The organism is Corallococcus sp. AS-1-12, assembly GCF_020036995.1.
Classification (GTDB): domain Bacteria; phylum Myxococcota; class Myxococcia; order Myxococcales; family Myxococcaceae; genus Corallococcus.
Genome location: NZ_JAIQDD010000002.1, coordinates 285,448 through 399,576 on the forward strand (window position 1 = coordinate 285,448; position 114,129 = coordinate 399,576).

The following is a 114,129-nucleotide window of genomic DNA, read 5'->3' on the forward strand; positions in this document are numbered from 1 at the left end:
AAGGACCCCACGCTCAAGGAGGCGGAGAAGGGCGACAGCCCCCTCATGGTCCTCACCGTGCACCGCGCCCTGCGGCTGGTGTCGGAGCTGGAGGGTGAGGAGACCTTCCAGCGGCTCGTGGTGGACGAGGCCGGCATGGTGACGCGCGCGGCGACGGCGCTGCTCGCCCCGCTGGCGAAGCAGGTGACGCTCGCGGGCGACCCCAAGCAGATCGGCCCCGTGAGCCGCGCGGCGGAAGGGGCGGGGAAGGGCACCCAGACGTGGCTGCGCGCCAGCGCCCTGTCCCACCTGGAGGACGCGGTGAAGGACGCGGAGCGCCCGGACGTGCTGCTCCTGCGCACCCAGCACCGCATGCACCCGGACATCGCGAAGGTGGTGAGCCACTTCTGCTACGGCGGCGCGCTGGAGGACGGCGACCTGGTGAAGGACCGGGCCCTGAAGCCCGCGCCCGTGCCCGCCTTCCCGTCCCGCGCGATGTGGCTGGTGCTGGACGGCCTGAGCCGCGACACCCGCCGCCTCACGCACGGCCGGGGCGAGACGGGCTCCGGCTACCAGCGCGAGCTGTCCGCGGAGCTCGCCGTGACGCTGGCCCGCCAGTCCGTGCGCCTGGGCCTCACGGTGCTGTGCGTGACGCCCTACCGCGCGCAGGCGGCGCTCCTGCGCAAGCTGGGCAACGCGGCGGGGCTGCGCCACGACATGTTCAGCGCCTCCACCATCCACCGCCAGCAGGGCACCCAGTACGACGTGGTGATGGTGGACACGGTGGCCGGCGGCCGGCCCTTCCCGCCGCACACGCTGGTGCCCATCCTCAACGTCGCCGCCAGCCGCGCGAAGGAATACCTGCTGGTGCTCGCCTCGCGCGCGGAGGCCCGCGCCTCGCCCGTCCCCGCGCGCTTCCTGTCGCTGCTCCCCCGCGTGCGCGTCCACGCCGGCACGCCGCCGAAGCTGGAGCTGCTCGCCACCCAGCCGCGTCCGCCTCCGCCGCCCCCGCCGCCGCTGGTGCCCATGGGGCTGGGCGGCGAAATCGCGGGCGGCAGGGACACGGGGCCCCTCTTCACGCAGGAGCAGGTCTCCCTCTTCGAGCGCCGCTTCGACGACGGCCACCACCTGGTGCGCGGCGTGGCCGGCAGCGGCAAGACGTACGTGCTGGCGCACTGGGCCGCGCGCTACCTGCTGGAGAACCCGCGCGCCCGGGTGCTGGTGTCCTTCTACAACCGCTCGCTCGCGCCGCTCGTGGACAAGCTGCTCATGGAGGCGCTCACCGTGCGCGCGGGCCCGGAGCAGGTCCGCCCGCTCCGGGCCCAGGTGACGGTGAAGCACGTGGGCGCGCTCCGGCGCCTGGAGCCGCACGCCTTCGACGCCGTCTTCGTGGACGAGGCGCAGGACATGGACGCCAGGGGCCTGGCGGCCCTGCACGCGCTGGTGCGCCCCCGCGTGGACGCGGACGGCCGCGAGTCCCGCTGCTTCCAGTTGTTCATGGACGACTCGCAGAACGTCTACGGCCAGGTGCCCATCGACAGCCTCAAGGAGCAGCTCCCCGAAGGGCTGTCCTTCCGGGGCCGCACCCGCGTGCTCAAGGAGACCTTCCGCGCCACGCGCGACATCCTCGACGTGGCCTTCAACGTCGTGCTGGACCCCTCGCGCCAGCACCGCGTCACCGACCCCGGCATGCGCGAATACATGAAGGCCGGGGAGCTGGCCCGCGAGCGGCTCCTGTGGCTGCCGGAGGAGACGCTGGAGGGCCTCTACCGCGTGCAGTCCACCGAGCGCGGCGGCGTGCTGCCCCAGGTGAAGGACTTCGCCTCCAGCACCAGCGAGGCGCGCTGGGTGGCGAAGGAGATTGCCCGGCTCGTGCGCGAGGAGGGCGTCCACCCCGGCGACATCCTGGTGGTGGCGCCGGTGATGCCCGCGTCGTTCACGGACGCGCTGCGCAAGGCGGGCGTGCCCGCGGAGGCCTACGGCGGCAAGGGCGGGCGGGACGTGACGGACTTCCGGGTGAGCGGCGTGGACCACGTGCGCGCCACCACGGTGTTCTCCTGCAAGGGCCACGAGTGCCCCGTCGTCTTCTTCGCGGGCCTGGAGGCCCTGGACTCCATCGAGGCGTGGATGGCGGGCGGGCGCCAGCGCAACGAGCGCGAGAACGAACGCATCCGCCGCGCGATGTTCTACGTGGGGGCCACCCGCGCGATGAAGCGCCAGTACCTCACCGGCGTGCGGGGGGGCCGCTTCCTCCGGGTGGCCGCGTCCTACGTGGAGACGCTGTCCGGCCACCGCCCGGCGCCCTGAAACACAGGGCGCGGGACTTGTTACATCCGCCAGCCGCCAGGCACGCCCGCGCTCTTGCCGAACGCCGGCTGCGCGTAGACCTCACGGAAGCGCGCGCGCAGCAGGTCGAACGTCTGCTGGAGGTCCGGCGCCGCGGCGCGCGCGTCCGGCAACTGCCCGCCCATCCGCGCGAAGCAGCGGCTCATGGCGCCATCCAGCCACTGCGTCACGGCGGCGGTGTCCTGGTCCTGGAGCCGCTCGAACACGGACAGGGCGCGCTCCAGCGTCTCGCCGACCAGCTCCGTGGAGTCGACCGCGCTCCCAGCGCAAAGCCTCGCGGCCCGAACCTCCAGGGCCGGACGATGCTTGCGAACAAACTCCCCGAAGGCATGCAGATTCACGGTGACCATTCTTAACCCTTCGCCCCCACGCTGTCAGAACGCTGGCCGCGAAAAACCTTGGCTTCCGGACACCGTGAATCGTGTCGGTGGAAAAGGGTGGTGGGATGAATCATGTATCACTCTCCGTCCTGGCAGGCGAGGGACCGGGAGCATTTCGCCCGGGCCGTGGGTCGAGCGGGCCACCCCGTGGGAGCGGGCAGACCCAGGGGGCCGGCGTTGTTCTCCGGCGCGTTTCAAGGAAAGCGAGAGACATGCGTCGCACGGTGGAGCTGACGGACATGGCAGGGAATGACGAGGGGCCTCGCGTCCTCTTGTTGCCCGGGCTGGGCGCGCGTGGATCAGGCTTCCGCGAGCTCGCCCTGCGGCTGACGGACGTGGCGCGCCCCGTCATGGTCGAGTACCCGGAGGGCGAGCACGCGGCGTGCGGCGCGAGGGCCCTGGCGGAGCAGGTGCTGCGCGTGACGGGGAGCGTGGACGCGGTGGTGGCCAGCTCCTTTGGCGGCATGGTGGCGGCGCACCTGGCCGCGGGCGGCGCGACGCGTGGCGTGGCGTTCCTGGGGGCCTTCACCCGCACCTCGCAGGTGGGGCCTCGCGGCAGGCTCATCGCGATGATGGGCCCCATCGCGGTGCTGGGACGCCCCGGGCGCGTCGCGGCGTCGCTGGCGGCGTGGCGGCCGGTGGGCTCCGGGCAGGTGGCGGACGTGGTGCCCACCACGGCGCTGGAGCGGCTGACGACGCTGCGGCGCGCGTTCTCCATCCACGCGGAGCCTCCGCCGCCGGACCTGCGCCCGCTGAGCGTGTCGTGTCTGTGCATCCAGGGGGACCGCGACGTGCTGGTGCCGCCGTCCTCGCTGGAGCGGCTGGCCGCGTCGCTGCCGGAGGGCACGCCCCGGCACCTGCTGCGCGGCGCGGGCCACGTGCCCTATTTCTCGCACCCGGAGGAGTGCGCGCGGCTGCTCACGCCGTGGCTCCAGGCGCTCGCGCCCGCGGGGCTCGCGGCGCTGGCGGCCCGGGGACTGACTCCGGACGTGGGCTCCGCGGCCTGACGCCGCGCGCGGCCTTGACAACCCGCCTGCGGCGCGACGGATCCGTCCGCCCGTCGGGGGGGTGTACGGATGCGGGCGCGGGAAGTAGCTTCGCCTCCGCCGATGTCGACCCGTCCTCTTCGCGCGCTCCTCTTCCTGGCGTTCCTGTCCACGACGGCACAGGCCGCCGCGGAATCCGTTCCGGCCCTGACGGCCTCGCCCGTGCTGCCCACCGCTCCGGCCCGGGCCGCCGCTCCGGCGCCCGCGCCCCGCCGCACCGTGCTGCTGCTGGGCGACAGCCTCATCGCCACGGGCTTCGGGGAGTACCTCCAGAACCAACTGGCCGCGCACCCGAGCATCCGCTGCGAGCGCCGCGCGAAGTCGTCCACGGGGCTCGCGCGCCCGGACTTCTTCGACTGGCTGGAGGTCGGTCAGCAGGAGGTGCGGCAGCACCAGCCGGACGTCGTGGTGGTCATCCTGGGCGGCAACGACGGGCAGGCCCTGCACACGCGGCAGGGGCGCGCCACCGTGGCCTGGGGCAAGCCGGACTGGCAGGGCGAGTACCGCCAGCGGCTGACGGACTTCGTCACGGCCATCTCCGCGCCGGGCCGCAAGATTGTCTGGCTGGAGCTGCCCGCCACGGGCCGCCAGCGCTTCGAGCAGAAGCTCACGGTGATCCGCGACCTGCAGCGGGAGGTCATCGCCGCGCGCGGGGACGCCGTGCACCTGGAGACGCGGCCCTACTTCACGGACGCGCGCGGCAGGGCGCTGAAGCAGGCCCGCGTGGAGGGCTTCCGCAAGCCCATGCGCCTGCGCATGACGGACGGCGTGCACTTCACCGTGGCCGGCGGGCGCTACTTCGCGAACAAGGTCTACCCGGAGGTGCTGGGCGTGCTGGGCCTGGAGCACGCGGAGCCCGGTCCCCAGCACACCACGCGCCCCGCCGCCGCGCCCGTGAAGCCGGCGATGCAGGCCCTGGCTCCGGTGGCCCCCCCGGCTCCGGCGGCGCCGTAGCGGCCCTCCCGCTTCAGGAGTGGCGCGGCCAGGAGCTCTCGCTGCCCGCGTCGGGACGCAGCCTGCGCACGGCGCGCAGGAGCAGCTCCTCGTCGCGCGGGTTGGCCAGGAAGCCGCGCGCCTCCAGCTTCCGCGCCCGGTCGAAGCCCTCGTCGTCCGACGTGCCGTGGACGATGAGCGCGCCCTCGATGTGGACTTCGCCGGCGAGCAGCCCCTCCATGGCCTGGAGGGGGGCGAGCACCACGTCGTTGTCGCGCGTGTGCAGCACCTCCAGCGGCGTGGCGACGCGGGACGGGATGCCGTTGCGCGAGAGCGTGCGGGAGATGAGCACCGCCGTGACGGGCGGCCAGCCGTAGAGCATCAGCGGCGGGCTGGGCACGGCGGGGCGGCTCGGCCCCTGCGCGGCCCCGGCCGTTTCGCGGATGCCATAGAGGGCGCTGAGCGCGCGGGACAGGGCGCCGTCCGAGGCCAGGAGCGGCTCCACGCGCGCCTTGCCGGACACGGCCCGCACGTCATCCACCGCGTCCAGCGACAGCGGCGCGGGCACGGCCAGGTGGAGCACCTCCCGGTCCTCGCGCGTCTCCAGCCGCAGCGGCACCACGCCGTACTGCCGGGCGATGCGCGCGGGCACCAGCCGGGTGAGGGCGCGGTCGAGCGGGTGCCGGTCCAGGTCCACGGCCTCCACGTCGAACTGGATGGCCAGCGCGCGCAGGACGTCCGCCTCCGTGCACACGCCCTCGCTCACCAGGGCGCGGCCCAGCGGGACATGGACCTCGTGGTGGTGCACCAGCCCCAACCGGAGCTGGCCTTTGTCGACCACTCCCAGCTCCAGGAGGATCTCCCCCAACGGGCGTCTGGTTCCGATTTCCATGCCCACTCAACGTGGCAACCCGTCCCGCCCGCGACGACGGTCGGGCGTGGGCCCGTCCGCCCGCCTGCCCTCAAGACGCGTGAAGCGGGAAGAGCGCCTCGTAGGCCTCCGGCTTGAAGCCCACCGTGACGGCGCTCCGGGTGACGAGCACCGGCCGCTTCACCAGCTTCCCGTCCTTCGCGAGCCACTCCACCAGCTCCGCGTCGGAGGCCGCGTCCACCTTCTCCTTGCCGAGCGCGCGGTAGCTCTGCCCGCTGGTGTTGAGCCACTTGCGCACGGACACGCCGCTGCGGGGAATCCACTGGCGCAGCTCCGCCACGCTGGGGGGCTGGTCCACGATGGGGCGCGTCTTGTAGGAGACGCCTCGCGCCTCCAACCACTTCAGCGCCTTCTTGCAGGTGTCACAGCCGGAGTACGCCAGCACGAGGATGTCATCGGACATGCGCGGGCTTCTACCAGAGCGCTTCCGGGAAGAGAGACCATGAACCGCTCCGCCACGCTCCACATCGTCCTGTCCGTCCTCTGCCTTCTGGGAGGCGGAGTGGGGTGCTCCGGGGAGACCGGACCCGCCGGGGAGACCCCGTCCGGCGTCGTGCCCGACAGCGGCACCCCGGACCGCGACGCGGGCACGTCCGACGCGGGAAGGGATGACGCGGGCACGTCCGACGCGGGCACCCCCGACGCGGGGACATCCGATGCCGGCGCGGATGCGGGCACGCCGGACGCGGGCGCCGCGGATGGCGGCGGGGTCAACCCCGCGGATGGCGGCACGCAGGTCACGGGCACGATGCCCGCGCGCCTGACCCTGGCCGGCTCTCCGTACCGCGTCGTGGGCAACGCCCAGTACGTCGTCACCATCCCCAAGGGACAGACGACGACGGTGGAGCCGGGCGTGGTCATCGACTTCAAGGGGAACCCGGCCGTGACGGAGGCGGACGTGCGCGACGGCGCGCAGGACGTGATGAACCACCAGAACGGCCGCGTGGAGCTGCGCGTGTACGGCCGCATCCTGGTGCAGGGCACCGCCAGCGCTCCGGTGACCCTCACCTCCACGAACCCCCATGGCTGGTGGGGCATGAACTTCTTCGGAGACCAGTCCAAGGGGGACGGCGACCCCGTCTTCCAGCACATGGTCTTCGAGAAGGTGCGCAAGAACGACTACAACGGCGACCGGGACCGCACGCGCGGCGCGCTGTGGGCCTACTACCCGGGGCCGGTCACCATCGAGCACTCGCTCTTCCGGGACAACGAGTCCTCCGGCAAGTGCGGCGCGCTGGACCTGATGTTCACCGACGGCTCGGTGGTGACGGACACCCTCTTCGAGAACAACCGCACCCGGGACATCGACCGCTTCGCCACCGGCGACGGGGCCACGTCCGGCGGCGGCGCCATGTGCGTCACCCACGGGCGCAACTCCATCGTGCGCGGCAACACCTTCCGGAACAACACGCTGTCCGCCTTCCGGGGCAGCCAGTCCAACGCGCTCCAGCCGCGCGCCTACGAGGTGTGGCCCAACGGGGCGAACCACTACGACCTGGGCGGCGGAGGAGCGCTGCACTACTTCCAGCCGGACCACGACCTCATCGAGGACAACGTCTTCGAGAACAACGCCGCCGTGCGCGGGCCCGGGGCGGCCCTCTACCTGGAGGACGTGCCCAACGCGGGCGTCACCCTGCGCGGCAACACCTTCACCGGCAACCAGGCCGGCGCCGGGGGCGTCATCGTCTGCAACCGGGGCAGCGGCGACGCCACCGAGCTCGTGCTGGGCCCGGGCAACACCTTCAGCGGCAACACCGTCAACGGCGCGGCGGCCCCGCAGGTGACGGGCGACTGCGCCCGCTGACGAACCGCCCCTGAAGCCGCCAGGGCCCGCGGCTCCCGTCCGCCCGCACGGAGGGCAGGCGGGCCGCCGTGCCTGACGGCCTGCCCCGTGGGGCAGCGAAGCGCATCCTTCCTGGAGCCATCCCATCCCCGGAAGGAGACGCATGGAGGGCACTCGCGCCGAACCCATTCCCGCGCTGGACGAGCCGCTGGACCTGCCAGCGAAGCGCCGGCGGGGCTGGTGGATTCCAGGGCTGCTGGTGCTCGTCGCGCTGCTGGCGTTCATCTTCTCGCGGCACCACGAGGAGGAGGAGTTCCTGGAACTCCTGCGGCAGGCCCGGCCCGCGTGGCTGCTGGTGGCCGCCGCGTGCCAGGTGGGCACGTACCTGTGCGTGGCGGGCATCTGGTGGACGGTCCTGCACCGCTCGCGCATCCAGACGTCGCTCTGGTCGCTGTCGCGGCTGTCCTTGATGAAGCTCGCGTTCGACCAGGTGATTCCCACCGGCGGCGTGGGCGGGTCGCTGCTCGTGGGGCGCGGGCTGCGCCGCCACGGGGCCAGCCCGGGCACCGCCGCGGGCGCGGTGCTGCTCACGGTGCTGTGCTTCTACGTCGCGCAGGCGCTGGGCGTGGGCGCGAGCCTCTTCTTCCTCTGGCGCAGGGCCGAGCTGAACGAGTGGATCCAATGGCTCGTCACCGCCTTCGGCGTGGTGGCGTTGATCATCCCGCTGGGCATCCTCTGGGCCACGCGCCACCGCGAGTGGACGCCGGGCCGCTTCGCCCGCCGCATCCCGTCCCTGGGCACGCTGCTCAAGGCCATCGCGGAGGTGCCGCCCGGCATGCTGCTCGACCCCGGCCTGCTCGTGCGCGGCGTCCTGCTGCAACTGGGCGTCTACGTGCTGGACGCGGCCACGCTCGGCGCCATGCTCCACGCGCTGGGGCAGGAGGCCTCCCTGAGCACCGTGTTCGTCAGCTTCATGGTGGCCTCCATGGCGGAGACGGTGTCCATCATCCCCGGCGGCGTGGGCACCTACGAGGCCGCGTCCGTGGGCATGCTCAACCTCTTCGGCGTCCCGGTGGAGGCGGCGCTCGCGGGCACGCTGCTGCTGCGCGGCTTCACGCTCTGGCTGCCCCTGCTCCCCGGCCTGTACATGCTGCGCCACTCCTTCCGCCGCCGCCCCGTGCCCGGAGGGCAGGCAGGCTGACCCCACCGGGAAGGGCCCGGGCCCACGCCGCCGCTTCCCGAGCCCGCCCGTCTTGCGCGATGGTTCGCCCCGCGTGGACGACACCGGAAGCGAGAGCGAAGCACTCATGAACCTGGGCCCGGCGCTGTTCCTCCACCCCGGCGTGAAGGTGCGGCCGTGCGAGTGGGGCATGGGCGTCTTCACCGACACCTTCATCGCCGCGGGCGAGCTCATCGAGGAGTGCCACTACCTCAAGGTCCCGCAGCGGCAGTGCCGCGGCGAACCACTCGACGACTATGTTTTCGAGATTCGTTGGCACCGCCACGAGGAGCCCCGCAAGGGCGACTGGGTCGCGCTCGTGATGGGCTACGGGATGATCTACAATCACGCCAGCGACCCCAACGCGTCCTACAGCCGCGCGGAGGATCGCGATGTGTTCCGGTATCACGCACTGCGGGACATCCACCCGGGTGAGCAGATCTTCATCAGCTACGGGGAGAACTGGTGGAAGGCGCGAGGTGAGGAAGTTCCTCCCTGAGTCGCTTCGCACCGTGTGCGCACCTGACAGGTGCGTTCGCACTTCCTGCTCCGTGAGGGCGGCTTCTTCCTCGGGAAAGCGGGGAAACGTCCGGAAATGAATTCCCCCTGTCCGCGTGGGGGGCAACCAGTACAATGCGGGCCGCCTGTGCGCCGGTCGTCCGTCAGGCCGCGCGGGTGCGAGGAAAGTCAGACATCATGCCATTGCGTCGTTTCTATCTGTCCTCCGCTCTCGTGCTGTCCGCCTCCGCCTGCACCGGCAACATCGGTGGGCAGGACGCGGAGCTTGAAAGCGCGGCGGCACCCGCGCGGGTGCGCCGGCTGACGCGCGACGAGTACAACAAGTCCGCCTCCGCGGTGCTGGGCACGCCGGTCGACATCGCCCAGGGCTTCGCCGCCGAGGACACCATCCTCGGGTTCTCCACGCACGAACGGCTCCAGGTGACGTCGCTGCTGGCGGATCAAATCGACACCGCCGCGGTGTCGCTGGCGGAGCAGGGCAAGTCACAGCTCAGTGACTTCTACGCGTGCCCGCAGGGCAGGACGCAGGACGAGTGCGCGCGGTCCTTCATCCAGCGCGTGGGCGAGCGCGCCTTCCGCCGGCCGGTGACGGCGGACGAGGAGGCGGACCTGCTGGCCCTCTTCAACGAGGGCAAGAAGGGCGGGACCATGGAGACCGGCGCGGAGCTGGTGCTCCAGGCGCTCTTCTCCTCCGCGTCGTTCCTGTACCGCACGGAGCTGGGGCCGCAGGGCGCCCGCAAGGGCCAGGTGGTGGAGCTGACCGCCTACGAGCTCGCCTCCGAGCTGTCCTTCATGGTGACCGGTGGACCGCCGGACGCCACGCTGCTCGCCTCCGCCAAGGCCGGCACGCTGGCCTCGCCCGACGAGCGCGAGGCCCAGGCGCGCCGCCTGCTCAAGACGCCGGCCGCGCAGGTGAAGCTGCGCCAGTTCTTCGTGGAGTGGCTGGGGCTGGGCGGCCTGGCCAAGGTCAACAAGAACAACCTCGTGTACCCGGACTACAGCGTGGACTTCCGCGACTCCATGGTCCGCGAGCGCGACGCGTTCATCGACTTCATCGTGAAGAACCACTCGGGCTCCGTGGAGGAGCTCCTGAGCGCCAACTACTCGTTCGTGGACGAGACGCTGGCGAACTTCTACGGGGCGCTGGAGCGCACCAACGTGGATGCCGACACGGGCCTGGGCCGCGTGACGCTGCCGCCGGAGCGCCTGGGCATCCTCACGCAGGCGGGCGTGATGTCCACGTACGCCCACTTCGACTCGTCCTCGCCCATCAAGCGCGGCAAGTTCGTGCTCACGCGCCTGCTGTGCCGCACGGTGCCCGCGCCGCCGGCCAACGTGTCCACCATCCCCCCGGCGCTGTCGGAGAACGCCACCACCCGCGAGCGCTTCGCGGCGCACACCGACAACCCCGCGTGCGCCAGTTGCCACAAGACCATCGACCCCATGGGCTTCGGCATGGAGGACTTCGACGGCCTGGGCCAGCACCGGACGGAGGAGAACGGCCGCACGGTGGACGCCAGCGGCGCGGTCATCGCGAAGGACGGCACCACCCGCCTGAGCAGCTTCACCGGCGGCGCGCAGCTCGCGCGCTACCTGACGACGAGCGAGGAGCTGGCCCACTGCGTGCCGCTGCAGTTCCTGCGCTACGCCATGGGGCGTGACGAGCACGTGTCGGACGCGGCGCTGCTCTCCGCCATGCGCACGGGCCCCTACCGCACGGACCGCCTGAAAATCACCGAGGCGCTGGTCAGCCTGGTGCGCTCGTCTTCCTTCACCCAGCGGCGCCTGCCCACCCGTTGAGCTTTGACTCCCATGCCCCGCGACTTCTCCCGACGCAGCATCCTGAAGCTCCTGTCCGGCACGGCCATGGCGGCGCCCTTCGCGCACCTGCTCACCAGCTCCGTCGCCGAAGCGGCTGACGCCGCGCCCCTGCGCTTCATCGCCCTGTTCACCCCGCACGGCTTCCTGCCGGAGTACTGGGTGCCCAAGGGCAATGACACGAGCTTCGACATCGACTTCGAGAACTCCGTCCTCCAGCCGCTCCAGCGCCACCGGGACAAGCTCCTGGTGCTGGACGGCCTGGACTACCGCGTCCTCTACGAGCACGGCCGCACCGGCCACGAGGGCGGCCCCGTCACCTTCCTCACCGGCAGCCAGGTGGAGGTGTCCAGCGGTGACGAGCTGCCCTCCGGCGCGTCCCTGGACCAGGTGATTGGCAACGCGGTGGGCGGCGCCACCCAGTTCCGCTCGCTGCAACTGCACGCCTTCGAGCAGTTCGGCGCCCAGCACGTCTACAACAGCATCTCCTTCACGGAGAACGGCTCGCGCGTCCCCTTCGAGCTGAACCCCGCCAACGTCTACAAGCGCCTCTTCGGCGGCCTGGGCGGCTCCGCGGCGGAGGCGCAGGCCATCCTGGCCCGGCGCAAGAGCCTGCTGGACTACCTCATCAAGGACGCCACCCGGCTGAAGTCGCGGCTGGCGGCCGCGGAGGGCACCAAGCTGGACACGCACCTGGCGGCGCTGCGCGACATCGAGCGGCGGCTCACCAACACCGGCGCGCTCAACTGCGCCCGGCCGGAGGCGCCCTCCGAGGCGCTGAGCGACCTGGGCGACATCAACAACATGCCCGGCCTCACCGAGCTGCACATGGACCTCATCGCCCGCGCGTTCGCGTGTGACCTGACGCGCGTGGTGACCATGACCATCCCCGGGCCGTCCATGCCGTGGATTGGCATCGACGAGGACATCCACAACGACATCGCCCACCGCACGGACACCCAGTCGGAGCCCGCGCGCACGCAGATCCGCCTGCGCATGGTGCAGGTGCAGCGGTGGTACTCCGAGCAGGTGGCGCGGCTGATGGACACCCTCAAGTCCATCCCGGAGGGCAGCGGCACGGTGCTCGACAACACCCTCATCCTGTGGGGGAACGAGCTGGGGGACGCGGCCGGGCACATGAACGTGTCCATCCCCACGGTGCTGGCGGGCGGCGCGGGCGGGAAGTTCCGCATGGGCCGGATGCTGTCCCTGCGCCCCGGCCAGGACCCGCTGGGCTCCTGGGACGGGCCGGGCAAGCCGCTCCAGGGCGCGGTGGCGCACAACAAGCTGCTCACCTCCATTGCCCAGGCCTTCGGCGTGAACGTGGACCGCTTCGGGCACGAGGACTACGTGGGCACGCTGCCCGGCCTCACCTGAGGCTTCCTGAAAAGACAACGGGAGCGGACCCCCAGGGCCCGCTCCCGTTTTCATTCCAGCGAAGGACGGTGGGGACTACCCGCCGAGCGCGCCGTTGATGAGGGGCGCGAGGATGCTCATGCCCGCGTCCTCGTTGTTGTAGTTGTTGGCCGGCTCGTAGATGCGGACGCGCTGGTTGTTGTTGATGAAGCGCGACAGGAAGACGTCCATGGGGACGAACTCGCTGTGGCAGGCCCAGGACTGCCAGGGGCTGTCGATGTACTCGTACCAGTACTTCTTCTCCATCCGCTGGCAGGCGTGCGCGCCCACGAAGGTGATGATGGTGCTGCAGTGGCTGGCGTTGATGGCGCGGTGGTGCGGGATGAAGTAGCTGAAGTTGTTGTACTTGTTCAGCTCGTTCACGAACGCGTCCTGGTCCTGCTTCCAGTACGCGTGGATGGACGCCTCGTCGTTGGGCGTCTTGAAGCGCTCATACGAATAGCGCGAGTAGTTGTAGTCCATCGTGTAGCCCGTGTACGCGAGCTGGTCGTTCGGGAACTCCGTGGCCACCATCTTGTTGATGGAGCCCATGTCGTTGATGTTGAAGCTGGCCGGGAGCTGGCTGAACACCGAGTCCAGGTTCCACGACGAGCGGATCTTGTCGTGCAGCGGGCGCGACAGGGAGTTCGCGTTCGGCGCCATGAAGATGGGGCCGGAGTCGTTGATCATGTACCCCTTGGCCGGGTTGATGGCCTTGCGGATGAAGTAGTACCCGGCGGAGGTGGAGGTGCCGCCCGCGCTGTAGCCCGTCACCAGCAGCTTCTGCACGCTGGGGAAGTTCTGCTTGGCGTAGTTCGCCGCGGCCAGCGTGTTGTTGTAGCCGTTGTGGTACCAGGTCAGCGGCGCCTGGCCGCCGGTGGCGTCCACGTACGTCTTGGCGTTGTTGCCGATGTGCACGTCGCCCGTGCAGTACGGCAGGTAGACGATGTTCCAGCCCTTGGTGACGATGTCCTTGCGGTCGCGGAAGGGCAGGCCCGGGTCCGCCCCGTTGACGATGGGGGACACGTACTTGGCCGTGAACTGCGTCATGTAGTCGTCGGCGATGCCGTTGGGGTTCGCCGCGCCCAGGATGCCCAGGCGGCCGCTACAGGAATCGTAGTCCCAGCACGCGCCGCCGCCCTCCATCATGAACAGCAGGTTGGGCGAGCCCGTCTTGTGCACGAAGAACTTGTACTGCGAGCCGTTGCCACACTTCAGGCCCGGCAGCGCCACCTTCTGCCAGGGGTAGGTGTTGCCGCCGTCCACCAGCACGTCGACGATGCCTTCCACCAGCACTTCGGCATGCGCGGCGCCCACGGGGGCGGAGAGGGCCAGAAGGCTCATCCAGAGAAAACTTCTCATGCGGCTTCCTCCAAAGGGGGAGTAGGGAGTGGGGTTGCGGCCGCGAATGATACGTTTTTGTTTATCAGCCGGAAGCGGGGAAACTTCGCTTGCGGTGAAAATAGTGAATTCCATGTTGGGCGAAGCATTCCATCTGAAAGGATTGGAATTGCCGTCGCGCGTCAGCCGGGGTTCAGGGATTGACGCGTCGTGACATGTTTTAAATGTATCAATTGCGCAATGCGTCGCCGTGCGGGGATGGCGCGGGTTGCGGCGGGTGCGGGGCGCGGGGTATGGCCTTGGGCATGAGCACGCACGCGCGTTGGAAGCTGCCCCTGGGCACGGCGGGAGTCCTGGTCCTGGCGGTGGGGGCGTGGCTTGTCTTTGGCGGGCCGGCGCCACAGGACGCCGCGCCGGTCCCGGTGCCCGCGCCCGTGACGCAGGCCCCCGCGCCGCCGCCCGTGTTCGCGTCCTCGCCGGCGGTGCCCCGCGCGAAGGACGGTGGGCTGGACCTGGTGGGCGCGGCGACGGCCCAGGTGCAGGCGGCGCCGGACCCGGAGCCCGCCCCCTATCCGGTGGACCTGGAGGCCCTGCGCGCGAAGCTGCCGGGCAACCTGTACTTCGAAATGGACGCGCCCACGAAGGACCCGGCGGAGCTCAGCCGCCGCGAGGGCGTGAAGGCGAAGTGGAACGCGCTCTACGGCAAGGTGCTGTCCAACGAGGCCTCCGAGGAGGAGGTGCACCAGTACTACGAGCACCGCCGCCAGGTGTCCGAGGACGCCATCGCCTTCGCCACCACGATGCTGCAGGACTACGGCGACAAGCTGCCCTCGGAGCACCGGGGCCTCCTGGAGCTGAGCGTGAACATGCACCGCACGCGCCTGGCGGAGCTCCCCCGCCAGGAGGCGGAGGCGCTGTCGCGCCGCGAGGCCCACGCCCAGCGGCAGAAGGAGTGGCGGGCCGGCGGCGGCCGTCAGCCCTGAAGCGACGCTTCCGCGCCGGGGAAGGTGCGGATGAGCGGGGAGCGCACGGCGGAGGAGGCCACCCACAACTGGTGGGAGGAGCGGGTGACGGCGACGTGCAGCCTGCGGCGGGCCTCGTCGTCCGTGGGGTAGGCGCGCGCGGTGACGTCCGGCAGGACGACGTAGTCGAACTCCAGGCCCTTCACGTTGTCCACGTCCGTCACGTCCACGCCGGGCTCGAAGGAGAAGTCGCCCTCCAGCACCAGCCGCGCCCAGGGCATCTCCCGGATGACGCGGTGGAAGGACTGGGCGGACTCGCGGCTGCTGGCGATGACGCCCACCGACGCGTGCGGCTCGCGCAGCACCAGGTCCCGCAGGGCGTCCGCCAGGAAGAGCCACGCCTGGGCCTCGTCCGGGAAGTGGTGGAAGCCCACGGGCGCGCCCTCGCGGCCGGCCTTCGCGGCGGTGGCGGGGGACTGGGTGCCCAGCACGTGCTGCGCCAGCTCCACCACCGGGCGCGGGCAGCGGTAGGACACCTGGAGCCGGCAGGTGGCGGCGTCGCGGATGCCCAGCTCCTCCAGCGCGGCGTCCCAGCCGGCGAAGCCCGCGGTCGTCTGTTGCACCTCGTCCCCGGCGAGCGTGCAGCTCCGGCTGTCACCGAGCAGTTGGCTGACGACGAAGAGCTCGAAGAGGGAGAAGTCCTCCGCCTCGTCCAGCACCACGTGCGCCAGCCGCTCCACGCCCAGCGCGCCCCGCTGCGCCTTGAGGAACATGAGGACGGGCAGGTCGTCCGGGTCCACCGTGCCCGCGAGCGCGTCCGGCGTGTCCGCTTCAATCGCGCGCCCGTCCACGGTGATGAGGCGGTCCTCGTCGAAGCCCTTGTACTGGCGCGACAGCGGCGTGGCGAGCTGCTGCCGGGTGTGCTCCAGCACCTCCGCCACCACGGTGCGCGGCAGCTCTCCCTTCGCGTCCGCCACCACGGCCTCCAGGAAGGCGCGGTCCATGTACGCGTCCGCCAGCTTGATGCGCAGCCGGTCCAGCGTGGGGGGCAGGGGCTTGCCCTTGAACACGGGCACCCGGCCGGCGAGCGCGCGGCGCAGGGCGGGGTGGCGCTTGAAGCGCGACACGAGCGCGGGCGTCTCCGGGGACAGCTTGATGCCCGGCACGCTGAAGGCGGACCGCGCGGTGGCCAGCGACCAGGCCTCCAGCGTCTCCACGGACACCTTGCCCAGGCCCAGCGGCGCCAGCAGCCGGCGCGTGAGCCGGGCCAGGCCCTCCTCCGGGACGACGACCTTGGTGCGCGCCTGCGGGTACGTCTTCGCGTCGTCGAAGATGACCTTGGCCAGCCGGTGCAGCGCCACCGTCGTCTTGCCGCTGCCCGCGCTGCCCAGCACCAGCAGCGGCTGCTCCGGGCCGGTGCTGACGGCGGCGTACTGCTCCGCGTCCAGCAGCGCCGTCACGCCGAAGGCGTCCTCCACGCGCGTGGCGCCCTGGCCCACGCCCAGGAAGCCCGGGCGCGCGGCGGTGCCGCTGCCGCCCGCGAGCACGGAGGCCGCGTCACGCCCGCGCGCGTGCCAGCGGCCGTGGGCGTCGCGCTGGAGCAGGTGCGGGCCGGTGCTGATGCGGGTGAGGACGCCCTTCTCGATGATGACCAGCCGGCGCGCCTCCACGTCGCCTTCGGAGAGCCGGTCTCCGAAGGACTCCTCGAACGCGTCACCCTCCTCGTAGTTGTAGAAGACGCGGGCGACGGGGGCGAACCTCCAGTCGATGACGCGCACGCCGGCGGAGAGGTTGGCGAAGCTGGTGCGGCCGAGCAGGTAGTCGCGCGAGCCGGTGGGCCCGGACAGGCGCAGGTGCGCGAAGTAGGGGGCGTTCGCGTCCGGCAGCGGGACGGCCTCCTGCCGCTCCAGCATGGAGCGCACCTCGTTCATCTGGGTGAAGACGTGCGGCAGGTCCGCGGCGTGCGCCGTGGTGGCGTCGTCGCGCAACACCTGGAGCTGGGCCATCAGCCCCTGCGTGTCCAGCGTGCGCTCCGCGGCCTGACGTCGCGCCTCCGCCAGCGCCTGCTGCACGCGGGACAGCAGGGCTTCCTCCTCGGCGATGAGCGCGAGCGCCTCGGGCGACAGCTCCTGCTCCTGGCCGGCCATGATGTCTTTCCTTTCCGCCCGCGGGCGTTCGTGGAGCGGGCAAGGTGAACGCTGGCCACCTCCGGGTCAACCCGTTGGATTTCCGGGCCAACTTGCTAGATTGAGGATCGCGGTGAAGGCGCCTGTCCTGCGTCCCGGGTCCTCCCGCGCGCGCGCTCCCCATCCACCCCGTCAGGTTGCCTCCCCATGGGGTGGGGTGGATGTCCGCGACTGGTCGCTGAAGGGGGGTGTCTGTCGAATGGCGGCGCGCACCGGGCGCGGGTGGCTTCTAACGGCACTCGCGGCTTGCTTCCGTCCGCATCCATCCCGAACACGGAGGATGCACCGGATGACCTCGAAGAACGCGCCGTTCCGCTGGACGCTGTCACTCGCAGCCGCGCTGGGAATCGCCACGTCGGCGGGGGCGCAGGAGCCGGAGCCCCAGACGGAGACGGAGACGACGACGACGACCACCACCACGATGAGCTCGGAGGAGATGGCGAAGCCGGTGAAGCCCCAGGGGCGCATCGGGCCGCAGTTCGCGGTGAGCGGCAACGTGGGCTTCGGCCTGGGCTACGTCTACACGAACGGCCAGGCGCCGTCTGGCGGGCTGGAGGACCTGAAGATCACCCAGTCCGCGAAGATCTCCTTCCCCATCCTCGCGGAGCTGGGCTTCCGGGTGACGCCGCGCTTCTACCTGGGCGTGTGGGGCAGTTGGGAGCCGGTGCTGACGAAGACGAACGAGCTGTCGTGCCCGGAGGGCTTCAGTTGCGACACCTTCCAGTGGCGCGTGGGGCCGGAGGTCCGCTACCACATCCGGCCGGACGCGAGCTTCGACCCGTGGATTGGCCTGGGCGTGGGCCTGGAAATCCTGAAGAGCCACGTGGAGGGGGACACGCAGGTGCAGGTGGCGCCGGGCGTGTTCCTGCCCACGCACGTGGACACGCACGTCACGGACCGGGGGCCCACCATCGCGCGCCTCACGCTGGGCGGCGACCTGCGGCTGACGCGGGCCCTGGCGGTGGGGCCCATCATCAGCGCGTCCGTGGGCCAGTACACGGTGCGCACCGGGACGCAGACGCTGGACATCACCGGCGTGGGCAGCCGCGACCAGGGGCTCACGCCTGTGGATGACGGCTTCCACGCGCTGTTCACCATCGGCATCCGCGTGGCGTTCCTGCCCCTGTAGCAATGGGTGGAACCTGGGGACCGGGTGAGGTGTGTCCTGGGGCGCACCTCTCCCGGAGTATGGCGTCTCGAAAGGAGGCGCGGCTTGAAAGCGCGGGGTGGGCCCTGACAGCATCCCGCGCCATGGATGAGCGCTTCACCCCGGAGCACGAGGCGTTCCGCCGCACCGTGCGTCAGTTCGTCGAGAAGGAGCTGGCCCCGCACGCGCTGGAGTGGGACCAGGCCGGCGAGTTCCCCCGCGACGTATTCCGCCGCTGCGGCGAGCTGGGCTTCTTCGGCATCAGCCATGATCCGGCCCATGGCGGCAGCGGGCTGGATTACTGGTACGTGGCCGCCTTCGCGGAGGAGCTGGCGCGAGCGCGCAACGGGGGCGTGGCGATGTCGCTCCTGGTGCAGGGGCAGATGGCCACGCCGGTCATCAACGAGCTGGGCACCGACGAGCAGAAGCGCGAGTTCCTGGCCCCCGCGCTCACCGGGGAGCGCATCGCCGCATTGGCGATGAGCGAGCCGGACGCGGGCTCGGACCTGGCCCGCCTGCGCACCACCGCGCGCAGGGACGGTGACGACTACGTCATCCAGGGCGCGAAGACGTGGATCTCCAACGGCGCCCGCGCGGACTTCCTGGTGCTGGCGGTGCGCACGGGACGGGAGGGCGCGCCGGGCATCTCGCTGGTGACGCTGCCCACGGACGTGAAGGGCTTCAGCGTGTCGAAGAAGCTCCAGAAGGTGGGCCACCGCTCCTCGGACATGGCCATCCTCTACTTCGAGGACTGCCGCATCCCCGCCCGGTATGTGCTGGGCCGGGAGAACGACGGCTTCTTCCACATCATGAACAGCTTCCACGCGGAGCGCCTGGTGACGGCGCTCCACACGGTGGCGGTGATGGACGACCTCATCCGGGAAGCCATCCGCTACGGCCGCGAGCGTCAGGCATTTGGAAAGCGGCTGCTGGACTTCCAGGTGTGGCGCCACACCTTCGTGGACCACGCCACCCGCGTGGAGGCGGCGAGGCAGCTCACCTATCAGGCGGTGCAGCTCTTCAATCGCAAACGCAAACAGAAGCCGGTGAAGGAGATCGCCATGGCGAAGCTGCTCACCACGGAGCTGGCGCAGCGCGTGGCCTATGACTGCCAGCAGTTCTACGGCGGCATGGGCTACGTGGAGGAGTCACACGTCGCGCGGGCGTGGCGCGACGTGCGCATGCTCACCATCGGCGGAGGTACGTCCGAGGTGATGAAGGAGATCATCGCCGGGACGATGGCCCTGTAGCCTCACGCGGCCTCCCAGGGGCCCTGGCGTTCCTACTTCCCCAGGAGGCCGCCGAGCATTCCGCCCAGCCCGCCGCCGCCCTGGGGGCCGCCGCCACCGGAGCCGCCCGCGAGCAGGGGCACCACGGCGAGGATCTTCCCCACCAGGCCCGGGTCCAGGCGGGACTTGAGGAAGTCGAGGAGCAGGGGCGCCACCAGGGTGGCCTTGCTCGCGTCCAGGTTGAAGCGCTGGAGGATGGCCACCACGCCCGCGACCTCTCCCGCGTGGGCCGCCGCGCCGCCCAGGGCGCCCATGAGGCCGCCACCACCACCGCCGCCCGCGCCGCCGAGCATGCCGCCCAGCGCGCCCATGAGGCCGCCGCCGTCACCCGAGGGGGCCTGGGCCGCCGCCTGCTGCTGCCAGCCCTGCAGCTCCGGGATGGCCTGGTCCATCTGCCGGGCCGCGTCCGGGCCGACCTTCTCCTGCACCGTGCCCTGCACCAGCTTCAGGAGCGAGCCCGCGAGCCCCTGTGCCTGCGTGCCGTCCACTCCAAGCTGCTGCGAGAGCTGTCCGATGAGGTCCATGCGCCGCGCTCCTTCACGTGAGTCCCGGATGGGAGGGGGCGGTTGTAGCGGTCCGGACCGGGGCGGTGGCCGGAAAAAGCAGCGCGAGCGTTGGTCGGAGGACGCCCGGAGGGGGCGCTACAGTCGGGTGAAGGACCAGCTCAGCGCGCGGCCGCCCTCGTAGGGCATGACGCCGTGGAAGGGGCGCGGGTCCGCGTCGAACACGAGCGGCAGGAAGTGCCGGTCTCCGTCCCACAGGTTCAGGGACAGGAGGGAGGACACGGGGACCCAGGACAGGGAGCCCTCGGGGTTCTTCTCCAGGGGCGTGCCCTGGAAGGCGTCGATGCGGAAGATGAAGCCCAGCCAGTCCTCGCCGTGCTTGCCGAAGCCCGGCCAGGACAGGGTGCCGCGCAGGACCATGCGCGTGCACTCGATGCCGGCCTCCTCGCGGATTTCGCGGCGCATGCACGCGGCGATGTCCTCGTCGCGGTCCATCTTGCCGCCCAGGCCGTTGTACTTGCCGTAGTGGGCATCCTCCGGACGCGCGTTCCGGTGGATGAGCAGCACCTGCTGGCCGTCCGGCGACATCACGTAGCCCAGCGTGGCGACGATGGGGGTGTAGGGCATGGGCCGGGTTCGTCGCCTGATTCAGGCAGGGCGTCAAGCGGCGCGGCGCCATCGCCGCGTCCAACGCATGGCGCATGCATGGGTGTGACACGTCACACACCCATGCCCTGCCTTCGCTACGAGCAGGCCGTCGCGGTCAGAAGCAGCGCGCCCGGCCGGACACGTCGACCTGTCCGGAGGCGCCGCCCAGGTACCAGTAGCCGTTGCTCTGGAAGGTCCGGACGTACTCGCCGCCGCCCTCGAACTTGCCCCGCACGAACGTCAGGGCGCAGGAGCGGTTGAGCACGGGATCCAGCAGCTTCGCGGCGCCGCCCTGTCCCCAGCCGACCTCGTTCGTGTACGACGAGGAGGCGACGCAACGCGCCCGCACCCGCACGCCGCTCTGGCTGGAGTTGCCGTTCAGGTACCAGTAGCCGTTCTCGACATAGGCGTGGACCCACTCTCCGCTGCCGTGGAACTTGCCGGCGATGCCGGTGATGAAGCACACGCGGCCCGCCGCCGACCCCATGGAGACCGGGTACGCCATCGACTGGGTCCACTCGTATTGCTGGGAGGCGGTCGTGGCCACGCAGCGCGCCGCGCCCCGGATGCCGGACTGGCTGGAGGCCCCGCCGAGGTACCAGGAGCCGCCGCTCTCCGTGATGTCGATGCGCTCGCCGCCGCCCTCGAAGTCTCCGCCCACGCGGGTGAGGAAGCACGCCCGGCCCGAGCTGGCGCCCAGCGGCGTGAGGGACTGGCCCTGCGCCCAGGTGTACTCGTCGGTCGCGGCGATCTCCTCCTCCTGCGTGGCCAGCGCGGGCGCGGCGGGGACTTCCGCGTCCAGCGGCAGGTCCTCCGGACCGCAGCCCCAGAGCAGGGCGGGGAGCGACAGGGCGACCAGGGCGTGACGGAGCTTCGACATGATGGGGATGTCCTTGTGATGGGATGGATGGCGTGCGCCGCCCCGGGCCGCGGTGCGCCGCAGCGCCATGCCCGTCCCTTGAGCAATGCGTGTGCCGGAAGGACTGGGAGGGCCGGCCCCTCGGAAGCGCCGCCTTCCGGGCGCGTGGATGGCACGGGGCCGGGTGTGCCACCGGCACGCGCGCGACGTGCCAGTGTGCCAGCGCGTTTGATAGGCTTTGACGATGGCACTCTCCGGCGGCGACGCACCCGCCAGTCCTCCGGCCAGCGAACCGACGGCGCCCGGACCCGCGCCGATGGACCTGAGCACGCAGGAGGGGGAGCGCCCCGTCCCCGTGGAGGCCGCGCCCTCGCCCGGCCGGGAGCGCTACGTGCTGCTGTCGCTCCTGGGCCGGGGCGGCATGGGCGAGGTCCACCGGGCACGCGACCTGCGCCTGGGCCGCGAGGTGGCGCTCAAGTTCCTGCGGGGCGCGTCCCCGGAGCGCTCCCTGCGGCTGCTCCAGGAGGCCCGCGCCCAGGCGCGCCTGGACCACCCGAACATCTGCCGGGTGCACGAGGCCGGCGAGCTGAACGGCCGGCCCTACATCGCCATGCAACTGGTGGAGGGCGAGCCGCTGGACCGGGCCGCCGCCGCGCTCTCCCTGCCGGAGAAGGTCCGCGTGATGAAGGCCGCCGCGGAGGCCGTGCACGAGGCCCACCGGCTGGGCGTCATCCACCGCGACCTCAAGCCCTCCAACCTGCTGCTCACCCGGGACGCGGACGGCCGCCCCGTGCCCGTCATCGTGGACTTCGGGCTGGCGTACGACGCCGACCTGGGCCACGGCCTCACCGCCTCGGGTGACGTCATGGGCACGCCCGCGTACATGGCTCCGGAGCAGGCGCGGGGCGACGTGCGCGCCATCGACCGGCGCAGCGACGTCTACGGCCTGGGGGCCACGCTGTACGAGCTGCTCGCGGGCGTGCCTCCCTTTCGCGGCGCCACCCCGCTGGAGACGCTGCAGGGCGTGCTGCACGACGAGCCCCGTCCGCCGCGCGCGCTGGTGCCGCACCTGGACGCGGAGCTGGAGACGCTCTGCCTCAAGTGCCTGAGCAAGGACCCGGCGCTGCGCTACGCCTCCGCGCGCGCGCTGGCCGAGGACCTGGGACGCTACCTGGACGGCGAGCCCATCCTCGGGCGGCGCCCGGGGCCCGTCCACCGGGTGCGCCGGCTCGTGCGCAGGCACCGCGCGCTGGTGGCCGTGTCGGGCGTGTCGCTCGCGGGCATGCTGCTGCTCGCCGGACTCGCGGCGCGCTCGTGGCTGGCGGAGCGGGAGCTCCAGGCGGTGAGCGCGGCGCGCGTCCAACTGGCGGAGCAACTGGGGCAGCAGGTGCGCGAGTCCGAGTGGTTCGTGCGCGCCTACCAGGCCCTGCCGCTTCACGACACCCGGCCCGAGCAGGCGCGGGTGCGCGAGCGGCTGGCGGCCATGGCCTCCCTCCAGCACGGCCTGGGCGCCCGGGGCGACGGGCTCGTGCAACTGGCGCTCGGACGCGGGCTGCTGGCGCTGCGCGAGTTCGAGGCCGCGCACCGCGCCCTGGAGCGCGCGCGAGCGCTGGGCGTCGACACGCCGGAGCTGCACTCCGCGCTGGGGCAGGTGCTGGGGGAGCGCTACCGCATGGCCCTGGAGGACGCGCGGCGCAGCGGCGGCGCGGCGTGGGTGGAGCACCGGCGAGCGGAGCTGGAGGCGCGCTTCCTTCAGCCCGCGCTGCGGTCCCTGGAGCAGGGAAGGGGACTGGCGCTGGAGTCGCCGAGCTATCTGGAGGGCCTCATCGCCTTGTATCGGCGGGACCTCGCTGGCGCGGAGCGGGCCGCGCGGGAGGCCGTGACGCGGACCCCGTGGCTCTCCGAGCCCCGGAAGCTGCTGGCGGACGTCACCGCCGCGCGGGCCCTGGCGCTGCTGGAGCGGGGCGACTACGCGGGGGCGCGGGCGGGCTTCGAGGCCGCGGCCGGACGCTACGGTGAGACCCTGGAGGTGGCGCGCAGCGACGCGGCGGCCCACGAGGCGCTCGCGGAGGTCTGGTTGCAGGTGTCGGAGCTGGACCGGCGGGAGGGCCGGTCCCGGCGCGTGGCGCTGGAGCGGGCCGAGGCCGCGGCGGACCAGGGCCTCCAGGCGGACCCGGACCGGGCCTCGGGGCACACCCGCAGGGCGCAGGTGCTGATGAACCAGTACCGGCGGGTGACGTTCCAGGGCGAGGCCGACCCCCGTGGCGCGCCGGCCCTGCTGGACGCGTGGCTGCGGGCCGCGGAGCGCGCCGTGGCGCTGGCGCCGGACGACGTGCTCGCGCATGACTCGCTGGGGTATGGCCACTTCATGCGCGGCCTGCGGCAGGCCCGGGCCGGCGAGTCGCCGGACGCGTCCTTCGCGCAGGCCGTCACGTGGCTGTCGCGCGCCATCGCGAAGCAGCCGCGCTACCCCTGGGCGCTCAACGACCTGGGGCTCGTGCACCGCTGGCGCGGCAACCACCAGCGGGAGCGCGGGGTGGACCCCTCCGGGGCCTACGCGGAGGCGGAGCGGTGCTTCCAGCGGGCGGCGGAGGCGGACCCCTCCTATCTCTTCGCCCTCTCCAACCTGACGGAGCTGCACGCGGAGCAGGCCGCGTGGCGGCAATCGAGGGGGGAGGACCCGGCGGCGGACGTCCAGCGGGCGAGGGACGCGGGCGCGAGGGCGCTCGCGCTGGACGCCCGCTTCGCCGCCGTGCTGCACCACCTGGCCGCGGCGGAGCTGGCGCAGGGATACTTCCTCTTCGATACCGGAGCGGACGCGAGCCCCGCGATTTCGAGCGCGCTCCAGCACGCGGCGCGCGCGCTGGAGCTCAACCCGGCGTCGGACCGCGCGCTGCTGCACCGGGCCCGCGCGCACGCCCTGGAGGCCCGCATCGCGCTGCGCGAGGGCGGCACCCCGGCGCCGGCGCTCGCCCGCTCCGCCCAATCGCTGGCGGAGGCCCTGCGGCGCTCGCCGGCCTGCGCGGACTGCCGCGTCCAGGGCGCGGAGCTGGCGCGCCTGGCGGCGGAGCACGCGCGGCGCCAGGGCCAGGACGCCGTGCCCCACCTGCGCCGGGCGCTCGACGAGGCACGGCGCGCGACGGAGGCCCAGCCCTACGCGGACGCGCACGTGGAGCGCGCGCGGGCGTGCGGACAGCTCGCGTGGGCGCTGGCCCCCCGCGCGGCGCGGGCGGTGGTGCGCGAGGGGCTCGAACAGGTGGGCCAGGCGCTGCGGCTCGACCCGGCGCGAGCGGAGGCGCATGCCCTGCGGGGCGTGCTGCTGCTCGCGGGCGCGCGTGGACGGGAGGCGGCGGGAGCGCGGGACGAGGCCCGCGCCGCGCTCGCTCGCGCCGTCGAACAGGCCCCGCGGCTGCGCGAGGACTACGCCCCGTGGCTCCGCGACGCGGCGCTGGAGCCCGGCGGGTCATAGCCTCCGCGGCGGGGCCTACTGTTTCAGGGGGTGGGGCACGCCCGTCGCCATCACGGCGGGCGCGCTCCACCCGCGCACGGCGCCACAGGGCGGCAACTGGAGGCCCGCGGGCAGCGGCAGGGCGGTCCTGCGGTTCTCGGGGTTGAGGCAGACGGCGCCCTGGGGACTCCAGAGCGCCTCCAGGTGCTCGAGCTCCTCCAGCCGGTCGCTGGAGCGCGTGCCGAAGCCGTGCGCGTCCCGCCGGAGGAAGTCCGTGCCGCTCACCGTGAACGTCCGCGCGTCTCCGAGCCCCACGAAGTACGCGGCGCGCTTGGCCTGGAGACACGCGCCATAGACGGCCGCCCGCTCCGGCGTGTCCATGAGCGACGCCGGGTCCCACGGCGGATAGCCCCAGTCCAGGCACGCGCCGATGGCGCCCGTCTCGCACGCGAGCGTGACCGCGCTGGCGTCCGGTTGGACCGCGGCGTTCAGGCCGTCCACGTGCCGTCCCGGCAGCAGCAGCGAGGCGACCCGCTGCTTCTCGGGCGCCGCGCATTGGGGCCGCCAGTCCGGCATCCCCACCTGGCGGTAGTGCACCTGGAAGCGGCTGGCGCCGAGCGGCGTCCACCTCATCTCATAGCGCGCGTTCCGGGGGTCTCCATCCGCAGGGGTGACGGGCAGCGAGAAGGTGAAGGTCTGCTTCGCCAGCTCTGTTCCCCGGAGCTTCCGCACGTCGCCGTCCGGACCGGCCACCGCGAGGAAGAGGTCCGTGGGCGTGGCATGGATGCCGTGCAGGCGCGGCGCCGCGCCTGACGCTCCGGCCAGCTCGACCGGGACCTCGAGCACCGCGCGCCGACCCTCCCGGGAGCGGACCCTCATGCGCACGCCCTCGGGGGTGTTGACGAAGCCCTCCGGACACAGGGGGGCCGTCCGCTCGAACACGAAGCAGTGGCTCTGCCCCTCCGCGATGTAGATGCCCAGGCCGTTCGGATCCGGATCGCACTGGCCCGTGGGGCAACCGCTTGCGCCGGAGGGCTCCGGCTTCGCTTCGTTGGGGGGGACCCGCACGGGGGCGGTCAGCCGGCAGCCGCCGCTCCCCATCATCAATGCCAGACAGCCGAACCACACGCGATGAAGCTTCACCCGATGTCTCCTCGAGAAGGGCTCCGGACCGGAGCCGTTCGCGGCTCCTTGTGCGAGCCCCATGCCAATATGGCCCACGAACGCCGGGCCCGGGCGCAGGGTCCACCCAGGCCCTGGCGGCGCGGGCTGGCACGCGCGGTGGCACACGGGGCCTGTGCCTCCGGTGGGCCCGGCTATGCTGGCGCGGCATGGAACACGACCCGTCGACCCTGCAACCGAGCGGCGCCCTCGCGCAGCGGGCCTCCGCGGACGACGCGCCGGTGCCGGGGCTGCTGCGCCTGACGTGCGCGGGGACGCCGATGGCGGTGGCGGTGCCCCTCCAGGGGACGATGACGCTCGGCCGCGCGAGCCCCGGGCTGGGCGCGCTGCAGGACCCGCGGATGTCGCGCAGCCACGCGCGGGTGCACCACGACGGGCGCCGGTTCTGGGTGACGGACCTGGGCAGCCAGAACGGGACCTCGGTGGACGGCGAGCCCCTGCCGGCGAACGTGCCGCGCGAGGCCCAGCGGCTCATCCGGCTGGGAGACTCGCTCTTCGTGCCCACCCCGGACGTGGGCCCCCTGGCGCGCCAGGGCGTGCGAGAGGTGGAGGGCTTCGTGCGCGGCCCCGCCTTCCAGCGGCTGCTGGAGGAGGTGGCGCGCTCCGCCCAGCACGGCTTCACGCTGCACATCCACGGGGAGAGCGGCACCGGCAAGGAGCAGGTGGCCCGCACCTTCCACGACCGCGGCCCCCGGAGCCGGGGCCCCTTCGTGGCGGTCAACTGCGCGGCCATCCCCGCCGCGCTCGCGGAGCGGCTGCTCTTCGGCGCCCGCCGCGGCGCCTTCTCCGGCGCCGACGACGCGGAGGGCTACCTGCAGGCCGCCGACGGAGGGACCCTGTTCCTCGACGAGGTGGCGGAGCTGGACATGGGCGTGCAGGCGAAGCTGCTGCGGGCGCTGGAGACGCGCGAGGTGCTCCCGCTGGGCGGCTCGAAGCCCCGGAAGGTCGACGTCCAGGTCTGCTCCGCGGGCAACCGCGACCTGCGCGCGCAGGTGGCCCAGGGGCGGCTGCGCGAGGACCTGTACTTCCGCATCGGCAGGCCGGAGGTCTCCCTGCCTCCGCTGCGGCGGCGTCCGGAGGAGCTCCCCTTCCTGGTGGCGCGCGCCGTGGCGGAGCTGGCGCCGGGCCTGCCGCCGCACGTCACGCTCTTCGAGGCCTGTCTGTCGCGGCCCTGGCCCGGCAACGTCCGCGAGCTGCGCGTCGAGGCGCGCGCGGCCGCGCAGCAGGCCCTGCTCCAGGGCGCCGCCCGCGTCGAGGCCGCCCACCTCGCGCCCGGAGCGGGGACGGCGTTCGGCGCGGCCTCCGCGCCGGTGGAGGCCCCGCCGGCGCTCCCCGACAGGCCCCCTTCCGCCCGCGCGCGTCCCCTGGATGAAGACGAGCGGGCCCGCGTCGAGCAGGCCCTGCGCCACCACAATGGCAACGTGGCCGCGACCGCGCGCGCGCTCGGGATGCACCGCACGCAACTGCGGCGCCTGCTGGAGCGGTACGGCCTGGACCCGGGCCGGAGCTGATGGCGAGGCCCGGGCACGATGGCGCCGGGCCCCACCCCGGGCGAGCCTAGAAGCAGGTGCAGGCGGCCTTGTAACACTTGCCCAGGCGGAAGCCCTTCGCGACACAGCTCGCGTTGCACTCCTCCGCGTAGCACTCCACCTGCGAGGCCTCCGCGGTCGCGGGCGTGGACAGCGCCAGCGTGGCGCCAAAGGAAACAAAGGCCCCCGCGCCCATCGCGAACAGCACCCGGCCCGCCTTCTTCAACGACGTCATCATGTGTGTGTCTCCCGGTGTGGATGTTTCGGTTTGAAGCATAGCTCAACCCGGGAATTCAGGGGGTCCCCGGCGTGAGCTTCCACAGACGGCCGTTCGAATCGTCCGTCAGCAGATAGAGCGCGCCGTCGGGCCCCTGGACCACCTCGCGGATCCGCGCCTTGCGCTCCGTGAGCAGGCGCTCCTCGCCGACCACGCGGTCGTCCTTCAAGACCAGCCGCACCAGCGCCTGGCTGGACAGGCCTCCGATGAAGAAGTTCCCCTTCCACTCCGGGAAGAGCGCCCCCGAGTAGATGGTGAGCCCCGAGGGCGAGATGACCGGATCCCAATAATAGACAGGCTGCTCCATGCCCGCGGCCTGCGTCGTCTTGTGGATGGGCTCGCCCGAGTACTCCTCGCCATAGCCAATCGTGGGCCAGCCGTAGTCCTTGCCGGCCTCCGGGCGGTTGAGCTCGTCGCCTCCGCGCGGCCCCATCTCCACGATCCACAGCCGGTTCCGGGCATCCAGGGCCGCGGAGAGGATGTTGCGGTGTCCGGAGGACCAGATCTCGGGCCGGGCGTCCTTCCTGCCCACGAAGGGGTTGTCCTGGGGGATGGCGCCATCCGGGAGGATGCGGACCACCTTCCCGAAGTCGCTCTTGAGGTCCTGCGCCTGGACGCGGCCGGGGAGGATGGAGCGCTCGCCGAGCGTGACGAAGAGCTTGCCATCCGGCGTGAAGACGAGCCGCCCGCCCGCGTGCATCGTGGACTCGAGCGTGGGCTGCATGCGGAAGATGACCTGGAGCCCCTCGATGCGCGGCTTCGGGCCGTCCACCAGCTTCGCGCGCGCCACCGCGAGCCCGTTGCCGCCCTCGCGCGGCTCGTAATAGGTCCAGTAGATGAGGCCGCTCTTCGCGGAGTCGGGCCCCACCTCCACGTCGAGCAGCCCGCCCTGTCCCCGGCCGTCCACCTTGGGGAGGCCCGCCACCGGGGGCGACTTCTTGCCCGCGGCGGTGACGATGTAGAGCGAGCCCGTGGGCTTCTCCGTGACGAGGAGGCGGCCATCCGGCAGGAACGCGAGGGCCCACGGCTTGTTGAAGCCCGAGGCGAGCTCCGTCACCACGATGGGCGTGCGCGTCTTCACCGCCGGGGCGCGCGTCTGCTGCGGGAACGCGGGCTTGAACTCCGGGACGTTGGGGGGCGCGGTCTCCAGCGGCCGGGGCGTCTGGGCCGCCGCTTCAGGGGCGGCGCCGAGCAGGAGGGAGGCGATGAGCGAGGTCACGAGTCCATGGCGCATGGGGTGACTCTCCGCCGGGACGGGCCGGGCGTCACCCGTCGAGGGACACGCGTCGCGCCTCTTCGTTGCCTGGGTGAACAGTCGCGGCGCCGCCCACCGTGAAGTCGAGCACCCGGTCCCACAGCGCCTCGAACTGCGGCTCCTGGAAGTCGGAGCCCGACTTCAGCCAACTGATGTGCTCCGGGGGCTGGTCGAAGTGGCCCATGACGTCCAGGTGGTCCGCGCGCGCGACGTGGAGGACCTGTCCCCAGACCTGGGCGCGGCTCGGGACGATGCCGTCGCTCCGGGACTCGAACCTCCGGCCGAGCACGTCCTGGAGGGCCTGGGTCTGGGCCGGCGTGCGCTCGGGAACCTGGAGCTCCCGGGAGAGCGGCGCGCTCTGCTCATACAGGAAGGCGAAGAGCGCGTAGAGCAGCGCGTCCGTGGTGAGCAGCAGGCGCGACGCCAGCGTGGGCGGCGGCGCGCCCGTGACGACGCAGCCGTAGCGCACGCCCTCCCGGTCCGGTGTGTTCGCGTTGAAGGTCCTCACGCTGGCCGGCATGAGCTCCTGGATGAGCGCCTGGTTCTCGCCCACCTGGCCGAAGAACCGGATGAGGTCCTCGCGCTCGCCCTCCGAGAGGTCCGCCGTCAGCCGGACGATTTGATTGAAGAGGTTGGGCGGGAGCTTCGCCTCTTCGCTCCTCAGCACCAGCCAGTAGCACGCCTGGAGCGCGGCGGTCCGCAGGGGCATGGCCTTGCGGTGCAGGGTGAGGAAGGTGAAGAGCCACAGGTAGCGCAGCAGCGTCTTCCCCACGCCGCCCTGGTGGAAGTAGCTGGCCAGCGGGGTGCCGTGATGCGGGGTGGCGATGGTCACCACCGAGCGCACCCGCTTCACGAAGGCCGGCGCCTCCCGCGCCATGCGCGGTGAGACGACGCTGCGTGCATCCAGCCCGCCCGTGGAGTGGCCGACGAGGTGGAGGTGCGCGTCGTCCTCGTTCGCGGTCCGCGCCATCTCCCGGAACACGTCCCGGGCGCGCGCCTCCAGCCCGGAGGTGGGGGCCGAGGCGATGGCGTGCACCCGTGCATGGATGCCGCGCTCCTTGAAGCGCCGCTCGAGCAGACGGGGGACGTTCTGGAAATAGGCGATGCGCTCCGTTTCCTTGTCACCCATCTGCGTGAAGCCAAAGAAGCCGGGGACCAGATAGACGCGGTGCCGGTTTGCCATGGGGCAATCCTAGCGCAAGGACTGCCCCGACTCCGGGGAGGGGTCAACGTGAGGTCCCCGACGTCTGTCCCTGTCTGGGATTACTGGGTGATGATGTCGGTGTACTCGCTGCCGCTGATGGAGTTGCGCCACTTGGAGGAGAAGCCCAGCGCGTGCTGCGGATCCACCACGTGCGGCGCGGCCTCCTTGGCCACCTCCAGGCGGGTGATCTCATTGTTGAACAGGTCCAGCACCATGCCGAACTGCACCGCGGTCAGGTAGACGCGCTTGAGCATCTTCTCCGCCTTCTCCTGGCGGACGATCTCGTTGTTCTCGCTCTTGAGCGACTGGTAGAAGCCGCGCCAGGTGGAGGCGTCCATCGGGTACTGCCCGTCCCGCCTCATCGTGCAGCCCTCGTCCGAGCGCGTGCCACAGTCGCGGTAGGAGGGCTCGGCGGCCATCGGCATCTCATGCCGGGGCTCCATCCGGGGCTCCCGCCGGGTCTCGGTCGTCCGCGTCTCGCTGTGGCTCTCCGACTCCATCGTGCCGCCCGTCACGCGCACGTCCATCCGGGCGCCGCCGCCGCGCACCTTCACGGTGGTCGTCTCCTCGCCATTCACGTTCGTCGTGGTCTTCATCTTGACGCGCGCGGAGGGCATGTCCTGGTCATCGACATCCACCTGCATGTTGAACTCCGCGTCCTGCGCGAAGCTGGCGGACGAGAAGAACAGGGACGAAACGAGTGCGGCACGGACGATGCGGTTCATGGGGAGTCCTGGTGGGAAGCGGGTTGGGGCGCGGTCGGAGCGCTGGGCTCTCTCGCCGCCGTGCCCTCTTCACGCACCGCCCGCGCATTTATTCAGGGGAAACGCACGGCACGGCGAAGCGGGCCTGGACTCATCGTCTGAGAAAGCGGAGGTCCGCCGGACCGCGAGTCAGCGCCCACCTCCGGAGGGAACCGGGGGAGCCCGACCCTCGCTTGTCACGAGATTCTCTCTCCATGGCGGCCCCTTCAACGGTCGGCCGGGTCAGACGTCCTCGTCGGGAAGGAGCGTGCGGAGAAGCTCGTCGTCGGGACCGAGCGGACGCCAGCCAGCGGGGGGAGGGTTGGCGAGAAGCGCATCTCCTGCCCGGTCAACCCTCGCCCTGTGGGTTACTGGGGTGTAGGCGAACCATGACCCGAGCCCCATCGCAACCTCTCCACGGGTTGCATCGTCCAGCACGGCCGGCCAGCCATTCGGGAACCTCTCGGCCAACTCGCGCACGAGGACGTCACGAACCAGGCGCGTGACCTGCTTGCGCTGCTCAGCCTCGTACATCAAGCCGCTTAGAATCTGCACGGCGGCAACGTCGTTGCCCAGCTCGTCGGCCAGGACGTAGAGCGGAACAGCAGGGCGTGCTTCGGCAAAGGCAATGAGTGAGCCGAAGCCCCGTTCACGAACCCTCTCGTACAGGCGTGCCTTGATGTCGCCCCGCCAGGCCCCTCCACCACTCATCGTCCTCTCCCAGAAGTGAAGTTCATGGGGATTCGATAGTCCCGCATATGCCTCGCGACTTCCTTCAAGATCCCATCCCGCGTCAACATCCGGCCGACTCTCTTCTCAGCCTGGAGTAGCGCATCCATGATCATCCGGTTCCACTCGCCGGGCCAGATGCGTCCCAGCTTCCAGTTCCCCCCTCCATGAATCGCCTCGTGATCGGCTTGCTCCAGCCGGACGCAAAAGTTGTCGATGTCCATGTCGCCCTTGAAGCCGCGCCGTTCGAACCACTCGCGGTGCTCTTGCGGCAGCACATGGTGCTTCGGGGCGTCAGACATGCCCGCTCCTGCTCTGCCCGTCACCCGCATGCCGCGAACCTCGGGGCTGTCCCCCAGTGCGTCGCGCACGCCCTTGGGCAAGTCCTGGTGCGCATGGGCCATCGTGACTTGTCCGCCCTGAATTAGGACGGCCGCGCCGACTGCAGGCACGGAGATGACGCCCGCCTGCACGAGCCTTCGCATCATCTCCACCCATTCGGCGGAGACGACCAGCCGCGAGCCCACCATGACGCCACCCGAACTCATCACGAGGCCCACGCCGAGCGTCGCGGGGGCCGAGGGCGGCACCCGTGGCAGGGACAGCTTCATCGTGGAAATCATGGTGACCATCTCCACCGCCTGCATCGCGGCGATGACCTGTCCGCCGAGCTTCATGGTCGCGCGGGTGTCCCGCTGGAGCGTGTCGAACTCGCGGGTCAGCTTGCCCATCAACTCGGGCATCGCGGTCGTCGCCGCCTCCACGCGCTCCGGGTCCAGTGAGGCCAGGTCCGTCAACGTGGGCTCCATCAGCCCCTGCACGCGATGCAGGTCCGTGAAGATCTTCTCTGCGCTGCACATGGGGCAGTGACGGAGCACCGCGTCCGCGAGGTGCAGGAAGTCCACCCAGGTGGCCAGGAGGAGGGTTCCGAACTGAGCCGCCTGGAGCTTCGGCCCCGTCATGCGCAGCAGGCCCAGCTCCATGTCCGTGTCGCCGACTTCCGCGGCCACCTCTGTCAACGCGGTGGCGCTCCCAAGCGCGCCATGGAGCCACGTCACCTGCTTGGATCCCTGGTCGAGGTAGCGCGTGAAGACGCCGGAGAGGCTCCAGCCCCAGGGGTCTGGAGGACGGGCCGCCAGTTTCGTGAACGCGGCCTCGATGCCGCGCAGGGAACCCTTCACCTCTTTCGTCGCTTCGAGGACTGCCTGCCTCGTCGATGCAGCGCTCCAGGCCCCGCCCCCAACGGTGCCCTCCCTGCTGACGTCTCCCACGGCTGTCACGTCGTCACGCGGCGGCTGGCGACGCAGGAGCCGCTGCTGGGGGCCGGAGATGGCGCGTGGGCGGAAGTCCCGGGCGCGCGGGGGCTCATCGCTCGGAGTCTCAGCCCACGCGGCCGAGGAGTCCTCTCGCGGCGCGTAGCTCAAGCTCCGGCCACGCCCGGAGGCGCATCCCGAAGCCAGCAGCACCAGGGCCAGCAAGAGGGCGTCAGCGCGCATGGTCCACCTCCAGGCCCACCGAGGCGAAAGCCCCCAGCCGCAGCGTCCCCTCCGGCGCGGGGAACAGCAGCGTGCCGCCCGTCCCCATCGCGTGGAGTTTCCCGCCCAAGAATCGCCAGCGGGCTTCATCGGCCCCCAGGGAGCGCGCCCCCGGCCGTCCCATGCCTATGCCCAGCCCCTTCAACGCCGCTTCCAGGCTGCGCGCGAAGAGATGCATCGCCATGCGCTCATCCACGTCGAAGCGGCCCGAGGAGAAGACTTCGGCGCCCGGTGACAGCTTGAGGTGCTTGGAGAGGCCGCCGTAGCGGCCCGAGTTCCAGCCCACCTCCGCCTCGCCATGGGCGGAAGTCCCGTCCGGGAAGTGGGCCTCCGCCAGTGGCAATCCCTCCGGCCCCGCCGCATTGAAGCGCGCCAGCTCGTAGTCCGGGCCGAAGTATCCCTGACGGAAGCTGCCCACTGGGTGGTCATCGGGATTGCCTCGGTTCGAGTAGCGCCGCACGAGCTGCGCGGACAGCAGGCTGTAGGACTCCAGCGCGCCGAACCAGACGCCCACGGGCGCGTCGTTCGAGCCCAGCTTGAGGCCGCGCACCACCTGCCCGAAGTCCGAGAGGCTGTCCCAGTCCTCGCGTCGCACGAAGCCCGCGGCCCCTCCATCACCCCAGAGGCGCAACCGCACGGGCGTGCCCAGGTTGAGGCCGAACTCCGCGCCTCCGTCGAGAATGAGCGTCGGCTCTACCTGGAGGAAGCCTTCGTCGGTGCCCACTCCCGCGCGCGGCAGGAAGGCCAGCGTTGTCGCACCGACGCGCAGCACCTCCGGAATGTCCTCGGCCCATGCGGCGACCGGCAACATCAGCCACAGCCAGACAGCCCCACTTCGCGTCATTCGCATCCACGCTCCCTGGGAGTGACACCTCCGAGGAGAGCAAAGGACACACGTCTGACTCTCAGCCCGGCACCTGGCGCGGCTCTGTGCGGATGGCGTCCTGCTCCAGCGGCGTAAAGGCCGGGACGATGCCACCTTCGTTCTCCATCAACTCCAGCTCTTCCATGGCGTCGCCGCTTTCAGCGCTGTGCGGCCCCAGCCGATGGCGCTGCCCGTGGCTGAGCCATGCGCTGCTACGGAGGACCCCGCGCAAAAGAAATCCCCTGCAAACCCGAAGGCTTGCAGGGGACAAAATGCCGAGGAGCACGGGACTTGAACCCGTAGCCCCCGGCGTGCGCCAGGGCGCTAAGCCTTACTGGACGGCGCGCAGACTCGGCTGCTCGTCGGACAGCGCCGTCAGGAGCCGATCGCCCTCGGTCTCATCGATGGGCACGAAGCGGCCGAGGTCGGCGCGGTAGGCGTGGACCTGCGCCGCCCCGATGTCGAACCACCAGCCGTGCAGCCGCAGCGTCCCCGCCGCGAGCCGGTCGCGCACGATGGGGTAGGTCTTCAGGTGCTCCAACTGCTCGAGGACGTTGAGCTGGGAGAGGCGATCCGCGTCGGGCAGCCCCTCGCCCACCCGCGTGTTCTCGCGCAGCTTCTTGAGCGAGACCTTTCCGTGCCCGAGCCAGTGCTCCAGGTTCGGGGAGCCATCCACGGCGCCGCCGGCCAGGATCGCCTTCATCGCGCCGCAGCTCGAGTGCCCGCAGACCACCACGTCCTCGATGGGCAGGAAGCCCAGGGAGAACTCGATGGCCGCCGCCTCCGAGCGGTCCGCCGTGGAGTGTCCACCCTGCGCGGCCGGCGGCACGAGGTTGCCCACGTTGCGCACGGTGAACAGGTCGCCGGGGTCCGTGGACACCAGCAGGTTCGGCACCACGCGGCTGTCCGAGCAACTGATGAAGAGGCAGTCAGGGGACTGCCCCTTCGCGAGCCTCGCGAAGGTCGCCCGGTACGAGGGCAGGGTGTGGCGCTGGAAATCGAGAAGGCCTCGGATGAGCTTCTTCACTGCACACCTCCGGGAGAGAGAGTTGAAACGTGATGAACGGGGGAGGAAGGGGATGAAGCGGCGGACCCCATGCCGGGGACCGCGCGCGCACTGCGCCGGGTCCAGACGTCCTCGAGCGGCTCCATGGTCACGGTGCCGCCCGTCTTGCGATACGTGTCAGCCCAGCTCTCGAGCGCCTCGAAGCCGGAGTGGTCGAGCGTGTTCACCGCCACGTCCACCTCCACCCGGGAGCCCGCCGGAATCCTCGCGAGCGCCGAGGACAGCTTCGGCACCCCGACGAACGTCAGCGCCCCGCTGATGCAGACCTGGTGGACGCCCTTGTCGGCGTGGACCTCCACGCGCACCTGGCCCAACTGCCACAGCAGCCGGAGGATGGCCGCGCCGAGCCCCAGGCCGATGCCCGCGAGCAGGTTGATGCCCACGACGCCGGCCACGGTGATGAGATAGACGGGCAGCTCGCCGCGGTGCCGCAGCTCCCGGATGTGGGCGAGGTTCACGAGCTTCAGGCCCACGTGCACGAGCAGGCCGGCGAGCACCGTCAGGGGCACGTAGGAAGCGAGCCCCCCCAGCAGCGTCACGAACGCCAGCATCCACACCGCGTGCAGGACCGCCGACCAGCGCGTCTTCGCGCCAGCGTTGATGTTCGCCGCGCTGCGCACGATGACGCCGGTGATGGGCAGGCCGCCCACCAGACCGGAGACCGTGTTCGCCACGCCCTGCGCGAGCAGCTCGCGATCCAGGTTCGCCCGCGGGCCCGTGTGCAGCTTGTCGGTCGCCACCGCGCTCAGGAGCGACTCGGCGCTCGCCACCAGGGCGAGCGACAGCACCGCCACGATGAAGGCGCCCCACATGGACCCTTCCGGAAGGGACGGAAGCTGGATGGCGGACAGCGCGTTCGCCGCCAGCTTCACCCGCGCCACGTCCGCGTTCATCACCGCCGCGACCACGGTGCCGCCCAGGACCGCCACCAGCGGCCCCGGGACCTTCTTCAGGCGCCCGTTCGGCAGGAACTGCCACGCGATGAGGATGCCCAGCGTGAGCAGGCCCAGCAGCGTGGCCGGCCCATGCAGGTCGAGCACCTGCCCGGGCAGCTCCCGCAGGTTGTTCCAGGCGTTGCTCTGCGGCGAGCCGCCCAGGACGATGTGGACCTGCCCCAGCACGATGAGAATGCCGATGCCCGCGAGCATTCCGTGGATCACCGCCGGAGAGATGGCCAGCGCCGAACGCGCCACCTTCAGCCCGCCGAGCGCCACCTGCACGAGGCCCGCCGCGGCCACCGCCGCGCACGTCACGGCGAAGCCCAACTGCTGGATGAAGCCGAACACCATCACCGCGAGGCCCGCCGCGGGGCCGCTCACGAGCAGCGGCACGCCGCCCAGGAGGCCCACCACCAGGCCTCCCACGACGCCGGCAATGAGTCCCGCCATGATGGGCGCTCCAGAGGCGAGCGCGATGCCCATACACAGGGGCAGGGCCACCAGGAACACCACCAGCGAAGCTGGCAAATCCGAGGCGAGGATCGTCTTCAACGACGGTCTCGCCTCTGCTGCCTTTACATCCGAAGTCATTGCTTGAGCTCCCCTGCCATCTGCCAGGCCTCACCTGGGCCCGGCGTGACATGGGGGACTACGCAAGCGTTGTGCCAGACCGTTCCGGACGTCTTCCGTCGAGGGCGGGGCACCTCCGGACGGGGCGATGAAAGAATCTTGAAGCCGCCGGTCCGGACGATGAACGAATTTTAAAGTCCGTCACTCCGAGGCAGGGCTCTCCTCCAGGCGGCGGAGGAAGGTCGGATAGGACAGGCCCAGCGCGCGGGCCGCCTCCATGCGCCTGCCTCCAAGCTGCTCGAGCACGTGCCGGACGTAGAGCCGCTCCACTTCATCGAGCGGCCGGGGTGGGCCTGACACGGAGAAGGCGTTGGGGTCGCTCCAGGCGGGCGTGCCGCCTCCCTTGGCGAGCGACTGCAGCTCGAGCACGGGCCCGCCCTCGAGCACGAGCGCCCGCTCGAGCACGTTGCGCAGCTCGCGGACGTTGCCGGGGAAGGGGTAGCTCAGCAGGCGCTCCTCCGCGGCGGGGGAGAAGGGGACCGGGCGCCGGCCGAGCTCCGAGCTGAGCTCCAACACGAGCGTCCGCGCGAGCGGCAGCACGTCCTCGCGACGCTCGCGCAAGGGGGGCACGTCCACGCGGAACACGCTCAGCCGGAAGAGCAGGTCCTCGCGAAAGCGCCCGGCGGCGACCTCCGCTTCGAGGTCCTTGTTGGTGGCCGCCACGATGCGGGCGGTGCTCGTGAGCTCCGTCGTCCCACCGAGCCGCCGGAAGGCCCCCTTGTCCAGGAACGTGAGCAGCTTGGCCTGGAGCGCGAGCGGCAGCTCCCCCACCTCGTCGAGGAACAGGAGCCCGTCGTTCGCGAGCTCCACGAGCCCGCGCCGCGCCGTCTTCGCGTCCGTGAAGGCGCCGCGCTCGTGGCCGAAGAGCTCGCTCTCCATCATCGTGTCCGGGAGCGCGGCGCAGTTGATCTGCACGAAGGCGCCCTGCTTCTGGCGCAGGGCGTGGAGATGGCGCGCGAGCACCGCCTTGCCCGTCCCGGTCTCCCCGAGCAGCAGGACGGGGCTGCGCGGCGTGGTGGCGATCCGCTCCAGCATCTGGAGCGTCCGCTGCATCGCCGGAGAGCGGGGCTCCGCCATCCGGTGCCGTCCTTCGAGGACGCTCTCGGCCTGGCGCAGCCGCTCCTGGATTTGGAGGTCGCTCGCCGCGCGGCGCGCGCGCATCACCAGGTCGTCGATCTCGACCGGCTTGCTCAGGTAGTCGCGAGCCCCCGCCCGGATGGCCTCGACGGCGCTCTCGATGTCGCCGTGCGCGGTCACCATCAGCACGATGGTCGCCGGGAGCTGGGCGCGCAGCTCGGGCAGGAAGACGAGCCCATCTCCGTCCGGCAGCCGGCGGTCCAGCACGACGAGGTCCGGGGCCTCGGCGGCGAGCGCGACGCGGGTCTCATGCAGCGAGCGCGCGACGCGGACGCGGAAGCCCTCCTGGCTCAGCATGGACGCCGCGAGCGAGGAGAAGGTCCGGTCGTCATCGACGAGCAGGAGGGAGGTGCTCATGAGGCCATCTTCTCAAGCGGAAGGCGGACCGTGAAGCGGCTGCCTCCGGGCACGCGGGTGTAGGAGACGCTTCCTCCATCATGCGCACGGATGGCCGTGCGCACCATCGGAAGCCCGAGCCCGATGCCTCGCGAGCGGCCCACCGCGAAGGGCTCCCAGAGCCTGGGCTCGAAGGCCAGGGGCACTCCTCCCGCGTTGTCCTCCACGACGAGCACCACCTCCATGTCCTCGCGCAGAAGCTGGACCTCGACGCGCGGCGTGGGTTGCTGGCCCGTGTCATGGGCCACGGCGCCGGCCTCCACGGCGTTGCGGATGAGGTTGTCAACGGCGGAGACCAGCAGCGTCGGGTCCCCCTTCACGAAGAGCCCCTCCTGCAGCCGGGTCTCGATGGTGACGTCCGCGGCTTCCGGCAGCAGCCTCACGGCTTGGAGCGCGTCCTGGACCAGCAGGTGCATCTCGCAACTGCGCCGCTGCGTGGACTGGGGGGAGGCGAAGCTCAGCAACGAGCGGGCGAGGTGGCCGAGCCGGTCCGCCTGGGAGCGCAGCGCCTGGACGGGCAGGGTCGTCTCGCCTCCCTTCGCGCGGATCATGCTGAGCGCGGCCTGCATGCTGTTGAGCGCGTTCTTCACCTCGTGCGCGATGAGCGAGGAGGCCGTGCCGAGCGCCGCCATCGTCTCCTGGCGCCGCAGTTGTTCCTCGGCGGCCATCAGCGAGCGGTAGGAGCGGCGCAGGAGCACCGTGAAGAGCAGGAGCACGCCGCCGAGCAGCGCGGTGTGGAAGCCGAGCTGCCCGAGGTAGCGGCGCTTGAGCAGCTCGCGGTCCCGCGCCTCGTCCTCGAGCACGGCGAGCAGCATGTCCGTTCCCGGGACGAGCGCCGCCGCGCCCAGCAGCCGCGTGCCTCCGAGCGTGATGGCCGCGGGCGAGTCCACCAGGGGGCGGAGGTGCGCGGCGAGCTCCGGCTGGCGCAGCAGGGGCGGGGGCGTCGCCGGCAAAAGGAGCCGGCCGCGTTCGCCGAGCAGGGCGACCATGGACTCGTTCGTCCCGCGATGGGGCGGGAGCAGCTCGCTCGCCGTCGCGAGCTCGCCCACGAGGAGGCCCACGATGCGCTCGTCGCGCACGATGGGGACCGCGACCGCGACGATGCCTCCGCCCTCCTCGTCCAGCAGCCCGACCGACGCGGCCCGCTTCTCCATCATCCGCCGGAACCACGGGCGCGAGGCGAGCGGGGTGCGCCCGAGCGACATGCTCGCCGGGTCGCTCCAGATGCGCTCGCCGTCCACCGACACCAGCGCGACGCCCGCCGAGAAGAGGGACGTGTGGCCGAAGGCGTTCTCCAGGAGCGCGACCTCGGGGGGCGCGGCGCCGTCCTCGGGCCTGAGCGACGGGTGCTCCGCCAGCCGCTGCAGCTCCGAGCGCAGCAGCCCGAGGTGCGCGCCCAGCGCCTGGGCCTGGAGGCCCGCGCGGTCCGACAGGTGGACGAGCAGCTCGCCCTCCGCCGCCTTCACGTCCGCCTGGTAGGTCACGAAGGGGCTCACGAAGGCGGCGCCCCAGAGGAGCATCAGGCCGACCACGGCGGACCGGCCCGCTTTTCGCTGCGTGCGAAGAAGCTCGCCCGGTGGGGGCACGAGAGAGGTCAGGGAGGGGTGGGCCGAGGGCGACGACATGCGCCCATCATCCACGCATTTCGGTCCGCACGGCAGACGCTCGTGAGGTTAAGAGGGATGCCCATGAGCAACGAGCACACGCCCGCCGAGTCCGAGGTCATGGAGCCTACGTTCTGGCGGAAGAACGGCTGGTCGGCCAGGGTCATCAAGAACGAGGAGGACGACGGCTGGGCCGTGGAGATCCGCAAGCAGGGCATCCCCGAGCCCGTCCTCATCAGCCCGTGGGTGATGGGCCGCGACAAGAAGAACCCCAAGCCCTTCGACGCGACGGCGTTCGCGACCTTCGTGAAGACGGCCTCGGAGGTCCTGGACCGCTCCGCGCGGCAGCGTGAACAGGCCATGACCAAGAAGCTCTCCATCGCCTGGGAGGGCCGCTGGTACGAGGTCCGCCTCGAGATGGTGGCCGATGAGTACGAGCCCCACGCGCTGCTCTCCGCCATCGACGACGCGGGCGAGACCGTCGCGAAGCACCGCGTGCCGGTGAACTTCAAGTTCACCCGGGACACCGCCAACGCGTGGGTGCGCGGCGGCTTCAGCGAGCCCTGAGCGGGGGCGCTCCTCAGCCGGGCCCCTCCGCGTTCGCGAGCGTGTCGGCCACCGAGCGCGACAGCTCACGCCACCTCCCCATCGAGCGGCGGAGGTGGTCCTCCGGTGGGTCCTGGAGGCCGAAGGTGTGGAGCAGCACGGGGCCCTCGTAGCCGGCCCGGCGCAAGGGGAGCAGGTACCCGGTCCCCACGTCGAAGTCGCCCCGGTCCAGCGGCTGGATGACGTCGGACCAGGTGGCGGCGTTTGGATCGAACTCGCGCGCGGCGCCGTGGATGCTCACGAGGGCGAGCTGGGGGGCGGCGGTGGTGATGATGGCCTCCAGCCGGTCGCGGTTTCCCGCCCGGAGCTCGTGGCAGAGGTGGAGCGAGGTCTTCAAGCGGGGCCGGTCGACCGCGGCCATCAGGGCGAGCGACTCCTCGACGTTCTCGATGGCCGCGCCGTCATGCGGGTACAGGACGACGTCCACGCCCTGCGCGGTGGCCAGGTCCACCACGTCGCGAACCGAGGCGACCAGGGACGCCTTCGCATCCGGAGGCCCGCTCAGGATGAGCCAGAGCGCGGTCCGCGTGGGGGCGAGCGCCGCCAGCATCCCATCCCGCTCCTGGCGGTCCCAGGCCGTGTCGAAGGGCAGACTGAAGATGACTGCGGGGAGCCGCACCCGCCCCGCCACCACGGCGGGCTGGCGCGCATGGCTGTCAAAGGCCTCGCGGCCCGGCCAGAACAGCGTCATCCCGGCGTAGCCGAGCGAGTCCAGCAGCTCCACCTGCGCGGCGACCGGCCGCGACTCCAGCGTGAAGTTGAACGCACCGAGCGGAGCCTCGGGTGGATCCGAGCGCCGTGGGTCCGCGCAGCCCACGAACGCCAGGAGCAGCAGGGACGGGAGCCACTTCATATATAAACGTGCGGACATGATGCGCCCTCATTCCAAGATGAACCTTCGGTCCCTCCTCTTCTCTCCCAGAGGACTCCTCGCCCTGATGATGTTGTCACTTCCTGGCTGTGATTCCGATGAACCCCTTGGAGAGATGGGGGCGATCCATGCGGAGTACGATGGAGAATGGAAGTATTTCAGTGACGTCCAACAGGGGGACCTCGCCTCTCCATACGACCCCGATTGGCCGGAGGTCAGCAGCCTTGCGGTCTGCGGAACGGAAACCGCCGGTAGGGGAATGTTCGACAATTCGAGCCTTTGCTTCAATCTGCGCTTCGACACGGCGCTTCTGGGCGCCGGGCCCGCGACCTTCGTCATCGACGTAGCGGTGGAGGTGCCCCTGTTGTCCTGGTTCGAGCCCACGTTCACCCCTGACGAGATACACAGTCCGGGCGTGCGGGCGGTGTGGGCACAAACGGCCTGCTATGGGCCCATTCAGGAGGACGGCGTGAGCCAGGATGTGACCGGGGCGCTGGAGCTGCGGGTGAACGATGCCACGCGCTTCGCGGGCCATCTCGTCCTGGATGTCTCGGGAACCTCGTCGGGACAGTGCGCCACCCACAAGGCCCGCGCCGACGTGGAGTTCGACATCGCGCGCTGAGCCGGTGAGCGGTCAGAAGTCGGCCACCGTTTCCTCGCTCCCTCATGCGGTGCCGGAGTCGTAGGAGGAGGGACCAGCCCTGGCTGCGCTGGTGGAGTCGATGAAGCAGCGTACGCAGCGATTGGATGGGGCGAGGCTGCTGCGCCGTAGTTTCGCGCTGGATGTCTTCGACTGCTCTCTGTGTGGAGGCCGCAAGCGGGTGCTGGCATCCCTGATGCCCCCTGCTGAGGGGGCAGGTCTTTCTGGAACATCTGTCATTGCCCTCTCGGCCTGTTTCGACCGGGAGCGCGTCTGCCTTTGTGCCTCAGCGCCAGTGAAACAGGAAGGTCGCGCCGGGGACGATGGCGGGGGTGTCCTGATGCTGCAACTGGGTTCCGGCGAGGACCCCCAGGTCCACGGACCACCGCGGCCCCATGAACCGCGCTCCCGCCGTCGCGAAGGCGAACGGGTCGGCCATGGCCTCCACCGGGGAGAGGGCGACCTCCCCCGCGAAGCCCCAGTGCTCCCCGACGCGCAGGAAGCCTCCCAGCATGGGGAGCACCATCAGGCCCCCATATTTGTCCCGGGCCCAGACGTAGATGGGCTGGACCGTGAGGGAGAGGTTCGCGTCGGCGGTCCCATAGGTGAGGGTGCCGTAGGCGGCGACGGCGTTGTGGGGCCCCAGCGAGCCCGGGAAGTCGCTGTCGTAGGAGCCTCCCTGCGCGCCGAACGCCAGATGCAGCTTCCCGCTCAGCGGCGTGCTCACCTTGATGCCTCCCATGAGGCTGAAGATTCTCTCGGAGTATACCAATTGGAATGGGGTGGCCGTGGCCGCATGCAGGGACACGCGCTCGCTCAGGCCCACCTCCGCGACGGTGAAGAAGAACGCCTGCTGTCCAATGAAGCCCTCTCCCGCATGCAGCGGCAGCGCCGTTGAGCCTAGCAGTCCGCGCGTGCGGGTGGGATTCTCGAACCAGTCTCCGGCGGCGGAGGTGCCAGGGACGGCCAACGACAACAGGAGCAGGCAGATGAAACGTGGTGTCATGATTTCCCCCTCGATGCTCCACGGATTCAGCGCCAGTGGAACAGGAATGAGAGCCCGGGCAGCACGGAGGGGTTATCCGTGTCCTTCCATTGCTGCTCCGCGAGGAGCCCCAGGTCCAGGGACCACTGGCGCCCCATGAACCGCGCGCCCGCCGTCGCGAAGCCAAACGTGCCGCTGATGCCAGCGACCGGTGAGAGCGCGACCTCCCCCGCGAGGCCCCAGCGCTCTCCCAGCCGGACGAAGCCGCCCAGCATGGGCAAGACCATCAGGCTTCCGGAGTGGTGGGTCCCCCAGGCGAAGAAGGGCCGGACCGTGAGCGACACATGGGCGTCAGGCGTCCCATAGGTGAGGATGCCGTAGACCGAGACGGCGTTGAGCGTGTCCAGCAGATAGAGGTCGGTGTCGAAGCTGCCGCCCTGGACGCCCCATGCCAGATGCAGCCGCGCTGTCAGTGGCCGTGAAACCTTGATGCCTCCCATGAGGCTGAAGGGGACGTCCTGGAAGGCGCGGGCCATCGAATAGATGAAGGAGGCTGTCGCCACGTTCACCGACACGCCTTCGCTCAGGCCCACCTCCGCGACGGTGGCGAAGAGCGCCTGCTGCCCGACGAAGCCCTCTCCCGCATGCAGCGGCAACGCGGTCGAGCCGAGCAGTCCGCGCGTGCGGGTGGGGTTCTCGAACCAACCCCGAGTCAGGGCCGGAGGCGGCTCGGGCGCGGGCTCCCCGGCGCTGGCGGAAGCGCCAGGGACGGCCAACGACAACATGAGCAGGCAGATGAAACGTGGCGTCATGGTGGCGTGCCCCATAGGCAACCCCCATGCCAGGAAAGCCCTGCCTGGGAAGCGGAGGGGCGTTGCGCCAACCGGGGTCCGCGGAGTGCTGACAGGCGAGTCATGCCGCCACGGATTCCCAGCGGGGGCCCCGTTGTGGAGCCCCACACCGGACGGCGATTCCCGTCTGGACATGGGGCCGTCTAGATTGCGCGCCCATGCGCGGGTGCCTTGTCTCTCTTTCACTGCTGGGGCTGCTGTCCGGATGCAGCCACTACGGTCTTCCTCCCCCCCATGCGAGCCATGGTCACCTGACCCTGGCGATGGAAGGCTATCTGAGGAACAAGGCCTCCTATCCGTGGCTCCTGGACGCGGTGAACCTGGGGGAGCCCGCCCCCCGTCTGGCGGAGACCGCTGCTCCCGCCCTGGAGCTGGATGCCGGACAGGCGGCCCTCGTCCATGAAGAGGTCGTCAGGACCTTGAAGGGCAAGCCCACGGAAGGCGAGGTCGTCCGGGCCCTGGAGGACCTGCGGGCCGCGTGCGACGCGGGCCATGTTCCGGCATGCACGTACCTGGACGAGGAGTTCCAGGAGCCCCAGCGCGGCGGCTACCGGTTGCGCTACCCGGACGTCGAGAAGCTCCCGGGGGGCGTCGAGTTCGCGGTGGTCGTCCTCCAATGCCATATCGCCGCGGACGGCCAGATGCAGGGCTGCGATGTCATCGAGGACGGGGCGCGCGGGTTCGCCCGGAGCTTCATCGAGCAGTTGGGCGAGCATCGCTTCCGGCCCGCGACGCTCGCCGGGCACCGGTTCGCTTCGACGTACATGTTCGCCGTCACGTGCAGCCGGGGAGGGAGTTACAAATACAAGCTGCCCCTGGAGCAGAAGATGGGCTGGGCCCGGCTGAGGGTGTCCCGCTTCCCGGAGAGCCCGGCGGCCTGGACCAACCTGGCCGTGCAGCTCGCCCTGTACGAACCCCAGGCTCCGGAGTACCCGGCGGTCATCGAGCGGGCGTATGCGCTGGCGCCCCGCGCCCGGTGGTTCGCCACCGAGCATGCGTGGCGGCAGGTCCAGGCGGGGCAGTACGCCGCCGCCCTTTCGGCCATCCGGCCCGCGCTGCATGACTCCAAGCAGCGGGAACACCCCAACCCCTACGTGCTGGAGACCGCCGCCGCCGCGCACTTCGGGCTGAAGCAGTGCACCGAGGCGCTGGCCGCGCAGCGGCAGGCCGTGGAGGAGCTACCCATCGGGTGGCCCACCCCGGAACGCGAGCGCTTCGAGCACAGGCTCCAGGAGTACGAAGCCGCGTGCGGCGCGGCCTCGGGTGGACCTAGAGGTCCTTCAGGTTCCAGTCGATCTGCACGAGCCCGGTCGTCCTGCACTTCACCGTGTGGTCCTCCAGCGACGTGCTCGCGATCGTGAGCGTGACGGCCTCGCCGCTCGACATGGTGAAGGTGAAGTCGGAGCGGTGGCCCGTGCCGGTCGGGCCGCGGCCCGTGACGACGATCTTGTTGGTGTAGACGGCGCCTTCGTAGCTCTCGATGGAGATCTTCTGCACGTACGAACCGCCGTCGCCCTTGATGCACTGCGAGAGGTCCGTGCTGCCGTTGATGGACACCAGGGCGGTGCCGGGGAGCATCGGGCCACCCGTGGCCGTGCCAATCGAGGAGCCGCAGGTGGTGGAGGTGAAGGCATTGGTGCTGGACATGGTGGATTTCTCCTGAGCGTGAGAGGGCTGGACCGGAGCGGCTTCATGCCGCTCACGACGCATCCCTCAGTACACAGGGCGTGCCAGCACACGGACGCCTCGGAGCGTCTGGGATTGCCCTCCTTCGACGCGTCGAAAGCACCCGTTCGACGTCGACTCGACGCGTCGAGTGCGGGGGGCAATGCCTTGCAGGGGTGGGAGCGGATAAGGTCCCGGCCCCATGCGTTCGCTCCCGGGGCTCGTGCTCCTCCTGTCCACCGTCGTCTCCTGCGCTCCTCCCACTCCGGAGGGCACGTCCTCCAGCGGCACGGAGCCCGCACACTCCCGGGCGGCGCTGTCCGGAGGCGCCAGCGCTCCGGTCCTGCTGGGGGACCTCCGCACGGGCGTGGTGGAGGACCCTTCGTACACCTCCCCGTCCCTCCTGGGCGTGGCGGGCGGGAAGGTCCTCTTCGCGGACACCGACGGCAACGGCTATGAGCCCTGGGTGACGGACGGCACCCCGGAGGGCACCCGGCCGCTGGGCGACCTCAACCCGGGCCCCGGTGGAAGCATCAGCGTGAACGTGCGGATCCCCTTCGGGCCGCGGGTGCTGATCCCACTGTACGACGCCGTGCACGGCACCGAGTGGTGGGTGACGGACGGCACCCCGGAGGGCACGCGCTTCATCAGGGACAGCGTGGAGGGAACGCGGGGCGTCACCGGCCAGGGGGCGGTGATGAACGGCGTCTTCTACTTCATCGCGGACAACGGCCTCACGGCCTGGGAGCTGTGGCGCACGGACGCCACGCCCGAGGGCACCTGGCGGCTCGCGCGGAGCGATTACGGCCAGTACAACAACCACGAGGTCAAGGCGGTGACAGTGGTGGGGGACGCCCTCTACTTCGGGTCGAGCAACAAGCTCTACCGCTCCGACGGCACGGTCGAGGGCACCCGCCTGCTCAAGGCGTTCGACGACAGCGCGCACTCGCTGGAGACGCGCACCTTCTCCCGCGCGGGGCGGCTGTACGCCAGCGTCGGCTACACCGGCAACTGGTCGCTCTGGACCAGCGACGGCACGGCCGAGGGCACCCGCCGCGTCAGCGGTGGCTCCGGCACCACCGTCGCGGAGGATGGCGACCGGCTCTACTACGAGAGCGTCAGCGGCTCCCGCGCTCCGTACTCCCACTCCCTGTCGCTCTCGCAGGAGGACCCGGCCTCCACCCGGTTCCTCAAGTCCGTGTCGTCGAGCCGCTCGTATGCCGACATGACGCCCTTCGGGAAGGTCGGCTCGCAGCTCCTCTTCGGGTGGACCACCACCGCGGAGGGCACGGAGCTGTGGCGCACGGACGGCACGGCCGCGGGCACGGTCCTGGTGAAGGACCTGGTGCCCGGCACCGAGTCCTCCAACCCGACGCGGGGCACCCTGCTGGGGGAGTCCGTCTACTTCCTCGCCAACACGGTGACGGGCTCCGCGCTGTGGCGGACGGACGGGACGGCGGAGGGCACCGTGGAGGTGAAGACCTTCGCCGCGAAGCTGCCCACGGCGGTGGACCTGCGCCGGGCGGGCGCCGCGCTCGTCTTCACCGCGGACGACGGCGTGACGGGCGTCGAGCTCTGGGGCAGCGACGGCACGGCGGAGGGCACGGTGCTGCTGGGGGACCTGAACCCTGGCGCGACAGGCTCCGCGCCGGATGAGTTCGCGGTGACCGGCGACCGGGTGCACTTCCTGGCCACGGTGGAGGGCCGCAAGGAGGTGTGGGCCACGGATGGCACGGTCGCGGGGACGCGGCGGGTGAAGGCGGTGGATCCGGACATGCACCTGATGTGGTCCCCCGACACGCTGGGCCACGCGTTCTTCGCCGCGAAGGAGGACGGGCGGATGAAGGCCTGGCTTAGCGACGGCACCGTCACCGACCCGCCGCCCTTCCAGGTGCGGGCCACGTCCAATGGCAGCTCGAACCCCGCGAGCTTCGTCTCCGTGGGCGCGACGGCGTACTTCGTCCCGGACCTGAAGGGCTCGAAGCCCAACCCCATCGTCCAGACGGACGGCACCCCGGCGGGGACCCGGGACGCCATCGCGCTGACCTTCTGGTCGAGCTCCGGCTATCCCAGCCAGCTCACCCCCTTCGCGGGCGGCAAGCTCGCCTTCCGGCAGACCTACTCCAGCCTCTACGTGGGCGACCCCGCGAAGGGCACGGCCACTTCGTCCCAGGGGGAGGGGAGCCCGTTGGACTTCAAGCCGGTGGGGACGAAGCTGGTGGGCCTGTGGTGGCAGAGCCCGTACTTCCAACTGTGGACGCACACGGAGAGCTCCACGACCACGACGCGGCTGGTGTCGCTGTACGGCTCGTATGACTACGCGTCGGACCTGTTCCCGGTCGGGGACGTGCTGGTGTTCTCCTTCTACAATCCGACGGCGTATCGCTGGAACCTGACGCGGACCAATGGCACCGCCTCGGGCACCACCCTGCTCAAGCAGATGCCGGCCCGGATGGAGTCCTTCACCAGTGCGGGCAACCGGGTCTGGTTCGTGACCCAGGGCGTGGTGTGGCGCAGCGACGCCACGGCGGCGGGCACGCTGGCGCTGACGGCATCCGCTGCGCTCGCGCCCGAGGACCTGAAGGCGACGGGCGGGCTGCTCTTCTTCACCGCGACGGAGGCGGGCGTGGGGCGGGAGCCCTGGGTGTCGGACGGCACGGTGGAGGGGACGCGCCGGCTCGCGGACTTCCAGCCGGGGGAGGGGTCGAGCCGGCTGCTCGCGACGACGCTGCACCACGGCACGCCCTACCTGCTGCTGCAGAACGCGCAGGGCCGCTTCCTGGTGAGGACGGACGGCACCCCGGCGGGCACGGTGACGGTCGCCGAGGCGCCGGGCGCGACGTGGCTCGTCTCCCGGGGCGGCGCGCTGCTGTTCGACGGGGCGGAGCCCTCCACGGGCCTGGAGCCGCGCTACTACCTGCCAGGGGCGAGCACCTCCACGCTGCTGGCGGATGTGACTCCGGGGGCGCTGGGCTCGGCGCCCGGCGTGCCTGTGTTCGCGGGCCCCCGGATGGTGTTCGCCGCCACGGCCTTGGAGGAGGGGCGCGAGCCGTTCGCCATCGAGCTGGACGGGACGGGGCCCTCGGTGAACGCCTCGGTGGAGGGGACGCAGGGCGGCGGAGGCTTCTACCGGAGCGACGTCACGGTCCGCTTCGAGGCCTGGGATCCGGAGTCCGGCACGGCGCTCTCCACCGTGGGCTGTGAGCCGCTGACGGTGACGGACGACACGCCGGGGCGGAGCATCACGTGCACGGCGTACTCGCTCGGGGGCGCCACTCCGTTCACGGTGAACGTGAAGCGGGACACGACGCCGCCCACGGTGCGCTGCCCGGCGGACCTCGTCGTCACCGAGGGCGCGGCGCCGGCCTACGACGTGAAGGCGACGGACGCCATCGACGCCGCGCCCGTCCTCCGCGTCACGCCCGACACGGTGCTCCCGGTGGGCCAGCACACCGTCCAGGCCGAGGCCGCGGACGTGGCGGGCAACCGCGCGGCGTGCCAGTTCCAGGTGACCGTGCTCCCCGCGCCGGTCGTGGATGCCGGCACGGACGCGGGCACGGACGCCGGCGCGGGGACCGTGGACGCGGGCCTGCCGGACGCTGGCGCCGTGGATGCGGGTCTCCCGGACGCGGGAGCCGCGGTGGATGCCGGCACGAGGACGGACGCCGGTACGGGGGGAGGCGCGGAGCCGGAGGACTCCGGCTGTGGCTGCGCGGGCGCGGGCGCATCCGCGAGCCTGCCGTGGGTCCTGCTCACGCTGGTGGGGTTGTCCCGGCGGCGCGCGCGGGTGCCGCAGGGGCATGAGCCGCGCCCCTGAAGCCCGCCCGCTCCCCTCGAAGGGCTCATCCCCGCGCTACCGGTGGCGCGGCTTGCGCGGGCTCCTCAAGGGACGCCGGCCGGACCGGGGGCTCTTCCGGCCATGAGGGACATGCTCCCTCGCGGAGCCTTCATGCGCGGTGCCGCGCCGGGCTTGCGTGTGCGCCTCCCAGCTCAAGAGGTTCGTGGGTTCGCCCTCCAGCACCGCGTACAACGTCCCCGGCCCGGAGACGTCCGGGGGAATCCGGACGGTCATGTGCGTCTCGCCCCAGTCGAGGATCTCCGCCGGACGCTCCTGGAACAACACCGTCGCGCCTGGAGGTGGCTGGCGCCCGAGGTGCGTGCCTCGCACGACGACGGTGTCCCCGGACGCTCCACCCGGAGGCGAAATCGACAGAAGCGCCGGCAGCTTGCGCCACCTCCGGAGCTTGTGCTCGGGAATGCCCGTCTTGCGCCCCACCTCCGCCATCAGGGGCGCCGCCCGCGTGTAGCGCTCCAAGTCCCCGAGCGAGAAGATGGAGACCGCCGCGAGCGCCTGTATCTCCCGCTCGCGGATTCCGGGCAGCGTGTGGAGCGGCTGGGCCGTGCTGCTTTCAAGCGGCGCCCGAAGCTCGCTGAGCTGGCTCTCGAGAATCTGCGAGAAGTCCAGGTTGAGCAGGGTGCCCCCTGATTCGCCAGGCATCATCGTCCTGAACCAGACGCCCCCATCCCCCGAGCGGCGCACGGTGACGCTGAGGTCGAGCTTGAGCGCCTTCACCGCGAAGGAGACCCTGCGCGCGTAGGACTTCAGCGCGAGCGTGTCCTCCGCCCGGTCGACTTCGGCCGCGATGGCGTCAATCATCTCCGCGAGCTGCCACTCCTGGTTGTCCTCGGCCACCATGCGCCAGGTGCCACCATCCCCTGTGGGAGCCTCCAGGGACTGGGAGATCGTCGGGACCTTCATGACTCCGCTTCCTCCTCGACGGGAGTGGGTTCCCCGCTGCGGGGGACGAGGGTCACCCGCAGGCGCCCCAGCGCGCGCGGGGCCGGTGCTTCACGGACCTCAGGCAGGGTGAGCAGGAGCCTCCGGGAGGACTCGGGCGCAGCGGTGGCCCCGTCCGCGACCAGATGGAGGAAGAGCGGGACCTGGAGCTCCACCTCCTCGACGAGCAATCGCAGCGCCGCCTCGGGAGAGGCCCGCTCGCGCTGGTCGACGAGCCCCTCGATGAAAAGGGTGAGCAGATTCGCGAGCGGGATGGTGGCCATGGCGGGAAGGGAGGCCCCGGGGGCTGGAGGGTCACTCCAGCGCTGGGACCCCACGGGCCTCTCTCAGGTGATGGGGCCTTCCACGACGACGGGCTCGAAGGTCTGCGTCCGGAAGTTGATCTTCACCTGCCCGATGATCTCCGTGCTCATGGTGATGGCGTCGAAGGAGCTCTCGTTCATGGTCGAGACGCTCACGTGGCTGTAGCCCATGTTGAGCGACGCCCTGACCCAGGGGAAGCTGCCGCCGACGCTCAGCCCCACGTTGTAGTTGCTCTGATTGAACTTGCTCTGCTGCATGGCATCGGTCTCGGTCGAGTTCACCTTGAAGGTGAGCTTGGAGAGCAGCTCGCCTTCCGAGATGACGATGCGGGCCATGCCTTCTCGCGCCATCGAGCGAAGGTGCTCAATCATGCTCACGGCCAGGGTCTGGGCGAGCGCCTGGCGGATGGTGAGGATCTGATCCGAGGTGAACGACGCGACGTCGTTACCCACGGTGAGCGTGAGCGGCTGCTTGAGGTTCCGGGTCTCCAGCTCGAGGGCCCGGGCCACCTCCTTCAGCTTCGCGTTGCCTGTCTTTTCTGGGGCCCCGGTGGCGGGATCCGCCGGGGTGTTCTCGAAGATGAAATCCGGGCGGACGCAGGTGCTGCCCTTGCCGTCGGGGTACTTGCGCTCCAGGTAGGCCGTGACCTGCGCGTCCGTGACGTTCTCGGACTGGAACTCGGACAGGCTCTTGCTCAGGTCGGCGACGAGCTTCGAGTAGGCCTCCATCTGCTTGATGGTGGCGGCGATGATGGCATTGAAGGTGCCGTCAATCAGGCCCGCCGTGAACTCGACGAAGCCCAGCTCCTTCACCTGCTTCGCCACGGCCATGGCGCTCTGGGCGGTCGCGCCCAGCTCCTCGCCGCGGGCGACTGCCCGCAGGCGCCCCACGTCGTGGATGGCGCCGCCCACGACCCGCTTGAGGATCCGTCCCGCCTCTTCGCGTTGCTTCGTGTCTGGAATGGAGGCCACGGCCTTGTCGATGACGTCGATCAGCGGCCGGAGCTTCGCCGCGGCCGGGCCGTCGGACACTCCCTTGCTCAATTCCCGTGGCTCGGCCAGCGCCTCCGGCCGATGTCCTCCATTGCCTCGTGTCCTCTTCTGCTTCTGGGTCCCTGCCATGGCACCCCTCCTTGTGTGTGACCGCGGCCGGGCCGCGACCGCCGTGGGCTTCTTCAAGAGGAAGCTAAGGCCTGGACCGGAGGCGCGGAGGTCGTGCGGCGCTGGTGTGAGGGTGGCAGGGCTGGCAACCTGGAGCCGCGACGGCGGTCCAGGCGAGCGGAGGACGCCAGCCCACGGCCAGGAGAGCCGGCGGGGGCTCGGAGGCGCGATGCATGGGCTGGACGGGCTGCCCGCGCCTGGCTTCGTGGCGCGAGCCCACCCCCTGCTGGGTTACGCCTGCCGCGGGGCGCTCAGTACGTGCAGCGCAGGACCTGGCGGTAGGTGCCGCACTGGCTGAAGTCCGTCGTGCCCGCGGGCTGCGAGTGGTAGCAGTTGGAGACGACGGGGTCGCAGGGCGGGCTGGGCCAGACGTCGTAGGCGTCGCCGTCCGTGAGCGCGAGCTCCGTCACGCGCGCCACCAGCCGGGCGGTCTTCTGCATCGTCGCGCCGTCGTCGCCCCCCGCGCTGAAGGCGAGCGGGACCGTGTGCGGATCCATGGCCTGCTGGAGCGTCGGGTAGGACCAGTCGAGCTTGTAGTTGGGCCGGCCGTAGACGGACGGGATGCCGTCCGGCGCCGTGACGCTGAGCCAGTCGACGTACCCGGAGACCGAGGCGTGGCCCCGGTACAGCAGGTTGTTGTTCGGCTGGACGACGTAGCGGGGCGTGACGGCCTCGTCGATCCAGATGCCCGAGTCGCCGCGGAAGTCGAAGAAGCGCGGGGCCACCACGATGCGCGCGGTGTACGCGCGCGGCGTCCCCGTGTTCGTGGTGACCTTGACGAAGAGCGGCAGGCCGGAGAGCACCGTGTTCAGCTCGTAGCCGTCGTGCAGGACGATCTCGAACCGGCGCTCGCTGATGATGTTCGCGTCGCCGAAGGCGTCATCGGGGACGAAGCTGAGCACGTCCGCGAGGTATCGGTTCGCGGTGGCGCGGATGACGAGGGCGCGGACGCCGTCCCGCTGCTCGAAGGTGCCGAGCGTCTCGAAGCTCAGCTCGTTGTCGCCCACCGCGGCGTAGAGGCGGGTCGCCGTCGCCGCGGCGGTGCTGACGCCCAGCTCCTCCGGGGACTCGGAGTCGATGGGGGTGTTGTCACAGGCCGCGAGCGCGGCGAAGCAGGTCAATGCAAGGGCGCGTAGACGCATGGGGATCTCCAGGTGAGGAATTCCGTGTATCACACGCCAGTGACACCGCCCCTGACTGGGATTGTGTCAGCCTTGTCACGACGGGCCGGCCTCGGCTACGCCTTGTGCCATGACGAAGAAGACGGCTGCCTCGGAACCGGACCCGACGGGTCTCTCCCGCCGCACGCTCCTCGGGGCCGCGGCCGCCGTGACGGGGGCGCTGGCCGCCCGGGACGCGCGCGCCGCCGCGCCACCCGCCGCCACCGCCGCGCCCGGGGCCTTCGCGCTGGAGGAGGCGACGGTCGCGGAGCTGCGCGCGGGCCTGGAGTCCGGCCGGCACACCGCGCGCGGGCTGACGGAGGCCTACCTCGAGCGGATCCGCGCGCTCGACCGCACCGGGGACCTGCCGCTGTGCTCGGTCATCGAGCTCAACCCCGACGCGCTCTCGCAGGCGGACGCGCTGGACGCCGAGCGCAAGGCGAAGGGCTCGCGCGGGCCGCTGCACGGCGTCCCCGTGCTCATCAAGGACAACATCGCCACGGCCGACAAGATGCAGACCACCGCGGGCTCGCTCGCGCTGGTGGGCGCCGTCCCTCCGCGTGACGCCTTCATCGTGGAGCGGCTGCGCGCCGCCGGCGCCGTCCTGCTGGGCAAGACGAACCTCAGCGAGTGGGCCAACTTCCGCTCCACGCACTCGACCAGCGGCTGGAGCGGACGCGGCGGCCTGTGCCGCAATCCCTACGCGCTCGACCGGACCCCGTCCGGTTCAAGCTCCGGCTCGGGCGCGGCCACGGCGGCCAGCTTCTGCGCCGTGTCGGTGGGCACGGAGACGGACGGCTCCATCGTCTCGCCCGCGTCCGCGTGTTCGCTGGTGGGCCTGAAGCCCACGGTGGGGCTCGTCAGCCGCGCGGGCATCATCCCCATCTCCTCGACCCAGGACACCGCGGGCCCCATGACGCGCACCGTGGCGGACGCCGCGGCGCTGCTGGGCGTGCTCGCGGGCGAGGACCCGCGAGACCCCGCCACCGCCGCGGGCAGGGGCCGCGCCCACCCGGACTACACGAAGTTCCTGGACCCCCAGGGGCTCAAGGGGGCGCGCATCGGCGTGCCGCGCGAGCGGTTCTTCGGCTACCACCCGGCCACGGACGCGGTCGTGGAGCGCGCGCTGGAAGTGATGAAGGCGCAGGGGGCCGTGCTGGTGGACCCGGTGGTGCTGCCCAACGCGGCGAAGCTCGACGCGCCGGAGCTGGAGGTGCTGCTGTATGAGTTCAAGGCGGGCCTGGAGGCCTGGCTCGCGCAGCTCGGCGAGGGCGCCCCGGTGCGGACGCTCGCGGACCTCATCGCCTTCAACGAGAAGCACCGCGAGCGCGAGATGCCGTACTTCGGGCAGGAGCTGCTGCTCCAGGCGCAGGAGAAGGGCCCGCTGACCGACGCCGCCTACAAGAAGGCGCTGGCGGCGTGCCGCCGGTATTCGCGCGCCGAGGGCCTGGACGCGGTGATGAACAAGCACAAGCTGGATGCGCTCGTGGCGCCGACCCAGGCGCCGGCGGGCCCCATCGACCTCGTGCTGGGCGACCACTGGCTGGGCAGCAGCTCCACGCCCGCCGCCGTGTCCGGCTACCCGAGCATCACCGTGCCCGCGGGCGACGTGCACGGGCTGCCGGTGGGGGTGTCCTTCATCGGCCGCGCCTGGAGCGAGCCCGTGCTGCTCAAGCTCGCCCATGCCTACGAGCAGGCCTCGCGCGCACGGCGCAAGCCCGCCTTCCTCCGGAGCGTGGACCCGCGCGGCGCGTAGGGCCGGGCGGGGCGCTCACGCGGCGTGGCTCAGGGGTCCTTCTTCTTCAGGCCGATGGTGATGGCGTCCTCTCCGTACTGGTCCGCCGTCGCGAGCTGGCCGTGGAAGGAGTTGTTCGCATCGCCCACCGTGAAGGCATGGACCTTGGGGATGGTGGTGCGCTCCTTGACCGCGTTGCCGCTGGCGGGCGCGCTCACCTCCGCGGTGAGGAACTGATTGCCGTCCCGCGCCACCACGGGCGCCGCGTGGTAGGGCGACTCGCCAACCCCTGGCTTTCCCTGCCGGACGATGGCGACCCCGTCTCCCACCTGGGGATTGACGTGCTCGTTGACCTGGGCCGCGTCTGTCTTCTTGGCCTTCTTCGACGCCTGGATGTTGGCCTTGTTGCTCACGCCGAAGTCCTCACCCGTCACGGCCACCTTGCTGTTGATGGTCCCCTTGCCTCGGGGGTCGTACTGCTTGTCATTCATCAGCTCTTCGGTGGTGAACAGGCAGTCCGGGACGCGCTTCTGCTTGTATTCGAACTTGTCGTACTGGGCCGTGCCACTCGTGTAGCTGCTCTGGCCACTCTTCTCCGCACCCAGCGGCGGCGTGGCGGGGCGGCCGGGCTCCGTCCTCGCGAAGACGACCTTGTCGCCTTCCTTCGTCTGGTATTTCCCCGTCTCGGTGGGAGCGAAGCCCGCGGGCAGCGGCCGGGGCTTCTTCTCCGAGGAGGACGTCGCGGCGGGACGGTCGTAGGGCTTCGCCGTATGCAGCTTGGGCGAGGAATCGCGGATGGGGCGGGGCATGGGGTGACTCCAGGGCAATGACTGACGGTCATACCACCACCGTCTGGAAAGGGTGAAGGCAAACCCTCTCCAGCGTCATGCGAGACCCTGGCGGATGCCAGGAGTTCGCGGCCCCCTGCGCGGAATCCAACACCTGCCTGCCCTCCAGGCGGACCTCGCGGTCCGCCGTCACGCCCGGGGCTCCGGCGTCCAGGGCGGTGGACGCCGTGCACCGCGCTTCACGGGTGCGCGGAGTGCGCGGGGCGGGCGACAGGCTCCAGGGGCACGGGGTGCGCCGGGAGCGCGACGGCCGGCTCCAGGGGCGCGGGGGGCATGAGGCCCGCCCCCAGGAGCGCGCCCTCGAGCGAGCCGTGCAGCCGCTTCTCGAGCAGGTGCTGCGTGAGCGGCTCGAGCGCGGCCTCCAGGTGGGGCGGCACCTTCACCAGGGCCAGGTGCGAGCCGCGCACGGCGAGGAACTCCGCCAGGTACTGGAGCGTCGCCACCCCCGCGGCGTCCACGAGCGACACCCGCGACAGGTCGACCACCACGAGCTTCGCCCAGGGCGGACCGTCGACCAGGTCGTAGAGCTTGAGGTGGTTGATGAACAGGATGGGCCCGTCCACGCGCGCGACCATGAGGTCCATCGCCTCCGGGGCGTTGGAGGCCTCCGGGGGCTGCATGTGCAGGCCGCGCTGGAGCTGCGACGCATCCGTCACCCGCTGCACCTCCAGCCGCAGGGCGCCGTGGCGCCGCACGTAGAGGATGCTCGCCAGCGCGAGCCCGGCCCCGATGCCGGCGAACACGTTGAACACTGCAATGCCCAGCGCGGTGACGACCACCACGCTCAACGTCGACTTGGATTGATTCCACATGGCAACAAGGCCCTCCAGATTGAGCAGGCGCACCCCCACGACGAGCAGGATGGCGGTGAGTGCGGCGATGGGGATGCGCGCCACCAGGGACGCGAGCAGCGCCATGGCCACGAAGAGCCACAGGGCGTGCAGGACAGAGGCGGCGCGGGTGCGCGCACCCGCCTGGATGGACGCGCTGGCGCGCACGATGGCGCCCATCACGGGGAAGCCGCCGAACACTCCGGCCGCGATGTTGGCCAGGCCCATGCCGATGAGGTCCTGGTCCAGGTCGCTGTGGGTGCGCGCCCCCGTCAGCGCATCCAGGGAGCTGGTCGCGAGCAGCGAGCCGAGCGACGCCAGCAGCGCGAGGCCCACGGCCGCCGGCAGGAGGCTCGCGAGGTGCACGCCCTCGAAGGACGGCAGCGCCGGCACGGGCAGCGAGCGCGGCAGGGCGCCCACCGCGTCGTAGCCCGCCCCCAGCGAGACCATGAGCACGGTGCCGAGCGTCAGCCCCACGAGCACCGCGGGGATGCGCTTGTGCACCCGGGGCAGGGTCACCATGGCCAGCGCGGTGAGCGCTCCGGCCGCGACCCCGAGCCAGCCCACGTGGCTCCCCCAGGTGCGCTGCATCACGAGCGCCACGGCGTTCGCGTGCGTGTCCTCCACCGCGAACAGCCGCGGAAGCTGCGTGTTGAGCAGCAAGAGCCCGATGCCCACCGTGAAGCCCATCACCACCGGCCGGGGGATGAGCCGCGCGAAGCGCCCGGCGCGCACGAGCCCCAGCGCCACCTGCATGAAGCCCGCGAGCACCGTGGCGATGGCGAGCCCCGCGGCCCCGTGCGCCGCCACGATGGCCGCGGCCAGGGGCAGCAGCGCCGCCTCCGGGCCCGTGACCTGGAAGCGGCTGCCGCTGAGCAGCCCGCCCACGACGCCGGCCACCACGCCGGAGACGAGCCCCACGCTCGCGGGCAGTCCCGCCGCGGTGGCCAGCGCGACGTTGAGGGGAAGGGCGACGCAGGCCACGCTCAGGCCCGCGGCGGCGTCGGCTGGCAGGCTGCTTGGGTGCACCATCTCGCGCCAGCTTTGGAGGAGCTCGCCCGCACGCCGGGTCGAGAAAGGTCGCTTGGAGAGAGCGGTTGTCGAACGCATGGACGAAGGCACCTTTCAGGTGCCGTGCCAGCCGCTGTCCCAGAGGGCGGCGTATCCCGCTGTCGGTCCACCCCAGCAGCGCCCCTGTCGGCCCGGACCGACACTGTCGGGACCGACAGACGGCCGTGCGAAGGGACGGGCCGTGCGCGCGGACGCGCGTTAGATTGCGCGCCATGTTGGTGCTCCGACTGCGCGCCCGGCTCCTGTTGTCCTACGCGGTGGTCACCGCGCTGCTGGTGGCCGCGTTCTCCCAGATGGCCGTGGGCCTCATGCACACCCACGAGGTGGTGGCGAGCGTGGGCCAGGAGGAGCTCGCGTCCTTCGAGCGGGAGCAGCGCGTGTACGTCGCGGCCTGGGCGCTCGAGCTGGCGGTGCGGCGCGGGGTGGTGGCCTGCGAGCAGCACGACAGCAGCGCGGTCTCCGTGCACCACGCTGTCGCCAACGCACGCAAGGACCTCCAGGCCGCGCTCCGCGCCGGCACGGAGCGGCTCGATGCGGGCTTCCGCGCGAGCGCCCAGGACTACGTGCAGTACGCGCTGCAACTGGAGCAGGCCGGCACCTGTGAGTCGATGGTGTCGTTCCCCCTGCGGGAGCGGCGGCTTCAGTTGGATGAGGTCCTCACCACGGTGTGGTCCGAGCGCACGCGGGACATGCGCCTGGCCATCCAGGCGAAGGAGGACCACGCGCGCGCCATCGGCTCGGCGGCGCTGCGCTCCGGTGGACTCTTCGGCCTGCTGGGCATCCTCGCCGCGGGGGCGCTCGCCTTGTCTCAGGCGCGCGCGGTGTCGAACTCGGTGGCGCTGCTCTCCACGCACGCGCGCCGCATCGGCCAGGGGGACTTCAGCCCGCTGCCCCCGTTGCGCGGCCCCGAGGAGCTGCGCGCGCTCTCGCTGGACCTGGACCGCATGCGGGGGCGGCTGGCGGAGTTGGATCAGCTCAAGAGCGCGTTCGTGGCCTCGGTGTCCCACGACCTGCGCACGCCGCTGGCCCGGGTGCGCGAGGCCCTCTCGCTCCTGGGCGATGGCAGCACGGGCCCCCTGACGCAGCAGCAGGCCCGCGTGGTGAAGCTCGCCCAGGCGGCGTGCGAGCGGGAGATTCGCATGGTGACCTCCGTGCTGGACCTGTCGCGCGTGCAGTCCGGCCAGCCGCTGCAACGCAACGCAGGGGCCTCGGTGGAGCAGATCGTCCAGCACGTCCTCCAGGACCTCGCCTTCGAAGCGGATGAGCGCAAGGTCCAGTTGGTGTACGTCGCGGCCTCCAAGCCCGTGCGCGCGCCCATGGACACCGCGCTGGTCGAGCGCGCCCTGTCCAACCTGGTGAGCAACGCCATCTCCGTCTCCAGCGCGGGCAAGACGGTGCGGATCACATGTGAGCTGGTGAGCCGCAAGCGCCCTGGCGCCGCCAGCCCCGTGCCCGCGGTCCAACTGTCCGTGTCGGACGAGGGCCCGGGTGTGCCCGCGCACGCGCGCGAGTGGATCTTCCGGCCCTTCGCGAGCCTGGAGGTCGGCGGGCGCCGCAGCACGGGGCTGGGCCTGACCATCGCGCGGGAGATGATCACCGCGCACGGAGGGGAGCTGTCGCTCGCGGAGACGCACGGGCCCGGCGCCACCTTCACCTTCTGGATTCCCCTTGAAGACCCCGCGACCCCTGGAGTCCGCCTTGACGCCTGAGACCACCGTCCAGCAGCCCCACGTGCTCCTGGTGGACGATGACCTCCAACTCGCGGAGCTCATGTCCATGCGGATGATGTCACGCGGCTACCGCGTGACCGTGGAGGGCGAGGGCAGGAGCGCGCTGCAGCGGATCGCGCGGGAGCGCGTGGACGCGATGGTGCTCGACCTGCGCCTGGAGGACATGGACGGCATGGACGTGCTCCGGGCCGCGCGGCAGTGCGCTCCCGAGCTGCCCGTCATCATGCTCACCGCGCACGGCTCCATCGAGACCGCGGTGCAGGCCATGCAGGAGGGGGCCTACGGCTTCCTCACCAAGCCGTTCCACGACCACGAGCTCATGCAGAAGCTCACGCACGCGCTCGAGCGCTCGCTGCTGCGCCGGGAGGTGGCGGAGCTGCGGCGGCGCATGGGGGAGGACGGCGAGCCGCTGCTGCTGGGCATCAGCGATGCCATCTCGCGCGTGCGCGAGGTGATTGCCCGCATCGCCCCCACCGACGCCACGGTCCTGCTCACCGGCGAGAGCGGCACCGGCAAGGAGCTGGCGGCGCGGATGCTCCACGTGCTCTCGCGCCGCGGCAAGGAGCGCTTCGTCGCGGTCAACTGCGGCGCCCTGCCTCCAGAGCTGCTGGAGAGCGAGCTGTTCGGGCACGTGAAGGGCGCGTTCTCCGGGGCCGTGCGCGAGCGAGAGGGCCTGTTTGGCGCGGCCAACGGCGGCACGCTGTTCCTGGACGAAGTGGGCGAGGCGTCCCCGTCCGTGCAGGTGAAGCTCCTGCGCGTGCTGCAGGAGCAGCGGCTCACGCGCGTGGGCGCGGACACGGAGGAGCCCGTGGACGTGCGGGTGGTCGCCGCCACCAACCGGGACCTCGCGGAGGAGGTGGCCGCGAAGCGCTTCCGTCAGGACCTCTACTTCCGGCTGCACGTGGTGCCCATCGAGCTGCCGCCCCTGCGCGAGCGGCTGGAGGACATCCCCCTGCTCGCGCAGCTCTTCCTGGAGCGCACGGCGAACCGCTATGGCCTGCGTCCGCCGCGCCTCGCGCCCGCGACGGTGGAGCTCATGCAGCGCTATGGCTGGCCTGGGAACGTCCGGGAGCTCATCCACGAGATGGAGGCCGCGGTGCTCCTGGCCGGCGCGGACGAGCTCCAGCCGCGCCACGTGCCGCGCCTGGGGCAGGCGCTGGAGCGGCCCCCGGCGGAGAGCGCGCAGTTGCCGGGCATCCCAAGTGGGACCGAGGCCTTGCCCTCGCTGCGCGAAGCCCGTGACGCCTTCGAGCGCGCGTACCTCGCGGAGGCGATGCGGCGCAGCAGCGGCAGCGTCAGCGCCGCGGCCCGGATGGCGGGGCGCAACCGGAGCGACTTCTACGACCTGCTCAAGCGGCACGGCCTGTCCGCCGCCGACTTCAAGGGAGCCTCCGAGGGCGGGCCCACGCGCTGAGCCCGCCCGCCGGCCCCGGGCAGACATGCTGGGCGGGAGGCGGCGCGCTGCGCACGCACACCGCCAGGTGCTGCGCCGTGGCCTTGTCTCCGACGCGGAGCCCATGGCGTAGGGGAAGTAGGCGCCCGCCCGGGCTGGGCTGGCCACCCGGCCCGGCAGGTCAGCGTCCCGTCGTGCCGTCCCAGCGCAATCAGCGAAGGTGCCGCTTCGCGGTCAGGGAGGTGCGCCTCCTTCGGCGTGAAGTCAGGTTCTCGTGGAGTCGCACGGAGGCTGAAATGCAAGAACCGGGAACCGAGACGCAGCTTGAGGAGACGGACGTCCGCGAGGTCGAACGCTGGCCCATCATCGCTCCAGAGACATTCGCCAGCCCGTCCGCCGCCGCTCCGCTGTGGCGGGGCTTTGACAGCCCGACCTTCGCGGCCTGGGACCAGACCCAGGTCCAGGACTCCCGAACGGGCAGCACCATCTCCAAGACCCCGGAGATGGCAAAGAGCGTGATGAGCGTCCGTCCCGTCGCCGACCCGGCCCTCCGTCACTTCGGTGAGCCCTACAATTTCTACGTCACGGTGAGGAAGCGGACCGATGGCGTCAGCAGGAGCGAGCTCGTCCACTTCCCGAAGAACGGCTCCAAGGATGGACAGCAATACTTCTATCGCTGGAGCACCTGGTTTCCGAAGGAGGACGCCCAGGGGAAGAAGCTCTTCCCCATCGGGCCGGGCGAGCGGGGCGTCTGGCAGGTCTTCACGCAATGGCATCAGGCCAGTGACCAGGGGAGCCCGCCCATCGCCTTCAGCGTCAAGAACAAGAACAAGAAGCCTTACATCGGGCTCGAGTTTGATGGAAATGAGCCCAGTTGGACCGTCCCGTTCGAATACAACGAATGGCACAACTTCGTGGTGCGGGTGAAGTTCTCGAACAAGACGAAGGACGGGCACCCGGTCGGTGAAGTCGAGCTCTGGTACAGCACGGGGACGGACCTTCCCCAGCCGATGGGGTCCTGGAACGTGATGACGACCGCCACCAAGGGTTCGCAGCGCCCGTACCTGAAGCATGGGCTGTACCGGAGCCAGAAGTACTACGGTGAGCGCGTCAGCTACCTGGTCCACAGCGGCATGATGGAAGGCCTGACCCTGGCCTCCGTGTTCCCCTGTTCCTAGCGGACCTCACGGGAGCGGCCCCTTCCCGGTGACCCGACAGACTTTGGACATGGTGGTTTCCTCAAACCGCTTCAATGGAGAAGAAGAGGCGCCGCATCCCGTCCTTCGCGATGGCGGGCGAGCAGTGGACGACGCCGTTGCCGGTGTTCCCGGGCCACGCCTCGCCCTTGAGGAGCGCGACGTCGAAGCGCTCCAGGGGCCGGACGAAGGCGCCCGGGCGCGCCACCTGACCGTCGGGGCCCAACGCGCTCCGGACGACCTGGGGGTTCTCCAGCCACCCCGGTGGCGGGGCCCGCATAGGTGCACAGCAGCCGCACCCCCACCCGGTCCACGTGGAAGCGCGGACACAGGTCCCGCCCCAGCGTGTGCAGCCGCACGCCGAGCGACCCGGCGCCCAGCAGGTCCACATGGAGCCGCGGCAGGAAGTTCAGGTCCTCCACCCACGCGTCGAACAGGGCGCCTCCTCGCGGGAGGGCAGTGACGGGGCCGCGCGCATCACGCCACCTCCTCCGCGGGTGCGTCGTCCGCGGCCCGCGTCACCACCCAGTCCGGAAAGGGGTCCTTCATCCGGGCCCAGCGCGCCGGCCCGCGCGCCAGCTCCTCGGCGGTCAGCAGGCACGCCTCGAGCTGCCGCGCCATCACCTCATGGTCCGCGTCCCGGGTGATGAAGACGAGCTCCTGCCGCCGGTCTCCATGCGGGCCCACCCGTTCGCGCTCGATCTCCGCCCGCGCCTCCGCGTCGTCCGGCCACTCGGAGCGGGGGACGGCGGCCCACCACAGCCCGCCGGGCTCGAAGCTGCACGCGCCCCCCGCCTGGGCCCACAGCCCGGCCAGGTCATGGCGCGTGGCGAGCCAGAAGAAGCCCTTGGAGCGGAGCACGCCCTTCCAACTGCCGTGGATGAAGCGCCACAGCCTGGAGGGATGGAAGGGCACCCGGCTGCGGAAGACGAAGCTGCGGATGCCGTACTCCTCCGTCTCCGGGGTGTGCTCGCCCCGCAGCTCCTTGAGCCATCCCGGAGCGCGCCGGGCGCGCTCGAAGTCGAAGCGGCCCGTGTTCAGCACCGCCGCGAGCGGGACGCGCCCCCGCTCCGCCGTGACGAGGCTCGCCTCCGGGTTGAGCTTGCGCAGCACCTGGGCCAGCCGGGCCACGTCCTCCGGCGGGACGAGGTCCGTCTTGTTGAGGACGAGCACATCCGCGAACTCCACCTGCTCCACCAGCAGGTCCACCACCGTGCGCTCGTCCTCCTGCGCCGCGGTGAGTCCGCGCTCCGCCAGCGCGTCCGCCCCCTCCCAGTCCCTCAGGAAGTTGAGCGCGTCCACCACCGTCACCAGGGTGTCGAGCCGGGCCACGTCCGACAGGCCCTGGCCGGATTCGTCCGTGAAGGTGAACGTCTCCGCCACGGGCAGCGGCTCGGAGATGCCGGTGGATTCGATGAGGAGGTAGTCGAAGCGCCCCTGCCGGGCGAGCCGGGCGACCTCCCGGAGCAGGTCCTCGCGCAGCGTGCAGCAGATGCAGCCGTTGGACAGCTCCACGAGCTGCTCGTCCACGCGGCTCAGCGCCGCGGCGCCGCCGACGAGCTTCGCGTCGATGTTCACCTCGCTCATGTCGTTGACGATGACCGCCACGCGCAGCCCCTCGCGGTTGTGCAGGACGTGGTTGAGGAGCGTCGTCTTCCCCGCGCCGAGGAACCCGGAGAGGACGGTGACGGGCAGCCGGGCCGGAGCCTCCAGCGCGCTCAAGGCTTGCCCTCCACGAAGAGCACGTGCTTGCGGACGCGCGGGTCGTACTTCTTGAGCTGGAGCTTCTCCTGCGACTTCCGCTTGTTCTTCGTCGTTGTGTAGAAGTAGCCGGTGTTCGCGGTCGAGACGAGATGGATGATGGTGCGGTTGCCCTTGGGCATGGCGCGAGTCCTTGAAGGCGGGGTCAGGGGGAGCGCGAGCGGGCGCACGGGGGCGCCAGCGCACCGCGCTCAAGAGACGGCACGACACTGACTACGCGCGGGGGGGAGAGCCCTTCGGCGCGGTGAACAGCGGTTCGAGCTGGGGGGGCACCCGCGACAGGCTCACGGCCCGGGACGCCTCCTGGGGGGAGACACCCGTCCCCCAGGCCTGGCTCGGGCCGCTCAGCCCCTGACGCGCCCATGCGCCGAGCAGTGGGCACTGCTCATGCCCCCCACCCCCGAAGCCCTCGGGGGCGGCGTGGAGGACGCGCGGCACGGCGGGGTCCGCCACGGCCAGCCGGGGCCCGTCATCCGCCGCCGGCGCCGCGTCCTCGAAGGTCCCATGCGCGGCGCAAAAGCGGTGGGCGTGGGTGCCGTGCAGCAGCGCCAGCAGGGGCACGAGCAGCCACACGGCCGCGAGAACCCCCGCTCCAAGGCGCCGAGGATGTGAAAGCCAGGGCCTCATGGGTGAGGGTTGTTAATGTAACCGGGTTGCAATTAAAGGCAAGCGGGCGATGCGCGGGGCTGCGTGGAGGAGCGCGCCAACGACCGTCGTCAGGAGCCGTCGTCCGCGGCCGGGAGGGCCAGAAAAGCGAAAGGCCCGGAACCTTTCGGTTCCGGGCCTCTCTAGTGGCGAGGAGTACGGGACTTGAACCCGTGGCCTCCGGCGTGACAGGCCGGCGTTCTAACCAACTGAACTAACTCCCCACAAACCTATATGGGCGGAACAGGGATTGAACCTGTGACCATCGCCTTGTAAGGGCGCCGCTCTACCGCTGAGCTATCCGCCCTGCGCGGCCCCGCCGTGACTCAGTGAGGCGGCTTGTACCGTCCCCCTCCGCTCACGTCAAGCATCTGTTTTCGGGGCCCCTGCTGCTCGCTCCGCTCCCTCGGTGGGGAGCGGATCCGACGGGCGCGGATCCGCCTGCTACCCGGCCCGCACCTTCCACCGCCGCACGCGGCGGCGGGAACGGGGAATCATCAACACGGCGCCCACCAACAGGGCCACCGGCACGAACACCAACATCGTCTGCATCATCGCCTCCATGCGCGACACCATACGGAGGCCGTCTGACATCCTGACGGGGAGTTCGTGACTTTCAGGAAACGACACTCCAAGCCGCCGGGTTTCCGGCCGTCCTGGCGAGCAGGGGGCCGGACCCGCGGTGGGGGGCTATTCGCCTCGGGGCGGACCGCCGCGCCCGCCGTGGCCGGGACCGTGTGAGCGGCGCTCCGTCTCCAGGAGCGTGCGGGCCTGGGACTTCTGGGCGTCCGTCAGGACCTGCTCGGCCTGCTGGTACGCGGCCAGGTCGTTGGCGCGGAGCTGCTCGAAGAGGCCCCGGGCCTGCTCATGGGCGGCCTTGTCCTCCGCGGACGGCGTGCCCTGGGTTCGGTCCGGCGGCGCGGGTGGGCGCAGGGCCTCCAGGGACTGCTTCACGGGCGCGTTCTTCGCGTCGAGCGCCGTTTGGATCCGCTCCAGGCTCGCGGCCTGGGCGTCGGTGAGGGCCAGGTCCTGGCGGTGGTCGATGAGCACCTGGACGGGCGACTTGCGCTCGAACGGGGGCGGACGGCGCGCGTCCTGGGACGAGCCCTGGGACGTGGGGGTGGAGCTGGCGAAGGTGGGAACGGCGAACAGCAGGCCCAGCATGAACAGGTGGCGCTTCATGGTGATGGGTACCTCCGATTGCACAGGATGACCGCACCCGGAAGGCCCATGGACTGAGGGCACGAGGACACCGTGAGGGACTCATGGGAGGGGTTTGTCCCCCACGACGTCCCGTGCCGCTCAGGCCCGGGGCTCCGGGCTGACACGGTGCAAGGTGCTCCCGCCATGTGCCGCGAAAATGTCCCGCGCGTTACCGAATGTGTTCGCGGCCGCTATTCGGCCGCGGTCCGGATTTCCCGCGCCGGGGCCGGGGCGGTGCCGTCGAGCGCCCGGTAGATGTTGAACCACGCCAGATAGGCGCGCCAGGCCGGGTCCCGCTGCTCGAGGAGCGTCCGCCGGGCCTGCTCCATCCGCTGGGGCACGTCGAACGGCATCCGCGTCCCGTCCTCGGATTGCAACTGCGCCGCGAACCAGAGCACGTCCAACTGGCCCGCATCGACCGGCGCGTGCGTGCGCGCCATCAGCGAGTCGGCGTGCTCCAGCGCCTTGCCCAGCCACCGAGCCGCCCGCGCGGGGTCGCGGCGGTCCACGGCGTTCTCCGCCAGCCGCAGCTCCGCCAGCGTCACCGCGCGGAGGTCCTCGTCGCGATCCAGCTCGTCGAACTGCTCCAGGAACAGCGCGAGCCGCTGCTCCAGCGCGCGGGCCGCGGCGTCCATGCGCCCCAGCCGCGTCTCCGCGTTGGCGCGCAGCCCCGCGGCGATGATGCGATACGCGCGCTGGACGAATCCGGGCGTGGCGTGCGCCTGCTTCAGCGCGGCCTGCACGGCGGGCGTCGCCAGGTCCCGGTCCACCTGGTCCAGGTCCTCCAGCGCCCGCTTGGGCTTGTCCGCGCCCAGCGCCGCGCCGCAGCGGGCCAGCCTCAGCACCATCCGGTTGCGCAGGCCCTCCTCGTCGCGGGGGCCGGCTTCGATGCCGGGCAGCGCGCGGTCGTAGAGCGCCAGGGCCCGCTCGAACCGGCCCGCGGCCAGGTTGTAGAGCGCCGCGCGGTCCGTCACCAGGGGGATGAACCGGGCCAGCTTCGGCGCGGCCTCCACCGTCGCCAGGGCCTTGTCCGCCGCCTGCGCGGCCTCCGCCTCGCGGTTGACGTGCAGGAGCGCCCGCGCCCGGGCCAGGGCCACCGACAGCCCCGCCGCGCTGTCCGCGTAGGGCAGCTTGTCGCGCTCGTCCAGGTAGCCCAGGGCGATGTGGTGGTTGCCCACCTGCGTGTGCAGCAGCCCCAGCGCGCCGAGGATCATGGCCTTGTAGCGCGCGTTGTTGCGCACCAGGTCCAGGGCGACCAGGTAGTGGCGGTTGGCGCGCTCGGCGGCGGCGGGGTTCCGGCCGCGCAGGAAGTCCTCGTGGTGGATGGCCCCCATGAGGGCCTGCACCTCGCGCTGGTTCTTGAGCTCCTGCCACGCCGCGCGCAGCTCCGCGAGGCCGGTCTTCACCGCCTGGGCGTGGGCGGCGTCATCCAGCTTGGACAGCCGGCGCGTCGTCACGTAGGCCTTCACGAAGTGCGCGAGCGGCGCGGCCTTGCCCGGCACCTCCGTGGTGACCTCCTTCATCACCACGTCGGGGGCCACGCCCGCGCGCAGGCGCAGGCTCATGGACTCGACGGCGCTCTCCAGCGAGCCCGTCCGCCGCGTCACCAGGTCGAAGTCCGCGCGCGCCTCGTCCATCCGCTCCCTCCCCATGCGGCGGTAGGCGCGGCCCATCAGCGCGCGGCGGAACAGCCGCTCCGCCCGGCGCCGCTCCTCGGTTCCGGCCGGGGCGTCGTCGACGTAGAGCGTCGCCAGGGCCTCCATCACGCCGTCCGCGCCCAGGCTCGCCGCGCGCTCGGCGGCGTCCTGCACCACCACGCGGCGGCGGAGCGGATCCGTCTGCTGTTGGTAGAACGCGACCAGGGCGTCCCGGACGGGGCGGGGAGGGCGCTCCACGTTCAACGCATTGACGTGGCGGCCCAGCTCCAGGGCGAACGCATACGGCGTCCCGGGGGGCTCCGCCGCGAGCGCCTGGGCCATGGCGGCGTCCGCCTCCGCGTAGGGACGACCCCGGTACAGGGCGCGGACGGCGCCTCGCGCGAAGTCGAGCTGGTCGTCCTGCTTGAAGACCTTGTTCTGGGAGAGTTTGCGGCCGGCGGCGACCAGCGCGTCCCGGTCATCGAGCTCGCGGTACAGCGCGTCCGCCTGCTCGTACCAGCCCTCCAGCACCGCGCGCGGCGTGGTGTCCGTCAGCAGGGCGGCCTCCAGCTCCTGCCGGGCGAGCGTGAAGTCGCCGGACGCCTGCGCCAGCTCGCTGCGCACCACGTGCCGGTAGACGGCGGAGGGCGGGCTGGGCGCCGCGGCGGGGTCCAGGGCCGCCATGCGTTGGCGTTCCGCCTCCTGCAGCTCGTCCACCATGCGGCCCCGGTCGCGCTCCTTCAGGGCCTTCCGGTGGGCGATGAGGATGCGCAGCGGCTCCGACAGCCCGGCGGTGACGGGGTCGTCCACCCTGGACATCTGGCGGGCGTAGAAGTCCGCGGCGTCGAAGTCGCCAGAGGCCAGGTGCAGTTGGCTCAGGCGCATCATCAACAACCGGCGGAGCTTGGGCCGCGTCTCGAGCAGCAGGCGCTGGCGGTAGAGGAGGAGCTGATCCGCGCGCCGGCCCACCATGCCCAGCTCCTCGTTGAGGCGGGGCACGTCCCATCCGCCGGGCACCTGGCCGTCCAGCGGCAGTCGATACACGTCCAGCGACTGGCCCCGGGAACAGGTGGTGATGAGCGACGCGGCGGTGGGGGCCGGGTACTCGCAGTTCCACGCCTGACTGGTGAGTTGGTCCGGGCTGGCGGCGGCGGCCCGGGCGGGCGCGTCGTCGCGCTCGGAGGCGAAGGGCACGCGGAACAGCACCCCGCTGTCGCTCGCGTCAATCACCCCGTCCCCGTTGGAGTCGGTGAAGAACTGCACCACGTACAGCGAGCGCCCGTCGCGCGCGAACACCGGCTGGCCCGTCTGCCCCGGGATGTCCAGCGTCAGCGGGACGGGGGCCGCGCCCGGGACGTCCAGGCGGACGGCCTCCAGGTGCGGCGCCGCTCGCGCCGCGAAGCCCGGCCCCACCGCCTGCACGGAGCGTTGGACCGGGACGTACACCAGCCAGCGTCCATCCGGAGAGAAGGCGGGGCTGGTCAGGTTGCGCTCTAACAGCGGCGTCACGTGCCACCCGGCCCCGAGCGCCACCTTCGACAGCCGCAGGTCGCCCTGGATGGTCGCGCGGCTCACCAGCGCGATGTGCGTGTCGTCGATCCACTCCGCCTGCAGCGCGCTGGTCTCCTCTTCCAGACAGCGGCGCTCCTTCGCCTCCGGCAGGTCCCTCACGCAGAGCTGGCCGCTGGCCTGGGTGCGGAACGAGATGTAGAGCAACTGCTTGCCATTGGGGCTGATGCGCGGCCACGTCACGTCCGCGCCTTCATCGAAGAGGCGGCGCTCGCGGCCCTTCTCCAGGTCCTGGGCGAAGACCTCCGTCGCGATGTCCCGGTTGGACACGAACAGCAGCGAGTTCTCGTCGGGCCCCAACTGCCCCAGGAACTGGTCGCCCATGCCCACGGTGAGCCGCTCGGGCAGGCGCATGCCCCCGTCGTTCTCGTCGTCCTGGGCCCAGGCGCCGCTCGCGACGAGGAAGACCAGGGCCGGGAGCCAGGGGCCGGGGCGCTTCAGCACTTCTTCTCTCCCCAGGTGCCGTCCTCGGCCTCCACCCAGCCGCCGCAGACGACGCCCTCGGCGTGCGCCAGGCGCCAGTTCTGGCGCAGCGTCGCTTCCGGCACGCCGGGGCGCACGGTCTTCATCCACTGCCACAGTTGGCGCCGGGCCCGGTTCACGCGCTCCACCAGGGCTGCGTCATCCGCGGACACGCGCCCCGCCGTGCACTGGCGCCGCGTGAGCACCAGCAGCCCGTCCCTGCCCTCGCCCACGCAGTGGCGCCGCACCAGGTCGTCCACGCGGTCCGCCTGCGTCTTGCCCAGGTTCTCCACCAGCGGTGGGGGCTGGATGCCCAGGTCCTCCAGTTGGTTGGGCGTCAGCGGCACCGGCGTGGGGTTCATGCCCGCGCGCGCCAGCCGCTGCTCCACGTCCTTGTACGAGCCCGCGGCCTGCTCCTCGAGCGCCGTCGCCCGGTCCACCATGACGATCTCCGGGGCGCGGATGCACCCGGGGGCGGCGAGGGCGGCCACGAGCAACAACCCACGGTGTCTCATTGCAGGGCCTCCGGAGGGGTCATGGAAGTGATGAGGCGGTCGACGATGGGGCCCAGGGGGATGCCCCGGATTTCATCGATGCTGACCAGTTGGGCCAGGCCGCCCATGGTGATGAGCAGGCTGCCGAAGCCCTGCTTGAAGCTCACGCGCACGTGCTCCGGATACCCCAGGCCCAGCGCGTAGCGGACGCGGTTGGTGGCGGGGTCGGTGTGGTGCGGGTCCTCCAGGTCCAGGAGGTCCAGGAGGTGGCGGTTGCCGATGCGCAGGATCTCCGCGCGCCCGTTGATGCTCCGGTCCCTGGCGGAGATGACCATGGCGGCGTTGCCGTCAAAGGGCTCGCCCCGGGAGGACTTCACGCCCGTGGCCCGCACGTGGGCCTCCAGCGTGGAGTGCTTGCCCTGCCAGTTCAACATGCACTGGCCGGTGACGCGGCCTCCGCGGACGCCCATCTCCAGTTGGCTCATGGAGAACACGTTCTGGTTGATGGCCAGGTTGCCCGCCAGCGGCGCGAGGGTCATCCACGGCGTGGCGATGCGGTCCGCGGACAGGAAGCCGCTGCGCGTGAGCAGCGGGTGCTGATCCGCGAAGCGCAGCATCGAGTAGGGGTTCACGTCCAGGTCGTTCAAGAGCCGCACGCCGTCCTGGGAGACCTCCACGTTCTCCGTCAGCGGCACGTCGCCGTTGAGCGCCTCCACCTCGATGCCGGACTCGGGCATCCGCACGTTCACGTCCTGAAGCTTGAGGTTGGAGGAGGTGCGGAAGACCACCAGGTCCGGCGACGCCACCCGGAAGTCCACCGTGACCTTGCCGCTGCCTTCGACCTGACCGGGCCGCGCGAGGTGGGCCAGGTCCTGCTCCAGCGAGCCCCGGAGCCCCATGCGCTGCTGCTCATTGCTCAGGTCGAGCCGCCCCCGGACCTTCAGCAGCGTCTGGGTGCCTCCATTGGACAGCCGCAGGTCCGGGACGCGGATGACGCCGGTGGGCTTGCGCACGACGGAGAACGACGCCTCCACGTCCTGGACGGGGTAGGGCAGCGCGGGCTTCTGCTCCAGCGAGCGGACCTTCACGAGCTGCTTCAGCTCAATGTCCCCCTGCTCCCATTGGTCGGTGAAGGTGGCGGTGCTGTCGCTGGACAGGTCCGCGAAGGTCAGCCGGCGGTCGTTCCGGCTGACGGTGAGCTTCTCCACCGCCAGGGTCGTGCGGACGGTGCGTTGGGAGCCCTCGGCGCGCGACTCGGCCTGCCAGCGCAGGGCGGGGACGTTGAGGGTCTGGTCCGCCTGCTTCCAGCGCACGCCGCGCAGGTCCACGTGCGCCTTGCCCTCGAAGCTGGCGGCGCGCGGAGGCATGGGGGCCAGGCGGAAGCTTCCGTCGGAGCCCAGGTGCGTGATGAGGCCCGTCAGCGTGCCGTGCAGCTCGCCGGTCATCGCGAGCTTGGACGGGTCCACCTCCGGGGGCACCCGCGCCTTCGCCAGCAGCGGCGACAGCGGGCCCAGCGGCGGGAAGTCGCCCTTCACGTCCATGCGGAGCGCGCGGGCCTTCCGGTCGTACGCGAGCGCCGCGTCGGCTGCGACCTTCAGGCCCTCCTGGCCGTTGAGCCCCAGCTTGAGCGAGAGCCTGCGGCGGTCGACGTCGAACGTCAGCGTCTGGTGCTGGGTGCCCGCGTCGGTCTCTCCGATGCGCAGCCCCTCGACCTTCAGGTCCAGGGCTCCCTGGTGCTTCCAGGCGTCTCCCTGGGAGCGCAGCGCGAGGGTGGTGCTGGCGGCCGACACGTCGTCCCAGCCCGCGCGCCGCAGGCGCAGCTCCGTCTGATGATCCACGCGCGGCGAGGGCTCGAAGAGGGCGTTGAGTCTGCCCTTGGAGGTCAGCGTCACGGCGAGCTGCTTCCAGGGGAGGCGCGCGGCGACGTCCTCCGGGATGAAGGGCCTCGCGATGACGAGGTCCGGCAGTTGGGCGTCCAGCGTGTACGCCACGTCGTCGGTGCCCTTCGTGGCGTCCAACGACGCGTGCAGCGTGCCCACGTCCAGCTCCAGCCGTGCGCGGGCCCTGCTCAGCCGTGGCTCCTCCATCGTGGGGAAGGCTTCCGTCACGTGGAGCCGCACGCGCGCGGGACCGCTCAGCACCTCGCGGCCCTCGGTGGTGACCCGCAGCGACTCCACGGGCAGGTCCGCCTTCAGCGCGAAGGAGGGCTTCGCGGTGAGGGGCACCTGGAGGTTGAAGCCCAGTCGCTCCGCCAGCGCCCGGTATCCGGAGGCACGGACGTCCAGGGCCTCCACCCGGGCGGACAGGGCCGCGTCCCCCGCGACCCGGAAGGGTGAGGCGAGGTCGGGCCGTAGCTGCTTCCCGGTCAGCTCACCGGAGGCCTTCGGAACGCGGACCGGTGTCGCACCGCCAATGTCGAGTCCCTGGAGCGCGAACGCGAGCCGGGCGGCCAGTCCCTGGGGCGCGTCCGGGGTCGCCGTCAGCGAGAGGCGTCCATCGCCCAGCTCCACCTTGAGCTCCTTCTGCACGAGGAGGAGCTTCGCCACGTCGACGTCCAGCCCGAGCCGGCCCCGGGCTCCCAGTTGGGGCATGTCGCTGAGCGTGACCTCCCGCGCCTCCAGGTGCACCTTGCCCCGCTCCAGGGAGAACGGACGCAGGTCCTCGGGAATCCATCGCAGCAGCCGCCCGAGGTCCACGTCCGCCAGGGCCTGCACCAGGACGGGAGGGACCTCCGTCGCATCCGGGAGCACCAGTTGGGCCTGCACCTCGGCGCTGTCGGTCAGCCGCGTGCGCTCCAACTCGACGGTGGTGTGTTGCTTCGCGGTGTCGAACTTCGCCGTCACCGCGCCGTGCAGCAGCGAGCGGAGCGTGAAGCGCGGATCGAAGGTCTGCCTCGCGACGTCCAGGTCCACCTGCACGCGCGCGGCGTCCGTGCTCGCATCCACCGACAGGGCCAGCTCCAGCAGGGCCTCGGCGGCGGGCGCTTCACGGTTCAGCGCCAGGGCCAGCGGCTTCCCGGGCTTGCCGAGGTCCACGAGGAGCTTCCAGCTCTTGTCCCGCGGCTTCGCTTCGACTCCGGCTTCGAGCCCGCGCAGCGACCAGCGGTCCACCACCGCGCCGCCCTGGACGCGGACATACGTCAGCGACACGTTCGACAGCCCGATGCTCGAGACGGGGAACGGGGAGGTGAAGAGGTCCGCGACCTGCCGGGAGGTCCCGGGGGACACTTCCTCCACCGTTTCGGGCTCCGGCGGCCCGGTCAGGTTCGTGAGCGACGTGGTCCCTTTTTCATCCGCCACCAGGACGAGGGTCGCGTCGCGCACCGCGACCCGCTCCACCCGGACCGGTCCCTTCACCAGGGCCCCGAACGACCACGCGGCCTCCAGCGTGCCGACGCGCAGGAACTCGGGCGCGACGTCCTGGAACGGCGGCGGGGTCCGCACCACCAGTCCTTCCAGCCGCAGGCCGGAGAGCACGTCGATCCGCGCCGTCTGGTAGTCCAGCCGCACGCCCGAGGCCGCTTCCACCCGCGAGACGACGTGCGGCTTCAGCCAGGGGTGGCCGAGGTGGTGAAGCGCGGTCACGACCGCGATGAGCAGGAGGACGGACGTCGCGAGGAGGAGCAGGAGCGCGCCCGCGATGATTCGCGTCAACCGCGGACGAGGCCGCTCAGCACCGGGGGAGTCCATGAAGTTCCGTCGAGGCGACCGGCTCGCCCCCTCCTACCATGCGCCGGAATCGGGCTTCAATCCGAGCGCATGCCTCGCGAGCCTGGCGGCGCCGTGCACCCGGGAGACAGCCTCAACCGAAGCTGGACGGAGTCATTCCCGCCGTGCCGCCCGCGAGGGGTTTGTAGGGGAAGTAGAGGTTTCGCACGAAGCGGGTGAACAGGTGCTCCTCGTTCCACCGCTGGCGGGCCATGCCGTACACGCCGGGGGCTCGCAGGTCGTGGGCGGAGACTCCGGTGACGAACTCGCGCTCGCTGTAGATGGCGAAGACCTCGTCCACCGCCGCGCGGCTGCGGTACGTGCGGAGCATCGTGCGGTAGATGAGCTCGCTCTCCTTCTGGGTGAAGGCCAGCCCCTGGATGGCGTGCGCCATCTCGTGGAAGACGAGGTACTGCTCCGACTCCAGCCGGTCCTGCCGCAGCGCGATGCGTGCCCGGGGCCAGTCCGGATGGTCCCAGAACAGGCCCGCGGCCTGGGGCGACACGGCCCGGGGATAGCCGTACTTCGCCAGCGTGTGCCCGGGGGGAATCAGCTCCAGCGTCAGGGGCCTCGCGGCCTCCATGCGGGCGATGAGCTGGAGGTTCCCGGAGAGCTGCCGGATGAGCTCCTCCTGCACCCGCTTCACCTGCGCCGCCGGGGCGCCGTACGGCTTGAGCTCCAGCTTCGCGCTCACATAGGCGCGGGCGCGCGCGGGGCCTTCCGCGGGGGGACGGCCCGCGCGCGACTCGAAGACGTCGCCTCCCTCCAGCAGGGTGAAGGCGCTCAACGGTTGCTTGAGCCCGACCTCCGCCGCCAGCGGGGTGACGTCCGGCGTGGAGCCATCCAGCGTCTCGTAGCGCTCCGGGGCCATGGGCTCAGGAGCAGGTCTTCGCCTGCTGCTTGCAGGAGTCGGTGCAGGCCGGCGTCTGGGTATCGGGGGTGAGCCGCTCCGCGTGGCCCTGCACGGAGTCCGGCGGCTGACGCGAGGCGGGCCGGCCGCGCGGCTGGCAACCGTCGAGACAGGCGTCGTACTGGTCGCGGCAGTACGGCGACATGTTGGATGTGTCGAGCGTCGCGCAACCGGTCAGCAGGGACAGGGCGGCCGCGAAGAGGGAGAGGCCACGGATGAGGTTCATGCCCGGAGTCTAACCGGGACCCCGTGAGCGGGTGTCACTCCCTCCGCCGGCGTTTCCGGCCCAGCGCCCAGGCCGCCCAGAGCAGCGCTCCCGCCGCGGAGACGCCAGGGGCCGCGCCGCAGCCGCCCGCGTTGCCTTGCCCGCCCGAGTCCCCCGGACCGCCTGGGTCCTGCGGCTCCAGCGGCATGGTGACCGGCTCCCCGCCCATGCGCGGCGCGGAGGGATTGCCCAGGGTCAGCTCCTGGTAGCGCTGGATGAGCCGCAGCCGCGCCGCATCGAACGCGGCGCCGTCGTCCGGCACCTGCCATGCGTTGGGCAGCAGCTCTCGCGCCACCTGGCGCGCGAAGGCCGGGTCCCCCGCGTCACTCACGGCCTTGAGCCATTCATAGTCCTGCATGCCCTGGCGGATGAGCTTCAGGCGCACGGAGGCCACCGGCACGTGCGTCAGCCCGCCAATGGCCGTGGGCGTGCCCGGGTAGAAGAGCGTCCCGTCCCCGTTGCCATCGAAGTGGTACTGGTCCGTCCACGCCGTGGGGAGCATGCCCGCCGTCTCGTAGTACAGCTCGCCCTTGCAGCCGAAGAGGAAGGACAGCCACTCCATCGCGCGGGCCTTCGCCGAGGGGCGGTCCACCATGTACGACGGCCAGCCCGACCCCGGCTGGTTCTGCGGCACCGTGACGCCGGGCGCGCAGCCGTGGATCGCGCAGCTCTGATACATCCACAGCTCCGTTCCGGGCCGCGAGAGGAACTCCACGTACGTCGAGGTCTGGTCGCCCACGAAGCCGGGGTCCGTGCCCTCCAGGTGGTTCACCATCGGCACCATGATGTCCACCAGGGACTCCAGGCCGGTGGGCTTCAACTGGTTGGCGTTCGACGTGAGCATGGTGCGCAGGCCGGGCGCGGCCTGCCGTACCAGCGCCCCGGCGGCCTGCACCTGCTCGTAGGTGATCCAGACGGGCGGCTCGTCGCCGATCAGCGCATAGGCCCGGTCCAACCAGCCGCGCTCGCGCATGTGCGCGGTGAAGTCCGCCAGTCCGCCCGCGGTGAGCGGGCCCGTGTATTCCACGCTCGTCATCCGCGCGCCGGACAGCCGCGTGGGCGCGGTGCCATCCAGGCTGGGCCCCCACGTCGCGTCGAACCCGCTCCATGCCTGGGGCCCGGATCCGCCCAGGAAGAGCCGGGGCTGCGTGATGCGGTGCTCCAGCGACAGTTGCTGGTAGCGCACGAGCAACGGCTGCAGCTCCGCGTAGGAGCAGTCGGCCCGGCCCAGGTGCGCGAGGCACACCTGCGCGGGTGACAGCGGAAACGCGGAGGCCAGCGACGACGTGCCCGGCATCATCGCCGCCACCACCGTTAGCTTCGCGGTCACCTGCCGCTGGAAGCCGCCCTCCGCCTCCACCGTCACCGTGCCCGTGTATTCGCCGGGCGGCGCGTCCGGCGGCACGTGCACGTCCACCCAGACGGCTCGCGCCTCGCGCGCGGGCACGTCGAAGGGGAAGGCGTTGCGCGGCTCCCCGGCGATCTCGTCCGTGTCCGGCACCAGCCCGTCCGGCCACCGCCCCACCGGCTGCCCGGGCTCGGAGGGCTGCCGCGTGGTGAGGTAGGCCTGCCGGTACAGGGTGACGTCCGGCCCCGTCAGCGTCGCGGGCCCCTCCAACCCGGGCAGGCGGGCGCGCACGCCCTTCAGGCCCGTGTCCCCGCCGTGCAACGCCACCTGGAAGGAGACGAACTCATTGCGCGCGGCAGTGAGTCGTACCTCGGTGCCAGTTCCTGGCGCGGTGTCGTCGGGGCGGACCTTCACCATCATCCCTTCGCCCCAGACCACGGGCTCCGCCGCGTACACCGGCCAGGCCACGGACAACGCCAGCCACCCGAGTCCACATTGACGAAGTGCCAGCATGGGGAATGAATGTGCACGGCCCGTGTGCGGCTCCAGCCTCCCGGCCGTACCGCCATCCCGGCCCGCCAGCGCTCCCAGGCTCGGATGCCGGAGGACGCCGCCCGCGCGCTGCTCCGCGAAGAGGGGGGCCTTCATTCTCATCCCAATGAAATCCCAGACACGTGAACGCTCCCGGGCTTTCCGGTTCCGGCCTGGGATTGGGAGGGAAGGGAGGAGTGGGCTATGAAGCCGCCATGCCCAGAAATCTTGTTCTGCCTTTGTTCGCGCTGCTCGCGTTCGTCGGCTGTACCCATCAGGTGCGGCCGAGCCCCGCGCCCATGTCCAACGCGGGGACGCCCCTGGCGCTTCGCGCGCGCTACTTCATCTCACCCGAGCAGAAGGCACGCATCGACTCGGACAGCTACTTCGTCCTGGGCGCCGGACACACCTGGAACATCACCATTGGCGAAGGGCTCACGCGCAGCTTCCCGCAGATGATGGGCACCGTCTTCCAGTCCGTCCAGGAGGCCTCCGGCCCCGAGGACATGGGTGACGCGGACGTGCTCATCGTCCCGGAGATCCAGTACTTCGACGTCAACGGCGGTGGCTTCGTGTCGCAGTTGAAGCTGACGGTGCGCTCCCGGGGGAGCCAGGACGCCGTCCAGGTGAGTGACCTCATCGAGGGCGAGTCCCAGAAGAGCAAGGCGGCCTCGGCGTGGCTGGGTGGGGCCACCGCGGGGCAGGAGGCCCTGCGGCAGTCCACCGAGATGGCCTTCGAGGACGTGATGCCCAAGGTCGCCACCCGCCTGCGTGAAATCTTCGCCAAGACGCAGGCCAAGGCGGCACCGGGCATGCTCTGACCCAAGACGCGAACGTCAACGAGCACTCAAGGGCCCGGAACCCGGAGGTTCCGGACCCTCCACGCCCTGCGTGGGGCGGCGGGGCTACTCGAGCAGCTCTCCCCGCTCAGCCTTGGCGACCAGCGACGCGGGCGGCAGGAAGTGCTTCCCGTAGCGCTCCGCCAACTGGCGCGCGCGGATGACGAAGCCTCGCGGCCCCGTGCCGGACGGGCCTTCGTAGCCGTTGATGTACTGCACCACGCCGCCCGTCCACGGCGGGAAGCCGATGCCCAGGATGGAGCCCACGTTCGCGTCCGCGGTGGAGCGCAGCACGCCCTCGTCGAAGCAGCGCACCGTGTCGATGGCCTCCGCGAAGAGCATCCGCTCCTTCATGTCCTCGAAGGGGATGGTGTAGCCGGGCTTCGTGTAGTGCTGCGTCAGCCCCGGCCAGAGGTTCGTCCGCTTGCCGTCCGCGTAGTCGTAGAACCCGCCGCCCGTGGAGCGGCCCTTGCGCCCGTGCTGGTCGACCATCGCGTCCATCACCGCGTAGCTGCCGTGGTCCACCCACGGCTGGCCCGCGGCCTCCATGGCCGCCTTCGTCTCCTGGCGGATCTTCCGGGGCAGCGTCAGCGTCAATTCATCCACCAACTGGAGCGGGGCGGCGGGGTAGCCCGCCTGGAGTCCCGCCTGCTCGATGGACGCGGGCGCGATGCCCTCGCCCACCATGGCGATGGCCTCGTTGAGGAACGTGCCAATCACGCGGCTGGTGAAGAAGCCCCGGCTGTCATTGACGACGATGGGCGTCTTGCCAATCTGCACCGCGATGTCGATGGCCTTCGCCAGCGTCGCGTCGCTCGTCTGCTTCCCGGCGATGAACTCCAGCAGCGGCATCTTGTCCACGGGGGAGAAGAAGTGCATGCCGACGAAGTCCGGCGGCCGCGCCACGCCCTCCGCGAGCAGGGTGATGGGCAGGGTGGAGGTGTTGGACGCCAGCACCGCGTCCGGGGCCACCACGCCCTGAATCTCCTGGAAGACCTTGTGCTTGAGCTTCACGTCCTCGAACACCGCTTCGATGACCAGGTCGCAGCCCGCGAGCGCGGCCGGGTCCTCCGCCGGGGTGATGCGCGCCAGGAGCGCGTCGCCCTTCTCCTTCGTGACGGAGCCCTTGGAGACGGCCTTCTCCACCAGCTTGACGGAGTAGCCCTTGCCCTTCTCCGCCGCGGCGAGCGTCACGTCCTTGAGCACCACGTCGATGCCGGCCTTGGCGCACACGTAGGCGATGCCCGCGCCCATCATGCCCGCGCCCAGCACGCCCACCTTCTTCGCGGTGTGCTGCGGGAAACCCTTGGGACGGCCGCCGCCGGAGTTGATGTGCTGCATGTCGAAGAAGAACGCCTGGATCATGTTCTTCGCGACCTGACCGACGACGAGCTCCGTGAAGTAGCGCGACTCGATGGTGAACGCGGTGTCCACGTCCACCTGCGTGCTCTCCACCGCCACGGCCATGATGGCGCGCGGCGCGGGCATGTTGGTGCCCTTGAGCTGCTTGCGCAGGTTGGCGGGGAAGGCGGGCAGGTTCGCCGCGAACGCCGGGTGGGACGGCGTGCCGCCGGGAATCTTGTAGCCCTTCTGGTCCCACGGCTGCTGCGCCGTCGGGTTCGCCTTCACCCACGCCTTCGCCGCGGGCAGGAGCGCGTCCACGGACGGCACCACCTCATGCACCAGCCCCAGCTCCTTCGCCTCCTGCGGGCGGTAGCGCTGGCCCTGGAGCAGCACCTTCATCAGCGCGTCCGTGATGCCCAGCATGCGCACCGTGCGGACCACGCCGCCGCCGCCGGGCAAGAGGCCCAGCGTCACCTCCGGCAGGCCTACCTGCGCGCCCTTCACGTCCGCGATGATGCGGCGGTGGCACGCGAGCGCGATCTCCAGCCCGCCGCCCAGCGCCGCGCCGTTGATGGCCGCGACCACGGGCTTGCCCAGGGTCTCCAGCGCGCGCAGTTGCGCCTTGATCTCCTGGCCCAGGTCGAAGACCTGCTTCGCCTCGCTCTTCTTCACGTTGCGCAGGTCGTTCAGGTCGCCGCCCGCGAAGAAGGTCTTCTTCGCGGAGGTGATGACGACGCCGGTGATGGAGGCCTTCTCCTTCACCAGCCGGTCCACCGCCGCGCGCATGGACTTCACGTAGGCGGCGTTCATGGTGTTGGCGGACTGGGAGGGGTCGTCCATCGTCAAGACGACGATGCCGTCCGCGTCCTGTTCCCAGCGCAGGGTGTTCTGTTCGCTCATGGGTTCGCTCGAAGGTCTTTGAGAGGGGAGGGAGGGTTCAGACGCGCTCGACGAGGGTGGCCACACCCATCCCGCCGCCGACGCACAGGGTGACGACGGCGCGGCGCGCGTTGCGCCGCTCCAGCTCATCCACCACGGTTCCAAGGATCATGGCGCCGGTGGCCCCCAGCGGGTGCCCCATGGCGATGGCGCCGCCGTTGACGTTGAGCTTGTCGTCCGGGATGTCCAGGTCCTTCTGGTACTTGAGGACCACGGAGGCGAAGGCCTCGTTGAGCTCGAAGAGGTCGATGTCCTTCACCGACAGGCCGGCGATGTCCAGCAGCTTGCGGGTGGCCGGCAGCGGGCCGGTGAGCATGATGGTGGGCTCCGCGCCGGACGTGGCCACGGCGGCGATGCGCGCGCGAGGCGTGAGGCCCAGCGTCTTGCCCACCTTCTCCGAGCCCACCAGCACCAGCGCCGCGCCGTCCACGATGCCGGAGGAGTTGCCCGGCGTGTGCACGTGGTGGATGCGCTCCACCGCGTGGTACTTCTGGAGCGCCACCGCGTCGAAGCCGCCCATCTCCCCCATGGTCGTGAAGGACGCGCTCAACTGGCCCAGCGAGGCCACGGTGGAGTCCGGGCGCATGTGCTCGTCGCGGTCCAGGATGGTGAGCCCGTTCTGGTCCACCACGGGGACGACGGATTTCTGGAAGTAGCCGTGCTTCCACGCGTGGGCGGCGCGCTCCTGCGAGCGCACGGCGTAGCGGTCCACGTCCTCGCGGGTGAAGCCCTCCATGGTGGCGATGAGGTCCGCGGAGATGCCCTGCGGCACGAAGTAGGTGTCGTAGTTGGTGGCGGGGTCCATGGCCCACGCGCCGCCGTCGGAGCCCATGGGGACGCGGGACATGCTCTCCACGCCGCCCGCGATGACCAGGTGCTCCCAGCCGGAGCGCACCTGCTGCGCGGCCAGGTTCACCGCCGTCAGGCCGGAGGCGCAGAAGCGGTTGAGCTGCACGCCGCCGGTGGTGTCCGGCAGGCCCGCGGCCAGCACCAGCGTGCGCGCGATGTCCGCGCCCTGGTCGCCCACGGGGGACACGACGCCCAGCACCACGTCGTCGATGTACTTCGGGTCCAGGGTCGGGTGGCGCTGCTTGAGCGCGTCCACCAGGCCGACGAGCAGCGACACCGGCTTGGTGCCGTGCAGGGCGCCCTTCTTGCCCTTGCCGCGAGGGGTACGGACGGCGTCGAAGATGAATGCTTCCTGGCTCACGGGGAGCCTCCTTGTGAGAAGGGAGGGGGCTACAGGGACCGGGCGACGAGCTGCTTCACGACCCCGGTCGCGCCGGCGAAGATTCGCAGGACGCGGGGGGCCGCGAACAGAGGGGCGATGGGGATTCCGTTCTTCAGCGGGTCCGGGAGCGCGCACGGATGGTCCTGCCAGCCTCCGTCCGGATGGAGTAGAGGGCGGGCCATGAAGAAGAAGCCGTCCCCCTCCAGCGACCTGCCCTTCGAAACGTTCACCTGGGCGCAGGTGCGCGACGAGGTGAAGGTCCCTGGCAATGGCGAGGAGGACTCGGACCGTGTGCTCGTCCTCACCGGGAGTGTCGTCATCCCCCACGACCTGGGGCTGGACTTCCGCCAGGGCCTCTTCGCGCAGGATGACGAGGACGCGCCTCCGTTCACCGGTCTCATCGTGCGAGGCGATCTCACCGTCGAAGGCTGCGTGCTCAACTGGGAGAACGACTTCGGACCGTTCCTCCAGGTGCACGGCAACCTCGTCGCGAAGCGCATCGCCATGGGCGGCGCCCGGCTCCACGTCACCGGCGACGTGACGACCGAGGACCTGGTGGCGGTCTACAACCACGGCAGCGTCTTCGTGGGCGGCAACCTCAAGGCCCGCACCCTGGCTTCGCATTACGCCTTCACGGTGGTGGGTGCCGTGGAGGCGCACCGCTACCTGGGCCAGGACTCGAAGGTGTTCGCGGTGGCTGGCGGGGTGGAGGACACGCGCGACCCCTATGACGCGAAGGGCGTCTTCGTGCCGGCGGTGGTGGCGGACGGCCGCGTCGAACTGGACAAGGCACGCGCCCGGCTCGCGGCGGGCAAGCCCATCGCCCGCGACGCGTTCACCAGCATCCGGGAGGCGTTCCGTCAGCTCGTCGCGAAGAAGCTCGCGGAGCCCGACAAGGTCAAGAGCCTGTCGCTGGAGGACAAGGGGCTCACGTCCCTGCCGGAGGAGCTCTTCCTGTTCCGCAAGCTGGAGAAGCTCAACCTCCGCCGCAACAACCTCCGCGCGCTCCCGGAGGCGCTGGGACAGCTCACGGAGTTGCGCGAGCTGGACCTGCGCGGCAACGGCCTGCTGGAGCTGCCGGACTCCGTGGGCTCGCTGACGAAGCTGCGGGTCCTGGACCTGGAGGCCAACTGCCTCTGGCGGCTGCCGGAGTCGCTGGCCGGATGCGTCGAGCTGCGGCGGGTGAACCTGGTCAACAACCCGTACGCCTCCGTCCAGCGGGCCTTCGGGAGCTGGCGGCAGGTCCAGCTCATGTTCGACTTCCCGGAGGTCCTCACGCGGCTGCCGAAGCTGGAGGTGCTCACCTTCGAGGGAACGCCGCTGCGCACGCTGCCGGCGCGCCGCTTCGACAGCGCGACCTTGAGCCAGGCCACGGTCCTCCGTTCGCTGGTGACGCACGTGGATCCGGCGCTGCACGCCCAGCTCCAGGTGGACGTGGAGCGCAGCCGGGAGAGCGCGGCGGCCTATGTCGGCTACTGGTTCCGCCCGGAGACCCTGCGCCTGGAGTCCTTCTACGACGCGAAGGCGGACCGCCATGACTTCGCGGAGGTGCTCGCGCTGCTGGCGCTGCTCTTGCGCATCACCATCCCCGTGGCGGCGCCCTACGAAGAGACGCTGGAGAAGTTCCGGGTGCGGAGCCAGGAGATCGCCCGGCACCTGGACTGGGACGGCGACAAGCCCCGGCACGTCCACGCGCTCTTCGGAGCGCTGCGCGACGCGCTGGGGCCGCTGGGCGAGCCGTATCCCGGCGACGCGCTCATCGCGGGCCTGCGGGACGTCTTCGCGGCCCTCGCTGGTTGAGCCGCCTGGTGACGCCAGACATCAGGTGATGATCGGCGTCATCGCGCTGGGCGGGGAACGCCTGGCCCAAGTGACTGATTTCACGAAGCCCCAGGGTTGGCATGTGCCGTGCTCTTGGTCCCGGCATGTCCATCTCCTCCCTGAACCGCGCGTCCTCCTTCCAGCCTTCCTCGAGCATCTCCCAGCTCAAGCCGGCGGCCGCTCCGGCTCAGGGTGGGGTGGGCGCCTCGGCGCAGCAGCCCCGGAACGACCTGCGCCGGATGTTCATGGCCGACTCCTTCGAGGCGGGCCCGAGCCGGCTGGGTGGCGCCTCCGGGGACTTCCAGAAGCAACTGTCGGAGGTCGTGGCCCAGCTCACGCAGTTGGTGAAGATGCTCCAGACGCAGTCGCCCGCGGCGCTGGGCCAGGGCGCGGAGGGTGCCGCGTCCGCGGTGGGCGGCGTGGGCGGTGCGGCCCCGGCGCAGCAGGCGGCTCCCACGGCAGAGGGCGCGGCTCCGGCCTCCAGCACGGACGCTCCGGCGCACCCCACGTACAACAGCGACGCGGGCCCCGGCTTCGGCCCGCCGTCCGCCGGATCCACGGAGCCCGCGCCCGCGAACGCGCCGTGGCTCGCGAAGAACAACGTCGGGTCGCCCTACAACAGCAACATGCAGCTCATCGACGAGAGCCAGAAGGGCCAGTTCAAGTACACCAACACCTTCACCAACAAGACGAACGAGCCGCAGACCCTCACGCTCTGGAACAAGACGGGCGAGAACGGCAACCCGAACGACGGGCAGAACTTCGACAAGAGCACGCCCAAGACGTTCACGCTCCAGCCCGGCCAGTCGCAGGTGGTGGCGTTCGACAGCAACACCAGCGTGGCGTGGTGCGCGTCCAAGGACGGCACGGCGAAGCCCGGCGCGAACTCCGGTCAGACCTGGGGCGAGGCCACGTTCGCGAACTCCGGCACCGGCTGGAGCGGCTTCGACACCAGCCAGATTTCCCCCGCGGGCCACAACGGCAAGATGTCCATCACCAACGAGGCGACCGGCAAGACGGTGACGGAGGCCAACGCCTGGCAGACGGAGAAGGACGACCCCGCGCTCCACGACGTGGGCGTCCCCGCCGGTCCGCTGAACCTGCGCACGGAGATCGGCTGAAAGCCATCCAACCCGCGATGACTCAAAGGCCGAGCGCCGCCTTGCACGTCTTCACATACAGGTCCCGGAAGAGGTTGTCCGGGTCCGTGCGCTGCTTCACGGTCTGGTACGTCTCGCGGTTCCAGATGCTCCAGAAGGTCTCCTCGTCATAGTAGTTGTAGGAGATGAGCGTCTTGGTGCCGTTGACGCGCTGGAGTTCGTCCTCCAGATCCTTGTAGACGTTGCGTCCCGGCGGCTGCTTCATGCCGTACACGGCCAGGTCCAGGAACAGCGGGTCCTTCATCCCGGACCACCACCGGGGCGTCAGCCATTCGTAGTCGCGCGTCCGCCGGAAGGGCACGCACCACACGGGGTAGTGACGTATCTCGCGGTGGTACCAGTCCATGAACGCGGCCGTGCCGGAGAAGGGGACGAACACGTCCACGATGACGGGCGGGTCCTTCTTCGGCAGCAGCCGGGTGAAGCGGTTGGCCGTCCTCAGCACGCTGTCGGAGTGGATGAGCCTTCCGAACAGCGCCCGCGCGAGGAGGTTCTTCGGTCTGACGTGCGTGACGCCCCGGTTGTAGCGGAAGAGGTAGTCATACGTCGTCAGGTAGTCCTCGCTCCGGCGCGGGATGCTCTCGCAGTAGGCCGTGAGCCAGTCGTAGCGGTGGACGTACGGGGCCCGGTCCACGAAGTGGCCCACGCACAGCACGTGCTTCGTGGGAGAGAAGATCTGCCCGTCCAGGTAGTCCGCGCCCGGGTCCTGGAAGTGGTGCCAGATGCCCTGCTGGAAGGACTCCAGGGTGGTGTGCGTCTCGTTCGTCACCCGCACGTAGGGCGCGCAGCGCGTGAGCCTGAAGCGCACCTTGGACAGGATGCCCAGCGTCCCGAACGAGCCGTGCATCATCTGGAAGAGGAGCGGCTCCTGCGTCGGGGAGCAGCGCAGCACGTCTCCCTTCGCGGTGATGACCTCGTACTCCAGACACGTGTCGTGGAAGCCGCCCTGGCGGAAGGACATGGACTCGATGGAGCACCCCGCGATGGCGCCCCCGAGCGTGATGGTCTTGTGCTCGGGGACGATGAACGGGATGAGCCCGTGCGGCAGGGTCGCGCGCACCACCGCGTCGAAGGTGGCCGCGGGCTCGGCGGTGCAGGTCATCCCCACGGGGTCGATGTCGAGGATGGCGTCCAGGTCGCCCAGGTCCACCTTCTCATCGCGGCGCCGCGCATCGAACCGCTTGGGGACGCTGTGGGGTGGGGACTTCTTCTTGAAGGACGCGGGCCCCTGGCCCTTGCGCTGCCGCAATTGCTGGCTGATGGCTTCGACCTTCGCCTCGTGAAGCGCCTCCGCCCGTGAAGAGCCCTCCACCCGGGGACCGCCTGTCACCGACTCCGTGCGCATCCGTTTCCTCCGTTGGCGGAAGGGTGGGGATGCCGCGGCGCGTGGTGAGCCCTCGCCTGTCGGAGCGGGGCCAACCCGGACGCCCACCCACCGGGCGGGCGTCCGGGCGGCTGGGGCCGCTCAGGTGGCTTCGAGCCGGCGGCGCAGCTCCGTGGTGCTGACCTCCTGCGTGCCGCCCCGGTCCATCAGCGTCTGTCCATCCTCGGAGTAGAGCGCTGGACGCCGGTACAATGTGCGCAGGGCGTGCAGGTGCGGGTAGACGATGGAGGCCCGGGGGCTCAGCTCGCGCAGGTGCTTGCGCAGCAGGGGGGCATACCTGGGGCTCTGCGCCGGGAAGATGTGGTGCTCCTGGTGGTAGCTGAAGTTGAAGTGCAGCCAGTTCATCAGCGGGTGGGTCTCCACGCTGGCGGTGTTCACGAAGGGGTTGTCCGTCTCCTCCGCCGCGGGCTGCATCCAGTGGTTGGTGGCGATGTAGATCATCAGCGTGACGTTCCCGATGAGCAGCGGCAGCACCAGCGCGTAGAACGCGGCCCGGGGCCCCAGGACCCACCCGAGCGCCACCCAGCCCGCGGTGACGAGCACCGTGAGCACGCGCTCCCGGGTCCGGTGCAGGTGCACGTGCTGGAACGCGGGCAGCCGGCAGTGGTGCCAGAGGAAGGCCTGTCCCTGCGCGGTGAAGAAGACGCTGAAGCTGATGAAGCTCAGCCAGTGTCCGGAGCCGGGGGACATGGCGTGGAACAGCTTCGCGAACCCCTGGGTGTGCCAGTCCGTCCTGCGCGGGAGGATGTCCGGATCCCTCACCAGGACGTTGGCGGCGCCGTGGTGGGCCTGGACGTGCCAGGCCCTCCAGTTGCCCGGCGTCACCAGGAAGGGCGCGAAGCCCACCCAGCCCAGCAGGCTCTCCCACTTGCGGCCGTGGAACACCGAGTGGTGCAGGGCCTCATGCGCGGCGAGCCCCACGGCGGTGATGAGCTGACCCAACGCGAACGCGATGAGCAGACAGGCCCAGTGGGGCAGCGTCCAGGTGCCGAGCACCCAGATGAGCGCCGCCTCCACCGGCACCAGGCACAGCGCCACGATGCCTCGCAGGGGTTGTCGTTCGAAGGCCTCCGGAGGCAGCACGCGGCGCAGCTCCGAGCGGAGCCGCTTGGCGTCATCCGGGGACAGGGGAATGGAAGAAGTGGAATCAGTCATGGCGGTTGCCTGGACGGGAGAAGGGGTTGTCAGGCCATGGGACGGGCGATGCCGCCTTCGACGAGCATCCGCAGACGGCCGGCTTCGTCATGCGCCGCCACGGTGCCGCACTGGAGCAGGTCGCCCTCCACGCGAGGGGCGAGCGACTTCAGCGTGAGGCGGCGGGGAGCCCGGGAGTCGTGCGCCACCAGGTCGCGGTCGAACGTGGCCCGCTGGACGCCCACGGGCGCGAACACGTCATTGGACACGCCGTCCACGTGCATCGCGCTCAGGCGCAGGGCCGCGTCCAGCACGAGCGCCGGCACGCCGTGGCCCGCCTGCCGCGGAGTCTCCGGCAGCCCGAGCCGCGCGAAGCGGGCGTCCTCCTCCAGGCGGATCTCCTCCAGGCAGTCGAACATCCTGCGCAGCTCGATGGGGGAGCCCGTGGCGCAGTGCGGGTCGTGCACGGGCAGGCCGTGGCCCGAGGCGCGGGCGGCCTCCAGCCGGGGTGGGGGCCGGGGCGGCTCCGCCGTCAGCGTGAAGCGGGCCTCGGCGTAGACGAGGTCGCGCTCCAGCACCACGCCGGAGGCATGGACGATGTCCCCCGTGAGCTTCACCCGCACGCTGTGCTCGCCCGGGGCATCGGTGAGGGGCGTGCACTCGGCGCGCAGGGACTGCTGGCCGCCGGGCTTCACGCGGATGAAGCGGGAGAAGCGGACGTCCTCGATGGTGACGGTGCGCAGCTCGGGGCGCGCGTTGTCCAGGGCCGCCTGGAACATCAAGTCCAGGGCCCAGGCGCCGGGCAGGGTGGGCGTGCCCCGGACGAGGTGGTCCTCCAGGCACGGGACGCTCGCCGCGTCGACGGTGAGCGGCCTTCGCGTGGGACGCGGAGGCTCCGGTGTGGGCGCGGGCGGGGCGAGGACCTCCAGGTGGTAGAAGGCGCGCTCGCTCTCGGTGAGCTGGACGTTGATGGGTTGGACGGGCTGGCCGTCCACCAACTGGAGGAAGAGCGCCTCGCCCTCCTCCGCGCGGATGCCGCGCAGCCGGCGGCTGGCGCCGAGCACGCGGTACTCCGAGCCGCGCGTCATGCCGATGCCGTCCCAGGCGAGCCAGCCCACGCTGCACCACTGCACGTCCTGGCGCGCGTCACTGACCCAGGCGCAGAGCCGGTCCAGCGCCTCGTTCGCCGCGCCGTAGTCCGCCTGTCCGTCGTTGCCGATGTAGCTGAACGCGGAGGTCAGGACGTGGAAGGGCACGGGGGCCGGGAGGCGGCGAGCGCAGGCCTCGCGCAGGTTGCGCAGTCCCAGCAGCTTGGTGTCCAGCGTGCCGCGCAGCTCCGTGAGCCGGCGGCGGTGAAGCTTCTTGGACACCTGCGTGCCCGCGCCATGGACCACCAGGTCGAGCCGCCCGTGTTCGCGGAGCAGCTCCGCCACCACGCGGTCCACGTCCTCGGGGTGGGTGACGTCCGCGGCGCGGTAGGTCATCTGGCCGGGGAGCCGCATGAGCCCATCGAGCGTGGTCCGCAGCTCGCGCACGGCCAGGTGGCGCTCGAAGCGTGCTCGCAGCGCGGGCATGCGCACGGAGCTGTCGCGGGCGAGCTCTGAGGCATAGAACTCGCGCTCCACGGCGCCCAGTTCCTCGTCGCGCGCCTGGAGCACGCGCTCGGGAGCGTCGGAAGGGTCGCTGCGGCCCAGGAGGACGACCTTGCAGCCGTACCGCTTGAGCAGCGCTCCGGCGAGGACGGCCGTCACGCCGCGTCCCCCGCCCGTGAGCAGGACCACCGAGTGGGAGTCGAGCGTGACGGCGGGCCGAGCCGGGACGTCCGTGGGCTGGAGCAGCCGGACGCAGCGGACGGAGCCGTCGAAGCAGACCTCCACCGGAGCGGTGTCGTCACCGGAGCCCAGCTCGGACGCGACGTGGTCGAGCGCCATGCGGAGCGGAAGCGGACCCGTGGCGATGGCACGGATGCCACGCGAGGGGACCTCGCGGCCCAGGGACTTGAGCAGGCCGGCGAAGAGGCCGGTGACGGGGTGCAGCGTCCGGCGCGCGCCGACGCCGCCGATGCACAGGCTCGCCAGCGTCACGTTGCCGGAGGACAGTGCCTCATAGGCGCGGCGGGCGGACAGGAAGAGCAGCTCCAGCGCCTCATGGCGAAGGGCCGTGTCCGCGACGACGGAGGACTCGTTCTCCTGCGAAGGGAGCCGGCACACCGCGATGATGACCTGAGGCTCGAAGCCGAGCGCATCCAGGCCTGCCTCCGCGGTCTCCTCGCGAGTCAGGTCGATGCCGTGGATCCGCGCCCCCGCATCGGAGGCACCCGAGTGGAGGATGCGGAACTCAGGGCCGCAGACGTCGTGTGCCTGGGCCGAAAGCTCACGGGCCAAGGCCTCGTCCTGAGCGATGAACAGCACCCGACGGCCACGGAGCCGTGATGCGCCGGTCGTCAGGGCCGGGCGCTCAACGAGCACAGGCGCGTGGTAGCGGATGGGAGCCGAGTGGTCGAAGCCATCAGCGGCCTCCGAGCTGGGAGCGGAGGTCGACAGCGAACGAGCCTCCCCCAAGCGAGCCGAGTCCGCCCGCGCCTGCACGGCCCCGGTGGCGGTCGCCTCGGAGTCGGGCCGCGCGGGGAGCGTCGCGATGGCGCCTGGTGCAAACGGAGCGCCATTCCCACGGGCCTCCAAGCTGCCCGCCTCCGGTCCGGAGCGGCCCAAACCTGTCCGACTGTCGGACAAGTTCCCGTGGTCCGACTGGAGCGGCAGCTCCTCGCGGCCGAGGTTGCCCAAACCTGTCCGACTGTCCGACAGGTTCCCGTGGCCCGGTTGGAACAGCAGCCCTTCCGGCCCGGCATGGTCCAAACCTGTCCGACTGTCCGACAGGTTTCCGGTGTTCGGGTGGCGCGGCTGCGTCCGAGCCATCGCAGGTGATGCCGGGAGACCGGCGCGGCGCGGCAGCTCGCTTGCGTCCGCTCGGGTCGGTTCTCCCTGGCTGTCCAAACCTGTCCGACTGTCGGACAGGTTCGTGCGGTTCGCCGCCGGCAGGGCGGTCCCTTCGAAGTCTCGATTCTCAGCACCGGGAACTGAAGGCATGCCCGAGGGCGTGGCGGTCGTCGCTGAAGCTCGGCGCTCCGCGGAGGGAGACCTCTCCGCCACCGATTGTTCCTCCGGGGCTCCAGGCCGGGCGCCGAGGCCAGGATGAAGCTGGAGCACCAGCCGTGTGCCGGTCGCGGCATCCGGATGGAATCGCAGCGTGACGGCCTGTCCTTCGGCGGCGGCCCGCACCGCGCTCAGCACCTCTTGTGCCTCCCGGGCGGAGTGGGGCGGCAACGTGAGGCCCGGTCCTGAGCTGGAGCCCGTGGCTTCGGACATCCGCAGATGGCACAGTGGCTTCAGGCCCTTCGCTTCCGCCTTCGCGGCCGTGGTCACCGCCAACATCGTCATGCCCTCTTCGGGCGCGGATGCGGTGGGGCCTTCCCCGGGCCTCTTCACGTGAGCGCTGCCCACCAGCACCAGCTCGAAGCCGCTGTCCAACAGGGCCCTGGATGCCCGCAGCGACGCGGCCAAGGTGCTGGCCCCCGCGTCCACCACGAAGTTCGGACCCTTGGTGTCGAGCACCCCCGCCACCCGCCCCGGCGTGACGTTGGGCATCATCCCCTGGAGCGTGTACGGCCCGGACGGCCGCAGCGCGCTCACCGCCGCGTGGAGCCGGTCCACCAGCGACAGCAGCCGCGCGGCGTCCGGAGTCCGCTGGATGTGCTCGCGCAGCCTGCGCCGCGTGGAGTCCGCCAGCACCCGCTGCGTGGCCTCCACGCCCCGGCGCGTCTTGCCCTCCAACCCCAGGACGATGGCCGTCCCCGTCCGCAACGAATCGAACGCCCCCAGCTTCTTCACGGCGTCGCTCGCGACGATGAGCCCCAGGTGCTGCGTGAGGTCCATGTCCTCGGTGATGTCCGGCAACAGCCGCACGGACGCGGGCAGCCGCATCCCCTTGGCGTCGAAGCGCACCTCCGGGAACATCCCCTCCGCGGCCACCACGACCAGCTCTTCACTCTTGGACTGCACGGCCCTGGCGCGCGGCGCGAGCGCGCCTCCCCGGTACTCCTCCAACACCAGGTGCGCATTCGTGCCGCCAAAGCCGAAGCCGTTCGTGGCCGCCCGGCGCGGATGCTCCCCGTTCTCCGGCCACGGCTGCTCCCGCGTGCTCACCTCGAAGTCCGGCCCGAGCGCTCGCAGCCCCGCGCCTGGACGGTCGAAGTGGGACTGGGGCGGGAAGCTCCGGTGCTCCAGCGCCTTGCACAGCTTGATGACCGAAGCCGCACCCGCGGCCCACCCGACATGGCCGATCAACGCCTTCACGCTCGCGAGCTGGAGTCCCTTGCGCTTGCCGCCGAAGACGCGGCCAATCGACTGCAGCTCGGTGGTGTCCCCGGCCGGCGTGGCCGTTCCGTGCGCTTCGAGGTACTGGATGGACGCCGGTTCAACGCCCGCCGCCGCGTAGCACGCCTCCATCGCGGCCACCTGTCCGTCCGCTCGCGGGACGTTCGCGGAGCTGCTGCGCCCGTCGCTGGACAGCCCCGCGCCACGGATGACCGCGTGCACCCGCAGCCCCGAGGAGACGGCATCCTCCAGGCGCATCAGGCCGACCACTCCCGCGCCCTCTCCGAAGATGACGCCATCCGCGCGCTCGTCGAACGGCCGGCTCCCCGTCGCGGAGAGCCCCTTGAACTGGGAGAACAGACAACTGTTGCCCGGCCCCGGTGAGAACACCCCGCCCGCGAGCACCAGGTCGGCCTCGCCGCGCTCCAGCGCCTTCATCCCCAGCGCGATGGCGTAGAGCGACGAGGCACACGCCGCGTCCAGCAGCACCGTGGAAACGCTCGGGCCCACCACGTCCGTCACCACCGCCTGGAGGGTGGGGTGCGGCGCCAGCTCGGAGGACGTCGCGGTGACGCCCAGCGCCTCACGCATCAGCGCGGAGAAGTCCCGCGCCGTCTCTCCCCGTGCGCGCAGCAGGGCCTCTCCCGCTTCCACGCACAGCGCTTCGTCGTACTCGGGCGAACCGTCCGCGGTGGAGCCGAGCAGGCACTGGATGCGTCCCGGCGCGGTGGACCGCAAGGACTCCATTGCCTGGCTGATCGCGATGGCCAGCAACCGCTGCTCACGGCCATAGCGCAGGAAGCGCTCCGGCGCGATTCCCGGAGGCGGCGCGAGGTCGCTGTCCAGGACCCGCCCGGTGAGCAGCGTGTACGTGCGGTCCGGAGTCACCGCCGGACCCACGAAGTCCACGACCTGATCCGGATGGCTCACACCCGTGTCGACAATGCCGCTGATGCCCCGCTGGATGTTCCGCCAGTACGTCTCCGGATCCTTCGCGCCGCCCGGGAGCATGCAGCCCAGCGACACCACCGCGATGGCCGGAGCCACCGGCGTCACGGCCGCAGGGGCCACGGGCAGCGACTGGTCCACGGACATCAGCGCCACGGATGCGTCCTTCGGCAGGATCCGCTGGACGATGCGCGTGAGCCGCCCCCCGGTGCCGCAGTCCACGAACCGCGCGCAGCCCGCGCCCACCAACGTCTCCACCGCGCCCGGGAAGTCGAAGGGCCGCACCAGGTGGGACGCGAGCGCCCCCGCCAGCTCGGACCCGCCACGTCCGTACACCCGCCGCTCGATGGGCGAATAGATGGGCCCCCGCGCCGGATGCACGGACAGGCCCGCGAGGCTCGCGCGGAACGCGGTGACCGCGGGCGCCAGGCTCGGGTGGTGGAACGGGTAGCGGCTGGAGATGAACGTGAAGCCCTTGCCCTGCCGCTCCAGGAACGCGCGCAACCGCTCCAGCTCCTCACGAGGCCCCGCGACCACGGTCTGCCGCGAGTGATTGCGGCCCGCGACCTCCAGCGCCCTGGCCCCGCTGTGCGCTATTGCCCCGACGCTCTCCGGCTCCGACAGGGCGACCGCCGCGAGCGTGCCCAGGTCGTCCGGCACCGTCTGGAGCGCCCGGATGCGACGGCACACCACCTCCGCGCCCGTGCGCAGGTCCATGGCTCCCGCCGCGGTCATCGCCGCGATCTCCCCGAAGCTGTGCCCCACGAACACGTCCGGCCGGGTGCCCTGACGCTCCATCCACCGCGCCCCCAGCACGCCGGACAGGAAGATGCCGAGCTGATCCAACAGCGGCGCCGCGTCCAGCGCCCGGCCCACCTGGGCCACGTCCTCCGCCGCGAGCAGCGGACCCACGTCGATGCCCTGCGAACGGCAGGCCTCCGACACCGCCAGCAGCTCGTCACGCAGCTCCGGCTGGAGCGCCTTCAACTGGAGGAAGAGGGCGGGCTCGAACGTGCCCTGACCCGCGAACAGGAACGCGGTGGCGTTGGCCGGCAACGCAAGTCCGGGCGTGGGCACCGGCTCCGGAAGACGCACCGTCCGCGAAACGCCGCGCGGGGCCGTGTCCGCCAGCAGCGTCCGCGCCAGCTCGCGCACGGCCTCCGGGAACAAGGCCTGGACGCCTGCGCCTCCCTGCAGGGCGAGGTCGCGGAAGCTCTTCGGACCCGTGGGCTCGTGCAGTGCCGCCAGCGATTCGAAGCTGCGCTGGAAGGACTTCGGGAACGCGCGCAGCACGCCCTGCCGGTCCGCGCAGAGCACGGTCTGGTAGCCGCAGGCCACCGGCGTGCCGTCGCCCTTCAGCGTGCGGAAGCAGAAGCGCAGGGACACCTCGCCGCGCTCCTCCAGGGACGTCAGGATGATCAGCCGGTCTCCCAGCACCGCCGGGGCCAGGTTTCGCGAATAGCCCTCGTAGGTGAGCAGGAGCACCTGGTCGAAGTCGCGCCGGAACTCGGGCTCCTCGAAGGCGTGCGGGCTGAAGAGCAGGTGCTCCCGGCCGGCGCACTGGAACTTGAAGTTGGTGAGGAAGTGATGGCTCCCGTAGGCCATCGTGTCATCGAAGTGGATGTCATACGGGACGGCGAAGAAGTCCATGGTGGTGGCTCCTGGAAGGTGACGGGTCAGGACGCGCGCGCGGCCGGCAGCAGGCCGTCCACGGTCCCGGAGAGGCCGGCGTCCACCACCCAGATGGCGCCATTCACGCGCTGGGTCTTCGGCCCCAGCAGCAGCTCGGTCACGTCCGCGACGTCGTCCGCGGTGCACAGCCGTCCTCCGGGCGTCGCGGACTCCCAGCGCGCCACGCGCTCCGGGGCGTCCGGGAACATGCCCAGCAGCTCCCCGTGCACGGGCCCCGCGGACACGCAGTTGGTGCGGATGCCATCCGGCGCCAGCTCCGCGGCCAGGTAGCGCGTGAGCGACTCCACGCCTGCCTTCACCACGCCCTGGCATCCCAGGTCGTGCATGTACCGCTGGGACATGGACGTGGACATGGTGACGATGCTCCCGCCCCCACGCGCGGCCATCAGCGGACGGGCGCGCATCGCGCACTCGTAGGTGCCGGTGATGCAGGTGCGGAACGCCTTGTCCCAGTCCCGGGGCGCGATGCGGTCGAACGGACCGATGAGCCCGTTGGACGCGTTGCACACGAGCAGGTCGAGCCCGCCCAACTGCTCGCGGATCGCCGCGAACATCCGCTCCAGGTGCTCCTCCTGCGCGACGGAGCCCCACAGGTGGACCGCCCTGCCGCCCGCGTCGACGATGTCCCGCGCCGTCTTCTCTCCGTCCTCACGCGAGTGGAACGAGTTGACCACCACCGTCGCGCCCGCGCGCGCCAGCCGCGTCGCGATGACCCGGCCAATGCCCTTCCCCGAACCCGTGACGAGCGCGACCTTCCCCGCGAACGGCAGCTCCGTGCGCAACGGAACAGGCGCGGGCGCAGCGTGGACGGGCGCGCGAGGCCTGGTTTCCACCACGGGCGGCGCGGCCGGCAGCAGCGCACGGGCCGCGTCGGCGATGGCGGCCATCGTGCGCAGGCGCTGCGACGGCTTCGGCGCTCCGCCCAGCCCCAGCTCCTTCATGAGCACGGCCATCACCTCCGCCTGCTTCACGGAGTCGATGCCCAGCTCGTCCTCCAGGTCCGCGTGCGGCGTGAGCAGCTCCTCCGGGTAGCGCGTCACGCGCGCGAACACGGCGCGCACGCGAGTCAGGAGATCCGGAGCGTGGGTTCCAGCACGCGCCTCGACGCCAGCGCTCACGGCGGACGCCACCGGAGGCGGCGCGGACGTGACGACGGGCGACGGGGCCGTTCCCAGCGCCTCCTTCACCGCTCCCGCGATGGCGCCGAGCGTGCGCGCCTTCCCGTTCCGCGGCAGCCGGTCCGGCGGCAACTGGAACTCCCGAGCGATGACCGCGGCGATCTCCGCGAGCTTCACCGAGTCGATGCCCAGCTCGTCCTCGAGCTGCGCATGCTCCGTCAGGATGTCGAGCGGATACCGCGTGACGGACGCGGCGCACTGCCGCACCTGCTCCAGGATGTTCGAAGGCGTGGATGTATGGGATTGGGAAGAACGCGCGGACATGATGGCCCCTGTCGGTTCAATGCGTGACGGGGGCCGACTGTAAATGGGGGTCTGACACGTGCCGCGAAGCGACGCGCACAGCTCACAGCAATCAAGGAGGTGGTGAAGACTGCTCGTGCGCGGGAATGCGCGCGCCCTCTTCACGAACCACGCGAGCACGCCGCCGTCCCAGCCACAGGGGAATGCACAGCGAAGGCAGCGTGAGCAGATCCGTGACGTCCACCGTGTGCACCGTGGGCCGGACCGCGGGAATGCGCGCGCCCGCGAGCCCCGCGCGCAGCGCGTAGAAGGGCCACTGCAGCGCGCCCAGCGCCCAGCGCCACGCATCCCCGGCGTCGGAGGAGAGCTTCGTGGCGCCGAAGCACAGCCCCGTCAGCACCACCGCGCCCACGAGCACCGGGAACGACGGGCGGAATTCCCGCACGCGCCGCTGGAACGCCTGCTCCCACAGCGCCTGGAGGAGCACCGGGAACATCGCGAGCCCGGCGACGTCGGAGAGCTTCCCCGTCCACCACGACGGCCAGCGCGCCTTGAACACGTGGTCGTTCAGCACGAGCATCACCACGGCCAGGAGCACCGCCGGATGCAAGAGGCCGCTGGCCGGAGAGGGCTTCGCCCCGGTGGATGTCACGCCCGCGCGCATGGGGGCACTGTCACACTCGCCGCCGGGACATGGGAAGTCCCGTGATTGCGAGGGTTTGGAGGACGCGGCGGAAAATAATAAAGCCGTGTCGATTCTCCCCGGGCCCATTCGTTGCGTCCCTGAAGGCAGGAAGAAGGACCCCCCCCGCGGCCCGAAGGCGCGCGGCAGGAGACACGACCGTGCGATTCATGATCATCCGCAGGGCGGACAAGGACACGGAGGCCGGCGTGCTTCCGGACGAGAAGCTGCTGGCCGCCATGGGCGCCTACAACGAGGAGATGGTGAAGGCGGGCGTGATGCTCCAGGGCGAGGGCCTGCATCCGAGCAGCAAGGGCGCCCGCGTGAAGTTCACGAACGGCAAGCCGGCCATCATCGACGGTCCCTTCACGGAGACGAAGGAGCTCATCGCCGGCTTCACGCTCATCCAGGTGAAGTCGCGGGAGGAGGCGCTGGCGTGGCTCCAGCGCTGGCCGTCCATCGACGCGGGCGGCAACGTGGAGCTGGAGCTGCGCCAGGTCTTCGAGGACGACGACTTCGGCGCCGAGTTCACGCCCGAGCTGCGGGCGCAGGAAGCCCGCATCCGGGAGCAGGGCGCGAAGAACAGCCGCTAGTGCCGCGATGGCGCCTCCGCGTGACATAGACTGCCGCGCTCCCGGGGCCGGAGTGAAGGCAGGTGCAGCGATGTTCCAGCGGCTGGTGCTGGTGTGCGCGGTGTGTCTCATGGCGTGCGGAGGCAAGCGGGTGGCCACGGGGCCAGGCTCGCCGCCGGACCGGGTGGACGACGGCTGGGACGTGGCCTCCTTCGAGGACACGGGCATGCAGCGCCCGTGGTTCGACGCGCTGGAGCACGACGTGTCCGAGGGCACGGTGGAGACGCCAGACGCGGTGCTCGTCGCGAAGGGAGGCCAGCTCGTCTACGAGCGCTACTGGAACGACTTCACGCGGGAGCAGGCGCACGACCTGAGGTCCGCCACGAAGAGCGTCACGTCGCTGCTGGTGGGCATGGCGCACGAGCGCGGGCTCCTGCCGGACCTGGACGCGCCGGTGCTCCCGCTGCTGCCACACCTGTCGCCGGTGAAGAACGCGGATCCACGCAAGGAGCGCATCACGCTGCGCCACCTGCTCCAGATGCGCTCCGGACTGTCATGCGATGACTGGGACCCCAAGTCCCCCGGCAACGAAGAGCGGATGTACGACACGGACGACTGGGCCCGCTTCATCGTGGACGTGCCCATGCGGGACGAGCCCGGCACCGTGACGCGCTACTGCACGGGCGGCGTGGTGCTGCTGGGCGCGGTGCTTGAGCACGTCAGCGGCCGCTCCATCCCGGACCTGTCGCGCGAATGGCTGTTCACACCCATGCAGGTCCAGGACGTCACCTGGCAGCCCGCGGGCAAGAAGGGCACGGACACCGGCGGCCACCTGCGCCTGCGTCCGCGTGACTTCCTCAAGGTGGGGCAGCTCATGCTCGACGGTGGCGCGTGGCAGGGCGACCGCCGCGTCTCCGAGGCGTGGGTGGCGGAGTCCGGCAAGGCGCTGGGGCCGCTGGGCGACGCGGGCTACGGGCTCCTGTGGTGGAGCACCCGCTTCGTCATCAACGGCATCCCGGTGGAGGTGTCCTTCGCGCGGGGCAACGGAGGGCAGTACGTCTTCGTCGCGCCTTCGCTGGGCGTCACCGCGGCCTTCACCGGCAGCCATTATAATGATGCGGACTCGGCGCTCCCCGGGGTCCTGTTCGGACAGTACGTGCTGCCGGCGGCGCTCGGGCTGGAGCGGCCGGGGGCGCGGGACGGGCTCGTGTCGTCCGTCCGACGGTGACCGCCCGGGCCGCATCCGGATTCAGACGGGACGGTGCGCTTCTTGGATGACCGCGCGCTGACGGGTGGGCAACGTCCGCCGTGGCATGGCACCTCCGAAAGCACCTCGCACCCGCAAGAGCTCCGACCCCTCCGGCTTCGTCCGCGTCCGGGGCGCGCGCGAACACAACCTGAAGCACGTGGACGTGGACATCCCTCGCGACGCGCTGGTGGTCTTCACCGGCGTGTCCGGCTCCGGCAAGTCGTCGCTGGCGTTCGGGACGCTCTACGCGGAGGCGCAACGGCGCTACTTCGAATCCGTGGCCCCGTACGCCCGGCGCCTGATTGATCAGGTGGGCGTGCCGGAGGTGGACGCCATCGACGGGCTTCCCCCGGCGGTGGCGCTCCAGCAGCACCGGGGCGCGCCCACGTCCCGCTCGTCGGTGGGCAGCGTGACGACGCTGTCGAACTCCGTGCGCATGCTGTACTCGCGCGCGGGCACGTACCCGCCGAAGCTGGAGCGGCTGGACTCGGACGCGTTCTCCCCGAACACGCCCGCGGGCGCGTGCCCGAAGTGCCACGGCATCGGCCGTGTGTTCGAGGTGACCGAGCGCTCCATGGTGCCGGATGACTCCCTGAGCATCCGCGAGCGCGCCGTCGCCGCGTGGCCGCCCGCGTGGCACGGCCAGAACCTGCGCGACATCCTGGTGACGCTCGGGTACGACATCGACAAGCCCTGGCGCGACCTGCCCAAGAAGGACCGCCAGTGGATCCTCTTCACGGACGAGCAGCCCACCGTCCCCGTCTACGCGGGCTTCACGTCCGCGGAGGTGAAGCGGGCCATGGCCCGCAAGGAGACGCCCAGCTACATGGGCACCTTCACGGGCGCGAAGCGCTACGTGATGACCACCTTCGCGACCACCCAGAGCGCGATGATGAAGAAGCGCGTCGCCCGTTACATGGTCGCCAGCGACTGCGCGCTGTGCGAGGGCAAGCGCCTGAAGCGCGAGTCCCTGTCCGTCACGTTCGCGGGGCGCGACATCGGAGACCTGTCCCGCCTGCCGCTGGAGCAGGTCGCGGAGCTCCTCCGGCCCACGGCGGAAGGGAAGGGGAGGGACGCGGACGCCATGGCCCGCGAGCACCCGGAGAAGCTCATCGTCGCCCAGCGCATCACGAAGGACCTGCTCGCACGCATCCAGGTGCTGACGGACCTGGGCCTGGGCTACCTGTCGCTGGAGCGCAGCACGCCCACGCTGTCACCGGGGGAGCTGCAGCGGCTGCGGCTGGCCACGCAGGTGCGCTCCAACCTCTTCGGCGTGGTGTACGTGATGGACGAACCCTCCGCCGGCCTGCACCCCGCGGACACGGAGGCGCTGCTCACGGCGCTGGACCGGCTGAAGGAGGCGGGCAACTCGCTGTTCGTGGTGGAGCACGAGGTGGACGTCATCCGCCACGCGGATTGGATCGTCGACGTGGGCCCCGCCGCCGGTGAGCACGGCGGGCGCGTGCTCTACAGCGGCACGCCGGAGGGACTGGCGAAGGTGGAGGCGTCCCGGACGCGGCGCTACCTCTTCGAGGAGGAGGCCCTGCGCCGCCGCGAGCCCCGGAAGCCCACGGGGCGGCTGCGCCTGGAGGGCGTGACGCGCAACAACCTGCACGGGCTGGACGTGGACTTCCCGCTGGGCGTCTTCACCACGGTGACGGGCGTGTCCGGCTCCGGCAAGTCCAGCCTGGTGAGCCAGGCGCTGGTGGAGCTGGTGGCGGCGAGGCTGGGCCAGACGCTGGCGCCGGAAGAGGAGGAGGGCGAGCCGCTGGACCGCGAGCCGGTGGTGGCGAGCGAGGGATATATAAAGGAGGGGATGGAGGCCATCCGCCGGCTGGTGACGGTGGACCAGAAGCCCATCGGCCGCACGCCGCGCTCCAACCTGGCGACGTACACCGGCCTCTTCGACCACGTGCGCAAGCTGTTCGCTGCGACGCCGCTGGCGAAGTCGCGCAAGTACGGCGCGGGGCGCTTCTCCTTCAACACCGCGGGAGGCCGCTGCGACACGTGCGAGGGCGAGGGCTTCGTGAGCGTGGAGCTGCTCTTCCTGCCCAGCGTGTACGCGCCGTGCCCCACGTGCCACGGCACCCGCTACGACGCGAAGACGCTGGAGGTGCGCTACCGCGAGAAGAACATCGCGGACGTGCTGGGGCTGACGGTGGACGGCGCCTTCGACTTCTTCACCGAGGAGCCGCCGCTCCAGCGCGCGCTCAAGGTGCTGCGCGACGTGGGCCTGGGCTACCTGCGCCTGGGCCAGCCCGCGACGGAGCTGTCCGGAGGCGAGGCCCAGCGCATCAAGCTGGCCACGGAGCTCCAGCGCACCCAGCACGGCGACACGCTCTACGTGCTGGATGAGCCCACCACCGGCCTGCACCCGGCGGACGTGGACAAGCTGATGGCGCAGTTGGAGGGACTGGTGGACGCGGGCAACACGGTCATCGTCGTGGAGCACGACCTGCGCGTCATCGCCGCCAGTGACCACGTCATCGACGTGGGGCCCGGCGCGGGCAACGCCGGAGGCCGCGTGGTGGCGCAGGGCACTCCGGCGCAGGTGGCGAAGGTGAAGCAGAGCCGCACCGCGCCCTATCTGGCGCGGGTGCTCGGGTGACTTAGGCCGGGACGGCGCGCTCAGTCGTCCTTGCCGTCATGGTGGCTGCCGTCGTCGTCGTCGTGGTCCTCGCCGCCGTCGCGGTCGTGGTCATCGAAGGCGTCGATGGACTTCTGGAGGTTGTTCTCCAGCTCCGACCGGGCGCTGGACTCGCGCGGGTCGAGCCGCTTGCCGTCCTTGTCGGTGAACCAGCCGCTCGGGTCGATGTTGAAGGTCACGTTCTGGTCGTCACCCTCGGCGATCTCGAAGCGCACCTCGCGCTCCTGCTCCACGCCGACGCTGGTGACGAACTGGAACGGCTCGCCGTCGATGTGGCCGTCGATGATGATGGACGCGTCCTGGTCCGCCAGCTCCTTCAGGCCGCCCGTGGCCTTCTCCGGGTCGACCTTGCCGATGTCGAACTCGATCTCGTCGTAGATGCCGACGTCCACGGTGATGTCCTGCAGGCGCACCAACTGTCCTTCCAGCGCCGTGCCGGACAGGTCGATGAGGAAGGGCCCCGTGCGCCGCTTGAACTCGGTCTTGTCGTCGTCGCTCCCGGCGTCGGAGTCGTCGGAGACGTCGTCATGGTGGCCCTCGCGCTTGAGCTCCAGCTCGCGCACGGACAGCCGCACCCGATCCACGGTGATGCCATTGGAGAGCTGCAGCCGCTGGCTGGACGTGCGCGTCAGGGCCGAACCCGTGACCGCGCCTCCCATCCGCGTGCTCAACCCCACCGAGGACGTGCTGTTGCCGCACGCGGACAGCCACATGAGGGACGCGAACAGACCGATGAAACGACGCATGACGTGTGTCTCCTGGTTCCGGTGGGGGACGCCGGGCCCGTGGCCTCGCACCGGCCGTGCGATGCCGCCCGCCATCCCTTCCGCTGAAGGAAAGGAGTCCGGCCGCGAAAAACGGCCACGGGACGGATTTTCCCGGGCCATTTTCCGGGGACCTCGACCGGACGGGCGTGGCCGGAAAAGCCCCCCGTGACTCCTTCCCCTCGCACGGAGTACTGAACAGGGGTCATGGCTTGCACTCCCTCACCTGGACCGGCATCGCCCTCGGCGGGGTGTCCCAGCCCGCGGTCGTCGCGCGTGCGCGTGGGGACGGGGAGGGCGCCATGACGGAACAGGAGCTGGCGGACTGCATCCGCAGGGCGGCCCGGGGAGAGCAGGCCGCGTGCGGTCAGCTCTACCAGCGCTTCCACGGGGCGGTGCGCCGCGTGGCCCAGGGCTCGGGAGTCCTGGGCACGGCGGAGGTGGAGGACGCGGTGCAGGAGACGTTCGTGCGCGCCTTCCGCGAGCTGCCCCGGCTCCAGCACCCGCGCGCGTTCAGCGGGTGGCTGCTGACCATCGCGCGGCATCACGCCTACGCGCTCAGCCGGGGCGTGAAGGCCCGGGCCCGCGTGGAGGAGGACCTGGCGCGAGAGCTGGACACCACCGCGCCCGCGCTGCCTCCGTCATTGACGCTGGAGCGCCGCGTGGCCGTGGTGCGCCAGCTCATCGAAGGGCTGCCCGAGGGCCCGGAGAAGGAGACCGCCCGCCTCTTCTATCTGGAGGGCGAGCTGAGCGCGCGGGAGATCGCCGACCGGCTGGGGCTGGGCAAGAGCGCGGTGACGATGCGGCTGGAGCGCTTCCGGGCCCGCGTGAAGCGCGAGCTGCTGGCGCGGCTGCTGGCCGCGGAGGTGGGCTGAACCATGGGCGCGAGCGACAGACACCTGGACGTGGAGTCCGCGAAGCAGCTCGAACGGCGCGAGCCCGAAGCGGTGCGCTACTTCGCCGAGCACCTCTCGCAACCCTGTGAGACGTGCGAGGCGTTCCTCGCCCGCGAAGACGCGGAGCCTGACGGGTTCCCGGGTCTGGATGCGCTGGCGGACGAAGCGCTCGTCGCGGCCTCGGGCCGTCCCGTGCGGGAGGACGCGGTCGGTTGGGCGCGGGTGCGCCGGAAGCTGGGGGTGCCCCAGCGGGTGTGGCTGACCGGAGGACTGGGCGCGGTGGCCGCGGCGGTCCTCCTGGCGCTCCTGGTGCGCCCGGGGACCGGAGGGCCGGGCAGCGTGGAGCCTCCCTCCCAGCGCATCAAGGGCACGGCGCCGCTCGCGCTGGAGCTCACGGCGGCGGCGCAGATGCCAGGCGGTGAGGTGCGCGCCGTCTCCGAGGACGCGGTGCTCCCGCCCGAAGCCGTGGTGGTCCTGCGCTACCACGCCAGCGAATCCGCGGACGCCCTGCTGGTGCGCGAAGCCCCTGGCGTGCCGCCGCAGGTGCTGGGCCGCCATGTGCTGACGCCGGGCACGCACGACCTCCGCGACGGCGAGGACCTGGCGGGCGTGTCCCTGGAGGACGAGCGTGGACCCGTGACGCTGGTGCTGGTCGCCTGGCCGCAAGGTGAGCAGGAGAGCCCGGCACTGGAGGCGGTGCGTGTCAGCGGACAGGTGCCACCCGACGCGGCCCAGGCCCGCCTTCGCTTGAGGGTGGAGTCGGGGCATGCTGCTCCCTGAGGAGCCGCGCGTGTCCCGCCTGCTGTTCATCCCCGTGGTGCTGGCGCTGGTGGCGCTCGGCGCGTGCCGCTCCGTGGAGCCACGGGAGAAGGGCCGCGCGGTGCGGGTGCGCCTGGAAGAGGGCGTGCTGGCGTCGGCGCAGGAGGGCGAGCGGCACGCGCTGCTCATCGGCATCTCCGCGTACACGGACCCTGCCTGGAACGCGCTGCGCTACGCGGCGAAGGACGCGGACGACCTGGGCCGCGTGCTGGCGGATCCGGCGCGCGGAGGCTTCCGCTCCGTGACGGTGCTCACGCGGCCCGAGCAGACGACGCGCACGTCGGTGCTCGCGGCGCTCCAGGCGCTGGAGGCGCGTCCCTGGCGTCCCCAGGACACGGTGGTCGTGTACGTGTCCGGGCACGGCTCGCTGGCGCGCGACGTGAGGGGCGAGCTGCAGCGCTACCTGGTGACGTCCGACACCCGCTACCGGGACGTGGCGGGCACGGGCCTGGACATGGCCACGCTGGAGCAGTCGCTGGAGCGGCTGGGTTCGCGGCGGCGCGTGCTGGTGCTGGCCACCTGTCACAGCGGCACGGGCAAGTCGCTGCTGCCGCCGGAGGTCCGCGACGAGCTCGCGCACACCAAGGCGTCCTTCCTCCCGCAGCCGCTGGAGGCCGCGAGCCGCGCCTCGCTGGTGCTGTCCGCCAGTGACTGGGGCGAGGCCGCGCGCGAGGACGACGCGCTGGCCAACGACATCTACACGCACTTCCTCATCCAGGCGCTGGACGGAAGCGGAGACCGCAACCGGGACGGCGCGGTGAGCGCCACCGAGGCCCACGACTGGGCCCGCCGCAACACCTGGGCCTATACGGAAGGGCGGCAGCGTCCCAGCGCGCAGATATTGGAGGTGGGCGCGGATCCGGTGCTGCTCTCCGGCTCCTTGCAGCGGCCGGGGCAGCCGGAGGTCTTCTCCTACAGCGCGAGGCTGGAGGGCTTCACGCTCAAGGTGGACGGCCGCGACGCGGGCGAGCTGCCCGGGGGCGTGGTGGTGCCCGAGGGCCGGCGGAAGCTGGAGCTGCGCAAGGGAGGCCAGGTGTTGTGGGAGGACACCGTGGCGCTGCGCTCCGGCGAGCGGCGTGAGCTGGAGGCCTTCCTGCGCCCCAGGGCGGACGGGCCCAGGCGGACGGTGACGCTGGGTGGAGGCGTGCTCGGCTTCCTGGATGGGCAGAGCCGCGAGCAGGTGCTGCCGGCGTCGGCGCAGGCGGGCGTGGGGCTGGGCTGGGAGGGCGTGCTCCTGGACGGGAAGCTGGACCTCTGGGTGGACGTGGCGGCGGGGCAGGGAAGTCAGTCGCTGCGGTTGGACCCGGGCGGCGACGTGCCGGTGCGGCATCGCACGTTGCTCGTGGGCGTGGCACTGGGGCCGACGTGGACGTGGGGCCGGCTGGGTTTTTCGACAGGACCGCGTGTGGCCGGGTTGTGGTTGCAGCGCTCCTTCCAGTTGGAGCTGCTGGACCGGGACGAACGCTACGTCACGGCCTGGCCGGGCTGGATGGCCGCGGTGTCATTCCGCTTCACTCCGGCCTGGGTCGTGGAAGCGCGCACGCAGTTGCTGTGGGCCTATGTCCCGGTGGATGGACAGACGCGCACGGTGGGCTTTGGAGGCCTGATGCTGGCCGGAGGGTACCGCTTCTGATGCGAGCCAAGGCATGCGGATGGGGCCTGTTGCTGGCGCTGGCCGGCTGTGGCGGCTTCGACAACGGGGACCTGCGGACGGGCACGCTGAAGGGGCGCATCCTCGGCGTGGAGGCGGACGTGGCGCGGGTGAGCGTGATGGGTCGCTCCGACCTGCGCGCGTCGGTGTCCGCGGACGGGAGCTTCCAGTTGGCCGGAGTGCCCGCCACGTCGCTGGAGCTGTTCGTGGTCGCGTCGAGGACGCGCGCGGCGAGGAAGGCCGTGGTGGCCCAGGGCGCCCAGGTCACCGACGTGGGCGACATCGCCTCCGCGCCCGGAGCCTTCCTTACGGTGAGGGTGACGGATGAAGGCGGCGCCATCCCCTCCGGCGTGGAGGTGGAGCTGAAGGACACGGGGCTGGACCGCATCAAGCTCGCCGCCGGGAACGGCGAAGCGCGCCTGGGGCCCTTGCCCCCGGGGTGCTACGAGCTGGAGGTGAAGGCCGACGACCTGGAGGACGTGGAAGAGGAAATCTGCGTCCGCGAAGGCGAAGAGCAGGTGCGAGCCATCACGCTGCCCACGGATGACGATGGCGGCGATGACGACGGCGGTGACGACCACGGCGGCCGGGACGGCGGCTGAGTCCGCGCGGGACCTCCAGCGCGCCAGGCGCTCAGCGCGGCAGGACCGCGAGCGTCTGGGACACCAGGTAGTCAACGACCGTGGGATAGCGCTCCGGGGACTCCAGGTAGGTCTCCCAGTCCCGCTCCAGCGCTTCCAGCAGGGCACGCTTCGGCTCTCCGGCGCCGAGCCGAACCGAGAGCCGGTAGTCCGGGGGCTTCGTGCCGCACGCCTGGGCCAGTTTGACCTGCATGAGCAGCGAGAGCGTCTCCTCGAGGTCCCTGGCCTTGAGGCCCACGGTCTCCGCCCGCTGGATGGCCTTGTCCGCGGAAGGAAAGCGCTGCCAGTTGGCGCCCACATGGACGTCGACGAGCAGATGGGTGGCTTCGTGGCCCAGGGTCCAGGGCAGGTTGGGGGTGGGGAACGTGCCGCTGTAGACGCCCGGCGGGCTGTAGTTGGCGCTCCCGGAGGGGTGGAAGAGCAGGGACGCCACGTCGAGGGATTCCGACGGGAACCGCATCCGCGTGAGCCGCTGGAGCCGCTCCATGGGCGAGCACTGCTCCGCCTGCTCCCTCCAGACGCGAAGCGTGCGCTCCTCCTCCGGCAGCACCTGCTCCCGCCAGATCTTCAGGAAGGCCGGGAAGGCACCCTGTCCGCGCGTGACGATGTTCCGGATGGCTTCATAGGAGGGAAGCTCGTCGCTGTACGCGAGGATTCGGGGGACGGGCTTCACCGCGACGCGCCCGGCAGGGGATTGGTAGGGCTCCATCAGCGGGAAGATGTCTTCGTAGCGTTCAACCTGGCGGGAGGCCACCATCTCCGGGAGCGCCACGAGCGAGTCCAGGGTCGGGATGTCCCCCAGCGGGACGGACTCCATCGCGGGAACCCGCTCCGTGTCCCGGTAGAAGAGGAAGAACAGGTAGTCCGCATAGGGAGACTGCAGGAACCGCAGGGTCACCGGGCGCGGCGTGGCGGGGGGCGGCCGGCTTGCCGCACAGCCCCCCAGGCCCAGGAGCGCGCAGAGAAAGAGGGGGGGACGGAGCATCGCGAGCAGGCCTCGGAGCAGAGGGGCAATGCAGGGTCTTCCCTCGCGGGGCATGCGGTCAACCCGCCAGGGCATGGGGCCGTTCGAGCTGGACGTTCACGAGCTTCTCGTAGAACCCATGGCGCGCCAGCAGCTCATCGTGCGTGCCCACCTCCACGACCTGGCCTTCGTCCATCACCAGGATGACGTCCGCGTTGCGCACGGTGCTCAGCCGGTGGGCGATGACGATGCGTGTGCAGTTCAGCGTGGAGATGGCCTGCTGGACCTGCTGCTCGGTCAGGGCGTCCAGGGCGCTGGTGGCCTCGTCCAGCAGCAGGATGACCGGCCGGCGCACCAGGGCCCGCGCCAACGCCAGCCGCTGCCGTTGCCCACCGGAGAGCGACTGCCCCCGGTCCGCCAGCGGCGTCTCGTACTGCAGCGGCATGGCCATGATGTCGTCGTGGATGTGCGCCACCTGGGCCGCCTCGATGATGCGCTCCAGCGGCAGCTCCGGGTCCCCGAGCGCGATGCACTGGCGCACCGTCGTGCCCAGCAGCGACAGGTCCTGCAGGACGATGCCCAGCTGGTTGCGCATCTTGCGCAGGTCCAGGTCCTCCAGGTTCACGCCGTCGTAGCGCACGCGCCCGGAGGTCGGCAGGTACAACCCCAGCAGCAGGTTGGCCAGGGTGCTCTTTCCCGCGCCGGACCGGCCCACGATGGCGACCATCTGGCCGGCCTCGATTCGCAGCGAGATGTCCCGCACGACCAGGGGCGACACCGGATGGTACCGGAAGGAGACGTCCCGCAGTTCAATGGCACCCTGGAGCGTCATGGCGGCGCCGGGCCGGGAGGCGGGCCGCTCCGGAGGCGCATCCAGCACGTCGTTGATGCGCTCCAGGAAGCTGCCCAGGTACTGCAACTGCCCGCCGGTGTTGACCAGGTTGGACAGGGGCACCAGCAGGCCGGTGGCCAGGGCGCTGAGGCTGAGCATCTCCCCCAGCGACAGCTTCCCGCCCAGGACCCGGAAGGCACCCACGCACAGGATGAGCAGCGGCGAGGCGAGACGCAGCGCGCTGCTCAAGGAGTCCACCCAGGTGGTGAGCCGGCCCCTCGCCAGGGTCACGTTGAGCACGTCCACGTAGAAGCTGGAGTAGGTCTGGACGGATTGCTGCTCCACGCCGAACGCCTTCAGCGTCTGCATGCTCGACAGCATGTTGATCTGATGGTCCTGGTTCTTCGCCTCCAGGTCCAGGTGCTGGGAGAAGAGGCTGCGCTGCCAGCGCTGCGGGATGAGGAAGACCAGGAGCTGCAGGCCGCCCAGTCCCAGCACCAGCAGCCCCAGCCCCGCGTCCGCCAGGAACAGGAGCCCCAGGTTGAGCAGGACCAGCGAGCCGTCCAGCAGCGTGGAGATGGCCGCGGACGACAGCAGCTCCCGCAGGCGCGACTGGATGTTCAGGCGCATCATCAGGTCGCCCACCGGGCGCAGCTGGAAGAAGGGGTAGGCCAGGCTGACCAGGTGGTCCAGGAACCCCAACGTCATGTCCGAGTCCACGCGCGTGCGCAGCTCCAGCAGCAGGTGTCCGCGGATGAGCGAGGCCAGGAACTGGAAGAGGACGATGGTGGTCAGCAGGACCGCCAGGACGCCCAGCAGCGAGTGGTCTCCCCGCGGGACGACCCGGTCCACCAGGAGCCCGGTCAGCACCGGGAGCGCGAGCGCGAACAACTGCATCGCGCCGGACATGAGGATGACGTGGAGCAGCGCATCGGATTCGCGCAGCAGGGGCGCCAGGTACCGGAACGCTCCCTTGCGTGACGTGCCCGGCTGGAACTCCGGACCCGGCTCCAGGATCAACGCCACGCCCGTGAAGCTCTGGCTGAACTGCTCCATGGAAACGACGCGACGCCCGCGCTCCGGATCCACCAGCGCGACGCCGTCCCGCAGACGCTCGTCGAAGACGACGTAGTGGGCGAAGTCCCAGTGGAGGATGGTACCCCGGGGGAGGAAGGGCAGCCGGTCCAGGTCGATGGAAACGCCCCGCCCACGCAGCCCCAACTGCCGCGCCGCGTTCAGGATGGTGTTGGCGGTGGTCCCGTCCCGCGCCACGCCGGTGACGGCGCGCACGTCCTCCAGGCTCGTCTCACGCCCGTGATAGCCCAGCACCATGGCCAGACACGCGGCGCCGCAGTCCGCCACGGTCATCTGCCGGATCTCCGGGATGGAGCGCCTGCGCGACGGCATGCGCAACCGCCGCAGCGCGGGGAACCGCTCCAGCAGGCCTGGCCTGTCCTCAGGGTTCACGGCGCAGCCCTCCCTTGAGGCCGGGGATGAGCATCCACAGCAGCCGCTCCGTGCGGATGGGCAGCTCGGCCCGGGCGGGCATTCCGTCGAAGTAGTGCAGGGTGCGCCCCTCGCTCTTGAACGTCCTCGCCGCCAGGCGGGCCTTCACCAGGATGATGGGGCCCTCCACCTTCACCGCGTCCGCCAGCTCCGCGCCAAGGTAGCGGCGCAGCTCGGTGGGCCCGATGACCTGGTCTCCCACCGACTCGATGGTCACGTCGTGGTAGTCGTACCGGAAGCCGTCCAGCTCCACGCGCAGGGGCATGCCCGGGTGCAGGAAGGGCCGCGAGGAGCCCGGCAGGAACGCCTGCAGCGTGAGGGGCGCCTCGTCCCCCACGAGGGAGAGCGCCCGGGCCCCGGGCGTCAGGTACTGGCCGGGTTGGATGCGCACGTCGCCCACCACGCCATCGAAGGGCGCCCGCAGGCCACGGGCCTCCACCCGGGCCTGCGCGAGCTCCCGCTCGGCGCGCAGCGTCGTCAACGCCTGTCGCGCGGTCTGGTCTGAGGGGTCCCTCAAGACGCGGATGAGCTGGAGCTCGAACTCCCGGCGCACGCGGGCAAGGGTGCTCTCCTCGGCCTGGGCGACGAACGTCACCAGCGTCTGTCCCGCCATGACGCGCTGGCCGGGCTGGACCTCCACCGTGGCGACCACGCCTTCGCTGGGGACCGCCAGGTGCGTGTGGCCCTCCACGCGCACCAGCGCCGGGCCGGAGGCATAGTCGTTCATGCTGCTGAAGACGCAGAGCACCAGCGCCGCCGCCAGGGCGCCCGTCAGCAGCCGGGAGCTCCAGCGCGTCCAGCCCGGTGCGATGCGCAGGATGTCGCCCCGGCCCCGGTTCCCCTTCTGGTAATGCTCCAGCGCCTCCTTGCGGAAGATGGATGTCCTGGACGCCATGCTCACTCCTGTCCGGTGGGGGGCGAAACCGGTCCGACGCCCGCGACCGGCACCTCGGCTGACACCTGGACCACCGCGCCGGACGGCAGCTCGGAGGTCCCGTCCAGGTCAGCGACGACGAACAGCATCCGCGAGGCCGCGTCCACCTCCGGGGCCACGTGCGCCACGCGGCCGGTGAGCCGCGCTCCCAGGCCCTGGGATTGGACCCGCACCCGCTGGCCCACCCGCACCTCGCCCGCCTGGGCCTCCGGGACCGCGTAGCGCACCTGGCGCTTGCCCCCACGTAGCAGGTGGATGACGGCCTGGCCGGAGCGCACCAGCGCCCCGGGGTCCGCGTATCGGCCCGCGACGACGCCCTCGAAGGGCGCCCGGAGCGAGGCCTCGCTGATGCGCTGCTGGTACTGGGCCACCCGCGCTTCGGACTCCTGCACCTCCGCCCGCGCCGCATCCAGCTTCGCCAGGGCCATGCGCCGCTCGTACTGCGTCGTCGCGAGCTCCTCCTCGGAGAGGGCTCCCAGCGAGAGCTGCTGCGGGTCCTGCCTGCGGCGCAGCCTTTCGGCGGCCTGCTCCACCGCCAGGGTCGCCACCTCCGCGGAGGCGCGCGCGGACAGCAGCTCCGCCTTCGCGATGGCCAGCTCCCGCTGCTCGACGGCCGTGTCCAGCACCGCGACGACCTCGGAGGCCCGCACGGGGTCGCCCACGTGGACCTTGATGCTTTCCAGACGGCCTTCAACGCGAGGCGCCAATTCCACGGCTTCGGTGGAGATGAGGACGCCCAGGAAGGGCTCTGCAAGGGTTTGACGCTGTGTGTCTTTGCGCAGCGTGTCCACTGGGAGTGAAGAAATACGGGCGTCCGGGTGGGATGGACGCGGCGACACCGCCCAGCCGAGGAGCGCCAGCAGCGTCAGGATGACAAGGCCTGTCAGGACTCGGAGGACCATCCCTGTTCACTCTAGAGCGAACCACACCTTATTGAAAGTCTGGGTGGGATGAGAGTCCGGGTTGGCCATGACTAAAGCCTTTTCGGTGGTTGATTTGGAAGTTCGGAAACACAGGTTTGTTGGTTCTGAGTCTTGTAATTCATTGACGGAAAGTGAATGATGCCATTGCCTGTCGGGGGGAGGCTCGCGTCCGTGGCTTCATGCCCTTTCGGAGCCCAGGGACCGGAGCGGAGACCCGTCATGCACGCCACATCACTCGCAGTTCCCTGTGAAAGAGGCAGACCATGAAGAACGAAACCCCCGAGAACAGCGCGCCGGTGTTGGAGTCCTGGATCAAGGACTCGCAGCTGTCCCCGGATGACCTCGAGGCGGTCACGGGCGGTCTCATCAGCGTGCCCGTCAAGTGCGACGGTACCTACTGCAAGTCGACGTACTCGGGCCTGAAGCCGGACTGAGTCGCGGCGGCTGACCCGTACTTCAATCGGCGGGCCTGACGCGTCAGCGGAAATGGACCGTCGCGCCGGAGGCGCGGTGCTGCCTGGCCGTGACCTCTGGCACCTTTTTCACGGGGGCCGTGGACACAGTTCCCTTCGCACGGTGGTGATGGCCATGAGCATGAACGAGCCTCGGACCTTGGATGAGATTGAAGCAGCGATGGCGTTGAACGTCCCCTTCGGGGACTGGCGCTACATCAATGACCGCTCCGTCCTCTTCTACACCCGGCGGTTGGAACTGCTCGTCCGCCGCCTGCCGGAAGTGGAGCCCCTGCTCGCCGCATGGAATGCGGCCTCGCCGGAGGCGCGCTACCCGGTGCTGGGCGACACCGTCCTGCGCGCCACGCTCAACGCCGCGCTGGGGGGGCTGGAGAACGGGGTGCAGGACCTTCCTTTGGAGCGCTACCGGGCCGTGTTCGAGGACGCCCGCCGGCTGCTGGCGGAAGGGCGGCGCGAAGCCCCCACGGAGCGGGGCGCCTCACGCAGGCTGCGTGTGGGGGACGCCGCCCACCATCCCTGGGTCTGGTGCGACGAGCGCGAAGAGGACGTGTGGGCGCAGGGCTTCCGCCAACTGTTCGACCAGGAGAAGTCCAGGTCCTTGCTGCGCACGCCGGACGAAGCCTCGCTGGGCGTCTTGCGCGGCGCGGTGGCCCTGCTGGAGGACGTGCTGCCCCAGGTCTCGCGCAGCGTGTTGGACCATGCCTACCTGATTGGCGTGACGGACGTGCTGAACCGGCGGGACTGGGACAATCCGAAGCGTCGCTTCTCCTATGATTCCTTCACCACCTTCACCATTCCCGGGGCCCTGTTCCTGAGCATGGGGATGCTGCGCAATCCCTACAAGGCCGCGGAGAGCCTGCTGCATGAGTCCCTGCACCTGAAGCTGCATGACGTGCAGCACACCCACGCCATCCTGAAGAGGGGTTACAACTCGGACCGCTCCCCGGTCATCCGTTCGCTCTGGAATCGCTGGCATCCGGAGGCCACGAACGAGTGGCCCGCCTGCCGCTCACTCGCGGCGATGCATGTCTATGTCCACCTGGCGCTCTACGCGGAGCGGCTGGCGCGGGACCCGGAGCGGATCCAGGCCGTCCATGGCCCGCTGAACGGGTATGACCCCGTCTTGCAGAAGCGCCGCTCGCTGGAGCGCGCGTACTTCCTGGGAGGCGCGCTGCGTCGCGAGTGCTGGGAGGAACTGGGCATCGGGGGCCAGCGCATGGTGGATTGGATGATGGGGCTGTTGAACGAGCTGGGGGCGGGACACCTCCCTCAAGACGGAAACGCCCACCTGTTCCTGGACCTCTACGAGCGCGAAGCCAAGGACTTCAACGTGCTGCTGGAGGGGCTGCGGGAGATGCCAGAGGCCGTCTCGGCGGAGCGGGGGCAGGGGTTGCGCCGGGCGGTTTCGGAGATGCTGCGTGACGAACTGGGGGTCGCGGTGAGAATCGCCGCCACGCTGGGTGACGCCACCGCGAGCGCTTCCCTGCGCGAGCAGGCGGAGCGGATCTCCACGTCACGCTTGTCGGAGGTCACTGACGCGGAGCTGCCCCGCTTCCTCAACTCGACCCGGGGCACGGTAGCGAGCCTGCTGCGTGCCGTCCCGGCGGAGCGCCTCGTCGGGATGCGGGAGGTGCAATCCGAGAAGCCCCTGTCCGAGCTGGTGCGCGAGATGGTGGTCACCTCGGGCACCCAGCTCAACGACATGGCGGCGGCGCGCTTCCAGCCCCGCCACGCGGCCCCTCCCGGTTGAGGCGTCCCGGAAAACCTCCTGTCCGCGTCATTCCCCTTCCCGAGGCACCCCATGGCTTTCGCCACGTTGGCTCCCGAAGTCCTGCATGAGGTGGAGAGGTCGCTGGCGCTCATGCGCCCGTTTGGTGACGGCGACTACATCAATGGCTGCACCCTGAGTCGGTACGAGCGGCAGTTGGCCATGCTGGCCCCGGACGTGCCGGAGGCCGCCGCCGTCCTGGAGGCCCTGCGTGCGGCGGACCCGGTGGGGCGCACGCGGACCATCGGGGATCCGGTGTTCCGCTCCGCCGTCCACAAGCTGCTCGGGCACCACCGGCTCCACCTTCCGCAGCCGGACGCGGCGGAGTGCGCGAGCCTGCTGCGGCAGGCCGCCACCCATCTGGCGACTCCGGGGTGCTCGCCGCTGGCGGTGGGAGTCCCGGCGCCGCGCCGTCTGGGGACGGCCGCCCACCATGGCTGGATCTGGCAGGAGGAGCGGGAGGAGGACGCGTTCGCGCGTCACTTCCGGGCACTCCTCCACGAGCGCGTGCCCCACCTCACCCCCGCGACGCCCGACGCCCGCCTCCTGGACAACCTGGTGCGGGGAATGGCGCTGTTGGACACGCTGCTTCCCGACCTTGCACGCAGCGCCCTGTCCCACGTCCAGGTCGTGGTGATGGCGGACGTGCCGGCGCGGCGGCCCCTGATGCCCGGCGAGGAGCCGGCGTTCACGTCGCTGACGAATCCCTTCATCCTCGGGACCATCTTCCTGGCGCCGAACGTGCTCCAGACGCCCTGGTCCGTGGCGGAGTACCTGTTGCACGAGGGGCTGCACCAGAAGTTCATGGACCTGGAGCACACCCATTCGATGTTGCGCAAGGGCTACTCGGTAGAGGAGTCCCCGGTCATCAGCCCGCCATGGCATCGCGTCCAGCTGAGCGGCGCCAGCCAGTGGCACGTCAACCGCTCCATCAGCGTGACGCACGTCTACACGGCGCTCGCGCTGTTCTTCGCCCGGGCCCGGGAGCGCGCCGTGGAGCTGCAGCCACGCTTCGGTCCGGTGAACATCCCGGAGCTGGAGCTTTCCCTGCGGCAGTCTTTCGATCGGGCCACCTACCTGGGGGAGAAGCTGATGGGCGCCAGGGACGAGCTGGGCCTCGCGGGCCAGCGCTTCCTGGACTGGCTCAACGGCCTGCTGCGGACGTTCGACCCCGCCCCTCCGCCCGGCGGCGCGTACGTCCACCTGTTGCTGGACCTCTATGACCGTGAGGCCCGGGAGTTCGCCACGCGCCTCGCCCACCTCTCGCCGGCGGATCTGGAAAGGCCCGTCGCGCCAGTGCCCGGCGCGTCCGAGGCGATCACGGTCCCGGCGCTCATTGCTCACCTGGAGGCCGTGGAGACGGCGCGCGCCCGCGAGGTGATGGCCGCGTTGGGGCGGACGGTGCCCGGGGGCTTCGATGCACCCCCGGCATCCGCTCCCCTGGCGGAGCGGCCCGCGGACGTGGCCGCGCGCTTCAGGGGCGTGCGCCAGCGCGTCTCGAACGTGCTCCGGGAGGTGCCCTGGGTGGAGTACCAGGCGGCGCGCGAGGTTGGGGCATCGCGTCCCGACGAGGCCGTCCGGGAGCTGCTCGGCTACTCCGACCGCTGCCTCGGACGCCTCCTCAAACACATCACGGCCTCCCACCATGCCGTGGCCTGAGGCCTTGCGGGAGGGCGGCCCGGCCCTGCCCGGCGTGGGCGGTGTGGGGCTCGGTGCCCTCCACCTGTCGTCCACGCGCCGGCCCGCCGAGGCGGACGCCATCGCCGTGCTGCACCGGGCGCTGGCGCTGGGGGTCACCCTCATCGACACGGCGGATTCCTACGGCCGGGATGATTCCGAGCAGCACGAGAACGAGCGGCTCATCCACCGGGCGCTCCAGTCCTACCCAGGGGACACGTCCGGCGTCACCGTGGCCACCAAGGGCGGCATGGTGCGCCCGGGCGGAGCGTGGGTGGTGAACGCGGAGCCGGAGCACCTGCGCCGCGCCATCCGGGGAAGCTTCGAGGCGCTGGGGGGACAGAAGCCCATCGACCTCTGGCAGCTGCACGCCGTGGATCCGCGCCATCCCCTGGAAGCGTGTCTCGCGGTGGCGCGGGAGGCGGTGGACCAGGGCTGGGTGCGGCACATCGGCCTGTCGAACGTGTCGCTGCCGCTGCTCCAGCGCGCACGGCGCGTGGTGCCCGTTGTCTCGGTGCAGAACGAGCTCAACCCCTGGCAGCGGGCCTCCGTCTTCAACAACGTCATCGCCTGCTGCGAGGACGAGGGCCTGGCGTTCCTGGCCTGGAGCCCCCTGGGAGGGCCGGGACGGGTGAAGGAGCTGGAAGCC

The 114,129-nt window shown here is 71.1% G+C and carries 89 protein-coding genes, 2 tRNA genes and 1 pseudogene (2 of these 92 cut by a window edge); 35 read left to right on the forward strand and 57 right to left on the reverse strand.

Annotated elements, in window-relative coordinates:
- Positions 1–2,286, forward strand: the 3' portion of a protein-coding gene (locus K8556_RS03555; protein WP_223738582.1) for an AAA family ATPase. It extends 1,473 nt beyond the left edge of the window; 2,286 of the gene's 3,759 nt are visible here — the last part of the coding sequence; the start codon falls outside the window, past its left edge; the stop codon is at positions 2,284–2,286.
- 20 nt (positions 2,287–2,306) lie between these two features.
- Here the strand turns inward: K8556_RS03555 and K8556_RS03560 are convergent, their stop codons facing one another.
- Complete coding sequence (locus K8556_RS03560; protein WP_223738583.1) at positions 2,307–2,666, reverse strand: hypothetical protein; 360 nt, start codon at positions 2,664–2,666, stop codon at positions 2,307–2,309.
- A 251-nt stretch (positions 2,667–2,917) separates the two neighbouring features.
- Between K8556_RS03560 and K8556_RS03565 the strand changes: the two genes are divergently transcribed.
- Together K8556_RS03565 and K8556_RS03570 are read left to right on the forward strand one after the other, a co-directional pair.
- Positions 2,918–3,712 (forward strand): alpha/beta fold hydrolase, encoded by a 795-nt coding sequence (locus K8556_RS03565; RefSeq protein ID WP_223738584.1) that lies wholly within the window; start codon positions 2,918–2,920, stop codon positions 3,710–3,712.
- Positions 3,713–3,814: 102 nt separating this feature from the next.
- On the forward strand, positions 3,815–4,705 hold the full coding sequence (locus K8556_RS03570) for a DUF459 domain-containing protein (protein WP_223738585.1): 891 nt from the start codon (positions 3,815–3,817) through the stop codon (positions 4,703–4,705).
- A 13-nt stretch (positions 4,706–4,718) separates the two neighbouring features.
- Here the strand turns inward: K8556_RS03570 and K8556_RS03575 are convergent, their stop codons facing one another.
- Both K8556_RS03575 and K8556_RS03580 read right to left on the reverse strand, forming a co-directional pair.
- Positions 4,719–5,576 carry a general secretion pathway protein GspE gene (locus K8556_RS03575; protein ID WP_223738586.1) on the reverse strand — a complete coding sequence of 286 codons (858 nt, stop codon included), beginning with the start codon at positions 5,574–5,576 and terminating at the stop codon, positions 4,719–4,721.
- A 70-nt stretch (positions 5,577–5,646) separates the two neighbouring features.
- A complete protein-coding gene (locus K8556_RS03580; protein ID WP_223738587.1) occupies positions 5,647–6,018 on the reverse strand; it encodes a Spx/MgsR family RNA polymerase-binding regulatory protein in 372 nt (123 codons plus the stop codon).
- A 39-nt stretch (positions 6,019–6,057) separates the two neighbouring features.
- Between K8556_RS03580 and K8556_RS03585 the strand changes: the two genes are divergently transcribed.
- The 5 genes from K8556_RS03585 to K8556_RS03605 all read left to right on the forward strand — a co-directional run bounded on the left by K8556_RS03585 (position 6,058) and on the right by K8556_RS03605 (position 12,331).
- Positions 6,058–7,419, forward strand: a complete 1,362-nt coding sequence (locus K8556_RS03585) for a right-handed parallel beta-helix repeat-containing protein (protein WP_223738588.1) — start codon at positions 6,058–6,060, stop codon at positions 7,417–7,419.
- Positions 7,420–7,561: 142 nt separating this feature from the next.
- Positions 7,562–8,599 (forward strand): lysylphosphatidylglycerol synthase transmembrane domain-containing protein, encoded by a 1,038-nt coding sequence (locus K8556_RS03590; RefSeq protein WP_223738589.1) that lies wholly within the window; start codon positions 7,562–7,564, stop codon positions 8,597–8,599.
- A gap of 73 nt (positions 8,600–8,672) precedes the next feature.
- Complete coding sequence (locus tag K8556_RS03595) at positions 8,673–9,116, forward strand: SET domain-containing protein-lysine N-methyltransferase (RefSeq protein ID WP_223738590.1); 444 nt, start codon at positions 8,673–8,675, stop codon at positions 9,114–9,116.
- 197 nt (positions 9,117–9,313) lie between these two features.
- Positions 9,314–10,936 (forward strand): DUF1592 domain-containing protein, encoded by a 1,623-nt coding sequence (locus K8556_RS03600; protein WP_223738591.1) that lies wholly within the window; start codon positions 9,314–9,316, stop codon positions 10,934–10,936.
- Positions 10,937–10,948: 12 nt separating this feature from the next.
- Positions 10,949–12,331: a DUF1552 domain-containing protein gene (locus tag K8556_RS03605; RefSeq protein ID WP_223738592.1), complete on the forward strand. Its 1,383-nt coding sequence runs from the start codon at positions 10,949–10,951 to the stop codon at positions 12,329–12,331.
- 75 nt (positions 12,332–12,406) lie between these two features.
- Here K8556_RS03605 and K8556_RS03610 read toward each other — a convergent pair whose 3' ends face one another.
- Positions 12,407–13,693: a pectin acetylesterase-family hydrolase gene (locus K8556_RS03610; protein ID WP_304503928.1), complete on the reverse strand. Its 1,287-nt coding sequence runs from the start codon at positions 13,691–13,693 to the stop codon at positions 12,407–12,409.
- Positions 13,694–13,995: 302 nt separating this feature from the next.
- On the opposite strand from K8556_RS03610, the gene K8556_RS03615 reads away from it, so the two are divergent.
- A complete protein-coding gene (locus K8556_RS03615; RefSeq protein ID WP_223738594.1) occupies positions 13,996–14,673 on the forward strand; it encodes a hypothetical protein in 678 nt (225 codons plus the stop codon).
- On the opposite strand, the gene K8556_RS03620 is transcribed toward K8556_RS03615, so the two are convergent.
- Positions 14,664–16,799, reverse strand: coding sequence for an ATP-binding domain-containing protein (locus K8556_RS03620; RefSeq protein WP_223738595.1), 2,136 nt, complete (start codon positions 16,797–16,799; stop codon positions 14,664–14,666). The genes K8556_RS03615 and K8556_RS03620 overlap by 10 nt on opposite strands.
- Before the next feature lie 328 nt (positions 16,800–17,127).
- On the opposite strand from K8556_RS03620, the gene K8556_RS03625 reads away from it, so the two are divergent.
- Together K8556_RS03625 and K8556_RS03630 are read left to right on the forward strand one after the other, a co-directional pair.
- Positions 17,128–17,967 carry a hypothetical protein gene (locus tag K8556_RS03625; RefSeq protein ID WP_223738596.1) on the forward strand — a complete coding sequence of 280 codons (840 nt, stop codon included), beginning with the start codon at positions 17,128–17,130 and terminating at the stop codon, positions 17,965–17,967.
- A 122-nt stretch (positions 17,968–18,089) separates the two neighbouring features.
- Positions 18,090–19,235, forward strand: a complete 1,146-nt coding sequence (locus K8556_RS03630; RefSeq protein WP_223738597.1) for an acyl-CoA dehydrogenase family protein — start codon at positions 18,090–18,092, stop codon at positions 19,233–19,235.
- Between the two features lie 32 nt (positions 19,236–19,267).
- Here the strand turns inward: K8556_RS03630 and K8556_RS03635 are convergent, their stop codons facing one another.
- The 3 genes from K8556_RS03635 to K8556_RS03645 all read right to left on the reverse strand — a co-directional run bounded on the left by K8556_RS03635 (position 19,268) and on the right by K8556_RS03645 (position 21,305).
- Positions 19,268–19,798 carry a DUF2780 domain-containing protein gene (locus K8556_RS03635; protein WP_223738598.1) on the reverse strand — a complete coding sequence of 177 codons (531 nt, stop codon included), beginning with the start codon at positions 19,796–19,798 and terminating at the stop codon, positions 19,268–19,270.
- Positions 19,799–19,915: 117 nt separating this feature from the next.
- Positions 19,916–20,404 carry an 8-oxo-dGTP diphosphatase gene (locus tag K8556_RS03640; protein WP_223738599.1) on the reverse strand — a complete coding sequence of 163 codons (489 nt, stop codon included), beginning with the start codon at positions 20,402–20,404 and terminating at the stop codon, positions 19,916–19,918.
- A gap of 136 nt (positions 20,405–20,540) precedes the next feature.
- Positions 20,541–21,305, reverse strand: a complete 765-nt coding sequence (locus tag K8556_RS03645; protein WP_223738600.1) for a hypothetical protein — start codon at positions 21,303–21,305, stop codon at positions 20,541–20,543.
- A 295-nt stretch (positions 21,306–21,600) separates the two neighbouring features.
- Here K8556_RS03645 and K8556_RS03650 point away from each other — a divergent pair, with 295 nt between their 5' ends.
- Positions 21,601–24,753: a serine/threonine-protein kinase gene (locus K8556_RS03650; protein ID WP_223738601.1), complete on the forward strand. Its 3,153-nt coding sequence runs from the start codon at positions 21,601–21,603 to the stop codon at positions 24,751–24,753.
- A 15-nt stretch (positions 24,754–24,768) separates the two neighbouring features.
- Here K8556_RS03650 and K8556_RS39690 read toward each other — a convergent pair whose 3' ends face one another.
- Positions 24,769–25,875 carry an ADYC domain-containing protein gene (locus K8556_RS39690; protein WP_223738602.1) on the reverse strand — a complete coding sequence of 369 codons (1,107 nt, stop codon included), beginning with the start codon at positions 25,873–25,875 and terminating at the stop codon, positions 24,769–24,771.
- A gap of 188 nt (positions 25,876–26,063) precedes the next feature.
- On the opposite strand from K8556_RS39690, the gene K8556_RS03660 reads away from it, so the two are divergent.
- On the forward strand, positions 26,064–27,425 hold the full coding sequence (locus tag K8556_RS03660; RefSeq protein WP_223738603.1) for a sigma 54-interacting transcriptional regulator: 1,362 nt from the start codon (positions 26,064–26,066) through the stop codon (positions 27,423–27,425).
- A 46-nt stretch (positions 27,426–27,471) separates the two neighbouring features.
- Here K8556_RS03660 and K8556_RS03665 read toward each other — a convergent pair whose 3' ends face one another.
- The 11 genes from K8556_RS03665 to K8556_RS03715 all read right to left on the reverse strand — a co-directional run bounded on the left by K8556_RS03665 (position 27,472) and on the right by K8556_RS03715 (position 39,843).
- Entirely contained in the window at positions 27,472–27,681 is a 210-nt protein-coding gene (locus tag K8556_RS03665; RefSeq protein ID WP_014394946.1) for a hypothetical protein, read from the reverse strand.
- Positions 27,682–27,736: 55 nt separating this feature from the next.
- Positions 27,737–28,954 carry a PQQ-dependent sugar dehydrogenase gene (locus tag K8556_RS03670; RefSeq protein WP_223738604.1) on the reverse strand — a complete coding sequence of 406 codons (1,218 nt, stop codon included), beginning with the start codon at positions 28,952–28,954 and terminating at the stop codon, positions 27,737–27,739.
- Positions 28,955–28,985: 31 nt separating this feature from the next.
- Positions 28,986–30,158, reverse strand: coding sequence for a triacylglycerol lipase (locus K8556_RS03675; RefSeq protein WP_223738605.1), 1,173 nt, complete (start codon positions 30,156–30,158; stop codon positions 28,986–28,988).
- 80 nt (positions 30,159–30,238) lie between these two features.
- The gene (locus tag K8556_RS03680; protein WP_223738606.1) at positions 30,239–30,904 is read right to left on the reverse strand and encodes a DUF4476 domain-containing protein; all 666 of its coding nucleotides are present in this window, start codon (positions 30,902–30,904) and stop codon (positions 30,239–30,241) included.
- A 261-nt stretch (positions 30,905–31,165) separates the two neighbouring features.
- Positions 31,166–31,633 carry an NUDIX hydrolase gene (locus K8556_RS03685; protein WP_223738607.1) on the reverse strand — a complete coding sequence of 156 codons (468 nt, stop codon included), beginning with the start codon at positions 31,631–31,633 and terminating at the stop codon, positions 31,166–31,168.
- Positions 31,630–33,147, reverse strand: a complete 1,518-nt coding sequence (locus K8556_RS03690) for a DUF2380 domain-containing protein (RefSeq protein ID WP_223738608.1) — start codon at positions 33,145–33,147, stop codon at positions 31,630–31,632. Before K8556_RS03690 ends, K8556_RS03685 begins: the two co-directional genes overlap by 4 nt.
- Entirely contained in the window at positions 33,137–34,036 is a 900-nt protein-coding gene (locus tag K8556_RS03695) for a hypothetical protein (protein WP_223738609.1), read from the reverse strand. Before K8556_RS03695 ends, K8556_RS03690 begins: the two co-directional genes overlap by 11 nt.
- A gap of 346 nt (positions 34,037–34,382) precedes the next feature.
- Positions 34,383–35,078 carry a carbonic anhydrase gene (locus K8556_RS03700; RefSeq protein WP_223738610.1) on the reverse strand — a complete coding sequence of 232 codons (696 nt, stop codon included), beginning with the start codon at positions 35,076–35,078 and terminating at the stop codon, positions 34,383–34,385.
- The gene (locus K8556_RS03705; RefSeq protein ID WP_223738611.1) at positions 35,075–36,646 is read right to left on the reverse strand and encodes a SulP family inorganic anion transporter; all 1,572 of its coding nucleotides are present in this window, start codon (positions 36,644–36,646) and stop codon (positions 35,075–35,077) included. The genes K8556_RS03700 and K8556_RS03705 overlap by 4 nt, the downstream gene beginning before the upstream one ends.
- Positions 36,647–36,826: 180 nt before the next feature.
- On the reverse strand, positions 36,827–38,179 hold the full coding sequence (locus K8556_RS03710; protein WP_223738612.1) for a sigma-54 dependent transcriptional regulator: 1,353 nt from the start codon (positions 38,177–38,179) through the stop codon (positions 36,827–36,829).
- Positions 38,176–39,843 (reverse strand): sensor histidine kinase, encoded by a 1,668-nt coding sequence (locus tag K8556_RS03715; protein ID WP_223738613.1) that lies wholly within the window; start codon positions 39,841–39,843, stop codon positions 38,176–38,178. The genes K8556_RS03710 and K8556_RS03715 overlap by 4 nt, the downstream gene beginning before the upstream one ends.
- 63 nt (positions 39,844–39,906) lie before the next feature.
- Between K8556_RS03715 and K8556_RS03720 the strand changes: the two genes are divergently transcribed.
- A complete protein-coding gene (locus K8556_RS03720) occupies positions 39,907–40,389 on the forward strand; it encodes a hypothetical protein (protein ID WP_223738614.1) in 483 nt (160 codons plus the stop codon).
- Between the two features lie 13 nt (positions 40,390–40,402).
- On the opposite strand, the gene K8556_RS03725 is transcribed toward K8556_RS03720, so the two are convergent.
- On the reverse strand, positions 40,403–41,299 hold the full coding sequence (locus K8556_RS03725) for a sugar phosphate isomerase/epimerase (RefSeq protein WP_223738615.1): 897 nt from the start codon (positions 41,297–41,299) through the stop codon (positions 40,403–40,405).
- Positions 41,300–41,558: 259 nt separating this feature from the next.
- On the opposite strand from K8556_RS03725, the gene K8556_RS03730 reads away from it, so the two are divergent.
- Positions 41,559–41,921: a hypothetical protein gene (locus K8556_RS03730; RefSeq protein WP_223738616.1), complete on the forward strand. Its 363-nt coding sequence runs from the start codon at positions 41,559–41,561 to the stop codon at positions 41,919–41,921.
- Between the two features lie 304 nt (positions 41,922–42,225).
- Here the strand turns inward: K8556_RS03730 and K8556_RS03735 are convergent, their stop codons facing one another.
- Together K8556_RS03735 and K8556_RS03740 are read right to left on the reverse strand one after the other, a co-directional pair.
- Positions 42,226–42,945, reverse strand: a complete 720-nt coding sequence (locus tag K8556_RS03735; RefSeq protein WP_223738617.1) for a hypothetical protein — start codon at positions 42,943–42,945, stop codon at positions 42,226–42,228.
- 26 nt (positions 42,946–42,971) lie between these two features.
- Positions 42,972–43,736, reverse strand: a complete 765-nt coding sequence (locus K8556_RS03740; RefSeq protein WP_223738618.1) for a hypothetical protein — start codon at positions 43,734–43,736, stop codon at positions 42,972–42,974.
- Between the two features lie 302 nt (positions 43,737–44,038).
- Here K8556_RS03740 and K8556_RS03745 point away from each other — a divergent pair, with 302 nt between their 5' ends.
- On the forward strand, positions 44,039–45,136 hold the full coding sequence (locus K8556_RS03745; RefSeq protein WP_223738619.1) for a hypothetical protein: 1,098 nt from the start codon (positions 44,039–44,041) through the stop codon (positions 45,134–45,136).
- Here K8556_RS03745 and K8556_RS03750 read toward each other — a convergent pair.
- Complete coding sequence (locus tag K8556_RS03750) at positions 45,045–45,422, reverse strand: hypothetical protein (protein ID WP_223738620.1); 378 nt, start codon at positions 45,420–45,422, stop codon at positions 45,045–45,047. The two genes, K8556_RS03745 and K8556_RS03750, sit on opposite strands and share 92 nt — an antisense overlap.
- 220 nt (positions 45,423–45,642) lie before the next feature.
- On the opposite strand from K8556_RS03750, the gene K8556_RS03755 reads away from it, so the two are divergent.
- Entirely contained in the window at positions 45,643–49,257 is a 3,615-nt protein-coding gene (locus K8556_RS03755; protein WP_223738621.1) for an HYR domain-containing protein, read from the forward strand.
- A gap of 36 nt (positions 49,258–49,293) precedes the next feature.
- Here K8556_RS03755 and K8556_RS03760 read toward each other — a convergent pair whose 3' ends face one another.
- From K8556_RS03760 to K8556_RS03775, 4 genes are all read right to left on the reverse strand, one after another.
- Positions 49,294–50,199 carry a trypco2 family protein gene (locus K8556_RS03760; RefSeq protein ID WP_223738622.1) on the reverse strand — a complete coding sequence of 302 codons (906 nt, stop codon included), beginning with the start codon at positions 50,197–50,199 and terminating at the stop codon, positions 49,294–49,296.
- On the reverse strand, positions 50,196–50,501 hold the full coding sequence (locus tag K8556_RS03765) for a hypothetical protein (protein ID WP_223738623.1): 306 nt from the start codon (positions 50,499–50,501) through the stop codon (positions 50,196–50,198). Before K8556_RS03765 ends, K8556_RS03760 begins: the two co-directional genes overlap by 4 nt.
- Positions 50,502–50,564: 63 nt before the next feature.
- Positions 50,565–51,662 (reverse strand): hypothetical protein, encoded by a 1,098-nt coding sequence (locus K8556_RS03770; protein WP_223738624.1) that lies wholly within the window; start codon positions 51,660–51,662, stop codon positions 50,565–50,567.
- A 290-nt stretch (positions 51,663–51,952) separates the two neighbouring features.
- Positions 51,953–52,843, reverse strand: coding sequence for a hypothetical protein (locus K8556_RS03775; RefSeq protein WP_223738625.1), 891 nt, complete (start codon positions 52,841–52,843; stop codon positions 51,953–51,955).
- Positions 52,844–52,952: 109 nt separating this feature from the next.
- On the opposite strand from K8556_RS03775, the gene K8556_RS03780 reads away from it, so the two are divergent.
- Positions 52,953–54,617, forward strand: coding sequence for an amidase (locus K8556_RS03780; protein ID WP_223738626.1), 1,665 nt, complete (start codon positions 52,953–52,955; stop codon positions 54,615–54,617).
- A 29-nt stretch (positions 54,618–54,646) separates the two neighbouring features.
- Here K8556_RS03780 and K8556_RS03785 read toward each other — a convergent pair whose 3' ends face one another.
- Together K8556_RS03785 and K8556_RS03790 are read right to left on the reverse strand one after the other, a co-directional pair.
- Positions 54,647–55,405: a hypothetical protein gene (locus K8556_RS03785; protein WP_223738627.1), complete on the reverse strand. Its 759-nt coding sequence runs from the start codon at positions 55,403–55,405 to the stop codon at positions 54,647–54,649.
- Positions 55,406–55,623: 218 nt separating this feature from the next.
- Positions 55,624–57,306 (reverse strand): SulP family inorganic anion transporter, encoded by a 1,683-nt coding sequence (locus K8556_RS03790; RefSeq protein WP_223738628.1) that lies wholly within the window; start codon positions 57,304–57,306, stop codon positions 55,624–55,626.
- 251 nt (positions 57,307–57,557) lie between these two features.
- Here K8556_RS03790 and K8556_RS03795 point away from each other — a divergent pair, with 251 nt between their 5' ends.
- The 3 genes from K8556_RS03795 (at position 57,558) to K8556_RS03805 (ending at position 61,646) form a co-directional block, all read left to right on the forward strand.
- On the forward strand, positions 57,558–59,054 hold the full coding sequence (locus K8556_RS03795) for a HAMP domain-containing sensor histidine kinase (protein ID WP_223738629.1): 1,497 nt from the start codon (positions 57,558–57,560) through the stop codon (positions 59,052–59,054).
- The gene (locus tag K8556_RS03800; RefSeq protein WP_223738630.1) at positions 59,044–60,489 is read left to right on the forward strand and encodes a sigma-54 dependent transcriptional regulator; all 1,446 of its coding nucleotides are present in this window, start codon (positions 59,044–59,046) and stop codon (positions 60,487–60,489) included. The genes K8556_RS03795 and K8556_RS03800 overlap by 11 nt, the downstream gene beginning before the upstream one ends.
- A gap of 275 nt (positions 60,490–60,764) precedes the next feature.
- Complete coding sequence (locus K8556_RS03805; RefSeq protein WP_223738631.1) at positions 60,765–61,646, forward strand: heparin lyase I family protein; 882 nt, start codon at positions 60,765–60,767, stop codon at positions 61,644–61,646.
- Between the two features lie 61 nt (positions 61,647–61,707).
- Here the strand turns inward: K8556_RS03805 and K8556_RS39020 are convergent, their stop codons facing one another.
- From K8556_RS39020 to K8556_RS03870, 15 genes and pseudogenes are all read right to left on the reverse strand, one after another.
- Positions 61,708–61,944 carry a DUF1826 domain-containing protein gene (locus tag K8556_RS39020; protein ID WP_255651343.1) on the reverse strand — a complete coding sequence of 79 codons (237 nt, stop codon included), beginning with the start codon at positions 61,942–61,944 and terminating at the stop codon, positions 61,708–61,710.
- Between the two features lie 43 nt (positions 61,945–61,987).
- Positions 61,988–62,086 (reverse strand): annotated as a pseudogene (locus K8556_RS39695) (DUF1826 domain-containing protein); the annotation flags it as partial.
- 55 nt (positions 62,087–62,141) lie between these two features.
- Positions 62,142–63,377, reverse strand: coding sequence for a zinc metallochaperone GTPase ZigA (gene zigA, locus K8556_RS03815; RefSeq protein ID WP_370639884.1), 1,236 nt, complete (start codon positions 63,375–63,377; stop codon positions 62,142–62,144).
- Positions 63,378–63,382: 5 nt separating this feature from the next.
- Entirely contained in the window at positions 63,383–63,547 is a 165-nt protein-coding gene (gene rpmG, locus K8556_RS03820; RefSeq protein ID WP_128795753.1) for a 50S ribosomal protein L33, read from the reverse strand.
- Positions 63,548–63,638: 91 nt separating this feature from the next.
- The gene (locus K8556_RS03825) at positions 63,639–63,998 is read right to left on the reverse strand and encodes a hypothetical protein (RefSeq protein WP_223738633.1); all 360 of its coding nucleotides are present in this window, start codon (positions 63,996–63,998) and stop codon (positions 63,639–63,641) included.
- Between the two features lie 219 nt (positions 63,999–64,217).
- Positions 64,218–64,294, reverse strand: a tRNA-Asp gene (locus K8556_RS03830).
- Positions 64,295–64,305: 11 nt separating this feature from the next.
- A tRNA-Val gene (locus tag K8556_RS03835) sits at positions 64,306–64,377 on the reverse strand.
- 137 nt (positions 64,378–64,514) lie between these two features.
- Positions 64,515–64,646, reverse strand: a complete 132-nt coding sequence (locus K8556_RS39030) for a hypothetical protein (RefSeq protein ID WP_255651400.1) — start codon at positions 64,644–64,646, stop codon at positions 64,515–64,517.
- A gap of 114 nt (positions 64,647–64,760) precedes the next feature.
- A complete protein-coding gene (locus K8556_RS03840) occupies positions 64,761–65,252 on the reverse strand; it encodes a Spy/CpxP family protein refolding chaperone (protein WP_304503929.1) in 492 nt (163 codons plus the stop codon).
- A 212-nt stretch (positions 65,253–65,464) separates the two neighbouring features.
- Entirely contained in the window at positions 65,465–68,923 is a 3,459-nt protein-coding gene (locus K8556_RS03845) for a hypothetical protein (protein WP_223738634.1), read from the reverse strand.
- A complete protein-coding gene (locus tag K8556_RS03850) occupies positions 68,917–69,456 on the reverse strand; it encodes a DUF1318 domain-containing protein (RefSeq protein ID WP_223738635.1) in 540 nt (179 codons plus the stop codon). The genes K8556_RS03845 and K8556_RS03850 overlap by 7 nt, the downstream gene beginning before the upstream one ends.
- Positions 69,453–73,124, reverse strand: coding sequence for a hypothetical protein (locus K8556_RS03855; RefSeq protein ID WP_223738636.1), 3,672 nt, complete (start codon positions 73,122–73,124; stop codon positions 69,453–69,455). Before K8556_RS03855 ends, K8556_RS03850 begins: the two co-directional genes overlap by 4 nt.
- 112 nt (positions 73,125–73,236) lie before the next feature.
- Positions 73,237–74,013 (reverse strand): hypothetical protein, encoded by a 777-nt coding sequence (locus K8556_RS03860; protein ID WP_223738637.1) that lies wholly within the window; start codon positions 74,011–74,013, stop codon positions 73,237–73,239.
- 4 nt (positions 74,014–74,017) lie between these two features.
- Entirely contained in the window at positions 74,018–74,278 is a 261-nt protein-coding gene (locus K8556_RS03865) for a hypothetical protein (RefSeq protein WP_223738638.1), read from the reverse strand.
- A 34-nt stretch (positions 74,279–74,312) separates the two neighbouring features.
- Positions 74,313–76,319, reverse strand: a complete 2,007-nt coding sequence (locus K8556_RS03870) for a glycoside hydrolase domain-containing protein (protein WP_223738639.1) — start codon at positions 76,317–76,319, stop codon at positions 74,313–74,315.
- Positions 76,320–76,411: 92 nt separating this feature from the next.
- Here K8556_RS03870 and K8556_RS03875 point away from each other — a divergent pair, with 92 nt between their 5' ends.
- The gene (locus K8556_RS03875) at positions 76,412–77,017 is read left to right on the forward strand and encodes a hypothetical protein (protein ID WP_223738640.1); all 606 of its coding nucleotides are present in this window, start codon (positions 76,412–76,414) and stop codon (positions 77,015–77,017) included.
- Positions 77,018–77,101: 84 nt separating this feature from the next.
- Here the strand turns inward: K8556_RS03875 and K8556_RS03880 are convergent, their stop codons facing one another.
- Positions 77,102–79,279, reverse strand: a complete 2,178-nt coding sequence (locus K8556_RS03880; RefSeq protein WP_223738641.1) for a 3-hydroxyacyl-CoA dehydrogenase NAD-binding domain-containing protein — start codon at positions 79,277–79,279, stop codon at positions 77,102–77,104.
- Between the two features lie 37 nt (positions 79,280–79,316).
- The gene (locus K8556_RS03885; protein WP_223738642.1) at positions 79,317–80,528 is read right to left on the reverse strand and encodes an acetyl-CoA C-acetyltransferase; all 1,212 of its coding nucleotides are present in this window, start codon (positions 80,526–80,528) and stop codon (positions 79,317–79,319) included.
- A 201-nt stretch (positions 80,529–80,729) separates the two neighbouring features.
- On the opposite strand from K8556_RS03885, the gene K8556_RS03890 reads away from it, so the two are divergent.
- On the forward strand, positions 80,730–82,349 hold the full coding sequence (locus K8556_RS03890) for a leucine-rich repeat domain-containing protein (RefSeq protein WP_223738643.1): 1,620 nt from the start codon (positions 80,730–80,732) through the stop codon (positions 82,347–82,349).
- Positions 82,350–82,474: 125 nt separating this feature from the next.
- Positions 82,475–83,491 (forward strand): hypothetical protein, encoded by a 1,017-nt coding sequence (locus tag K8556_RS03895; RefSeq protein WP_223738644.1) that lies wholly within the window; start codon positions 82,475–82,477, stop codon positions 83,489–83,491.
- 22 nt (positions 83,492–83,513) lie between these two features.
- On the opposite strand, the gene K8556_RS03900 is transcribed toward K8556_RS03895, so the two are convergent.
- From K8556_RS03900 to K8556_RS03920, 5 genes are all read right to left on the reverse strand, one after another.
- Positions 83,514–84,875, reverse strand: a complete 1,362-nt coding sequence (locus K8556_RS03900; protein ID WP_223738645.1) for an FAD-binding oxidoreductase — start codon at positions 84,873–84,875, stop codon at positions 83,514–83,516.
- 120 nt (positions 84,876–84,995) lie between these two features.
- Positions 84,996–86,069 carry a fatty acid desaturase gene (locus K8556_RS03905; RefSeq protein ID WP_223738646.1) on the reverse strand — a complete coding sequence of 358 codons (1,074 nt, stop codon included), beginning with the start codon at positions 86,067–86,069 and terminating at the stop codon, positions 84,996–84,998.
- 29 nt (positions 86,070–86,098) lie between these two features.
- Positions 86,099–93,019: a type I polyketide synthase gene (locus K8556_RS03910; RefSeq protein ID WP_223738647.1), complete on the reverse strand. Its 6,921-nt coding sequence runs from the start codon at positions 93,017–93,019 to the stop codon at positions 86,099–86,101.
- A 26-nt stretch (positions 93,020–93,045) separates the two neighbouring features.
- Entirely contained in the window at positions 93,046–94,503 is a 1,458-nt protein-coding gene (locus tag K8556_RS03915) for an SDR family oxidoreductase (protein WP_223738648.1), read from the reverse strand.
- 91 nt (positions 94,504–94,594) lie between these two features.
- A complete protein-coding gene (locus tag K8556_RS03920) occupies positions 94,595–95,134 on the reverse strand; it encodes a hypothetical protein (protein WP_223738649.1) in 540 nt (179 codons plus the stop codon).
- A 191-nt stretch (positions 95,135–95,325) separates the two neighbouring features.
- Between K8556_RS03920 and K8556_RS03925 the strand changes: the two genes are divergently transcribed.
- The 3 genes from K8556_RS03925 to uvrA all read left to right on the forward strand — a co-directional run bounded on the left by K8556_RS03925 (position 95,326) and on the right by uvrA (position 99,593).
- Positions 95,326–95,757: a YciI family protein gene (locus tag K8556_RS03925; RefSeq protein ID WP_223738650.1), complete on the forward strand. Its 432-nt coding sequence runs from the start codon at positions 95,326–95,328 to the stop codon at positions 95,755–95,757.
- Positions 95,758–95,827: 70 nt separating this feature from the next.
- Positions 95,828–96,964 (forward strand): serine hydrolase, encoded by a 1,137-nt coding sequence (locus K8556_RS03930; RefSeq protein WP_223738651.1) that lies wholly within the window; start codon positions 95,828–95,830, stop codon positions 96,962–96,964.
- 85 nt (positions 96,965–97,049) lie between these two features.
- On the forward strand, positions 97,050–99,593 hold the full coding sequence (gene uvrA / locus K8556_RS03935) for an excinuclease ABC subunit UvrA (protein WP_223738652.1): 2,544 nt from the start codon (positions 97,050–97,052) through the stop codon (positions 99,591–99,593).
- 20 nt (positions 99,594–99,613) lie between these two features.
- Here the strand turns inward: uvrA and K8556_RS03940 are convergent, their stop codons facing one another.
- Positions 99,614–100,378 (reverse strand): hypothetical protein, encoded by a 765-nt coding sequence (locus K8556_RS03940; RefSeq protein ID WP_223738653.1) that lies wholly within the window; start codon positions 100,376–100,378, stop codon positions 99,614–99,616.
- Between the two features lie 320 nt (positions 100,379–100,698).
- On the opposite strand from K8556_RS03940, the gene K8556_RS03945 reads away from it, so the two are divergent.
- From K8556_RS03945 to K8556_RS03960, 4 genes are read left to right on the forward strand one after another with little or no spacing between them, the layout of a single operon-like run.
- Positions 100,699–101,271, forward strand: coding sequence for an RNA polymerase sigma factor (locus K8556_RS03945; protein ID WP_223738654.1), 573 nt, complete (start codon positions 100,699–100,701; stop codon positions 101,269–101,271).
- Between the two features lie 3 nt (positions 101,272–101,274).
- A complete protein-coding gene (locus K8556_RS03950) occupies positions 101,275–102,072 on the forward strand; it encodes a hypothetical protein (protein WP_223738655.1) in 798 nt (265 codons plus the stop codon).
- Complete coding sequence (locus tag K8556_RS03955) at positions 102,059–103,744, forward strand: caspase family protein (protein ID WP_223738656.1); 1,686 nt, start codon at positions 102,059–102,061, stop codon at positions 103,742–103,744. Before K8556_RS03950 ends, K8556_RS03955 begins: the two co-directional genes overlap by 14 nt.
- A complete protein-coding gene (locus K8556_RS03960; RefSeq protein WP_223738657.1) occupies positions 103,744–104,364 on the forward strand; it encodes a carboxypeptidase-like regulatory domain-containing protein in 621 nt (206 codons plus the stop codon). Before K8556_RS03955 ends, K8556_RS03960 begins: the two co-directional genes overlap by 1 nt.
- Before the next feature lie 31 nt (positions 104,365–104,395).
- Here K8556_RS03960 and K8556_RS03965 read toward each other — a convergent pair whose 3' ends face one another.
- The 4 genes from K8556_RS03965 to K8556_RS03980 are packed head-to-tail and all read right to left on the reverse strand — an operon-like array spanning position 104,396 to position 109,541.
- Positions 104,396–105,388 carry a hypothetical protein gene (locus K8556_RS03965; RefSeq protein WP_223738658.1) on the reverse strand — a complete coding sequence of 331 codons (993 nt, stop codon included), beginning with the start codon at positions 105,386–105,388 and terminating at the stop codon, positions 104,396–104,398.
- A 58-nt stretch (positions 105,389–105,446) separates the two neighbouring features.
- Entirely contained in the window at positions 105,447–107,606 is a 2,160-nt protein-coding gene (locus K8556_RS03970; protein ID WP_223738821.1) for a peptidase domain-containing ABC transporter, read from the reverse strand.
- A gap of 49 nt (positions 107,607–107,655) precedes the next feature.
- Complete coding sequence (locus K8556_RS03975; RefSeq protein WP_223738659.1) at positions 107,656–108,600, reverse strand: efflux RND transporter periplasmic adaptor subunit; 945 nt, start codon at positions 108,598–108,600, stop codon at positions 107,656–107,658.
- A gap of 2 nt (positions 108,601–108,602) precedes the next feature.
- Positions 108,603–109,541 (reverse strand): efflux RND transporter periplasmic adaptor subunit, encoded by a 939-nt coding sequence (locus K8556_RS03980; RefSeq protein WP_223738660.1) that lies wholly within the window; start codon positions 109,539–109,541, stop codon positions 108,603–108,605.
- 284 nt (positions 109,542–109,825) lie between these two features.
- On the opposite strand from K8556_RS03980, the gene K8556_RS03985 reads away from it, so the two are divergent.
- From K8556_RS03985 to K8556_RS04000, 4 genes are all read left to right on the forward strand, one after another.
- A complete protein-coding gene (locus K8556_RS03985) occupies positions 109,826–109,996 on the forward strand; it encodes a hypothetical protein (RefSeq protein WP_223738661.1) in 171 nt (56 codons plus the stop codon).
- 160 nt (positions 109,997–110,156) lie between these two features.
- Positions 110,157–111,785 (forward strand): hypothetical protein, encoded by a 1,629-nt coding sequence (locus K8556_RS03990; protein WP_223738662.1) that lies wholly within the window; start codon positions 110,157–110,159, stop codon positions 111,783–111,785.
- Positions 111,786–111,836: 51 nt separating this feature from the next.
- Positions 111,837–113,462, forward strand: a complete 1,626-nt coding sequence (locus K8556_RS03995; protein WP_223738663.1) for a hypothetical protein — start codon at positions 111,837–111,839, stop codon at positions 113,460–113,462.
- Positions 113,449–114,129, forward strand: partial view of an aldo/keto reductase gene (locus tag K8556_RS04000; RefSeq protein ID WP_223738664.1) — the 5' portion only. 219 nt of this gene lie beyond the right edge of the window; 681 of the gene's 900 nt are visible here — the first part of the coding sequence; its start codon is at positions 113,449–113,451; the stop codon falls past the right edge of the window. The genes K8556_RS03995 and K8556_RS04000 overlap by 14 nt, the downstream gene beginning before the upstream one ends.

Excerpts from the sequence above, each read along its gene's own strand:
- K8556_RS03565 (WP_223738584.1), top strand. The coding sequence starts at position 2,918 with ATGCGTCGCACGGTGGAGCTGACGGACATGGCAGGGAATGACGAGGGG.
- K8556_RS03570 (WP_223738585.1), top strand. The coding sequence starts at position 3,815 with ATGTCGACCCGTCCTCTTCGCGCGCTCCTCTTCCTGGCGTTCCTGTCC.
- K8556_RS03575 (WP_223738586.1), bottom strand. The coding sequence starts at position 5,576 with ATGGAAATCGGAACCAGACGCCCGTTGGGGGAGATCCTCCTGGAGCTG.
- K8556_RS03580 (WP_223738587.1), bottom strand. The coding sequence starts at position 6,018 with ATGTCCGATGACATCCTCGTGCTGGCGTACTCCGGCTGTGACACCTGC.
- K8556_RS03585 (WP_223738588.1), top strand. The coding sequence starts at position 6,058 with ATGAACCGCTCCGCCACGCTCCACATCGTCCTGTCCGTCCTCTGCCTT.
- K8556_RS03590 (WP_223738589.1), top strand. The coding sequence starts at position 7,562 with ATGGAGGGCACTCGCGCCGAACCCATTCCCGCGCTGGACGAGCCGCTG.
- K8556_RS03600 (WP_223738591.1), top strand. The coding sequence starts at position 9,314 with ATGCCATTGCGTCGTTTCTATCTGTCCTCCGCTCTCGTGCTGTCCGCC.
- K8556_RS03605 (WP_223738592.1), top strand. The coding sequence starts at position 10,949 with ATGCCCCGCGACTTCTCCCGACGCAGCATCCTGAAGCTCCTGTCCGGC.
- K8556_RS03610 (WP_304503928.1), bottom strand. The coding sequence starts at position 13,693 with ATGAGCCTTCTGGCCCTCTCCGCCCCCGTGGGCGCCGCGCATGCCGAA.
- K8556_RS03615 (WP_223738594.1), top strand. The coding sequence starts at position 13,996 with ATGAGCACGCACGCGCGTTGGAAGCTGCCCCTGGGCACGGCGGGAGTC.
- K8556_RS03620 (WP_223738595.1), bottom strand. The coding sequence starts at position 16,799 with ATGGCCGGCCAGGAGCAGGAGCTGTCGCCCGAGGCGCTCGCGCTCATC.
- K8556_RS03625 (WP_223738596.1), top strand. The coding sequence starts at position 17,128 with ATGACCTCGAAGAACGCGCCGTTCCGCTGGACGCTGTCACTCGCAGCC.
- K8556_RS03630 (WP_223738597.1), top strand. The coding sequence starts at position 18,090 with ATGGATGAGCGCTTCACCCCGGAGCACGAGGCGTTCCGCCGCACCGTG.
- K8556_RS03635 (WP_223738598.1), bottom strand. The coding sequence starts at position 19,798 with ATGGACCTCATCGGACAGCTCTCGCAGCAGCTTGGAGTGGACGGCACG.
- K8556_RS03640 (WP_223738599.1), bottom strand. The coding sequence starts at position 20,404 with ATGCCCTACACCCCCATCGTCGCCACGCTGGGCTACGTGATGTCGCCG.
- K8556_RS03645 (WP_223738600.1), bottom strand. The coding sequence starts at position 21,305 with ATGTCGAAGCTCCGTCACGCCCTGGTCGCCCTGTCGCTCCCCGCCCTG.
- K8556_RS03650 (WP_223738601.1), top strand. The coding sequence starts at position 21,601 with ATGGACCTGAGCACGCAGGAGGGGGAGCGCCCCGTCCCCGTGGAGGCC.
- K8556_RS03660 (WP_223738603.1), top strand. The coding sequence starts at position 26,064 with ATGGAACACGACCCGTCGACCCTGCAACCGAGCGGCGCCCTCGCGCAG.
- K8556_RS03665 (WP_014394946.1), bottom strand. The coding sequence starts at position 27,681 with ATGATGACGTCGTTGAAGAAGGCGGGCCGGGTGCTGTTCGCGATGGGC.
- K8556_RS03670 (WP_223738604.1), bottom strand. The coding sequence starts at position 28,954 with ATGCGCCATGGACTCGTGACCTCGCTCATCGCCTCCCTCCTGCTCGGC.
- K8556_RS03675 (WP_223738605.1), bottom strand. The coding sequence starts at position 30,158 with ATGGCAAACCGGCACCGCGTCTATCTGGTCCCCGGCTTCTTTGGCTTC.
- K8556_RS03680 (WP_223738606.1), bottom strand. The coding sequence starts at position 30,904 with ATGAACCGCATCGTCCGTGCCGCACTCGTTTCGTCCCTGTTCTTCTCG.
- K8556_RS03685 (WP_223738607.1), bottom strand. The coding sequence starts at position 31,633 with ATGAGTGGTGGAGGGGCCTGGCGGGGCGACATCAAGGCACGCCTGTAC.
- K8556_RS03690 (WP_223738608.1), bottom strand. The coding sequence starts at position 33,147 with ATGCGCGCTGACGCCCTCTTGCTGGCCCTGGTGCTGCTGGCTTCGGGA.
- K8556_RS03695 (WP_223738609.1), bottom strand. The coding sequence starts at position 34,036 with ATGCGAATGACGCGAAGTGGGGCTGTCTGGCTGTGGCTGATGTTGCCG.
- K8556_RS03705 (WP_223738611.1), bottom strand. The coding sequence starts at position 36,646 with ATGACTTCGGATGTAAAGGCAGCAGAGGCGAGACCGTCGTTGAAGACG.
- K8556_RS03710 (WP_223738612.1), bottom strand. The coding sequence starts at position 38,179 with ATGAGCACCTCCCTCCTGCTCGTCGATGACGACCGGACCTTCTCCTCG.
- K8556_RS03715 (WP_223738613.1), bottom strand. The coding sequence starts at position 39,843 with ATGTCGTCGCCCTCGGCCCACCCCTCCCTGACCTCTCTCGTGCCCCCA.
- K8556_RS03720 (WP_223738614.1), top strand. The coding sequence starts at position 39,907 with ATGAGCAACGAGCACACGCCCGCCGAGTCCGAGGTCATGGAGCCTACG.
- K8556_RS03725 (WP_223738615.1), bottom strand. The coding sequence starts at position 41,299 with ATGTCCGCACGTTTATATATGAAGTGGCTCCCGTCCCTGCTGCTCCTG.
- K8556_RS03730 (WP_223738616.1), top strand. The coding sequence starts at position 41,559 with ATGTTCGACAATTCGAGCCTTTGCTTCAATCTGCGCTTCGACACGGCG.
- K8556_RS03735 (WP_223738617.1), bottom strand. The coding sequence starts at position 42,945 with ATGACACCACGTTTCATCTGCCTGCTCCTGTTGTCGTTGGCCGTCCCT.
- K8556_RS03740 (WP_223738618.1), bottom strand. The coding sequence starts at position 43,736 with ATGACGCCACGTTTCATCTGCCTGCTCATGTTGTCGTTGGCCGTCCCT.
- K8556_RS03745 (WP_223738619.1), top strand. The coding sequence starts at position 44,039 with ATGGAAGGCTATCTGAGGAACAAGGCCTCCTATCCGTGGCTCCTGGAC.
- K8556_RS03750 (WP_223738620.1), bottom strand. The coding sequence starts at position 45,422 with ATGTCCAGCACCAATGCCTTCACCTCCACCACCTGCGGCTCCTCGATT.
- K8556_RS03755 (WP_223738621.1), top strand. The coding sequence starts at position 45,643 with ATGCGTTCGCTCCCGGGGCTCGTGCTCCTCCTGTCCACCGTCGTCTCC.
- K8556_RS03760 (WP_223738622.1), bottom strand. The coding sequence starts at position 50,199 with ATGAAGGTCCCGACGATCTCCCAGTCCCTGGAGGCTCCCACAGGGGAT.
- K8556_RS03765 (WP_223738623.1), bottom strand. The coding sequence starts at position 50,501 with ATGGCCACCATCCCGCTCGCGAATCTGCTCACCCTTTTCATCGAGGGG.
- K8556_RS03770 (WP_223738624.1), bottom strand. The coding sequence starts at position 51,662 with ATGGCAGGGACCCAGAAGCAGAAGAGGACACGAGGCAATGGAGGACAT.
- K8556_RS03775 (WP_223738625.1), bottom strand. The coding sequence starts at position 52,843 with ATGCGTCTACGCGCCCTTGCATTGACCTGCTTCGCCGCGCTCGCGGCC.
- K8556_RS03780 (WP_223738626.1), top strand. The coding sequence starts at position 52,953 with ATGACGAAGAAGACGGCTGCCTCGGAACCGGACCCGACGGGTCTCTCC.
- K8556_RS03785 (WP_223738627.1), bottom strand. The coding sequence starts at position 55,405 with ATGCCCCGCCCCATCCGCGATTCCTCGCCCAAGCTGCATACGGCGAAG.
- K8556_RS03790 (WP_223738628.1), bottom strand. The coding sequence starts at position 57,306 with ATGGTGCACCCAAGCAGCCTGCCAGCCGACGCCGCCGCGGGCCTGAGC.
- K8556_RS03795 (WP_223738629.1), top strand. The coding sequence starts at position 57,558 with ATGTTGGTGCTCCGACTGCGCGCCCGGCTCCTGTTGTCCTACGCGGTG.
- K8556_RS03805 (WP_223738631.1), top strand. The coding sequence starts at position 60,765 with ATGCAAGAACCGGGAACCGAGACGCAGCTTGAGGAGACGGACGTCCGC.
- K8556_RS39020 (WP_255651343.1), bottom strand. The coding sequence starts at position 61,944 with ATGCGGGCCCCGCCACCGGGGTGGCTGGAGAACCCCCAGGTCGTCCGG.
- rpmG (WP_128795753.1), bottom strand. The coding sequence starts at position 63,547 with ATGCCCAAGGGCAACCGCACCATCATCCATCTCGTCTCGACCGCGAAC.
- K8556_RS39030 (WP_255651400.1), bottom strand. The coding sequence starts at position 64,646 with ATGGTGTCGCGCATGGAGGCGATGATGCAGACGATGTTGGTGTTCGTG.
- K8556_RS03840 (WP_304503929.1), bottom strand. The coding sequence starts at position 65,252 with ATGAAGCGCCACCTGTTCATGCTGGGCCTGCTGTTCGCCGTTCCCACC.
- K8556_RS03850 (WP_223738635.1), bottom strand. The coding sequence starts at position 69,456 with ATGAGACACCGTGGGTTGTTGCTCGTGGCCGCCCTCGCCGCCCCCGGG.
- K8556_RS03855 (WP_223738636.1), bottom strand. The coding sequence starts at position 73,124 with ATGGACTCCCCCGGTGCTGAGCGGCCTCGTCCGCGGTTGACGCGAATC.
- K8556_RS03860 (WP_223738637.1), bottom strand. The coding sequence starts at position 74,013 with ATGGCCCCGGAGCGCTACGAGACGCTGGATGGCTCCACGCCGGACGTC.
- K8556_RS03865 (WP_223738638.1), bottom strand. The coding sequence starts at position 74,278 with ATGAACCTCATCCGTGGCCTCTCCCTCTTCGCGGCCGCCCTGTCCCTG.
- K8556_RS03870 (WP_223738639.1), bottom strand. The coding sequence starts at position 76,319 with ATGAGAATGAAGGCCCCCCTCTTCGCGGAGCAGCGCGCGGGCGGCGTC.
- K8556_RS03875 (WP_223738640.1), top strand. The coding sequence starts at position 76,412 with ATGCCCAGAAATCTTGTTCTGCCTTTGTTCGCGCTGCTCGCGTTCGTC.
- K8556_RS03880 (WP_223738641.1), bottom strand. The coding sequence starts at position 79,279 with ATGAGCGAACAGAACACCCTGCGCTGGGAACAGGACGCGGACGGCATC.
- K8556_RS03890 (WP_223738643.1), top strand. The coding sequence starts at position 80,730 with ATGAAGAAGAAGCCGTCCCCCTCCAGCGACCTGCCCTTCGAAACGTTC.
- K8556_RS03895 (WP_223738644.1), top strand. The coding sequence starts at position 82,475 with ATGTCCATCTCCTCCCTGAACCGCGCGTCCTCCTTCCAGCCTTCCTCG.
- K8556_RS03900 (WP_223738645.1), bottom strand. The coding sequence starts at position 84,875 with ATGCGCACGGAGTCGGTGACAGGCGGTCCCCGGGTGGAGGGCTCTTCA.
- K8556_RS03905 (WP_223738646.1), bottom strand. The coding sequence starts at position 86,069 with ATGACTGATTCCACTTCTTCCATTCCCCTGTCCCCGGATGACGCCAAG.
- K8556_RS03910 (WP_223738647.1), bottom strand. The coding sequence starts at position 93,019 with ATGGACTTCTTCGCCGTCCCGTATGACATCCACTTCGATGACACGATG.
- K8556_RS03915 (WP_223738648.1), bottom strand. The coding sequence starts at position 94,503 with ATGTCCGCGCGTTCTTCCCAATCCCATACATCCACGCCTTCGAACATC.
- K8556_RS03930 (WP_223738651.1), top strand. The coding sequence starts at position 95,828 with ATGTTCCAGCGGCTGGTGCTGGTGTGCGCGGTGTGTCTCATGGCGTGC.
- uvrA (WP_223738652.1), top strand. The coding sequence starts at position 97,050 with ATGGCACCTCCGAAAGCACCTCGCACCCGCAAGAGCTCCGACCCCTCC.
- K8556_RS03940 (WP_223738653.1), bottom strand. The coding sequence starts at position 100,378 with ATGCGTCGTTTCATCGGTCTGTTCGCGTCCCTCATGTGGCTGTCCGCG.
- K8556_RS03945 (WP_223738654.1), top strand. The coding sequence starts at position 100,699 with ATGACGGAACAGGAGCTGGCGGACTGCATCCGCAGGGCGGCCCGGGGA.
- K8556_RS03950 (WP_223738655.1), top strand. The coding sequence starts at position 101,275 with ATGGGCGCGAGCGACAGACACCTGGACGTGGAGTCCGCGAAGCAGCTC.
- K8556_RS03955 (WP_223738656.1), top strand. The coding sequence starts at position 102,059 with ATGCTGCTCCCTGAGGAGCCGCGCGTGTCCCGCCTGCTGTTCATCCCC.
- K8556_RS03960 (WP_223738657.1), top strand. The coding sequence starts at position 103,744 with ATGCGAGCCAAGGCATGCGGATGGGGCCTGTTGCTGGCGCTGGCCGGC.
- K8556_RS03965 (WP_223738658.1), bottom strand. The coding sequence starts at position 105,388 with ATGCTCCGTCCCCCCCTCTTTCTCTGCGCGCTCCTGGGCCTGGGGGGC.
- K8556_RS03970 (WP_223738821.1), bottom strand. The coding sequence starts at position 107,606 with ATGCCGTCGCGCAGGCGCTCCATCCCGGAGATCCGGCAGATGACCGTG.
- K8556_RS03975 (WP_223738659.1), bottom strand. The coding sequence starts at position 108,600 with ATGGCGTCCAGGACATCCATCTTCCGCAAGGAGGCGCTGGAGCATTAC.
- K8556_RS03980 (WP_223738660.1), bottom strand. The coding sequence starts at position 109,541 with ATGGTCCTCCGAGTCCTGACAGGCCTTGTCATCCTGACGCTGCTGGCG.
- K8556_RS03985 (WP_223738661.1), top strand. The coding sequence starts at position 109,826 with ATGAAGAACGAAACCCCCGAGAACAGCGCGCCGGTGTTGGAGTCCTGG.
- K8556_RS03990 (WP_223738662.1), top strand. The coding sequence starts at position 110,157 with ATGAACGAGCCTCGGACCTTGGATGAGATTGAAGCAGCGATGGCGTTG.
- K8556_RS03995 (WP_223738663.1), top strand. The coding sequence starts at position 111,837 with ATGGCTTTCGCCACGTTGGCTCCCGAAGTCCTGCATGAGGTGGAGAGG.